Raw genomic sequence first — 115,343 nt, forward strand, 5'->3', positions numbered from 1 at the left:
CGCCGAGGACCAGGGGATCTCCCACAAGTTCCTGGAGGGGATCCTGGGCGACATGCGCAAGGGCGGCCTGGTGGAGAGCCAGCGCGGCGGGCGGGGCGGTTACTGGCTCGCCCGGCCGGCCGACACGATCTCGGTCGCGGACGTCATCCGCTGCGTCGACGGTCCACTGGTGTCGGTGCGCGGCGAGCGGCCGCCGGACCTGGCCTACACGGGTCCCGCGGAGTCGCTGCTGCCGCTGTGGATCGCGCTGCGGGCGAGCGTCCGCGAGGTGCTGGGCGTCTCGCTCGCCGAGGTCGCCTCGGCCCAGCTGCCGCCGCCGATCGCCGCGCGGGCGGACGACCCGGAGGCGTGGACCAACCCCTGACGGGCCGCCCGCGGTCCCCGTCCCCCGTCCCGCCCGGTCGCCCCATCCCGCCGCCGTCCGCGTCGACTTGACGCGATCTCACCCGACGGAACACCCCTATCCACATTCCGGACGCCCCTTGGGGCACCCGGCCCCCCTCTGCCACTATCCCTAGTGATCCAGTGGGATTACCGAGAGCAGGTGGGGTGGGATGAGCACGCAGCAGACGACGCCGAGGGACGACACGCTCTGGCGGCGGGTCGTCCGGGAACTCGCCGACGACCTGGCCGTCGACGCGCACGCCCGCGACCGGGCCGGCAAGACCCCCTTCGACGAGGTCGAACGGCTCCAGGAGGCGGGGCTCCCCGCCTTCCTCACGGCGTCCGACCCCTCGCCGGGCGGCGGCGGACACGGGGCCGACCTGCGCACCGCGTGTTCCGCCGTCCGGGAGCTCTCCGCCGCCGACGGCTCGGTCGGCGAACTCCTGGCCCACCACTACGCCCTGTCGTGGACGAGCCGGTTCCTCGCCGGCCCCTCGGGACGGGCCGCCGAGACCTTCCCCCGCCTCGACGCCCGCACGGCCGCCGAGGGCTGGCTGCTCGCCGGGGCGACCGAGCCCGGCCCGGCCGGCACCGGCCCCGGACTCACCCTCACCCGAGCCGACCGGGGCGGCTGGCTGCTCGACGGGCGGCGCGCCTTCGACTCCGCGGTGACGGTCGCCGACCGCCTCGTCGTCGCCGCCCGCCCGGCCGGCACCGGCGACCTCCTCGTCGTCCTGGTGGACCCCGCCCATCCCGGGGTGTTCGCCGAGGCCGCCGCCGACCGGGTCGGCCAGCGGCTGACCGGCGCCGGGACGGTCGCCTTCGACCACGTCCCCGTCCCCCGGGCCCGGGTCCTCGGCACCCTGCCGGCCGACGAGCACTCCGTCGCCCCCTTCACCGCGCTCGCGCCGCTGGTGCTCCGGCTGCTCCTCGTGCACGTGGCCCTCGGCATCGCGGAGGGCGCGCTCGCCGAGGCCAGGGACGTGAACCGGGCGGTCCCGCCGGAACCGGGCCGCGCCCCGCGCGACGCCGCCACGGCCGACCCCCTCCCGGAGCGGGGCGACGACCCCTACCTGCTGCTCTCGTACGGCGAGCTGGCGACCGCCGCGCACACCGCCGCCGCCGTCGCCGAGCGCGCCACCGACGCCCTCACCCGCGGCCTGCGGGCGGGCTGGACCCTGGGCTACGAGGACCGCGCCGACCTCGCGGTCCTGGTGGCCGCCGCCGAGACCGTCACCGGGCCGGCGGCGGTCCGGCTGACCACCCGGATCCTGGAGCTCGTCGAGGGCGCCCCGCCGGCCGCACCGGGCGCCGGGGGCGGCGGCCCCGGTTTCGACCGCTTCTGGCGCAACGCCCGCGCGCTCACCGCCCGCACCCGCCCGTCGCACCGCCTCCGCGACATCGGCGACCACTACCTCAACGGGACCCACGCCCGCCTGGCCCGCAGCGCCTGATCGGCGATCAGACGCCGGAAGCCGAAAGCCAGGAGCCAGAAGCCGGGAGTCGGGAGTCGGGAGTCGGGAGTCGAAGGCCGGAGGTCAGGGCGCACGGACCGGAGGCGAGGACCGGTGCCCCGTCCGGCGGACCGGTGCCAGGGGCAGGGGCCGGGGTCAGAGGCAGGGGCCGGGATCAGGGGGCGGGGACCGGGGTCAGGGGGCGGGGGCCGGGGTCACGGGGCGGGGGTCAGCCCGACCGCCTCCTCGCCGTCCACGTCCCACTGACGGAGCGCCACCCGGCCGTCCTCCCCGCCGATCTGCCAGGGGTCGAACAGGCAGTCCGGCAGGTCGGTCACGACGCTCTCGCCCCACCCCTCGGCCGCCGCGAACGTCCAGGTGCCCCGTGCCGTACAGGTCTCCACCGGCTCGCCGGGCGACGGGGCGAAGCCCGACGGGTCCATGAGGCCGTCGGCCGTCGCCGTGCCGTCGGCGGCCAGCTCCAGCGTGCCGCCGCGTCCGTCCTCCCAGGTGCCGACCAGCTCCCCGCGGGTCACCGCGGGCGGGCGGTACCCCTGCAGGACGCCGGTGGCGAAAGCGAGGCCGCCGAGGAGGGCCGTGGCGAAGACCGCGAGCGTGCCCCAGAGCGCGATCCCGCGCAGCAGCCACCGGCGGGGCAGCCGGGCCACCAGCGCGGCCGGGAGGATCCAGGCGGCGAGCGCCGGCCAGGCCGCGAGGGTCACGGGCACGGAGCGGAGGAAGGTCAGGCCCGTCAGCAGGGAGCCGCCCGCCGCGATCAGGACGGCGGCCGCCACGACCCACCACCACGCCTCGCTCCCGCGGCCGAAGCGCCGCCCGAGGGAGCCGGCGAGCACGAGCGTCGGCACCACCAGGACGGCCGCCCCCAGCCCGCCGAAGAGCACCACGAACGGCGTCGCCAGGGGCAGGTAGCCGAGCTCGAAGGCGTAGCCCCGGTGCTCGGACGACTCCTGGGTCGCCTCGAACGCCGCGAGCCCCACCGCGATCAGGGTCAGCTCCAGCATGAGCATGCCCGTCGCCACCATCAGGACCCGGCCGAACGAAGGAGGACCGGGCCGCGTCGCCGTCTTCATGACGATCACCCCCGGGAGCATCCTGCCACGGACTCTTGAACATGTTCAAGAAAGGGTCCCGGGGACGGACGGACCGGCATGTCGGGACCTCCGGCCCTCCTCCGGGACGGCCGATGGGCCCAAGCTGGGAACGAGGAGGCACCGGCCGCCGGGCCGGGCCCGTTCCACCACGACCAGGGAGGACGTCGGATGAGTCGCGAGGGCCGGCAGACCGGAGCGGACGCGGGCGAGGCACCGGAGGCCCCCACGGGCCGGGAGATCGTGGCCGGCGTGGACGGCTCGCCGGAGAGCCTGGCTGCCGCCGCGTGGGCCGCGCGGGAGGCGGAGCACCGGGGCGCCCCGCTGCGGCTCGCGCACGCCTGGCGGTGGGAACCGCTCGACCTGCCGCTCGTCCAGGACCGCGACGCGCAGCAGCGGGCCGCCGAGGAGGTCGTCCGCTCGGCGGCGGCGGAGATCGGCGAGCGGCACCCGGGGGTGGCCGTCACCGCCGAGGTGCTCACCGACACCCCGGTCGCCGCGCTGCTCGACACGCTCGACGAGGCCGAGATGCTGGTCATCGGCTCGCGCGGACACGGGGCGGTGGCCGGCTTCCTGCTCGGCTCCTACGGCCAGCAGGTCATCGCCGCCGCCACCCGCCCCGTCGTGGCCGTCCGCGCCCGCGACGACCGGGCCGCCGAACCGCCCACCGGCGAGATCCTGGTGGGCCAGCAGGGCACCCCCGAGGACAGCGAGGCGGTGCTGCGCTTCGCCTTCGAGACCGCCGCCGCCCGGGGCGCCGCGATCCGCGCGGTGCGCGCCTGGAGCCTGCCGCCGCTCTTCGCGTACAGCCCGGCGTCGATGCGGCTCGCCGACGACGCCGGCGGCCTGGTGCCCTTCGAGGAGAAGGCGCTGCGCGAGGCGCTGGCGCCGTGGCGGGAGCGGTACCCGTACGTGCCGGTGACCGAGCACGTCGAGCTCGGCAGCGCCGGACAGGTCCTGCTGACCACCTCCGGCGCCGCGCAGCTCCTGGTGGTCGGCCGCCGGGCGAAGCGCGGGGCGCTGGGGCAGCGCATCGGCTCGGTCGCGCACGCGGCGCTCCACCTGGCGCCGTGCCCGGTCGCGGTGGTCCCGCAGGGCTGAGCGGCGTGGACCCCCTTCGGGCGGTCCCGTCAAGTCGGCACGTCAGGTCGGCGCGCGGAGTTGACCCGCCGGGTTGACGTGGGGTGTCGGGGCGGCGGAGCGCGGAAAGCCTTGACCCCGTCGCCCCGGTGCCCGCGCGGGCACCGGACCGGACGGCGACGCAGGCGAGAGAGCGGAGCTCCATGCGGTACGACGGTCCCGACCCATCCGACCCCTTCGAACACACCCGCCCCGGCGTCCCCCCGTCCGGCCGCCACCGCCGCGGCGGCCCGGTCCGCCGCCGCGTGCTCCCCCGGCCGGGCTTCCCCGCGGCGGTCCTCGCCGCGGGCACCACCGCGGCCGCCGTCACCGTCCTCCTCGGCCTGTACGCGGCCACCGCCCCCTCCTCCCCCGCCCCCCGCGCGGCCCGGGCCCCCGCCCTCCAGGCTCCGCTCCCCTCCCGCGCCGGCGCCGTGCCGGTCCGGACGCCCGACGCCGTCCGGACGGAACCGGCCGCCCGCCGGAGCGGCGGCGCCGGCCGGACGGCGGAAGGGCCCGCCTCCCCGGCCCCGGACGAATCCGTCCGGGGCCCCGCCCCGCAGACCGGGGCCGGGCTCGCCCCGCAGACCGGGGCCGGGGCCGCCGCCCCGGTGACGGTGCCGGCCCGGGCCGGCCGCTACGTCCAGGACGTCATCGCGCTCGCCAACGACGAGCGGGAGAAGGCGGGGTGCGGCGCGCTGCGCGCCGAGCCCCGGCTGGCCCGGGCCGCCCAGGGGCACGCGGACGACATGGCGGCGCGCGACTACTACGCCCACGACAGCCCCGAGGGGCGGGACGGCGGCGACCGCATCGCCGCCAGCGGGTACGACTGGTCGGCCTGGGGCGAGAACATCCACAAGGGCCCCAGGACCCCGGCGCGGGCGATGGAAAGCTGGATGGGCAGCGCGGCCCACCGGGCGAACATCCTCAACTGCTCGTTCCGCGACATCGGGGTGGGGGTGACCCTCACCGCCGACGGACCGTGGTGGGTGCAGGACTTCGGGACGAAGGGGTGACGCCCGCCCGGTCCGCGGGCGCCACCGGGTGACGAAGGGGTGACGCCCGCTCAGTTCGCGGGCGCCGCCAGGTTCTGCACCCAGACCGTGCCGCGCGGTCCGGGCACGGCGGCCACCCCGGTGTCGCGGTAGGAGCAGTCCAGCAGGTTGCGCTCGTGGCCGGCGTCGTCGCGCCAGCTCGCGACGACGGTCGCCGGATCCCGCTGCCCCTGGGCCAGGTTCTCCGCCCAGGCCGACCAGCGGTATCCGGCCTCGGTGATCCGGGTGTCCGCGAACTCGCCCTCGGGGCTGGCGTGGTCGTAGTAGCCGCGGTCCGTCATGTCCCGGGCGTAGGCGCGGGCGGCGGCCGTCAGCCGCGGATCGGTGCGCAGCGGGCCGCAGCCGGCGTCCGCCCGGAGCCGGTTGACCAGCTCCGTCACCCGCTCCCCCGGGTCGGCCGGGGGCGGTGCGACGGTGCGGGTCGGGCTCGGGGGCGCCGTGGTGGCCGGGGTCCTGGCGGGCGTCGGCCGGGTGGTGGCCCTCGGGGTGGGGGTGGGCGCCGGGGACGTCACCGCCGGGGTGGTGGTGACGGGCGGGGCGGCGGCGGGCCGGGTGGGCTCGGGCCGGGAGGGAGCCGCTCGCTCGGGAAGGGTGAACACGAGCGCCCCGAGCACGGCGACGGCCGCGACCCCGGCGCCCCCGGCCAGACGGCCGGGCGTCCAGTGGGGCGCGGCGGGGCCGGGGGACGGCGGGGCCGCGACGGGGCCGGCGGGAGCCGCCGGGGCGCCCGGGGTGCCGGCGGGGGCCGTCGGTGCGGCAGCGGTTTCGACGGGGGCCGGGGGCGCGCCGGGGGTGTCGGCGGGGACCGCCGAAGCGCCGGTCGCGTCGGTGGGCGCCGCCGGGGCGCCGGGGGCCGGGGCGGCGTGACCGGCCGGTTCGGCGGCGAACGCGGGGGGCGCGGCGGCGTCGAGGGCGGCGGCGACGGGCGGGACCAGGCCGATGCCGACCAGCAGGCCCTCGACGGGGGCGAGGCCGCGGCGGGCGCGGCCGGCCGCGCAGGCGCGGCACTCGCGCAGGTGGCGGGCGAGGCGCTTGCGCCACAGCGGGGAGGGGCGGCCGTCCCAGCGGGTGAGGACGGCGTCGAGGTCGGGGCAGCGCGGGCGGGCGTCGAGGGCGCCCACCACGGCCCGGCCGGTCTCCAGGCGCTCCTTCATCCGCTGGACGCGGACGGCGGCGTGGGCCGGGTCGAGACCGAGGGCTTCGGCGAGTTCGGCGCGGGTGAGCTCGCCGGAGGCCTCCAGCCACCACAGCGAGAGCAGCTCGTGGTCGTCCTCGTCGAGCCAGCGGGTGGCCCGGGCGACGTCGCGGCGCTGCCCGGTCAGGCCGAGCCGGAGGATCGTGAGGTCGGTGAAGTCGCCGGCCGGGTCGGCGAGGTCGACGGCCCGGTCGAGGCCGGGCACGGGCGCCTGGCGGCGCTCCCGCCACCGGCGGCGCACCCCGTTCATGGCGATGGCGACGAGCCAGGACCGGAAGCGGGCCGGGTCCCGCAGTCCGGGCAGCCCGTCGAGGGCGCGGACCAGGGTCTCCTGGACGATGTCGTCGGTGTCGGCGTGCCCGTCGAGGGCGCGCCCGACCACGTTGTGCACGAGCGGCAGGCAGGCGCGTACCAGTTCGTCCCTGGCGTGCGGGTCGCCCGCGCGCGCCGCCTCCACCAGGTCGGTGGTGCGCTGCTCGTCGCTGTGCATGGATGGTGCTCCCTCGTGCCCGGTCCTCGTCCCCGTCGTGTGGGGAGACGCGTGGGGCCGGGTAGGGATAACACTTTTTCCGGCCACCGGTCCAGCCGGACGGTTTCGGCCGGCGATCCCGTCGGCGCTCGATGGGACCGGCGATCCCGTCGGCCCTCGATCGGACCGGCGATCCGGTCGGGCACGCGATCCGGTCGGGCCCTCGGACCGGCCGGCGGCCGTACCGGGGCTCGCCGGGGCCGGTCCGCGGTCCGGGCCTAGCCGGTCGGATGGGGCAGGCGCGGGACGGTGGCCCCGTGGCCCTCCCGTACGGCCTCCACGACGGCGGCGTGGAGTTCGCGGCTCTCCTCCTCCGAGGAACAGGGGACGGGACTGCCCGACATGGTGAACCAGTCGGAGGCGCCGCTGTACTGCACGGCCACGCGTGCCTCACCGTCGACGAAGGTCGTGTGCACGGTCATGTCGCCCGTGACGATTCCGCCCTCGACGGTCAGCACCCCACCACGCCCGGTGTAGACACCGGCGGTCGTCCAAGATGCCCAGCTCATGCCCTCCAGGGTCACACCCGGACGGCGTAAGCGCCACCGACGGGACCGCCCCGGCCGGAATCGTTCCGGCCGGGGCGGTTCGCGTCGTGCCGGATCAGGCGAGGGACGCGACGGCCTCGTTGAACGTGGCGGACGGGCGCATCACGGCCGCGGCCTTGGCCGGGTCGGGCTGGTAGTAGCCGCCGATCTCGGCCGGGGAGCCCTGGACGGCGTTCAGCTCGTCGACGATCTTCTGCTCGTTCGCCGCGAGGGTCTCGGCGAGCGGGGCGAAGGCCTTGGCGAGCTCGGCGTCCTCGGTCTGCGCGGCCAGCTCCTGGGCCCAGTACAGGGACAGGAAGAAGTGGCTGCCGCGGTTGTCGATGCCGCCGAGGCGACGGGTCGGCGACTTGTCCTCGTTGAGGAAGGTGCCGGTGGCGCGGTCCAGGGTGTCCGCGAGGATCTGGGCGCGGGTGTTGCCCGTGGTGGTGGCCAGGTGCTCGAAGGAGGCGGCCAGCGCGAAGAACTCGCCGAGCGAGTCCCAGCGGAGGTAGTTCTCCTTGACGAGCTGCTGCACGTGCTTCGGGGCGGAGCCGCCGGCGCCGGTCTCGAAGAGGCCGCCGCCCGCCATCAGCGGGACGACCGACAGCATCTTGGCGCTGGTGCCCAGCTCCAGGATGGGGAAGAGGTCGGTCAGATAGTCGCGCAGGACGTTGCCGGTGACCGAGATGGTGTTCTCGCCGCGGCGGATGCGCTCCAGGGAGAACTTCGTGGCCTCGACCGGGGAGAGGACCTTGATCTCCAGGCCCTCGGTGTCGTGCTCCGGCAGGTACTGCTCGACCTTGGCGATCAGCCGGGCGTCGTGGGCGCGCTCGGCGTCGAGCCAGAAGACGGCCGGGTCGCCGGTGGCGCGGGCGCGGGTGACGGCGAGCTTGACCCAGTCCTGGATCGGGAGGTCCTTGGTCTGGCAGGCGCGGAAGATGTCGCCCTCGGCGACCTCCTGCTCCAGGACCGTGGCGCCCGAGGCGTCGACGAGGCGGACGGTGCCGGCCGCGGCGATCTCGAAGGTCTTGTCGTGGGAGCCGTACTCCTCGGCCTTCTGCGCCATGAGGCCGACGTTCGGGACGGAGCCCATGGTCGACGGGTCGAAGGCGCCGTGGGCCTTGCAGTCCTCGATGACGGCCTGGTAGACGCCGGCGTACGAGCTGTCCGGGAGGACGGCGATGGTGTCGGCCTCCTGGCCGTCCGGGCCCCACATGTGGCCGGAGGTGCGGATCATGGCCGGCATCGAGGCGTCGACGATGACGTCGGACGGCACGTGCAGGTTGGTGATGCCCTTGTCGGAGTCGACCATCGCGAGGGCCGGGCCCTCGGCGATCTCGGCGTCGAAGGACGCCTTGATCTCGGCGCCGTTCGGGAGGGCGTCGAGGCCCTTGAGGACGGTGCCGAGGCCGTCGTTGGCGGAGAGGCCGGCGCCCGCGAGGACCTCGCCGTACCGGGCGAAGGTCTTCGGGAAGAAGGCGCGCACGACGTGGCCGAAGACGATCGGGTCGGAGACCTTCATCATCGTGGCCTTGAGGTGCACGGAGAAGAGGACGTCCTCGGCCTTGGCGCGGGCGACCTGCTCCGAGAGGAAGGTGCGCAGGGCGGCGACGCGCATCACGGAGGCGTCGACGACCTCGCCGGCGAGGACCGGCACGGACTCGCGGAGCACCGTGGTGGTGCCGTCGGCGGCGACGTGCTCGATGCGGAGGCTGCCGGCCTCGGCGATGACCGTGGACTTCTCGGTGGACCGGAAGTCGTTCTCGCCCATGGTGGCGACGGCGGTCTTGGACTCGGAGGTCCAGGCGCCCATGCGGTGCGGGTGGTTCTTGGCGTAGTTCTTGACCGAGCCGGGGGCGCGACGGTCGGAGTTGCCCTCGCGCAGGACCGGGTTGACGGCCGAGCCCTTGATCTTGTCGTAGCGGGCGCGGACGTCCTTGTCCTGGTCCGTCCGCGGGTCGTCCGGGTAGTCCGGGAGGGCGTAGCCCTGCGCCTGGAGCTCGGCGACCGCGGCCTTCAGCTGCGGGATCGAGGCCGAGACGTTCGGCAGCTTGATGATGTTGGCCTCGGGGGTCTTCGCCAGCTCGCCGAGCTCGGCGAGGGCGTCGCCGATGCGCTGGCCCTCCTCCAGGAACTCGGGGAAGCTCGCGATGATGCGGCCCGCGAGCGAGATGTCACGCGTCTCGACCGTGACGCCGGCCGTGGAGGCATACGCCTGGATCACGGGCAGGAACGAGTACGTCGCCAGGGCCGGCGCCTCGTCGGTGTGGGTGTAGATGATGGTCGAGTCAGTCACCAGGTGCTCCGCTCCACGTCTGCGTATGCGAGATTGCTCGACATCAAGATATCTCGTGATCGCGGTTCTCCGTAAAGGGGCCCACCAGCTCGCCCTGATCCGGGGCTCCGGAGTCCTCCACGAAGGGCCCGCCGAGCCGGTACGGCGCCGGGCCGCCGTCCAGGTCGACGTGGCGCACCAGGACGAGCAGGGCGAGGCCCGCGGCGGCCCCGGCACCGGCGGCGAGGGCCTGCCCGCAGCGGTGGGCGAGGCGGAGCTCGTCGGGGTCGTACGGGGCGGTGGCGGGCAGTCCGAGGGTCTCGCCGAGCAGCAGGAAGCCGGCCGCGAGCCCGCCGGCGGCGAGCAGCGCGAGCGGCAGGGTCGCCGGGAGCCCGCGCAGGGCGGTGCCGCGCCGGGTGCCGGGGCGGACCCTGCCCCGGCGCGCCAGGAGGGCGATCAGGCCGCACTGGACGGCCAGGGCGAGGAAGGCCCCGGCGATGACGTCGCCGGGGCGGTGGTCGCCGGTGGCGACCGAGTAGGCGCCGAGGACGACGGCCCACAGGGTCGCGGCGCCGGTGACGAGCTCGCGGGAGCGCCGGGGCACGACCAGGGGCAGGGCGAAGGCGACCCCGAAGGCGAGGGTGGCGGTGGCGCTGGGGAAGCCGCTGGGCGCCAGGGCGCCGGCGCCCTCGGCGAGCCGGGGCCGGGGCGCGAACCGCTGGAGGAGGCCGGCGAGGGCGACCGAGACGGCGACGGCCGCGGCGGCGGCCCCGGTGAGCGCGTACCTCCTGCGCAGCGCGCCGACGGCGACGAGGAGGAGGCAGGCGAGGACGAGGGAGAGGGTGGCGGCCCCCGCCAGGGAGGGATGGTCGCGCACGAAGTCGGCGACGCGGGTGTCGGCGCGCCGGCCGGTCACCGCCGCGTCGCCCCAGCGGCGGCCCGTCGCGGTGAGCACGAGGCCCGCGTAGACGAGGGTGAGGAGCAGGACGGCGCCGAGGCAGGCGCGCCGGGTCCGGGTGCGTATCCGGGTGCTGAAGGAGCCCGCGGCCTCGCCCGCCACGGCGGCGTACCACCACGTCTCACCGGCTCGGGGCGGTCTCCGGGAGCCGCCCGTGCGCCTGTCGTAGGAAGCCATGCCCCGATTCGAACCCACGCCCGGCCGGGCCGCCTGCTGGGATCACCCGAACGACACGCCGGGCGCGGATTCCGTCGGCGCGGGGACCGAGTGGGGCGACGACGAGCAGGATCGGCGCGGCGAGCAGGGCGAGGAGGGCGACCAGGCCGAGGGCGGACCCGACGGCCGGTTCGCCGGCGCGTCCGGCGGCGCTCCGGAGGGCGAAGGAGGCGGCCGTGACCAGCTGGGCCCGGCCGTGGAGGGCGACCCGGCGGACCCGGTGGCGGGGCCACGGCGGCACCCACCCGGAGCGCAGGGTGACGGCGCCGACGGCCGCGAGGAGGAGCGCGAGCGCCCCCGGGACGGCGTACATGTTCGTGGAGGCCCCCCGGTCGCCGCCGGACCGGTGCCGACGGTGTCGCGATCATGCCGGGCGCGGGCGAACGGGCGGAAGCCCCGGGAGGGGGCTCGGGTGAACGGGCGGGTCCCGCCGGGACCGGGCGGGACGCGGCGGAGACTGCGGGACCCTGCGGCATCGCGGATCACGCCGTGGCTCGCCGGATCCCGCCGGGGCTCAGGAGGAGGCGCGGACGACGAGTTCGGTGGGGAGCATCCGGCGGGGCTGGTCGTCGGGTTCGCTGGGCCCCGCGATCTCGGCGAGGAGCAGCCGGGCCATGGTGCGGCCCATCTCCTCGATGGGCTGGCGGACGCTGGTGAGCGGCGGGTCCATGAGGCGGGCGACGGCGGAGTCGTCGACGCCGACGAGGGCGACGTCCTCCGGGACCCGGCGGCCGGCCTCGCGCAGCACGGCGCGGGCGCCGGCCGCCATCACGTCGGAGGCGGCGAAGACGGCGTCCGGGCCGGGGGCGCGGCCGAGCAGCTCGCGCATGGCGCGGCGGCCGCCCTCCTCGGTGAAGTCCCCGGTGGCGACGAGGGCGTCGTCGGCGGGGAGACCGGCCTCGGCGAGGCCCTCGCGGTAGCCGTCGAGGCGGCAGCGGGCGCCGTACATGTCGAGGGGGCCGGTGATGGTGGCGATGCGGGTGCGCCCGCCGGCGGCGAGGTGGGCGACGGCGGCGCGGCCGGCGCCGGTGTTGTCGGAGTCGACGAAGGCGACGGGCTCGTCCTCGCGGCGCCGGCCGTTGAGCACGGCGGGCAGGCCGAGGGCGCGGACCTGGTCGGGCAGCGGGTCGTCGGCGTGCACGGAGACGAGCAGGACGCCGTCGACGCGCTGGGCCGCGAGGTACTGCTCGAAGCGCTGGCGCTCCTGGTCGCTGCGGATCAGGGTGAGCAGCAACTGCTTGTCGGCTGCGGCGAGTTCGCCGCTGACGCCGCGGATGATGTCGAGGAAGTAGGGCTCGGCGAAGAGCCGGGCCTCGGTCTCGGGGACGACGAGGGCGACGGCGTCCGTGCGGCTGCCGGCGAGGGCGCGGGCGGCGCGGTTGGGGACGTAGCCGAGCTCGGCGACGGCCTTCTCGACGGCCGCCTTGGCGTGCTCGCTCACCTTCGGCGAGCCGTTGATGACCCGGGAGACGGTGCCCCGGCCGACTCCGGCCCGGGCCGCGACCTCCTCCAGGGTGGGCCTGCCGGTCTGTCGCCCGCTCAGCGCCATCTGCCGCTTCTCCCCTCGGCCCCGGGCCGCCGCCCGCCCGTACTGTGCGGCGAACCTATCAGGCGGGCGGGCGGCTTCCGGCGGGATCAGGCGCCGGTGGGCGCGAGCTCCGCCATCGGGCCCCAGCCGCGCCGGTCCGTGCGCACGTTGATGATCTCGGGGGTGGCGGCGACGGCCCCGGCCATGGCGGCGAGACCGGCGGCGAAGTGGTCGGAGGCGACGTGGACCGCACCGGCCTCGTCGTCGGCGAAGCCCTCCAGGAGGGTGTAGACGTTCGGGTCGTCGACGCCGCGGGACCAGTCGAAGAAGAGGTTGCCCGGCTCCGCGCGGGTGGCGCGGGTGAAGTCGGCGACCAGGTCGGGCCACCGGTCGGCGAGGTCGGGACGGACGGTGAAACGGACGGCGATGAAGATCATGCCGTCAGGCTGTGCCGGGCGGGCGGGGCGGGGCCAGGCGGGCGGCTCGGGATTCCGGCAGGGCCGGAAAGTCCGGGACCGCGCGGGCCAGGGCGGCCCGGACGGCGCCCCGGCGGCGGGAGAGGTCCGCGGTGGGCAGGGAGACGGAGAGGGCGTGCACGATGCCGTCGCCCCGGTCGGGCACGGCGACGGCCAGGCAGGTGTAGGCGAGGTCGGCCTCGCCGACGGAGACGGCGTACCCCTGGCCCCGGACGGTGGCCATCTCGGCCTCGAAGCGCTCGGCGCCGGTGATGGTCCGCTCGGTGAGGCGGGCCATGCCGTGCTCGGCGAGATAGCGGCGGCGCCGGGCCCGCGGCAGCGCGGCGAGCAGCGCCTTCCCGTGCGCGGTGGCGTGCGCGCGGACCTCCGGGCCCGGGGTGAAGGGGTGGGCGGCGTCGGTGACGGGCGCGGTGGTGTCGACGACGGTGATCAGGCCGTCGCGGTAGGCCGTGTGGTACGCCTCCGCGCCGGTCGCCCGGCGCAGCCGCCCGAGGAGCTCGCCGGTGGGGGCGCCCAGTCCGTGGTGGCAGAGGTGGGCGCGGTGCAGGGCGGGGACGCGGGGTCCCGGGGCGTACCCCTCGGCGGTCCGCACGAGGTGGCCGCGGTCCAGCAGCGGACCGGCCAGGTGGTAGACGGTCGACAGGGCGCAGCCGAGCGCCCGGGCGAGCGCCTTGGCGCCCACGGGCCGTCCGGCGTCCGCGACCAGGTCGAGCAGGTCGAGCGCCCGTTCCACCGACCGGGGCCCGGCCGCGGGGGCGCGGAGCGGGTCGGCGGGCGGCTCGCGGCGGGGGAAGGGGTCGTCGGCGGCCATCGGGCCAGGGTAGCGACGGGCGCCGTCCGGAGCGGAGACGCGGTCCCCCTTCCGGGTAATCTCCCCATATAGACGGTTTCCGGCCTAAAACATGCCAGATGACTCACACTTTATATGCATTTAACACTCTTTCGGCGTACCGTCATGACGATTCTCTTGTCCCCGACGCCCCGGGAGAGCGTGTGCCCCGCCCCAGGACCGACCATGCCCCGACGCCCGCCGCCGGTGCCCGCCCACGCTGGCGGACGGCCGCGATCGCGACGGGTGTCGTCGCCGTCGCGGCGGGCGGACTGTACGTGGCCGGCCTGGCGACCACCGGCGACGACATATCGGCCGGCACCCGGGTCGGCGGGGTCGACATAGGCGGCCTGAGCAAGGCCGAGGCCGCCGAGCGGCTGCGGGCGCAGGCCCCGGCGGCCTGGACCGCGCCGATCCCGGTCACGGTCGGCGAGCGCACGGCGAGCGTCGCCCCGGCCGACGCCGGGCTGACGGTCGACGCGGAGGCGACGGCCGAGCGGGCCGCCGACCCCTCCCGCGACCCCTTCACCGTGATCGGCCGCCTCTTCTCCTCCGGCGACCGCGAGATCGAGCCGGTCCTGGCGCACGACGCGGCGAAGACCGACGCGGCCGTCGCCGCGCTGGCGAAGCGGAACGACCGGGCCGTCAAGGAGGGCTCCGTCTCCTTCCGGGACGGCAAGGCCGTCGCGACCCGGCCGGTCGCCGGGCAGAAGCTGGACACCGCCGCGGCCGCCACGGCCCTGCGGGCCGCCTACCCGGCCGCGTCCGGCGCCTCCGCCGTGACCCTGCCCGTGTCGGTCACCCAGCCGAAGCTGGCCGCCTCCGAGGTGACCCGCTTCCTCGACGCGTACGCGAAGCCGGCCGTCTCCGGCCCGGTCACCCTGACCGTGGGCGACCAGCGGCTGCGGATCACCCCCGAGACCCTGAGCGACCACCTGACCGTGAAGAACGAGGGCGGCCGGCTGACCGGCTCCCTCGACTCCGCCGCGCTGCTGCGCGACCCGGACGTGGCCCGGCCGCTCGCCTCCATGACGGGCGCGCCGGTGGAGGGCACCCTCGGCGTGCGCGACGGCAAGGTCGTCGTCGTGAAGGACGGGAGGCCGGGCCGCGAGGTGACCGAGCAGTCGCTCGTCGCCGCGGTGGACCCGCTGCTCACCCGTACCGGCGAGGCGGCCCGTACCGCCACGGTGGCGACCAAGGTCACCCAGCCGCGGGTGAGCACCGCCACCTTCGACTCGCTCGGCATCAAGGAGCAGATGTCGACCTTCACCGTGAACTTCCCCACCGCCCCCTACCGGACGGTGAACATCGGCCGGGCCGCCGAGCTGATCAACGGCTCGCTGGTCCAGCCGGGCGAGGTGTGGAGCTTCAACCGGACGGTGGGCGAGCGCACCGAGGAGAACGGTTTCGTCGACGGCACGATGATCCTCGACGGGCGCTACCAGGAGGCGCCCGGCGGCGGCGTCTCGGCGGTGGCGACCACCGTCTTCAACGCGGTCTTCTTCGCGGGCGTGCAGCCGGTCGAGTACGGCGCCCACTCCTTCTACATCGAGCGCTACCCGGCCGGCCGCGAGGCCACCGTCGCCTGGGGCAGCCTGGACCAGAAGTTCCGCAACGACTCCGGCAAGCCGATCTACATCGCGGCGAACGCCACCGACTCCTCGGTGACCATCACCTTCTACGGCACCAAGAAGTACGACTCGGTGGAGGCCGTCGCCGGTCCGCGGACCAACGTCACCGAGCCGGAGAAGCGCGAGGCCACCGGCGAGAAGTGCGTGCCGCAGGAGCCCCTGGAGGGCTTCGACATCGCCGTCGACCGGGTCTTCAAGAACGGCGGCGAGGAGGTCAAGCGGCAGACCTTCAAGACCCACTACACCCCGCGCGACGAGGTCGTCTGCAACTGACGGCCCCTCCGGCCGGCTCGCCGCGGAAGGGTGTCCCCGCCCGCGCGGCCGGGCATGCATGCCTGCGTGCGGTCCGTTCGGGCCGCGGCCCCGCCGGTGGATCCGGCGGGCCGCACCGACCTGCCGGAGGCAAGCCGTGGCAGAGCGCAGCGCGATCCCTCCCTACGCCCGGCTGCTGGCCGGGGCGGTCCGTGACGGCGTGTGCCCGGGTGCCGTCTGGGCGGTCGGGGACGCCTCCGGGACCCGCTCGGCCGGCGCGGTCGGCCTCCTCGACCCGGCCCGGCCCGAGGAACCGGTCCGCCCGGACACCCTCTTCGACGTGGCGAGCCTCACCAAGATCCTCGCGGTGTGGGGGGTGGCGGGCACGCTGGTGGACGCCGGGAAGCTGGACCTGTCGGCCCCGCTCGGCACCTTCTGGCCGGCGGCGGCCGGACGCCCGGTGGGCGCCGTCACCGCCCGCCACCTGCTCACCCACACCGCCGGGATGCCGCTCCGGGCCAACCTCCGCTTCCTGTACGGCTCCGATCCGCAGGACGTGCGGGACGGGGTCCTCGCCGAGCCGCTGCGGCATCCCCCGGGTGCCGCCGTCGCGTACACCGACCGGGCGGCGCTGATCCTGGGCTGGCTGGCCGAGCACCTGACGGGCCGGCCGCTGGCCCGGCTCGCCGGGGAGCGCGTCTGGGAACCGCTCGGCATGCGCGACACCCGCTACGGCCCGCTGCCCCCGGAGGCGGCGGCCCGCTGCGCGCCCACCGAGTACGACGAGGAGACCGACCGTCACCTGAAGGGCACCGTCCACGACTTCTCGGCCCGGCTGCTCGGCGGGGCGTGCGGGATCGCGGGCGTCTTCACCACCGCCGCGGACACCGGCCGCTTCCTGCGGGGCGTCCTCGACCCGCCCGCCGGCACCTTCTCCCCCGCCTGGACGGCGGCCTCCCTCCGCGTCGGCACCGGCGCCCTGGAACCGCCGCGCGGCCTGCTCTGGCACCCGGCGCCCGGCACCGGCCCCGGCGACGACGTGTGGGCCCACTTCGGCTTCACCGGCACCGCCATGTGGGTCTCCCCCGCCCGCGCCCGCTGGGCGGTCCTGCTGACCAACCGCCTGTACACGACCCGGGACCCGGCCCCGCTGGCCCGGATCCGCGAGACCTTCCGGGCGTACGCCCTGGGCTGAGCGGACCGCGCCGCCGGCAGCCGCCGCGGCGGACTCCCCCCGACGCCGTGCCGGGAGCCGCGGCGGCCCGTCGCGGACCGGTTCAGCGGGCCGGAGCCCCCAGGAGCACCGGCAGTCGCCGGTGGCCGTTGGTGATCAGGGACGGCATCCGTTCGAGCCCGGCCGCGGGGACGGCGAGCCGCAGGCCGGGGAAGCGGGCGAAGAGGGCGGCCAGGACGGCGGCGACCTCCATGCGGGCCAGGGGCGCGCCCAGACAGAAGTGGACGCCGTGGCCGAAGGCGAGGTGGTCCTTGGTGACACGGGTGAGGTCGAAGGCGTCGGCGGAGGGGCCGTGCCAGTCGGGGTGGCGGTTGGCGGCCGCGTACGAGGCGAGGATGGCCTCGCCCTCGGCGATGACGGTGCCGTCCGGGAGCGGGATGTCGGTGACCGCGAAGCGGAGCGGCAGGTGTTTGACGGCGGGTTCGTGGCGGAGGGTCTCCTCGACGACGTCCTCCCAGCCGGCGCGTCCGGCCCGGACGTGGGCGAGCTGGTCGGGGTGGGTGAGGAGGGCGGTGACGGCCTGGTCGATGACGTTGACGGTGGTCTCGTAGCCGGCGCTGATCATGAGGAGGAGGGTGTCGGCGAGTTCGTCCTCGCTCAGCCGGGAGCCGTCGCCCTCCTCGTCGCGGGCGGCGAGGAGGAGGGAGGTCATGTCGTCGCCCGGCGCGGCGCGCTTGGCGGAGATGAAGGCCTGGAAGAGGGCGTAGAGGCGCTCGGCGTTGGCCTGGGCGGCGACGGCGTCGAGGGTGGTGTCGAAGACGCCGTCGACGAGGGTGCGGAAGGACTCGCGGTCCTTCTCGGGAACGCCGAGGAGCCGCCCGATGACGGCGATGGGCAGCGGGTAGGCGAGGCGTTCGCGCAGGTCGACGACGGTTCCGGCGGGGACCGCGGCGAGCGCGTCGAGGAGCCCGGCGACGATCGTGTCGATGTCCGCGCGCAGGGCGGCGATCCGGCGGGCGGAGAAGGCAGGGGCGACGATCCGGCGGAGCCGGGCGTGGTCGGCGCCGTAGGCGGTGAACATGTTGCGGACCGCGACCCAGAGGGCGAGCGGCCAGGTGGGGACGGTCTCCTCGAAGGCGGGCCAGTGGCGCCGGGCGTCCTTGGAGACCTCGGGGCCGGTGAGGAGCCGCTTGAGGAGGGCGGGGTCGGAGACGGACCAGGCGCGGACGCCGAGCACGTCGACGGGGGTGGCGGGGCCGCGGGCGCGGAGCCGGGCGTGCTCGGCGTGGGGGTCGGTCCCGGCGGGGTCGAGCACGATCGGTTCGGCGGGGTGCGTCACGGCGGGTCCCTTCGTCGGCTTCGGCTCCCCAGCCTGGGGGGAGCGGCACGGCCACGACAGGGCGATGTCCGGCCGATTGGCCGAGAACGCACGGTCCCCGGGTGTGAGCTCGGGGACAGACGTTCGGGCCCCCTTGTGGGGGCGAAGGACCCGCGGGTTACCATATGAGCGCCGTCTAGCTCGAAAGATAACTCTTGTGACTGTCAATGATGACTCGTTCACCAGCTGGAAGAACCGTGAGGAGATCGCGGAGTCGATGATCCCGATCATCGGGAAGCTGCACCGTGAGCAGGACGTCACCGTCCTCGTTCACAGCCGCTCCCTGGTGAACAAGTCGGTCGTCAGCATCCTCAAGACGCACCGCTTCGCCCGCCAGATCGCCGGCGAGGAGCTCTCGGTCACCGAGACGCTGCCTTTCCTGCAGACGCTCACCACGCTCGACCTCGGTCCCTCGCAGATCGACATCGGCATGCTCGCCGCCGACTACAAGGCCGACTCCCGCGGCCTGACGGTCGAGGAGTTCACCGCGGAGGCCGTCGCCGGCGCCACGGGCGAGAACAAGATCGAGCGCCGTGACGGCCGGGACGTCGTCCTCTACGGCTTCGGCCGCATCGGCCGCCTGGTCGCCCGCCTCCTCATCGAGAAGGCCGGCTCGGGCAACGGCCTGCGCCTGCGCGCCATCGTCGTGCGCGGCGGCGGCGAGGCCGACCTCGTCAAGCGCGCCTCCCTGCTGCGCCGGGACTCGATCCACGGCCAGTTCCAGGGCACGATCACGGTCGACGAGGCGAACAGCACCATCGTCGCCAACGGCAACACGATCAAGGTCATCTACGCCAACGACCCCTCCGAGGTCGACTACACGGCGTACGGCATCGAGAACGCCATCCTGATCGACAACACCGGCAAGTGGCGGGACCGCGAGGGCCTCTCCAAGCACCTGCGCCCCGGCATCGACAAGGTCGTCCTGACCGCGCCCGGCAAGGGCGACGTGCCGAACATCGTGCACGGCGTCAACCACGACACGATCAAGCCGGACGAGCGGATCCTGTCCTGCGCCTCCTGCACCACCAACGCCATCGTCCCGCCGCTCAAGGCGATGGACGACGAGTACGGCGTGCTGCGCGGTCACGTGGAGACCGTCCACTCGTTCACGAACGACCAGAACCTGCTGGACAACTACCACAAAGCCGACCGCCGCGGCCGTTCCGCGCCGCTCAACATGGTGATCACCGAGACCGGTGCCGCCTCGGCCGTCGCCAAGGCGCTGCCGGAGCTCAAGGCCCCGATCACGGGCAGCTCGATCCGCGTCCCCGTCCCGGACGTCTCGATCGCCATCCTCAGCCTGCGCCTGGGCCGCGAGACCACCCGCGACGAGGTCCTGGAGTACCTCCGCGACGTCTCGCTCCACTCGCCGCTGAAGCGCCAGATCGACTTCACCACGGCTCCCGACGCCGTCTCGATGGACTTCGTGGGCTCGCGCCACGCCTCCATCGTGGACGCCGGCGCGACCAAGGTCGACGGCGACAACGCGATCCTGTACCTGTGGTACGACAACGAGTTCGGCTACTCCTGCCAGGTGATCCGGGTCGTCCAGCACGTCTCCGGCGTCGAGTACCCGACCTTCCCGGCCCCGGCGGCCTGACCCCGCCCGCGCCCACGCGAACGGCGCGCCGCCCTCCTCGGGAGGGCGGCGCGCCGTTCGCGTGCCTCGGTCAGCGCTTGCGCACGGGGCGCAGGGCGCCGGCCGCCGGCTCGACCGGCTCGTCCCGGGCCTCGGCCCAGAGCGAGCGGACGTGGCCGAGGTGGCGCATCATGCACGCCTCGGCGCCCGCCCGGTCCCGGGCGATCATGAGGTCGAGCAGCTCGACGTGCTCCTCGGCGGAGGAGACCAGCTTGCCCGCCTCGTCCAGTCCGGTCAGACCGTAGAGGCGGGACCGCTTGCGCAGGTCGCCGACGGTCTCCACCAGGCGGTCGTTGCCGGACAGGCCGAGGAGGGTGAGGTGGAACTGCCGGTCCGCCTCCAGGTAGCCGATGAGGTTGTGCTCGCGGGCGTTGGCGACGATCTCCTCGGCCAGCGGGCGCAGCGCCTCCAGCTGTTCGGGCGTCGCGGTCTCGGTGACCCGGCCCACCGTGGGCACCTCGATGAGCATCCGCAGCTCGGTGCACTGGTCGAGCTCGCGCTCGCTGACCTCGGTGATCCGGAAGCCCTTGTTGCGCACCGGCTCGACGAGGCCCTCGCGGGCCAGGTCGAGCATGGCCTCGCGCACCGGGGTGGCCGACACCCCGAGCTCGGCGGCGAGGCCAGGGGCCGAGTAGACGGTCCCCGGCTTCAGCTCACCGGCGGTGAGCGCCGCGCGCAGCGCATGGCCCACCTGGTCGCGAAGCCGCTCCTGGGCCTTGATGAGACTGTGCTGCTTCAGGTCACCCACGCCGATTCCTCCGAGATCTCGCAGGCGCCCAGCGTACAATGTCACGTTGCTCAGCCGGTGGCCGCCCGGTGGACCGCGACGGCCACGGCGAGATCCTGCCAGGCCATGCCCACGCTCTTGAAGAGGCGGGGGGCGTGCCCCGGGACGGGAAGCCCCGGCCCCCGCACGAGATCCGCGAGGGTGCCGGTGAGGTGACCGGGCCCGATCGCCCCCTCCGCCTCCGGGATCAGCAGGTCGCCGGCCTCCCGCAGGGCGGCCGTCCGCGCCTCCACCCACACCTCGGAGCGGCGCACCAGCGCCGTGTCGGTCTCGCGGGCGTCCGGCTCGTGCGAGCCGACGGCGACGACCACCGCCCCCGGCCCCACCAGCCGTCCGTCGAAGAGCGGGCGGCGCGCGGTGGTGCAGCACACCACCAGGTCCGCCCCGGCCACCGCCTCCGCGGTGCCGGTGCGGGCCTCGGGGACGCCGGTCCCCCGGGCGTACGCGGCGAGCCCCTCGGCCCGCCCCCGGTCGCGGCCGACCACGGTCACGGAGGCGAGCTTCCGGACCGCGAGGAGCGCGTCGACGTGACCGTACGCCTGGGGTCCCGAGCCGAAGAGCACGACGTCCAACGGCCTCTCCCGGGCCGTCAGGTGACGGATCGCCAGGGCGGAGACGGCCGGTGTGCGCAGCGCGGTGAGCGCGGCGCCGTCGAGCAGGGCGCGCGGCCGGAGGGTGGCCCCGTCGAGGAGGAGGTAGCTCCCGGTGATGCGGGGCAGCCCGAGGGCGGCGTTGCCGGGCGCCACCCCGGCGATCTTCACTCCCGCCCAGCTCCCGGAGGCGGCGGGCATGAGCAGCAGCTCGCCGGCCGGGACGGGGACGGCGGAGCGCGCCGGGCAGGTCTCGGGGTCGAGCCCCTCGCGCAGGACCTCGGCGAGGGCCTCGACGGCCGCCGCCGGGGCGAGCAGCCGGGTGACGGCGGCGTCGAGGTACGGGAGGGCGTCCGCGGTCACAGGAGGAACCCCGCGCCGAGGGCGTCGTCCGGGTCGAGCGTGAAGAGCGTCTCGCCGGTGCGGTGGGCGGTGCCGGTGACCTCGGTGACGAGGCCGTCGGCGGGATCGCCGCCGGGGACCGTCCGGCCGGTGAAGACCGTGCCGGCGATCGACTCGTGGGTGAGGACCTGCCCCTCCTCCAGGCGGCCCTCGCCGGCGAGGAGGGCGAGCCGGGCGGAGGTGCCCGAGCCGCACGGCGAGCGGTCGATCTGTCCGTCGGCGAAGACGGTGACGTTCCGCTGGCGCGGCCCTTCGGGGGTGTCGGGCAGCTCCTCGTGGAGGATCACGCCGTAGACGCCGGAGAGCAGCGGCCCGTCGGGGTGCCAGGTGGCGGGGTGGCCGGCGAGCGCGGCGCGGATCTCCCGCCCCACCCGGGTGAGTTCGGGCAGGGACGCCTTCCCGACCGTGAGGCCGAGGTCGCGGGCGGAGACGGAGGCGTAGCAGGCGCCTGCGTGGGCGAGGTCGACCTCGACGATGCCGAGGCCGGTGGCGACGGGCACCTTGCGGGCGGTGACCCGGGCGGGCACGTTGCGGAAGGTGACGCCGGTGGTGCGGCCGCCGGCCCGGTGGACGGTGGCGGTGACCCGCCCGGAGGGCACGTCGACGCGGACCGGCACGTCCCGGTCGTCCGGTCCCGCCGGGACGAGCCCGGTGTCGACGGCCCAGGCGGCCAGCGCGATGGTCCCGTGGCCGCAGGCGGTGGAGAAGCCGTCCTTGTGCCAGAAGAGGACGCCGAGGTGGGCGCCGTCGTCGTCGGGCGGGACGACGAAGCCGCCGTACATGCCCGCGTGGCCGCGCGGCTCCTGGACGAGGAGGCGGCGCAGCGCGTCCAGCGGGCCGGGGCGGGGGGCCGTGCCGGAGCCGCCGGAGCCGATGGCGGTGGCGCACCGCTCGGCGACGGTGTCGCCGGGGGCGGCGGGCAGGCCCTCGGCGACGATCCGGAAGGGTTCGCCCGCGGTGTGGTAGTCGGTGACCCGGATGCCGTCCGGTCCGGGGACGCTCACAGCAGGAATCCCGCGGGGAAGGGATCGGTGGGGTCGAGGAAGTACTGGGCGGTGCCGGTGATCCAGGCCCGGCCGGTGACGGTCGGGACGACGGCGGGCAGGCCGCCGACGGTGGTCTCGGCGACGAGCCGGCCGGTGAACTCGGTGCCGATGAAGGACTCGTTGACGAAGTCGGTGGCGAGCGGGAGCAGTCCGCGGGCGTGCAGCTGTGCCATCCGGGCGCTGGTGCCGGTGCCGCACGGAGAGCGGTCGAACCAGCCGGGGTGGATGGCCATGGCGTGCCGGGAGCGCGTGGCGTCGGAGCCGGGGGCGGCGAGGTAGACGTGCTTGACGCCGGAGACGGCCGGGTCCTCGGGGTGGACGGGCCGGTCGTCGCCCGCGTTGATCGCGTCCATGATCGCCAGTCCGGCGGTGAGCAGTTCCTGCTTGCGGGCGCGGTCGAAGGGCAGGCCGAGGGCGTCGAGTTCCACGAAGGCGTAGAAGTTGCCGCCGTAGGCGAGGTCGTAGGTGACGGTGCCGAGGCCGGGGACCTCGGTCTTGAGGTCGAGTCCGACGCTGAAGGCGGGGACGTTGGTGAGGGTGACGGAGCGGGCGGCGCCGTCCTCGACGCGGACGTCGGCGGAGACGAGGCCGGCCGGGGTGTCGAGGCGGACGGTGGTGACCGGTTCGGTGACCGGGACCATCCCGGTCTCGACGAGGACGGTGGCGACGCCGATGGTGCCGTGGCCGCACATCGGGAGCAGGCCGGAGACCTCGATGAAGAGGACTCCGTAGTCGGCGTCGGGGCGGGTCGCGGGCTGGAGGATCGCGCCGCTCATGGCGGCGTGGCCGCGCGGCTCGTACATGAGCAGGGTGCGCAGGGAGTCGCGGTGCTCGATGAAGTGCAGCCGCTTCTCGGCCATCGTGGCGCCGGGGATCACCCCCGCTCCGCCGGTGACGACCCGGGTGGGCATGCCCTCGGTGTGGGAATCCACCGCGTGGTAGACGTGTCGGGTGCGCATGGGCTGGTCTTCTCCCTCGGCCTAGCGGAGGCCCTCGGCCAGGACCTTCTCGGTGGCGGCGCGGACGGCGGCCTCGACGGTTCCGGTGAGCGGCAGCCGCGGCGGGCGGGTCGGGCCGCCGGGGCGGCCGGCGAGGTCCATGGAGAGCTTGATCGCCTGGACGAACTCGGTCTTGGAGTCCCAGCGGTAGAGGCTGTGCAGGGACTTGTAGAGCGGCAGCGCGGTGGCGAGGTCGCCGGCGACGGCGGCGCGGTAGAGCGTGGCGGCGGAGTCGGGCAGGGCGTTGGGGTAGCCGGCGATCCAGCCGACGGCCCCGGCGAGGGCGAGCTCCAGGAGGACGTCGTCGGCGCCGACGAGGAGGTCGAGGCCGGGGGCGAGCTCGGCGATCTCGTAGGCGCGGCGGACGTCTCCGCTGAACTCCTTGACGGCGACGACGTTCCCGTCGGCGTGGAGGCGGGCGAGGAGAGCCGGGGTGAGGTCGACCTTGGTGTCGATGGGGTTGTTGTAGGCCACGATCGGCAGGCCGGCCCGGGCGACCTCGGCGTAGTGGGCGCGGACCGCCTGCTCGTCGGCGCGGTAGGCGTTCGGCGGCAGGAGGAGGACGGAGCCGGCGCCGGCCTCGGCGGCCTGCTCGGCCCAGCGGCGGGATTCGGCGGAGCCGTAGGCGGCGACGCCGGGCATGACGCGGGCGCCGTCGCCGGCCGCCTCGACGGCGGTGCGGACGACCGCGGCGCGCTCGGCGTCGGTGAGGGTCTGGTACTCGCCGAGGGAGCCGTTGGGCACGACGCCGTCGCAGCCGTGGGCGATGAGCCAGCGGACGTGGTCGGCGTAGGCGTCGAGGTCGACGGAGAGGTCCTCGCGCAGCGGCAGGGTGGTGGCGACCATGATGCCGTGCCAGGGGCGGGTGCGGGTGTCGGTCATCGTGACGTACTCCTTTGTAGTGTGTGACATTTTACTAGGGGGTGTGCGGCGGCCACAAGGGTGCGGACGCCACGAAAGGCGCTAGTCGACGGGGAGCGCGGGCAGCTCGGCGAGCTGCCCGAGGCGCACGGGGCAGGCCAGCGGCCTGCGGTCGGCCGACGGCCCGTCACCCGCCAGCGCGGCCACGGCCGGACCGCACATCCGGCCCTGGCACCAGCCCATCCCGGCCCGGGTCAGCAGCTTGACCGTGCGCGCGTCGGTGGCGCCCAGGTCCTCCACCGCCTCGCGGACGCGCCCGGCGGGCACCTCCTCGCAGCGGCAGACCGCCGTCTCCTCGCGGAGCCAGCCGGTCCAGCCGGGGCCGGGCCGGTGGGCGGCGCCCATGACGTCGGCGAAGGCCCGCAGCCGCGCGCGGCGCCGGACGAGGGCGGGGGGCACGGCCCGTCCGGCGATCGTGTGGGCCGCGATCTCCCCCTCGGTCAGGGCGAGCGGGGCACCCCCGACCCCACCGGCCTCGCCCGCCGCCCAGACGCCCGGCACCGAGGTGCGCAGGCCGGGGGTGAGGACGAGGGCGACGGTGCCGTCCGCGGCGGCGCGGGTGGCGCAGCCGAGGGCGGTCGCGAGGGAGAGCTCGGGGACCAGGCCGTGGCCGACGGCGACCGCGTCGCAGGGGACGCGGCGCCCGGTGCCTGGCACGGGCCGCCAGTCCCGGTCGAGCCGGGCCACCGTCACCGCCTCGACCCGGTCGGTGCCGTGCGCCTCGACGACGGCGTGCCGGAGCAGCGGACGGACCCGGTGGCGCAGCAGCGCCCCGCCGTGGACGGCGCCTTCGGCGAGCTTGGCCGGGTTGCGCAGCAGGGTGCCGGGGTGCCGGGCGTACGGCACGTATCCGGAGGCCTCGACGACGGCGGGGACCCGGGCGCCGGCGGCGGCGAGCGAGGCGGCGACGGCGAGCAGCAGCGGCCCGCTGCCCGCGACGACGACGCGGCGGCCGGGCAGCACGAGCCCGCTCTTGAGCATGGCCTGCGCTCCCCCGGCGCCGACCACGCCGGGCAGGGTCCAGCCGGGGAAGGGCAGGTGGCGTTCGTACGCCCCGGTGGCGAGCAGCACCGCGCGGGCGGGGACGGACTCCGCCCCGGCGTCGTCGGTGCGGGCGTGCACGGTCCAGTCGGTGCCGGAGCCGGTGACGCTCCACACCTGGTGGCCCGCCAGGTGGCGCACCCGGCCCCCGCGCGCGTGGGCGCGCAGCTCGGCCTCGCGGCCGGCGAAGGCGGCCCAGTCGTGGTGGAGGGCCTTGGGGCGGGCGGCGCCGAGGGCCGGTTCGGGGTGGCGGTAGTACTGGCCGCCGGGGCGGCTGCCCGCGTCGAGCAGGGCGACGGTGAGGCCGAGCGAGGCGGCGGTGACGGCGGCGGCGAGGCCGGCGGGGCCGGCGCCGACGACGGCGAGGTCCACGGGCGCGGGCGCGGGCCGGGGCTCAGACGGCGAGGTCGTCATGGCCGGTTCCCTCCTGGCTGGTGACGAGGCCTCCGGGGCGGGCCGGGACGAGGCAGGCGCGGCGGTTGGGCGCGCCGTCGACGGTGACGAGGCAGTCGAAGCACTGGCCGATCCCGCAGAAGGCGCCGCGGGGTTCGCCGCCGTGCCGGGTGGTGCGCCAGGCGAGGACGCCCGCGCCCCAGAGGGCGGCGGCGACGGTCTGTCCGGCGGCGGCCGGGATCTCCCGTCCGTCGAAGCGGAAGGTGAAGGTCTCCTGCGGCGCGCCTCCGACGAGGGCGCGCGGGGTGCGGCGGGTCAACTCTGCTGCTCCTGCGGGGGGACGGTGTCTGCGGGGCCGAAGTCCCGCCCGGGGCGGAAGGGCGCCGGGTCGAGCGGGGGCGCGGTGCCGGTGAGGGCGGCGGCGACGAGGGCGCCGGTGGCGGGGGCGAGCCCGATGCCCGCCCCTTCGTGGCCGCAGGCGTGGTGGAGGCCGGGGACGCGCGGGTCGGCGCCGATCGCCGGCAGGTGGTCGGGGAGGTAGGGGCGGAAGCCGTGGTAGGCGCGGAGCACCTGCACGTCGGCGAGGACCGGGAAGAGCGCGGCGGCCTGGGCGGCGAGCCGGCGCAGGGCCTCGGTGGAGAGGGAGCGGTCGAAGCCGACGCGTTCGCGGGTGGCGCCGATGAGGACGGGCCCGCCGGGGGTGCCCTCGACGACGGCGGAGGACTGGAGCGCGGCGGAGCCGCTGGCCACGTCGGCGATGTAGTCGGCGGCGTAGACCTTGTGGCGGACGATCCGCGGCAGCGGTTCGGTGACGAGGACGAAGCCCCGGCGGGGCAGGACGGGGAGGGGGACGCCGGCGAGCCGGGCGACCTCGCCGCCCCAGGTGCCGGCGGCGTTGAGGACGGCGGGGGCGAGGAGTTCGCGGCGGGCGGTGCGCACGCCCCGCACGGCTCCGCTCGCCGGGTCGCGGAGGATCGCGGTGACCTCCTCGCCGAGGTGGAGCGCGGCGCCGGAGGCGGCGAGCAGCCGGGCGGCGGCCTGGGCGGGCTGGACCTGGGCGTCCTGCAGGTAGTGGAAGCCGCCGGCGAGGCCGGGGGCGAGGTGGGGTTCGAGGTCGGCGAGCCGGTCGGCGGGGATCTCGGTGGCGGTGACGCCGGCCGCCCGCTGGCCCTCCGCGAAGGCGCGGAGGGCCCGGAGGGCGGGCTCGTCGGGCGCCACGACGAGCCCGCCCTTGGGCTCGTACTCGGTCTCCGGCGGGAGTGTGGCGGAGAGTTCGCGCCAGAGTCTCGTGGACAGCAGCGCGAGGTCGAGCTCGGGGCCCGCCTCCTTGTCGGAGACGAGCAGGTTGCCTTCCCCGGCGCCGGTGGTTCCGCCCGCGACGGGACCGCGGTCGACCACGGCGACGGTGAGTCCGGAGCGGGCCGCGTAGTAGGCGCAGGCGGCGCCGACGACGCCGGCTCCGATGATCACGACGTCCGGGGAGTGTCTCTTGGGCACGGCAGTAATATGTCACATTCTTCTCGCGGTGCCCAGACCCTTCCGGGTCCGGGCGCCGGACGTCCTTCCCGACGGGGCGGACGGCGGATTTCCCGACGGGGCGGACGGCGTTTTCCCCGACGGGGCGGACGGCGTCAGCTGCGCAGCGGGCCCTCGCAGCGGAAGTCGGAGGTGCCGGCCGTCCGGCTGCTCCAGATGTCGACCCGCCCGAAGGAACAGTTCATGTCGGCCAGGTTGTTGGTGGCGGCGCCGGCCCGGTCGAGGAGGAAGTAGTCGACGGTCTCGGACATGTCCTTGAAGACCTTGTCGGGGCTGTTCGCGTCCGTCAGGTTGGCGGTGATCCGGCCGGTGCAGACGAAGCGGCGCTTGCCGTACTCGCCCGCCTCCACGCAGTCGGGGGTGTTCCGGGTGGCGGCGGCGAAGGCCGAGCGGACGGCCGCGACGTCCCAGTCCCGCAGGTACCCGTTGGCCGTGTAGGTGGTGTTCGGGACGTGGAGCCGGTCGACCTCGGCGATCCGCGCGTCCAGGAAGCGGTCGTAGCCCTGCTGGAGGCCGGCGTCGGCGCCGAGCCGCTCGCGCCAGGCGTCGTAGCCGGCGACGTCGTCCGCGCGGAGGCGGTCGTACATCTCCCGGATCAGCGAGGGGCGCTCGGTCCACAGGTACTCGAAGAAGGTGCCGGAGTAGTTGTAGAAGCGGAAGCCGTCGCCGGAGTAGGTGGCGTGCAGGATCTGCCGGACGGTCATCCGGGGGCCGCCGCCCGCCGTGTCGTCGATGACCCCCTGGACCAGCGACCTGCGGACGGCGATGCCGTCGTCGCGGGTGGCGCCGTCGAAGAACTCGGCCGTGCCCTCGTCCATGAAGGTGGTCCGGTCGGCCTGGTACCAGGGGCCCTGGCCGAAGGTGCCGGGGACGGCGAACCGCCCGTTGAGGTAGTGCGTGTACTCGTGGCGGAAGAGCTCCTCCAGGGTGAGCCGGGAGTCCTGCGGCACGCGCCGCTGGTAGGTGTAGAAGGTGGCGCCCCTCTCGATGTAGATGCCGCCGTTGTCCGTGTCGTAGCCGGTCAGCACCGGGTGGTAGACCTCGTAGTCGGCGCGCGAGCCGTACAGGACGATGTTCAGGGTGGTGTTGGTGTCGCCCGCCAGCGGCTGCTCGGTGCCGAGGACCCGGTGGAACTGCGCCTTGACCTGCTTGCTCGCGTAGTAGAGCTGGTCGACGGTGGCCCGGTCGAGGCCGGTGCGGACCTTGAGGGCGCCGTTGTCGTAGGTGTACGTGTACGGGAAGATCCGGGCCTCGATGTCGGCCTTGCAGACGCCGTACGGGGCACAGGCCTCGTAGAAGTTCAGCCAGGAGACGATCTTGGCCCAGGGCTGGCTGCCGTAGCCCCAGGCGGCCTCGACGGGGCGGTAGAGGGCGTCGAGGTCGGCGACGATGCCGGCCCGCACTCCGGCGACCTCGCCGAAGCGGCCGTACTCGAGGAGCGCGTCGCGGACGACCCAGGCGTTGGCGGTGCCCTTGAGGTGGGTGTGGCCGGCGAAGGCCTTGAAGGCGGCGCGGTAGGCCGGGTCGGCGGCGACGGCCGCGTGGAAGGCCGCGTCCTGGTTCCCGGAGTAGATGCCCAGGTAGTTGACGGAGAGTCCGGCGAGCGCGGCACCGGCCCAGGCCGGGTCGTGGTGGGTGGCGGGGTGCGCCGGGTCCATGGTGGCGAGCACCCGGGTGATGAGGCCGAGCTGGTGCTGGCGCAGGCCGGGGGCGCTGCCGGCGTAGAGGGCCTCGCGGAGGGTGCGGGCGTTGCTCGGGGTGGCGTCGAAGGTGCGGGCGGCGGAGCCGAGGGCGGCGACGGCCCGGCGGATCGCGTCGACGGTCGGGGCGTCCGTGATGTCGATCTCGGCGCGCGAGAAGTCGTGGTAGGCGACCGCGTGCAGATAGGTGAACATCTCCTCCAGGTGGGAGGAGTTGCGGCCGTCGTGGGCGGCCGCCAGGGCGGAGATCCGGTGCGCGACGGCCTGCACGTGGGCGTCGGACATCACCGGCGCGAGCCGGGCGTCCCAGGTCCAGATCAGGCCGCTCAGACAGCCGTCGGCGGTGACGGCGGGGTCGGCGAGGAAGTCGGCGAAGGCGGCCGGGGAGAGCCCGGTGACGCCGTCGAGGGTGCAGGGGACGCCGGCGGCGAGGGTGGTGGCGGGCGCGGCGGGGGCGCTCCGCTTCTTCGCGGCGGACGCCTCGTCCTTCTTCGCCTGTCCGGGGACGCGGGCCCGGGTGTCGCCGGTGCCGCCGGGGGCGGTGGCCGGGGCGGGCGTGGCGGCGCGGGGCTGGGCGAATCGCTCCACCTCGTCGAAGGGGTTCGACGCGGCGGGCGCGGGGGCGCCGGTGGCGGCGGCGCGCGGGGCGGGGGCCGCGGCGGCCTGCGGCGCGGCCTGGCCGGCGGAGGCCACGAGGGTCACGGCTATCGCGGTGCCGAGGAGGGAGGAGCGCACGACTCGGTGCTGGGACACGAGGTCTCCTGGGAAGGGGGTGGGGTCGGAAGGTGCGCGGCCGACCGGAGTGATCTGAACGGGAGTTGGCGGAAAGGCATCCGTTCACCACGCGATCGGTAACATAGTAATGTGAAATTGCACTGACAACCCCTGTGCACACGTCAGTTGCCCGCCCGGGCGTCCGCCTCCGTGAGGGATACGGGGGGAGGCGGACGCCCGGCCCTCCGGACGGGCGGTGAACTCGGAGGTCAGAAGGGTGCGTCCGGTACGGGGCCGAGCCCGGGCGCGGTCGGCCTCAGCCCCTTCACCGCCCCCTCCGCCCGCTCCCGCGCCACCGCCGCCAGGGCCGCGTCACCGATCGCATCGGCCAGCCGGGCCCGGCCCAGCCAGTTGTACGGGCTGTCCGGACGCAGCCCGTCCCGCTCGCTCAGCAGCAGCCGGGCCCGGTCGTGGTCCCCGGCGGCGAGCGCCGACTCCAGCAGCGTCCGCTGGACGGCGTCCCGCTGCGCGTGGCTGCCGCCGAAGACCTGGATCCTGCGGCGCACCGGCCACAGCAGCTCCACCACGGCGGCGTGATCGCCCCTCCCCTGCGCCACCAGCGCCTCGCAGACCGGGAGTCCGACCTCCGCCGTCATGACGTGGTTGGAGAGCGCCCGCCGGTCCCCGGCCGCACCGGCCAGCCACCGGCGGCGGTCGGCCACCAGCGCCTCCGCCTCCGCGATCCGCCCGGCCCCCACGTACGCCATCACCGCGTGGGCGTCGTTGAAGGCGTAGAACGGCGGGTCGGCCCGCCCCGCCCAGGCGTCGGCGAGCCGCGCCCAGCGCTCCGGCTCCTCCCGGCCGGCCAGCCGCAGCCGCCACAGCAGCGCGGCGGCGTCGAGGAGCTCCATCGCCAGCCCCGCCGACCCCGCGTGGTGGACGGCCGCGTCGTAGACGCGCAGCGCGGTCTCCTCGGCGCCCGCCTCCAGGGCGTACAGGGCGTAGTGCCACCAGTTGTGCACCGTCAGGTAGTTGCCGCGCGTCCAGTCCCCGGCGCGCGCGTCGAGGAAGGCGACGCCCTCGGCGACCCTGCCCTGCATCTCGTAGGTGTGGGTGACGGCGTGCACCGCCCACACGTCCGCCGGATGCCGCTGGAGCGCCGCGAGGCCGGTCTCCTCCGCGCGCCGGTAGTGCCCGGACTCCTCCAGGCCGAAGGCGTACATGCCGAGCAGCGGCCCCCGGTGCTCGTCCGCGCTCCCCCACGCCGACAGGGCCCCGCCGATCCGGTCCCGCAGCCGGACCGCGTCCCCGGTCAGGAAGTCCAGCTGGTGCCCGGCGAAGAGCGCGAGCGCGTCCCTCGGGTACGCCAGCGACAGCTCCTCCAGGAGGTCGCCCGCCCCGTGCAGGTCCCCCGCCAGACAGGCCCCGGCGGCCGCCAGGTGGAGCCGCTCGCGCGCGGGCAGCGCGCCCGTGTCGCGCCCGGCGAGATAGCCGTCGAAGCGGGCGCGGGCCGCGGCGGCGGCGCTGTGCTCGGTGCCGAGCACGCCCAGGTAGACGGCGAAGGCCTGGGCGTCGGGCGACTCCGGGCCGGCCGCGAGGGCGTCCTCGACGGCCGGGGCCACCTCGGGCCGGAAGAAGAGCAGCGCCTCGACGGCCCGGTCCAGATGGTCCGCGCCCTCGGGGGTGCAGGCGTGCAGGGTGTTGCCGTAGCGATCGGTCGCCAATGCGGTTCCTCACCTCGGTTCCTCGGATGCCGCCGCGCGCCGGGACGGGCGGCCGGTGGCACGGCGGGCGGAGCGGAGGCTCCCCGCCGGCACCGGGAGCGTGCCCCGCCCGCTCCCGCCGCACTCGCCCCGCGCCTCGGCGCGCGCCCCGCGCACCACCGTCCGCCCCGCCGGGCCCGGGGCGGCGGGGCGGTGGACCCGGCGTCCGGCGGGACCGCCCGCCGCAACCGGACCGGACCCCTCCTCGCCGAAGCGCCGGTCCGGCGGCATGATCCACTGGGCCGTGCACCGCAGGGCGCGGTGCACGAGGAGAGTGAGCGTTCATGTCCGTCGCCGACGCCGCCGTCCGGATCCGTCCGGTCCGGGAGGAGGACTTCGACCAGTGGCGTGCCCTGTACCGGGGGTACGCCGAGTTCTACCGGGTCGAGCAGACCGAGGAGGCCGCCCGGCTCGTCTGGTCCTGGATCCACGACCCGGCGCACGAGGTGGAGGCGCTGGTGGCGGAGGACGCCGACGGGCGGCTCGTCGGCCTCGCGCACTTCCGTCCCTTCGCCCGGCCGCTCTCCGCGACCGTCGGCGGCTGGCTGGACGACCTGTTCGTCGACCCGGCGAGCCGGGGCACCGGCGCCGCGGACCGGCTGCTGGCCGCGCTGCGCGGGATCGGCGCGGAGCGCGGCTGGAGCGTCGTCCGCTGGATCACGGCCGACGACAACCACCGCGCCCGCTCCAAGTACGACCAGGTGGCCACGCGCACGATGTGGATCACGTACGACATGGCCCCCGAGGCCTGACGGACCCGCGGACCGCGTGCGGGGAGGACCTCGTCCTCCGCTCCTCGCCGTGACGATCGCGGCGGAGGCGCCCGTCGGTCTTCCCCGGCCCCGGCCGTGCGGCCCGGCGTCACGTGAGGGTCGAGGGGCGCGGGGCGAAGGGCGCGGCCCCGCCCCGCGCGGGGCCCGGCACCTCGCTCCCGGATCCCGCCCGGCGCGCACCGCCCGGCGGGGCCGGGTGGCGGCCCGTGCGTGTCGCGACGCAGGGCCCGCGGTGATCGTGATCATGGGAACAGCGCGGATACCGGGTGTGCGCCCGGCTGCGCGCCGAGGGGAACGCGGTGCCGGTGCTGGTGCTGGTGCTGGTGCTGACTGCGAAGAACGGCGAGTACGACGAGGCCGAGGGGCTCGACACGGGTGCCGACGACCACCTCGCGAAGCCCTTCTCGTACGTCGTTCCGGAGGGCCGCCTCCGTGCCCTCCTCCGGCGCGGCGGCGCCCGCGTCCCCGTCCTCCTGGAGGCCGGTGACCTGTGGCTCGACCCGACCCGCCGCACCTGCGGCCGTGGGAACGAGCCGATCGCCCTCACCCCGAAGGAGTCCGCCGTCCCGCACTGCCTGCCGGGCCGCCTCGACGGGGTGGTCCCGGCGATCGACGTCCTTGACGAGGTGTGGTCGGCCGGCTCCGCAGGCGACCCGAACCTCGTGCATGTCCGCATCAGCGCCGTACGGAAGAAGAGCGACACGCCCTTCGGGCGCAGGACGGTCGAAACGGTGCGCGGTGCGGGATGTCGGGTGAGCGGACGTGGCCGGGTTCGGGTTGCCGCGCCAGGCACGGGCTTCATCGGCCTGCCGGCCGGGCTCGTCACGACAGCGGCGACTCCCGACCGGGCGGAAGCGGCAGCCACCCGTCCACGGGAGTTCACGGCGGACGCGGCCCACGGGCTCCGCAGTCCGCCGGCGTCCTTGCGCGCCCAGTCGGAGTCGTCCCTGCACCATCCGGAGTCGGCCGCTCTCCGCCTCCGCCGTGTGGCCCCGGCCCCGACGGTCCTCCCCGGCAACCCGACCCACCTGAACGACTGCTCCGCAACCTGCGCGCCAACGCCTGCCGACACGCGCGGACGGAGGTCACGGTGACGGTGAACCGTTCCGCCGCCGAACTGGTCCTGACCGTCCACGACGACGGCCCCGGGATCCCGCCCTCCGACCGAGCCCGGGTCTCCGACCGCTTCACCCGCCTCCACGAAGCCCGTACCCGACGTCACCGTCATCTACGATCCGTACGCAGCACAATCAGCGATCCGTACGCAGCGCATCGGCAGTCCTGGTGTCGGCGACTCCTTCCGCGCTTCCCGCCGTGAACACCGATGATCTGTCGTGGCAAGCCCACCACTACGGTGGCCCGCATCCCCGAAAAGCGGACCTCTTGCCGGAGCACGGTCGCCTGGACCTGATGATCCGGGCGGCCGAAGAGCGCGGGGAGTGCTTCTGTGCCGAGCGCGCGGCACAGGAGCTGTCCCGGAGGGGCGCGTTCGGTCGGGCTGTCGAGGTGGCCGAGCCGTTTGCCGCTCTCGGGTGGCGGCCGGCCCTCTAGTTGATCGCCCCGCACGCCGGAACGGCGCGGAAGGCCCTCGAGAAGGACCGTTGGGCCTCCGGCGACGAGGAAGTCCTGGTGCTCCGGGCTCGGGTGCTGGAACGCATGGACCGCGCCGACGAGGCGACACGCGTCCCCGGGGCGGACACGGCCGTGAAACGCTACGGCACCCCGAACACCCTGACCGCCTACGCCGAACTGCTGGCACGCCACGGCCGGCTCGACGCCCTGCGCGAGCCGGCCACCGGAGAGCACGCCCACACCGTCCTGGACGTCTTCGCCGGTGCCCTGCGCGACCGCGGCCGGGGCGGCGAGGCCGAGACGGTGATGCGGGAGCCCATCGCCACTGACGACTGGGCCGGGTACCGGGCCTGGCTCTCCGCGGCCCTCCTGCAGGACGGCCGGTCGGACGACGCGATCGCCGTGGCCGAACCCGGCTTCAGCTGGTACGACTGCTCCCCTCTCCTGGCGCCCCTCGTCCGCCCTCTCCTCGACCGTCCCGAAGAACTGCTCTCCCTTATGGCCCCCCTGACCGTTCCCCATCACGATCATGAGGAGTTCCCGCACCGGTGGCGGGCCTTCGCCCTCGCCGGCCTCGGTCGTGCCGAGGAAGCGATCGCCGTGGTCGACGCGCACCCGGACCCGTTCGCCGACCCCCGCCTCGCCAGAGCCGGTCTCCTCGGCACCGCCGGCCGCTTCGCGCAAGCCGCGGCGGAACTCCAGGACCTGGGTACCGTCAAAGCACGTGAGGATCTGTTCGAGGTCCTGGTCGGGCAAGGGCGGGCCGCCGAGGCGGCCGCCGCCCACCCCACCGTCGCCGAACAGCGTGCCGCCAGGACGAAGACCGCATCAGCCCCCTGCGGGAGGACGGGTACTCCGCGGAACCCCCCTTTTGACGACAAGTTCACATGATCTCGTCTGCTGGATCATGGCCGCGTGATGCATCGCCACGAGTTGCCGGACGCCGGGTGGGAGTTCGTCCGGCCGTCGCCGCCCGATTCGTCGCGGGGCGGACGCGACCGGACGATCGCAGAATCCTGAACGGAATCGTGTGGAATTTCCGCACCGGAACGTGCCCGGGGCCACACCCGCGCGAGCGGGGAGCAGCAGGGGGTCACGATCCGGTCGGGCCGGTGGTGTCAGCCGGCGTAGGTCCCGCGTACGAGGCTGTCGCCGGAGTGGTCGGGTTTGCCGTTGTAGGGCTGGAGGGAGACGTCGACGACGGAGTACTCGCGCAGGTCGATGTTGCCGGGGACCGGGAGAGTCGCATGACCGTCCGGGCCGAGGACTCCCATCGACACCAGTTTGGTGTGCGTCCTGTCCATCAGCCAGACCTCGAAGTAACCGGCCGTCTCGGGCAGTCCCTTCACCGTGATGTCGAGGGTTCGGCGGCCGCGCTGATCGTCCATCCGGGCATAGCCCGCAGAACTGGTGCGCAGCGTCTCCAGCCGGCGGCCTTCGGCCACGGTGCGCGTCGGCTGGGTCTGGGTGCTGGTGGTCCACCAGGTGATCGCGCTGCCTGACGCAGCGCCCAGGAGGGCGGCGCAGGCGGCCAGGGCGACCGCGGAGCGGCTCATTCGGCGGGGCGTCTTCGCGGGGGCGGCCGACGGGTCGGCGGTCTGTGTCGCGGGCTCGGGCGTGTCGTCGCGAAGGGGCGTGCCCCCGGCTTGCGCGGGCAGGCGCAGCTCGGCGGCGATGCCCTCCCAGACGCTGTCCGGCGGGACGAGGAGTTCCTCTTCGCGCACAGAGGTCGACGCCACGGCCACCACGTTGCGAATGGCGTCCAGTTCGCTGCGGCAGATCGCGCATTCGTGCAGGTGGAAGGAGGCCGACGGGTCGGGGTTCTCGCCGAGTGCCATCATCACCAGGGTCTGTTCATCGGTGTGCTGCACCGTCCACCTCCAACCGCTTCTTCAGCCGCATCAGTCCGCGGCGGGTATACGTTTTCACTGTTCCGAGAGGCAGTCCGGTGCGTTCGGCGATCTGGGACTGCGACAGGTCTTCGTAGAAGGCCATCTTGAGCACCTGTTGCTGCTGCTCGGGGAGGGTCTCCATCTCGCGCATGAGGGTGACGTACTCCAGCAGGGAATCGGCCGGCGGGGCCGCTGCGTCGGGGCCTCCGGAGACGGCCATGACGGCTTCGACGTCGCGCAGGTGGCGGGAGCGCCGGCGCAGTGCGTCGACGATCTTCTTGTGCGCGATGCCCAGGATCCAGGTCTTGAGGGACGCCCGCACCGGGTCGAACGTCTTGCGGCTGTCCCAGGCTCCGACGAACACCTGCTGGGTGACGTCCTTGGCCTCTTCGGTATCGCCTAGTTTTCGGGCGGCGAGGGTGTAGACGAGAGGGCCCCAGCGGCGGTAGGTCTCGTTCAGCGACGCCTCGTCGCCGGCGGCGAAGCGTTCGCCGAGGCTGTCGTCCGAAACCGTGGTCACGGCCGCAACACTAGCGGCCAGCACCTGCCCGCCGCCCCACGATCCCGTCACCTGGGCACCGCCACCGCGGTGACGACCAGATTGTTCTGGTATCCGCCGTTGTCGCGCAGGTACGGTGCGGCGCAGGTGATGAGCGTGAGCGTGGGCAGGCCTTCGCGGCGGAAGGCGCCGGACTCGCCCAGGGCGTTCTTCGCGACGGTACGCCGGGAGGTGATGCGGTAGGCCACCGTGCTCCCGTCCTGCCGGTCCACGGCGACCTGGTCGCCTTCTCTCACCTCGCTCAGGGCTGCGAGCACGCCCAGGCCGCGTCCTGTGGCGTCCACGTGGCCGACGATCACCGAGGATCCGGCTCCGGCGCCCGGGGAGGGGGAGAAGCGGTACCAGCCCACCCTGTCCGGATCCTCGGGGACGACGACCTGGCCGTCGGGTGCCACGCCGACCGGGTCGATCGGCGCCCTCAGCCGGAGTCGGGGGATCCTGACGGACGAGGGTGCGGGAACGGCCGGGGGCCGGGTCTGGTCGGCTGCGGCCGGGGCGGGTGAGGGTCCGTCGCCCGCGGGCGGTGCGGAGGCCGCCTGCTCGACGGCGCGGGCGGGGTCCGCACCGAAGTCGGCAGGCGCGCCGGAGTCGTCGCGCGCCAGGGTCAGGCCGAGAAGCACGATCAGACAGACACCGACGATCCCCATGACAAGTCCGAGGATCCGCATTCGCCCTGAAATGGGCCTTCCCATGATGTCGGAGCCTTTCTGAGGGCGTGTGAGCAGAGGCGCGCGGGCCGTGGTCGCCACCCGGAGGTCTGCGGCCACGGCCCGCGGGGTGCGTGCGGACGTCAGCCGGCGTCGGTGCGGCGGCGCAGGAGGAGGGCGGCCCCGCCGAGGGCGAGCAGAGCACCTGCCGAAAGCGCGCCGATCTGGGCAGTGCGGTTGACGCCGGCGGCCTGTCCCGTCTCGCCCGCCGGTACACCGGAGGGCGCGGAGTGCATGCCGGTGATGGTCTGGGTCTTCAGCGCGAGGTTCTTGTCGGCGGCGCTGCCCCAGGCGTAGACGATCGTGTTGCTGCCCTCGGCCAGGTCGAGGGTGGCCGGGCCGATGGCGACGGTGTCGGTTCCGGCGAGGACGACATCGGCGGAGATGCTGCCGGGGGCCACTTCCGCCTTGGCCTCCCGGGGGTTCTCCAGCCCCTTGAACACGGGGGTGCCGCCGGCCCGCACGTCGACCGCGGGCGCTGCGGCGACATGCCTGACGGTGAGCCGTGCCTTGCCGGCCGGAACCATGGAGGTGTCGTTGACGAAGGCGTCCAGTGCCGGCTTGCCGTCCGCCGTCAGGTGCGCGACCAGGGTGGCGTTGGCACCGGCCGGGACCTGGACGGTCTTCTCGATCGCCGGAGTGCCCTTGGGGCCCTCGCCGTCCTTGAAGACCTTGATGTCGTACGACCCCGCCGGGAGCTTCAGCGGGTCGGTGAGCGTGCCGGGGGCGAAGTCGGGCAGCAGCTCCTTGTCGCCCGCGTAGACGTCCACCGTGAGGCCCGGAACGGCGTGCAGGACGGACACGGTGGCCTCGTCGGCCTGCGGCGCGGCCAGCGCGGGGGCACCGGAGGCGAGGGTGAGGAGGGCGGCGGTGCCCAGGGCCATCGCGGCGCCGGCGGAACGAGAAGTCATGACGAGCATCCCTTCGAGCAGTCGAGAAGATCTCGAATCCTTGTGTCGAGGACGCTTTCGTCGACCGGCCGCCGAGTGGTTTCACCCGGCGGCCGACTTTCTTCGACTCGTCTCCCGGCACCGGTCGGGCCGGCCGGGCGGTACCCGCTCCGCATACGCATCCGGGCAGGAGCGGGAGCCGAAGCGAACAATCAAGCGGAGTTTCCTCACTCCTGTGCCGTGTGGTGGTCCTGCCGGAGAGCCGTGCGCGGGCCCCGCACCTCGAACGGAAGGCAGCACGAGATGGTCGTCAAGCGGCTTCACGACGCCGGGCTGCGCAGCGAGCACGCCCACCTCGCTGCCCTCGGGTCGATCGGCCCGTCCCTCGCCTCCTGGGTCACCTCGAGTCGGCGCGAGAACCTCGAACGCGCCGACCGCCGGGGAATCTTCGCCGGAGAGTGGGCGCCGGCCTTCTTCGCCGTGGGCCGGGCGCCGGGCGGGGCGCCGTCGACCAGGTGCAGGCGGGTGCGAGAGGCGTCGTCCCCGTGTCGGTCGCACCGGGCCGGTCGGGGGCCACGGGGATGCGCCTCGGTCCGTGAGACGACTGCCCCGCACCGGAAGGAAGGCGGGACGCGGCGTCTTCCCGATGCCCTCCATGAGGGACATCGTGCTTCCTGGACCGGAGCCCCTGATGTCCGATGCCCTTCACGGCGGATCCGGCCCGGCCGGTGGCCCACACGTTCCCCGGGACCTCACGGCTGTGGTTCGTGGCCCGCGGCCAGTTCGGCGTTGAGCGCTCGCAAGAAGGCCGCGATCGTGCTCAGTTGCTCCGGCGTGAAGCGGCTGCGCGCGCTCTCGGTGGCCCGTGCGAGCGGGCTGAAGTATTCACGGGCCAGGGCGCGGGCATCAGGGTTGTAGGCGAGGTGGACGACCCTGCGGTCCGCGGTGTCGCGGACGCGGCTGACATGTCCTGAGCGCTGCAGCCGGTCGAGGCAGGCGGTGATCGCTCCGGAGGTGAGACCGAGCTCTTCCCGCAGACGCGTAGGGGTCACGGGTCCGTCGGCGGACGCCGCGGGATCCATGATCACAGCGAGGGCGTGAACGTCCGTGCTGTGCAGCCCCTGCCGATGCGCGAAGTCCAGCGTCGCCTTGTTCAGCTCACGATTCAGCGCGCGCAACAGGACGGCGTAGGCGAACAGGTCGCTGGCTTGGTCAGGGGTTTCCGGTGAGCGCGACTGCATCCTCCCATCCTAGTATCACTCAATCATTGAGATAGTTTATCTTTGAGATACCTTTGCTCGCCCGTTTCGATAGGGAGTCGATGAACAGCGCCCGTCGACCAGTCCGCTGGCTGGTCCCCCTCGCCCTCGTCGTGGTCTGGCTCGGCCTGGGCGGAGCCTTCGGCTCCTACGCAGGCAAGCTCGGCGAGGTCTCCACCAACGACCAGGCCGCCTTCCTGCCCCAGAACGCCGAATCCACGAAGGTGATCGAGCAGCAGAAGGCCTTCAACCAGCAGGAGACCCTGCCCGCGATCCTCGTGTGGACATCCCCCGCGGGTAGCGACATCTCGCCGGCTCAGCAGCAGGCGGCGACCGCCGCGCTGCAGTCCCTGAAGGGTGCGCCTGGTGTCGAGGGCGCTCCCTCCCCGGCCTTCCCCTCGGAAGACGGCAAGGCCCTCCAGGGCGTCGTACCGCTGTCCCCCGCCCTCGGAGAGGAGCTCGGCGCAACCCTGGACAGCATCCGGGCGGCAGCAGATGCCGTACCCGACACACGAGCCCAGCTCGCCGGCCCCGCAGCGACGCAAGGCGACCTGGGGAAGGCGTTCGCCGGCATCGACGGGCTGCTGCTGGGCGTGGCCCTCGCCGCAGTACTGCTCATCCTGCTGCTCGTCTACCGCAGCGTCATCCTCCCCTTCCTGATCATCATCAGCTCCGTCTTCGCCCTCGGAGTCGCCGGCGCCATCGTCTACGTGCTCGCCGACAACGACATCGTCCGCGTCGACGGGCAAGTCCAGGGCATCCTCTCCATCCTGGTGATCGGCGCGGCCACCGACTACGCCCTGCTCCTCACGGCTCGTTTCCGCGAGGAACTGGCCGCCACCGGCGACCGGGCCGCAGCGGCCTGGGCGGCTACGCGAGGATCGTTCGGAGCCATTGCCGCGAGCGCCGCAACCGTCGCGCTCGGCCTGCTCGCCCTGCTGCTGAGCGACCTGACCAACAACAGGGCCCTCGGACCCGTCGGCGCGATCGGCGTCGTGTGCGCCGTCCTGACGACACTCACCTTCCTGCCCGCCGTCCTGGCCCTCATGGGCAAGACCGCCTTCTGGCCGGCCAAGCCGAGGTCGGCCGACGCCGAGACCGGAGGCCACGGAATCTGGCGTCGCGTCGCGCATTGGGTGGACACCCGTCCCAGGCAGCTGTGGACGGTCACCACAGGCCTTCTGCTGGTCGGTGCGGCGTTCTTCCCCGCCCTGCAGTCCAAGGGCGTGCCGCTCGACGAACTGTTCGTCAACGACGCCCCGTCCGTCGCCGCTCAGCAGACCCTGGGCAAGCACTTCCCCGGTGGCTCCGGCCAGCCGGCGGTCATCATCGCCGACGCCGACAACCAGGCCGCGGTGCAGAAGGCCGCAGCCCGGACCCCGGGGGTGGCCGACGCCCGAGTGGTCACCGGCACTCCCGGCGGAAAGCCGCTCGTCGTCGACGGCCTGGTGCGCATCGACGCGACCCTGTCCGACGCACCGGACAGCGACACGGCCAAGAAGACCGTCCAGAACCTCCGCGACCAGGTCCACGCCACGGACGCGAGCACCCTCGTGGGCGGCTACACGGCTCAGCAGTACGACACGCAGCGCACCGCCGAGCACGACAAGAACGTGATCATTCCCGTCGTCCTCGCGATCATCCTCGCGATCCTGATCGTCCTCCTCCGCTCGCTGCTCCTGCCCGTCCTGCTGGTCGCCACCGTGGGACTGAACTACCTCGCGACCCTCGGCATCGCCGGACTGGTCTTCGAGCACGGCTTCGGCTTCTCGGGCACGGACGCCTCCGTCCCCCTGTACGGGTTCGTCTTCCTCGTCGCCCTGGGAGTCGACTACAACATCTTCCTCATGTCCCGCGTACGCGAGGAGACGCTGCGGCTCGGGACCAGGCAGGGCATGCTGCGCGGGCTCATCGCCACGGGTGGCGTGATCACGTCGGCAGGGGTCGTCCTGGCCGCCACCTTCGCGGCCCTCATCGTCATCCCTCTCGCCTTCCTGGCCCAGATCGCCTTCATCGTCGCCTTCGGCGTGCTGCTCGACACGATCGTGGTGCGGTCGCTGCTGGTACCCGCTCTCGTCAGGGACATCGGTCCCGCCGTCTGGTGGCCCAGCAGCCTGGGCCGAGAGGCAGGGGACGACCACGCGGGTTCGACGGAAGGCAGCCCGAAGGAGAACAGCCCGGCAGTCGGCTGACGCACATGCCGTGGCGGCAGGAACTGCCGCCACGGCGCGTGCGGGACGTGTCCCCGCACGGAGACTTCACAACCACGTCGGCGAAACACGAGTCGAGAAATGATCGATGTTCTAGTGGTCAGCGATGAATCGCTGCTCCGTCTCGCTTCACGCGCCCTCACTGCCGACGACCCCGAGGTGACCGTCATCGGCGAAGCAGTCGACCCCGGCCAGGCCATGAGGATGAGCAGCACCCTGCGCCCCGATGTGATTCTCCTGGACAGCAGGCTCTCCAAGGGGAAAAACCTTCGGACCATCGCCGGGCTCACCCGTCAGGCGCCGACACCGTTCGAGCCCGGAACGTCGCGCGGGTGCGTACTCGTCATGAACCTCACGGAGAGGGGCCCCTACGCCCTGGAAGCCCTGCGGGCAGGTGCGCGAGGGCTCGTATTCGCCAGCGAACCCGCTCCTCACCTGCTCGCCGCGATCAAGACGGTGGCAGCCGGTGGTGCGGTCCTGCCACCGCAGTACACGCACCTGCTGATGGAAACGGTTCGCGAGCACCAGAACCGGCCTTTGCCGCCGGCGAAGGACGGATGGGGCGAACTCACAGCGCGCGAGAGGCAAGTGCTCGCCGGTGTGGCCTCAGGATGGTCGAATGCAGACATCGCGGCGCGTTTGAATGTGTCTCTCCCTACGGTTAAATCCCATGTGACCAGGATCTTCCGAAAGATCGGCATTCGCACGCGAGTCGAGGCGGTTTCCTTGGCGTACGAATCAGGTCTCCTGGCACGCTCCCGATAGCGCCCCTTTCGCATCCGGAGCAGATGTCCGGAGAACCCTGGGGCCAGTGCCAGCCGGGTCTCCCCCGGACCCGCCGTCTCGCAGCCCATGCCGGCGTCCGCGAGCAGCCGCAGGACGGGGACGGATGACGGGTGCGGGGGGCTCGGATGGAGGGCGCCGGGAGGCGGGTCACGGGACGTCCAGCCGGAGGACGTCGTCGAGCGTCTCCCTGCGGACGACGAGGCGCGCCGCGCCGTCGCGTACGGCGACGACGGGTGGCCGGGGCTGGGCGTTGTAGTTGTTCGCCATGGAGCGGTGGTAGGCGCCGGAAGCCGGTACGGCGATGAGGTCGCCGATGGTGAGGTCGGCCGGGAGGCGGGCAGCGTCCACGACGATGTCGCCGGACTCGCAGTGCCGGCCGCAGACCGTCACCGTCTCCTCGGTTTCCCTCGCCGCGGTGCGGGCGGCGAGGGAAGCCGTGTAGCTCGCGTCGTAGAGGGCGGGGCGCAGGTTGTCGCTCAGGCCGCCGTCGACGGACACCCAGGTGCGCAGGCCGCGCTGGCGTTTGATGGTGCCCACGGTGTAGAGCGTGACCGTGGTGGGCCCCGCTATCGCACGCCCGGGTTCGACGGCGAGCCGCGGCATGGGGATGCCCGCGTCGGCGCACGCCTTGTGGACCCGCTCGATGATGAGGGGAGCGAGGCCGCGCACGTCCGGGGCCTCGTCCTCGGGGAGGTAGGCGATGCCCAGGCCGCCGCCGAGGTCGAGGCGGCGCAGCAGCACTCCGTGCGTTCGGACGGTGTCGGCCATCAGGGAGACGAGCCGGTCGGCGGCCGTCACGAAGACGTCCGGGCGCAGGATCTGGGAGCCGAGGTGGCTGTGCAGGCCGACGAGTTCCAGGCCGGGTGCGTCGACGATGCGGGAGATGGCGCGGTGGGCGCTGCCGGTGGAGAGCGAGAAGCCGAACTTCTGGTCGTCCGTGCCGGTGGTGATGTGGGCGTGGGTGTGGGCCTCGACGCCCGGTGTGACGCGGACGAGGACCTGCTGGCGCCCGCCCCGCCGGGTGGCGATGTCGGAGAGGCGGGTGATCTCGTCGTGGGAGTCGACGACGACGAGCGCGACGCCGTGGTCGACGGCTTCGGCCAGTTCGGCCGGGGACTTGTTGTTGCCGTGGAGGACGAGGGAGGCCCCGGGCACTCCGGCGCGCCGGGCCGTGCGCAGCTCACCGGCGGAGCACACGTCGATGCCCAGTCCCTCTTCGTGAAGCCATTGGGCGACCTGGTGGCAGAGGAATGCCTTGGCCGCGTAGAAGACGTCGTGGCCCGCGAAGGCTTCGCGCCAGGCCCGGCAGCGGGCGCGGAAGTCGTCCTCGTCGAGGACGAAGGCCGGTGTGCCGAACTCCTCGGCGAGGTCGCTCAGGCGTACCCCGCCGATCGTCAGGCCGTCGGGGCCGTGGGTGGTCGTGGCCGGCCACAGGTGCGGAGGAAGGTGCACGGTCGTTCGCCCTTCGGAAGGTGGCTCAGTAGGTGGTGAGGAAGCGGTGGAGGACGCGGACGCCGAAGCCGAGGCCGGACACGGGCACGCGCTCGTCCACGCCGTGGAACATGCCGAAGTAGTGCAGGTCGGGGTCGAGGAGGAGGGGTGCGAAACCGTAGGTGCCGATGCCTATCGCGGCGAAGGCCTTGGCGTCGGTGCCGCCGGACTGGATGAACGGCACCGGGTGGGCGCGGGGGTCCTGGCTGCGGATCGCGGCGGCCATCGCGTCGAAGGCCGGCCCTTCGTGATCGGCGGCGACTGCCTCTTCGCAGTGGATGAACTCGCGGGTCACCTTCGGGCCGAGGAGCCGGTCGACGGTTTCCAGGAAGGCGTCCCGCGCGCCGGGCAGGAAGCGGCCGTCCACTTCGGCGTGGGCGTGCGAGGGGATGACGTTGACCTTGCCGCCGGCGGTCAGCACGGTGGGGTGGGCGGTGTCTCGGACGGTGCAGTCGAACAGTTCTCCCAGGGGGCCGAGGCGGCTCGCTTCCTCCTCGAGCCTGGTGCGGTCGATACGGATGCCGAGCGTCCGGTCGAGGGCGTCGAGGAGGGCGCCCACCGGGGGTGTCAGGCGGGTGGGCCAGCGGTGGGCGGCCAGCCGGGAGAGGGCGTGGACCAGTTCGGCCACCGCGTTGTCCTCCGCGGGGCCCGATCCGTGCCCGGCCGTGCCGTGGGCGGTCAGCCGCATCCAGGCAGTACCGCGCTCTCCGACGGCGATCGGGTAGACCCGTGCGTCCGGCCCGGCCTCCGTGTTCCTCGTCGTGATCGAGAAGCCGCCGGACTCGCTGATCGCCTCCTCGACCCCGGCGAAGTGGTCCCGGTGTGCGGTCGTGACGTGGCGCGAGCCGTACGCGCCGGTCGACTCCTCGTCGGCGAGGAAGGCGAGGACCAGGTCGCGGCGCGGTCGCTGACCGGTGCGGGCCCAGGCGCGGACCAGGGCGAGGGTCATCGCGAGGGTTCCCTTCATGTCGACCGCTCCGCGGCCCCACAGGCAGCCGTGGTGCAGGTCTCCGGAGAGGGGGTGCAGGGTCCAGTCGCGGGGTTCGGCGGGGACGGTGTCGAGGTGCCCGTGGACGAGCAACGGGGGCAGGTCGGGGTCCTCGCCGTCGATCCGGGCCAGGACGCTGGTGCGCCGGGGGCGCGGTTCGGTGAGGGTGGCGTGGACGCCTGCGGCGTCCAGCGCCTCGGCGACGTACTCGGCGGCCCGGCGCTCACCGGGCCCCGAGCCGTCTCCCGGGTTGGACGTGTCGATGCGCAGGAGGTCCGAGCAGAGTGCGGCGACGTCGGTGGCGTATCCGTCGTGCGGGCCGGGCGGGTGGGTGGCGGTCACGAGCTGCTCCACGAGGGGGGGTCCGGGCGGGGGTGTCGGCGGGACGTGCCGAGGGCGGTCGAGGTCAGTCGAAGTGGTCTTCCATCGCCGCACCTGCGACGGTCGTGCACACCTTGAAGGTGCGGGCGGCGGTGGTCGCGTCCGGTGCGGTGAAGGCGACGCCCCGCGGACCGTGGGGTTCGACGGTGGGGACGGCGAGGACCGCTTCGGCGAGGTGGGGCGCGTGGAAGCCGAGCTCGAAGCGGTGGGGTCTGCCGGGAGCGTCTCGCTCCCGCGCCGGGTCGGTGTCCTCCTGCGGGGTTCGGACGGGGAGCCGGAGGAGGCGGGCGGCGGCCTCGGTGGCCCCGGCGCGCAGCAGTTCGGCGCTGCGGGCGGGCGGGAGGCAGATGGCGGCGTACCGGCTGACGCATTGCTTGACCTCCACCGTGAGGGCGTCGGGGGCCCAGGTCCCCGCGGCCCGGCAGGTGAGGTCGTCGCCGGTCACGAGGATGACGGGGACGCCGTGTTCTTCGGCGATCAGCGCGTTCATGCGGCCCTCGTCGGCCGGTTCGCCGTCGATGCGGAAGCCGGTCAGCCCGGTGCCGAGGTAGGTGTGGGAGAGGACTCCCTGCTGGCCGGCACCGGTGTGGTAGCCGAGGAGGACGACTGCGTCGGCGAGGTCGATCCCGGCCATCATGCCCAGCGGCTTGTGGCGTCCCGTGAGCAGGCGGGCCCGGGGGTCGAGGGCTTCGAGGAGGAGATTGCGCTGGGTGTAGTGGGCGTCGTTGACCAGGACGTCGCTCGCGCCGCCGGCGAGGAGTCCGTCGACGACGGCGTTGACGTCGCCGGTGAAGAGCGGGCGCATGCGCGCCCAGGAGGCGGTGCCCGGTTCGACGTCGTCGGGGCAGGTGACGCCGGTGACGCCTTCCATGTCCGCCGAGACGAGGACGCGCGTCATGGCGTGTTCCGTTCGTGAGGAGGGAGGGTGAGGCGGCGCCGGGCCGTGTCGAGCACGGCGCGCGCGCCCAGGGGGACGGTCAGCTGGCGTGGTCCGTGGCCGGCGGGTAGCCCGGCCGCCACGGGGACGCCGAGGTCGGACAGGCACGCGCGCAGGAGGGCGTCCACCTGGTCGGGAGGGCCGCAGTCGGTGAAGTCCCCGAGGACGACACCGGCCGCCCGCTGCAGGACGCCGGCCCGTCGGAGCTGCGTCAGGGACCGGTCCAGGCGGTACGGTTCCTCGCCGACGTCCTCCAGCAGGAGGATCCGGTCGTCGGTGAGGGGTGCGGTGGCGGTCCCGAGCGACGAGGCGAGCACGGTGAGGTTGCCGCCGGTGAGCGTGCCCTCGGCGCGTCCGGCGACGAGGACGGGTCCGTCCAGGGAGAACGAGCGCGGGGAGGGTCCGAAGAGGGCTGCGCGCAGGGCTTCGGCCGTGTGGTCGTCGTCGTGGACCGGGCGGCACGCGGGCATGGGGGCATGCAGCGTCACCAGTCGGAGCCCCTCCCCCAGCGCCTGGTGGAGGCAGGTGATGTCGCTGGAGCCGACGAGGAACTTGGGACCCGCGGCCGCGAGCCGGCGGTGGTCCAGCCGGTCGGCGACGCGCTGGGTCCCGTACCCGCCGCGGACGCAGAGGACCGCGCGCACCGCGGGATCGAGCCAGGCCTCGGTGAAGTCGGCCAGGCGTGTCCCGTCGGAGCCGGCCAGGTAGCCGCGGTGGGTCGCGGAGAGCCGGGAGGTGGTGCGGGGCCTGAGGCCCCAGCTCTCCAGCAGGGCCACGGCCAGGGCCGTCTCGTGGTCGTTCACCGGCCCGGCGGGTGCGACGAGGGCCACCGTGTCGCCCCGCCGGAGGAAGGGGGGATGGACGCGGTCCGGCTCCGGCAGGCTTCTCGTGGCCGCGTGCGGCCTGGTGCCGGCCGTCATGACCGGGGGGGCACGGACCGTGGGAGGGGTGGTGCCGGCCGTCCCGGGCTCGGGTTCGTCCGGCGGGCCGAAGATCCTTTCGTAGAAGCGGATCTCGGCGTCGAGGGCGGCGCGGATCGTCTCGGCGCGCCGCCAGCCGTGGCGTTCTCCGGGGAACTCGACGTGCTCGTGGGGCAGTCCCGCCTCCCGGAGGGCGCGGGCCATCGCCGACGACTGCGCGGGGGCGACGATGGCGTCGTCGAGACCGTGGAGCAGCAGGGCGGGGCCGCTGGCGTGGGATGCGGCCAGGACCGGGGAGCGCTGTTCGTACAGAGCGGCACTGGCCGGAAGCGGGCCGATGAGCCCGTCGAGGTAGCGGGATTCGAAGTCGTGGGTGGTGGTGGCCCAGGTGACGGGGTCGGTGATGCCGTAGAAGGACACCGCGCCGGCGAAGACGTCCGTGTGCGTCAGGGCGGCGAGCGCGGTCCAGCCGCCCGCGCTTCCGCCGCGGATCGCGATGCGGCGGGGGTCGGCGAGTCCTTCGCGCACCAGGGCGTGCGCGACGGTCACGCAGTCGTCGACGTCGACGACGCCCCAGGCGCCGTTCAGGCGCTCCCGGTAGGCGCGGCCGTAGCCGACGGAGCCTCCGTAGTCGACCGTCGCGACACCGATGCCGCGGCTGGTGAAGTAGGCGATCTCGAGGTCGTACACCATGGGGTGGTCGCCGGTGGGGCCACCGTGGATGAAGAGCACCCAGGGCGGGCGTTCCCCGTCGGGCGTGACGCGACGGGGGTGGGTGGGCGGGTAGGTGTGGGCGTGCACCGGCGCGTCGGGGCTGCGGGGCGCCTCGCCGGACGGCGTCGGGGCGGGGCGCGGGAAGGCCCTGGCGGTGGGGCGGGGCAGCCAGGCGGGGTCGACCGGCAGGGTCCGGGGGGTGGAGAGGATCCGGGCGTCGCGTGCGTCTGGTGCGTCGGGACGGGGGAGGGCCGCGGTGACGACGCTGTACGGGAGGAGGGTGCTCGCCCCCGCGGTGACCAGGCGGTGGGCGTCGGCGTCGATGCTGGGGACGAAGTCGGTGCAGGGCAGGCCGAGATCGGTCATGAGGGGTGTGCCGGGACTCGCGTCGGGGGCCACGAGGGAGACGCGGCGCCCGGCGCCCGTGCCGTGGACGGCGACGGCGCGGCCGTCGGGGAGCGGGGCGAACCAGGTGGCCCCGGGCTTCCACAGCGCTCCGCCGAACTCCTCCCCGGTCCGTGTGACGGCGCGGGCCGGTCCGGTGTGGGCGGGCACGACGTGGAGCGTCCACCACCCGTCGGGGTCGGTGACCGCCCACAGGTTGTGGGGGTCCCTCCATTCCGCCTGGACCACCGATTCCCTGGGGCCGCCCGCCCGCACGCGGTGGGTGCCGGCGGTGCCGTCCTGGCGCAGCGGTGCCACGCACAGCTCGGTGCCGTCCCACGGCATGTCGGGGTGGTTCCAGCCGATCCAGGACAGGTGGCGGCCGTCCGGGGACAGCCGGGGGCAGGTCATGAAGTGGTGGGTGGCGGCGACGGTCCGTTCGGCGCCCGTGTCGAGGGAGACCGCCACGAGGGCCCGCTCGACGTGGCGCACCCCGTCGCGGCGCGTCTCCCGGACCGCCCAGACCTCGTCACGCGACGGCGGCACGTAGAGGTCCCCGTAGGTGACGTTCCCGCGCGGGGGCGTGAGGGGCCTGGGCAGGTCCTGGGCGTCCGGATGGTGGAGGTAGAGGCGCTGGTCGTCCCAGTGGGTGAACACCAGGCCGGCGCCGGCGGGACGCCACGACCTGCCGCCGTACTCGTGCAGGCTGTTGCGGGCGTCGAACCCCGGGGGCAGCACGTCCTCGACCCGGCCGTCCGGCTTGGCGCGCACGACGCAGCGGCGGCCGGCCTCGTGGGGCCGTGGTTCGTCCCACCACACGTCGTCGCCGACGAGGGAGACCCACCCCGGCGTCCCGTCCTGGCGGGCGACGGCGGAGGCGGTGATGTCGGAGTTCCAGGCGTGGAACGCGGGGGGCGTGCCGGGGGTGGGAGGGACAGGGTTCATGGGGTTACCGCCTTGTGGCCGTGCGAAGGGGCGTCAAGTCGTGGGCGAGGGAGGACCGCGGAGGGACCGGGGCGGTCCGGCCGTGCGTGGGGTACGGGGCGCGCGGGCTGTGTGTGTGTGTGTGGGGGGGGAGCGTGCCGCCGCGCGGACCGTGCGGTGTCCGTGCAGGGGTCCGATGTCGGACGGCTGCGGGGGGGGGTGCTGTCGTGCGGGCTGCCGTGTGCGTGCCGACCGGCCGTCGAAGACCGGCTGCGCGCCGCGGCGTCGCGCGTCCGGGAGCGGGGGTGTCGGCGAGCGCCCGGCGAGGGAGCCGGCGGGCTCAGGCGGGCGGCGCCGGGACGTACGACCGGGGCGGGAGGGAGCGGACGTCGTCCCGGTGACCGCGCGGAGGGGGCGGAGCCGTTGTCATGCGCTCCACGCTAATGAGCCGCCGCGGGGCGGCACGACCAACAAAAGGTCCCGCCCCTCGCCGGGGCCATCGACGTTTCGTCGTACGGCCGGGACGGCGGGACTGCGGGGCGGTGTCGCCCCCGGGCCTACCAGTTGGGGTCGAGGCCGGGTACGGGGGGAGGCAGGGGCAGATCGGCGGGATGGAGGAAGTAGACCACTCCCCCGCCGCCCGAGGCCGCGAGCCACACGCGCTCGAACTCGCCGCGCGGGTAGGTCCGCCGCACCTCCTCGTCCGTGGCCGACAGCGGGTCGTTGACCACGACGTCGCCGTCCGGCGTGAAGCCGCAGACGATCTTGATGCTTCCGGCGGGTGAGTAACCGGCCCCCGCGAGTTCGCCGATGCGGAAGCTCTGGGCCGTGGCGACGGGGATGCCCGCGCGGATGAAGCGTTCGAGCTCGTTCAGCGAGCGCAGCCGCGTGACCATCCCGTCGAGTCCGTAGCGGGCCGGGTAAGCGGCGTTGAAGGCCCAGTTGCCGCAGCCCTTGTAGGCGTAGTCGTAGACCGCGCGGGCGGTGAAGTCGACCTGCGGGGCGGTGTCGGCGGGGTCGATCCACGCCATCTCGCCGGCTTGCGGACCGCGGCCGAAGTACTCCACGAGCATCGCGGTGCACGCGGGGGCCGACCAGGCCTCTCCGCCACCGTCCCACTGCGGGCTGTGCCCGGTGTGCACCTCCTGGGAGCGGCGCGGGACGTCGAGGACCGTGCCCCAGGCTCCGCCGGGGCCGCTCACCGCCGGGTGGCGGCCCGCCGGCGTGGACGACGCGGCGAGGTACAGGGCCCGCACGGCCGGTCCGTGCGGGACGCCCGGGGTGCGCGCGAGCCGGACCTCCAGTTCGTACGCCGTGACGGGCCTGCCGGGGGCCGCGACGAACACGTCGACGTCCGCGGTGCCGAACGGGCCGGTCTGTCCGGGCACGGTGGTGCGGTGCACCACGTCGTCGTCCGAGGCCCAGTGGGCCATGACGTACCAGGGCGAGACGTCTCCCGCTGCGTCTCGGACGCGCAGCCGTACCACCAGCCGGGTGCCGGACGGCGTGAGGGCCGTCCACGAGGGGACGAGTTCCTCGGCGGGGAAGGGCAGGTCGCGCCAGCCGGTGGAACAGCTCGCGTACTCCCAGTCCAGGCTCGCGTGGCCGTGGTGGTCGATGTAGGTCTCGCACGCCTCGACGCCGTGCAGGCGCAGTGCCCCGTCCGACCAGGCGGTGCCCCGGAGGACGGCATCGGTGAAGTGAGAGGCTTCCGACCACCGGTGCAGCACTGCCTGGGGCGTGCGGGGCTCGTCGCTTCGCCCTCGGTTCTCGCCTGTCACGGTCTTCCTGCCGCTCTCTTGTGGCTCCGGTACGGCCTGGTGGGCCGGCGGTGCCTGGACGGGGCCCACATGGTAACGGCCCGGGGTTCGCGCTCAGGAGCCCCGGGCCGGTTCCGCCCGGTACCGCGCTCAGTCCGAGACGCGGGGCAGGGTGGCGGCGGGCCGGAGGATCACGTCGTCCGCCCTGACGAACATGACGCGGTGGCCGTACTGCACCTGGTGGTACCTGAGCGCGCCGCGGACGACCGTGTGGCCGGCGAGGTCGAAGGTCTTGGAGTGGTAGTACTCGCCGTCGACGGTCTGTCCGACGCTGTAGGACTGCCCGGGCCGCAGCGTGTAGGGCAGCGGCACGAGGGGCTGGACGGGGATGTCCGCTGGATAGGCTTCCGGTTCGGGGTAGGCCCGCCCGTAGAGCGGGGCGCCGTCGAGCCCGGGTCGCAGCTGGGCCACCGGTCCCTTGGCCGGCAGGGTCTTCGGGTGGCGGGGATCGTCCTTGAACCAGCCCTTCTGCCCGAGGTACCACAGGGCGGTCCAGTCTCCGCGGCGCTCGGCCACCACGTACTTCTGGCCGGTGCTGACCCGGGCGGCGTGGTTGTAGACGGACCAGGTGCCGGGCGTGGGACGGATGCCGACGTCGGTGACCAGCGGGGCGTCGTCGTGGGGTTCGGTGCGCAGGGTGAGGGAGGCCGACCCGTGGACGGGGCAGAGGTCGGCCGGGGTCGCGCCGCAGTAGTAGGGCTCCGTGTGGGACGCGTACTCCGGGCGGACGGTCACCAGCGGCGAGCCGGTCCTCCCGTCCGCCTTGAACGGCTTGCCCAGGAGGTCGAAGTAGTGGGCCCAGTCCCAGTAGGGCCCGGGGTCCTGGTGCATGCCGGCGATGGTGCCGGGCACGGTGCCGGGGACGTTGTCGTGCCCGATGACGTGGGCGCGGTCCAGGGGGACGTCGTACTTCCTGGCCAGGTGACGCACGAGACGGGCCGACGTCCGGTACATCGCCTCGGTGTACCACTGCCCGCCCTGGGCGAGGAAGCCTTCGTGCTCCAGCCCGACGGCCTTGGCGTTGACGTACCAGTTACCGGCGTGCCAGCCGACGTCCTTGGCGCGCAGGTGCTGGGCGATGTGGCCGTCCGCGGAGCGGAGGCTGTAGTGCCACGAGACGTAGGTGGGGTCCTGGACCAGTGCGAGGGTGGTGTCCCAGGTGGCCTCGGTGTCGTGGATGACGATGTAGTCGATGCTCTGGTTGCGGGGACGGTCGGAGAGGTCGTGGTTGCCGAAGTCGCCCGGTTCCTCCGACAGCATCCGGTACGGCGCGGGGATCCAGTCGCAGCCCAGGCCGCGGGGGCATTCGGCGCCCGGGTTGGTGGGCTTCAGGCCCAGCCGGTCCACCTGGCGGGTGTCGGGGGTGACGGGCGCCGGAGGCAGGGTGACGAGGGTCCCGTCGTCGGCGCGCCGCGTTTCCCCCGTGTTGATGAGGTGGAAGACGTCATCGGCGAAGCGTCGCGCGGCTCCGGTCTCGGTGGCGCCGGAGTAGGCGGCGACGGCGCCGTACCACTGTGCCGGGTCCGTGCTCAGGGGCAGTCCGGCGGAGCGCTGGTGTGCCGCGAGAAGGGCGGCGCCGCCCTCGATGTTGGCCCCGGGGTCCGTGCGGAGCCGGTCGGCGGAGAGCCCGGTGAGAGCGGCGGCTCGCCCCAGGGTCTCCAGCGCGGCGGGCAGGCGGTCGGGGTCGACGGGGGTCTCACGGTGTGCGAGGGACGGCCGGGAGGCGTCGCCCCGGGGGTCCTCGTCGCCGTCCGTGTGGTGGGTTGCCCGGGCGAGCGTCGCCCGGGCGTCGGTCAGGTGCATGGGTCCGTATCCCGCGTCGACGCTGGGGGCGCCGCCGTGGTCGTCCCAGCGGCTCTGCAGGTACGCCACGGCGAGCAGCACGGTCTCGGGGACGCGGTGGCGTTCGCCGGCCGTGCGGAAGAGCTCGGCCCGGCTCGGCGCTCCGTCGACGCCGCGGCCGCCGTCGGATGACTGGGCCCGGACGGGGGCCGTGGCGTGGGGTGACCGGGCCTGCGCGGGGGCCATGGCGAGGCCCGCGGTCAGCACGGCTGCAAGGACCGCTCCGGGACCCGCCGCTCGGCGGCGCTTCGTTCGTCTCGTCGTCACGCGTGCGTCTTTCATCCGGTGCTCTCCAGGGGGAAGTGGCAGGCGGTCGGGTGGTCGGTCCCGTCGCGTAGGCGCAGTGTCGGTTCCGTCAGGCACTGCGGGCGGGCGTAGGGGCAGCGCGTCCGGAAGCGGCACCCGGACGGCGGCGCGGCCGGGGACGGCAGGTCGCCTTCGAGCAGGAGCGCGTCGTCGGGTGCGCGCCGCCTCGGGTCCGGTACGGGCGCCGCGGCGAAGAGGGCGCGGGTGTAGGGGTGGCGGGGGGTCGCGCAGATCTGCTCGCGCGTGCCGGTCTCCACGATTTTCCCGAGGTACATGACCGCGATCCGGTCGCAGAGGTGCTGGACGACGGCGAGGTCGTGCGAGATGAGGACGCACGCGAGACGCAGCTCGCGGCGGAGGTCGTCGAGCAGGTTGAGGACCTGCGCCTGGACGGAGACGTCGAGGGCGGACACCGGCTCGTCGCACAGGAGGAGCCGCGGTTCCAACGCCAGGGCCCGTGCGATGCCCAGGCGTTGGCGCTGTCCGCCGGAGAACTGGTGCGGGTAGCGGTCGCGGTGGGTGGGGTCGAGGCCGACGGTTTCGAGGAGTTCGGCGACGCGGCGGCCGCGGTCGGCCCGGGGCACGGCACCGGGGTGGATGGCGAAGGGTTCCCCGACGATCTGACCGGCCGTCATCCTCGGGTCGAGCGAGGTGTAGGGGTCCTGGAGGACCATCTGCACGCGGCGTCGCAGCGCGCGCAGTTCGGGGCCGGAGAGGGCGAAGGGGTTTTGTCCGTCGATCGTCACCGTCCCCGAGGTGGGGCGGTCCAGGGCCATCAGGAGGGAGGCCAGGGTGGATTTTCCGCAGCCCGATTCGCCCACGATGCCGAGGGTCTCGGCGCGCCGGACGGTCAGGTCGATGCCGTCGACGGCTCGGACCGCGCCGGTGCGGCGTTTGAGCAGTACTCCTTCGGTGACCGGGAAGTGGCGGGTGAGCGCGGTGGCGCGGAGCAGCGGCGGTGCGGTCTCAGCCGACGGGGACATGGTGGACCTCCTCGGCGAAGTGGCAGGCGCTGCGGTGTCCCGTGGGCGTCAGCGTCCGGAAGGAGGGTTCGTCGGTGCCGCAGCGCGGCTCGGCCCGGGGGCATCGGGGGTGGAAGGCGCATCCCGTGGGGACCGAGGAGGGCGGGGGCGGGGATCCGGTGATGGGGACGAGCGGCTTGCCGAGGCGGTCCAGGCGGGGTACGGAGTCGAGGAGCCCCCGGGTGTAGGGGTGGCCGGGTCGGGCGTACAGGTCCTCCGCGTTCGCGGACTCGACCGTGCGGCCGGCGTACATGACGGTGACGCGGTCGGCGGTCTCCGCGACGACGCCGAGGTCGTGGGTGATCAGCAGCAGGCCCATGCGGGTCTCGGCCTGGAGCTGTCGCAGCAGGCGCATGATCTGGGCCTGGACGGTGACGTCGAGGGCGGTGGTGGGCTCGTCGGCGATGACGACCTCCGGGTCGAGGGCGAGCGCCATGGCGATCATGACGCGCTGGCGCATGCCGCCGGAGAACTGGTGGGGGTAGTCGTGGGCCCTGCGTGCGGCGGCCGGGATGCGGACGCGGTCCATGAGCGCGACGGCGCGCGCGAGGGCGGCCTTGCGCCCCAGGCCTCGGTGCACGGTGTACATCTCGGCCAGCTGGTCGCCGACCGACAGCACGGGATTGAGCGCGGTGAGTGCGTCCTGGAAGATCATGGAGAGGCGCGTTCCGCGCACCGCCCGGTGGCGCTCGGGGGACAGGGCGAGCAGGTCGTCGCCGCGCAGCCGTGCCGTACCGCGGGTGATGTGCGCCGGCGGGGTGTCGAGCAGCCCCATGACGGCCTGCGCGGCCACGGACTTGCCCGATCCGGACTCGCCGAGCAGGGCCAGGGTCTCGCCTTCGCGAAGGCTGTACGAGAGCCCGTTCACCGCGCGGATCGTGCCGCGTGTCGTGCGGAACTCGACGCAGAGGTCCTCGACCTCCAGGAGGGGGGGTGCGGCCTGGGACATGGGCGCTCATTTCAGCCGGGGGTCGAAGGCGTCCCGTGCGGCATCCCCGAGGAGGATGAAGCTGAGGACGGTCGCGGACAGGAAGAGGGCGGGGAAGAGGAGGAGGTGGGGGTGGTCGAGGACGAAGGCCTGGGCCGCGTTCAGCTGGAGTCCCCAGGAGACCTCCGGGTACTGGAGTCCGACTCCCAGGAAGTCGAGCGTCGCCTCTCCCGATATCACCGCTCCGACGTTCAGCATGGCGACCACGATGACCGGGGTGATCGCGTTGGGGAGGATGTGGCGCAGCATGAGGCGTGCGGGGCGGGCGCCCAGCATGCGGGCGGCCCGCACGTAGTCGGCGTCGGCCAGGGCGAGGACCTGGGAGCGCATGATGCGCGTCATGGTCGTCCAGCCCAGCACCGTCAGGACGAGGATCATGGCGCCGAGGCCGTGGTCGGGGAAGGCGACGAGGATGACGGTGGCGCCGAGGACGAAGGGGAGGCCGAAGAAGATGTCGGTGACCCGGGAGACGAGGGCGTCGAACCAGCCTCCGTAGAAGCCGCACAGCAGTCCGAGCACGATGGCGATCAGGAGGGAGGCCGCTGTCACGGCGAGCCCGGCGATCAGCGAGGGACGGGTGCCGCGGATGACCTGGGCCAGGTAGTCGCAGCCTTGGAGGTCGAATCCGAAGGGATGGGCGGCGGAGGGCCCCAGCTTGGAGTGGGCGAGGTCGCAGCGGTCTCCTCCCTCGGTGAGCAGTGAGGTCAGGAGGCCGGGCGCCAGAGCCATCGCCGTCATCAGCAGGAGGGTGATCAGGGCGGCCCACACCGTGGGCCGTGCCCGTAGTTCGAGCCATGCGTCGGTGCTGAGCGAGGCACGCTTCCCGGCCGGAGTGCGCGCCGCGTCGGGCGCCTCGGGGTGCTCGGCGGTTCCGCTCGGGGTGTCCAGGGTGCCGGCGGTGTCAGTCATGGCGGATCCTCGGATCGAGCAGCCCGTAGAGGAGGTCCACGAGCAGGTTCGCGAGCAGGAAGATGAGGACGAGGGCCGTGGTCGTGCCCACCACGACGGGGCCTTCACGGAGCTGAATGGACTGGAAGAGCTGCTGGCCGACTCCGGGCAGGTTGAAGATGTACTCGGTGACGACGGCGCCGGCCATGAGGCCGCCCAGCTCCAGCCCGAGGAAGGTGACCACGGGGATCAGCGAGTTGCGCAGGGTGTGCCGGATGACGACGCGACGGCGGCTCAGCCCCTTGGAGTGGGCGGTGCGCACGTAGTCGGCCCGCAGGTTCTCGATGAGGGAGCTGCGCGTGAGCCGGGCGACGTAGGCGAGGCCGAAGGAGGCGAGGACGAGGCCGGGCAGGAGGTAGGCGAGCGGCCATCCGCCTTCGGTTCCGGCCACCGGCAGCCAGCCGAGCTGGACGCCGAAGACGAGCTGGGCCAGGTAGCCGACGACGAAGACCGGCACGGAGATGACCAGGGTGGTGCCGAACAGCACGGCGCTGTCGTCCCACCTGCCCTTCCGAAGACCGGCCCAGACGCCGAGGGCCATGCCCAGGACGACCTCCAGGACCCAGGCGGTCAGGCCGAGCTGCAGGGTGACGGTCCATCGGTCAGCGAGCAGTTCGGACACGTCGCGGCCGGTGAAGGTGGTGCCGAGGTCTCCGGTCAGCAGACCGGTGAGGTAGTGCGTGTACTGCACCCACAGGGGGTCGTCGAGGTGGTAGCGGGCGCGCAGCTCGGCGAGGACCGCCGGCGGCACGGGCTTGTCGCCGGCCAGCCCCTGGATGGGGTCGCCGGGCAGGACGAAGACGAGCGTGTAGATGAGGAAGGTGGTGCCGAGGAGTACGGGCAGGGCGTGCAGCAGGCGACGGGCGACGAATCTCCACACGACGGACGGCCCCCAGGGGTAGGTCTGTGCGGGGCACCGGGTGCTCCGCGGAGGGTCGGTTGCGGCGTCAGTCGCTGACGGTGACGCGGTCCAGGTGCAGGCCGGCGGCGTACGGATCGATGACGACGTCGTCGATGCGGTCGCTCCACGCCGACTGGTCCTGCCAGTTCCAGAGCGGGATGTACGGCAGTTCCCGCAGGGCTATGTCCTCCGCCTTCTGGTACGCCGCGATGGCCTCCGCGCCCTGTGCGGCGTTGCCCTTCGCCACGAGGGCGTCGAACTGCTCGTCGCTCCAGCCCGAGCGGTTGCCCGGGTAGTAGAGCCCGTCGAGGTAGTTCTGGATGCTGGGGTAGTCGATCACCCAGTTCTGCCGGAAGGGGCCCTTGTTCTTCCCTTCGTTGAGCAGGGCGGAGAGGTCGGCGGGGGCCATCTTGCGGAACGTGACGTCCTGGATGCCGAGGTTGTCCTTGAGCTGGTTGGCGATCGAGGTCATCCACTGCTCGTAGGTGGGGTCCGCGTTGGAGAAGTGGAGTTCGAGGGGTCCGTCGAAGCCGCCGGCCGCCTCGAAGAGCCGCTTGGCGGCCGCGGGGTCGTACGTGCAGGCCGGGCCGCACGCGTCCGTTCGGTGGCCGGGGATCATGTCGCCGACGAGCGAGGTGGCGGGCTTGTAGACGCCGTTGTAGATGGCCTGGGTGATGCCCTTGCGGTCGATGGCCATGGAGAGGGCCTTGCGGAGGCGGGGGTCGGCGAACCGGGGGTCCTTCACGGGCAGGCCGAGGTAGTCCATGGTTCCGCTGGGCCGGATCGAGAAGCGCTCGCCGAAGAGGCGCTTGGCCTGGGCGGAGTTGGCGGCGGGGACCGTGGTCAGGACGTCGACGTTGCCGGCCTGGAGTTCGGTGAAGGCGGTCTCGCGACTTGTGTAGATCTTGAAGTCGACGCGGTCGGCCATGGGCTTGCGGGGGCCGCGGTAGTCGGCGAACTTCGCCAGCCGGATCTTCTGGTTGCGCTCCCAGGCTCCGTCGATCCGGTAGGGGCCGTTTCCGATCGGGGCGACGTCGGCGGCGTCCGGGTTCGCCGTGGCCGCCTTGGGCAGGGGGGCGAATGCGGGGAAGGACAGCAGCATGGGGAACTGTCCGAAGGGTGCCTTGAGGGTGACCTGGAGGGTCGTCTCGTCGAGCACCTTCAGGCCGGACAGGGTTCGCGCGGAGGGCTTGGCGCCCTCTTCCGAGGGGTTGAGGGCGTCGTACCCCTCGATCTGGGCGAAGTAGTAGTTGGCGTCCCAGGCGTTGGGTCCGTAGGCAGCGGCGTTCCACGCGTCGGCGAAGCTGGCCGCCGTGACCTTCTCGCCGTTGTGGAAGGTGGTGCCGGACCGGAACTTGATGGTCCAGACGGTGTTGTCGGTGGTGGACCAGGAGACGGCGGCCAGCGGCTTCACGCTGCCGTTCCCGGGATCGAGCGCCGCGGGCGGGTCGAAGAGCCCCTGCAGGACCTGGAGGGAGTAGCTGCTGGTGGTGCGGCCCGGCAGGAGGTGGTCGGGCTCCGTGAGCGCCACCGAGTAGGCGCCGCCGGGCTTGCCGGGCGCGTTCTTCGGTTTCGTCGGCTCGCCGGAGCCGCAGGCGGTCGCGGAGGCGACGACGGTGAGAACGGCTGCCGCCGCGAGGGCGGTGGAACGGCTGGGGTTCATGGTGCGCTTACTCATTTCAGGAGTGCGGTCCGGTGGAAAGCCGTCAAGGACGTCTGAGGGGACGGGGCTTGGACTGCGATGGGGCGACACGGTAGGGATCGGGACGAGGGACGGACGATCGACGGAATGTCCACGCGAGGCGCGGGAGGATGGACATCGAGTCGTTGCCGCCGCGCATGCGGCGGGCGAGCATGGGACGCGGCACCCCGGTCACCGTTCGCTCCTTCTCGATCGCCGCGGGCGCCGGCACCCAAGGACCTCTCGCGCACAGCCGCACGCGGGAGGGCGGTCCCGCCCGTGCGCACCGGCGCGGCCTCCCTCGCGGATGCGAAACAGAAGATACATAAAGCGACTTCAGTCATCCAGGGTTACGCACGTTACGAAAGCGGTCGGCTCCCGGTTTCCGGCCGCCGGCACTCCCGGCACGCGGGAGCACACCCGGCCCACCGCCCGCTCCGCGCCTCCGTCCCCTCGTCACCTCGCCCGCGAAGGCAGCCATGACCCCGATGCGCACCACCGGTTCCCCGGCCCCGTCCCCCTCCCCGTTTCCCCGCCGCACCCTCCTCGCCGCCGCAGCGGCCGGGTGCGCCGCCGCGCTCGCGCCGTCGCCGGCCCGGGCCGCGGCGCCCCCCGTCGACCCCGTCAAGCGGCAGATGCGCGGGGTGTGGATCGCGTCCGTCGTCAACATCGACTGGCCCAGCCGCACCGGTCTCGACGCGGTCGCCCAGCGCGCGGAATTCACCCGACTCGCGGACGAGGCGCTCGAACAGGGCTTCAACGCCCTGTTCGTACAGGTCCGCCCGACCGCCGACGCGTTCTGGCCCTCACCCCTCGAACCCTGGTCCCAGTGGCTCACCGGCACCCAGGGCCGGGACCCCGGCTACGACCCCTTGGGCTTCATGGTCGAAACGGCGCACGAGCGCGGCCTCGCGTTCCACGCCTGGTTCAACCCCTACCGCGTCTCCATGCAGGCGGACCCGTCCGCACTCGTGCCCGGGCATCCGGCACGGGTCCACCCGGAGTGGACCGTCTCCTACGGCGGCAAGCTCTACTACGACCCCGGGGTGCCCGCCGCGCGCCGCTTCTGCCAGGAGGCCATGCTCGACGCCGTCCGGCGCTACGACATCGACGGCGTGCACTTCGACGACTACTTCTACCCGTACCCGGTGGCCGGCTCCGACTTCCCCGACGACGAGACGTTCCGCGCGTACGGGGCGGGCCATGCGGACAAGGCGGCCTGGCGCCGCCACAACGTGGACCTCATGGTGCGGGAGATGCGGGACGCCGTGCGGGCCGTACGCCCGGACGCGCTCTTCGGGATCAGCCCGTTCGGCGTGTGGCGCAACGCCACGACGGACCCGCGCGGCTCGCGCACCTCGGCCTTCCAGTCGTACGACGGTCTGCACGCGGACACACGGGGATGGGTCGAGCGCGGGTGGCTCGACTACATCGCGCCGCAGGTGTACTGGCACATCGGGTTGCCCGTGGCCGACTACGGCGTCCTGGCCCCGTGGTGGGCCGATGCGGTCCGGGGCACGGGCACGGAGCTGTGGATCGGGCAGGCGGTCTACAAGTCGGGGGCGGCGGGGCAGCCCGCTCCGTGGCAGGACGGCCGGGAGCTGACCCGCCACCTGACGCTCAACGCCACGCTTCCGGAGGTGGGAGGGGACCTCTTCTTCAGCGCCAAGGACGTCCGCGCGGACCGGGTGGGGGACTTCGCCGCCATGCGGCTGGCCCACTGGCGGCAGCCCGTCCTCGGCCCCCTGCCGTCCCGGCTCGATCAGGGCCCGCTTCCGCGACGGCCCACGGTCGAGGCCCGGCGGGACGCCGGGACCGGCGAGGTGACCCTGCGCATCACCGCCGGGACCCGCGGAGGGAAGGACGTGCCGTTTCGCTACGCGGTGCACCGGTTCCCGTGTGACCCCGGCGGGCGCCCGCGGGGAGACGGCTCCTCGCTCGCGGCGGTGATCCCCGGCGGGAAGCGGGCCGTGCACGTCGAGCGGGACCCGTCGGGAGACGGCTGGTATGCGGTGGCCGCCGTGGACCGCGCCCAGCGCGAGGGCAGGCCGTCGCGCCCCGTTTCCTGACCCGCGGGGCAGCGGCGGCCGTTCCGCACGGTCAGCGGCCGCCGCGCTCCTCCCCCGTCCTCCCGGTCCTCACGGGTGAGGTGAGGTCCTGACGAGTGGTCGACAGGCGGTGCCCCGTGATGGACCATGCGTCCCATGCCTCTCACCGTTCGTGATCTGCTGGCCATTCCTTCGCTCCGTCTCAGCCTGGTGGCGGGCCGTGCGGGACTCGGCCGAGTGGTCGAGGCGGCGCACGCGACCGAGAACCACCGGCCCGCCGCCTGGCTCGAAGGCGCCGAAGTCGTCATGACCAACGGCCTGTCGCTCACGGCGGACGAGCCCGGTTACGCCGCGTACGTGCACGAGCTCAGCACCGGCAAGGCCGCCGCCCTCGTGGTGGGAACGGGACCCGGACTGCCCTTGCAGAGCGTTCCGGAAGCCCTGAGCAAGCATGCCGAGGAGGCCGGCTTGCCCCTGCTCACCGCTCCGCCGACGGTCTCCTTCGCCTCCATCACCAGGGCCGTCTTCGTGGCCAGGGCGTCCGAGGAACGGCGCCTGCTGGAAAAAACTCTGCGCACCCAGCGCCGGCTGTCCTCCGCGGCCGCCTCCGGCGACGGTCTGACGGGCCTGCTGTCCTCCTGGCACCAGGCGGTCAACTCCGGTGTCGCGGTGTGCGACGCGGCGGGCCGTCTCCTCGGGGCGGCCGGCACCGACGGACCGGAGCTGCTCGCGAACGCCGCCTCCGTGCTGGAGACCGTCGCCCTGCACGGCCTGCGCGGAAGCGGCGGCGCGGACCTGCCGTGCGGACGACTTGTCGTCCAGCCGCTCGGCACGACCCGGCTGCGCGGCTTCCTGGTCCTGCTCGACGCGGAGTCGCCGGAGGCCCGGCTGCTGATCAGCGTCCTCGTGTCCCTGCTCTCCGTCGAACTGGAGCGCCGCCACCTCGCCGACGAGCCGCAGCGCCGCCGTCGGGCAGCCCTGCTCGCCAGGCTCTTCCACCCCGACGTCACCGCCGACCAGGCCAGAACCCTGCTGCGAGCGGCCGACGTCTCCTCGGCGTCCGTGCGGGCCGTGGCCGTGCGCGCGACCGGTGAACCGGTGGAACTCGCGGCGGATCTCGCGCTGGCGGTCCCCGGAGGACTTGCGCGCGTGACCTGCGAGAACGTCGAGCTGGTCGTGCCGGAGGAGGTGGACGTCCCCGGAGTGCTCCGCCGCTTCGCGACCGGCCTTCCCGCGGGCATAGGACCGGCCGTCGCTCCGCAGCACGCGGCACTCTCGCTCCGGCAGGCGATCGCCCTGCTGTCCTCCAGCAGCGAGCTGGGACGGCCGGTGAGCGCATCCGAAGCGGGTTCGGTACGGCTCCTGATCAGCCTGGGCAGCCCCGCGACGCTCGCGGCGTTCGCCGACACCGTCCTCGCCCCGCTCGACGCCGCCGACCCCGGCGGGGAACTCACCGAGACCCTGCGCGTCTGGCTGGAGACCAACGGCTCCTGGGCCGAGACCTCTTCCCTGCTGGGCCTGCACCGGCACACCGTCCAGAACCGCATCGAGAAGGTGGCGCGGCTGACGGGACGGCAGCAGGACCGGGCGGAGGACCGCGTCGACCTCTGGCTCGCGCTGACGGCACGGGCGGTAGGCGGCCCCCCTGCCCACCCTCGGTAGGACGGGGCGGACCCCGTTTCGTTTCAAACGGCTAAACGGTCCAGGACGACGACGGACGGATCGACATCGCGTCGATGTCCGGACGGACCCCGCAGTTCTTACGTTACGCCTGCCGGTCGGGCCTCCACGCGGAGGTCCGGGGAGGTCACCCGCCTCCCCCGTACGCCGACCTCCCCGGAGGACACCGCGGCCGGCCACCGGAACGGAGAGGACCGCCCATGATCCCAGCGTCCCCCACGACCCTCGCGACGCGCCCGTCCGCCAGGAGCATCCGCACCCTGGTCACCTTCGTCCTCGCGACCCTGCTGTTCGGGATGCTCGGCGCCGCACCGGCGCACGCGGCCCTGCCCGCCTGGCCGTTGCTGCAGAAGGGGGCGACCGGGAACGACGTCGCCAGCCTGCAGTTCCTCCTGCGCCAGCACGGCGGTGCCGTCACCGCCAACGCAGAGTTCGACGTCCGGACGCGCAGCGCCGTGATCGCGTTCCAGGAGGGCCAGGGCCTTTCGACCGACGGAATCGTCGGACCCGCGACCTGGACAGAGCTCGTGATCAGCGTCGCCCCCGGCTCCCCGCAGACCGACGCCGTGCGGGCCCTGCAGTTCCAGCTCCGCGAGCACGGCTACCGGACCGTCGCGACCGACGGCGTCTTCGGCCAGGCGACGACGACCGCGGTGGAGGACTACAAGGCACGGCACCGACTGACCGGAGGAACCACGGTAGGGGCCACCACGTGGCAGCACCTGCTCGGCTCGCCGCCCGGATCCGGGCCCCTGGGCACGTACGCCTTCGTCATCCCGCGCGAGGACGTGTTCGACGGCCGCGAAAGCCTGCTGTGGCCACACCACGACTACCCCGCCAGTGACATCGCCGTCGACATCGGGACGCCCGCCTACGCCATCACCGCCGGCACCGCCCGGCTCAACGGCGGGCTGAACGACTCCTGCGGCCTGGGCGTCGCGATCGACGGGGACGACGGGGTCCGCTACCAGTACTGCCACCTCGACAGCCGCGCGGTGGGCGACGGGACACGGGTGACGCCGGGCCAGCTGATCGCCCGCACGGGCAACACCGGCAACTCCACCGGCCCGCACCTGCACTTCGGCATATTCCGCCAGGGCAACTCCGTCTGCCCGCAGCAGATGCTGATCGCCCTGTACGACGGTCTCGCCCCGCCGTCTCCGTGGACGCTCCCGGAATCGGGCTGCACCTCCTGACCGCACGGCCGACCCGCACCGCGATCCGGGTCCGGCGCCCCCCGAAACTCCCGTGCGGCTTCCGTCCCGCGCGGGATCGCGCGACCCCTCCCTCCACGACAAGGAGCACCCCCATGCGCATCCGTTCCGTCCTCACCGCCGTCGCCCTCGTCCTGGGGGCCCTCTTCGCCCCCGGCTTCGGCGCCCTCACCACCGCGGGCGACGCCCACGCGGTCACCAAGATCAGCCACGCCACCGCGACCTCGATGTTCCGCTCCTCCGGCATCACCTGGTCCTCGTCCGGCGGCTGCTCCGACCGCTCCAACCCCACCTGCACCTCCTTCGAGCAGCTCAACCTCGCCACCGCCCAGGGGGCCCAGACCCTCAGGAGCGCCAGCGGCTGCGCCCTCAACATCACCGGCGGCACCGAGACCGGCCACGCGGGCGGCACCTACTCGCATTGGAACGGATACAAGCTCGACTTCAGCAAGTACACCTGCCTCGGCAACTACATCAAGAACAACTTCACCTACATCGGCGTGCGGGGCGACGGCGCCCCGCAGTGGAAGTCCGGGGCCGGCAACATCTACGCCGACGAGGGCAACCACTGGGACGTGACCTTCTACAACTGCGGCGGCTGCTGACCGCCCGCCCCGCACCTTCGGTGACCCTGCGACGGGTCGCCGGCCTCCAGAGCCGGTGCGGCGCCCCTTCCGCCCGGCGAACCACGTCGCCCGGCAGACAGCGGCACCGGCTCCGGAGGCGTCGGGAGCCACACGTGCCTCGGGGCCGGCACCGGGTCCTCGTTGCCGAGGACCCGGTGCCTGGCCGCACGTGACCGCCTGCACGAGGAATCCGACCGCGCGCCACTCCCGCACCCGAACAAGCCATCCTCACCTCACCTCACCTGGAGGACCGTTGCACCGAGAGACGCCTCGCCGCGCCGTGCTGTTCGCGGCAGTCGGCAGTGCACTCGCCCTGCCCGCCGTTCACTCTGGAACCGCGCATGCTTCCGCCCTTCTCCCGGCAGAGGGGCGCGGACGATCCGCCGTGACGAACCCCCGTGATCCCGCCGCGGTCTACCGCGGCGACGCCGCACGGAGCGCGCACGCCGAACCGTTGAACGCCGCCGTCGGCTGTGCCGTGGATCGTGGAGGACGGAACTGATGGCCACGTTCGTCACCCGCGCCCAATGGGGCGCCCGAGTGCCCCGGAGCGTCAGCGGCGACATCACCCCGGCCCAGGGCGGTGTGGTCGTCCATCACGTCGACGCCGTGAAGTCGGCCGCGGCCGACCACGCCGACTGTGCCGCCCAGGTAAGGGGCATCCAGAACTTCCACATGGACTCCAACGGCTGGTCGGACATCGCCTACAGCCATCTCGCCTGCGTCCACGGCTACCTCTTCCAGGGGCGCGGCGAGAACGTCCGCACCGCCGCCCAGGGCACCACCCAGGGCAACGACGACTGGTACGCGGTGTGTGCGCTGACAGGTGGCACCAGCGGCAGCTACGACGTCATCACGGCCGGACTGATCGACGCCATCCGGTACGGCATCAACCGGCTGCGGACGTCGGGCGGCGCCGCGCAAGCCGTCACGGGCCACCGCGACCACCATGCCACCAGCTGCCCGGGCAACCTGTACGACCGGGTCCTCAGCGGTGAGGTCAACCCCGGTGGCGGCCCCCTGCCCTACCCCGGGGTCAGTTTCCGCCAGTCCCCGGCCACTGTGCACGCGAGCGTGGCGACCTGGCAGTACCGGATGAACAGCGCGCACGGTTATTCCCTCGCCGTGGACGGCCAGTACGGGCCAGGCTCCGACGCGGCCTGTCGCAGTCTCCAGTCGCGGAAGGGTCTGAGTGTCGACGGCGTGGTCGGGCCGGCCACCTGGAGCGCCACGTTCGCCTGAGCGGGGACGCCGATGGCCGGCGTCCCGGGGCGCGTGCGGGAAGGAGGCCGGAAGTCGGGGGCGGGCCCGCCCCCGCTCTTCCGGACCCACGTGAACCCCCACGGCCGGTTCGAGCCGGATGTGCACTCACGTCTCGTCCCGACCACCGCTGCGGCGGGCGCGGTGCCCAGGCTCCGTGGCCGAGCTGCCTGTTCGACGGCAGACGTCGCCGTCGAGCAGGTGCTCTGCGGCCGGAGTCCTCGCGCGGCCACGCCGGCAGGTGCCGTGGCCTTCGAGACGGCTCGGTCGGCGGTGCTCCGATGATGCGGCCGGACCGCATCAGGGGGTGAGGCCGGCGTCGCGGGCGAGGAGGGCGGCCTGGACGCGGTTGGTGACGTCCAGGGCGGTGAGGATGCGGCTGACGTGTGCTTTGACGGTGCTCTCGCGCATGTGGAGGCGGGCGGCGATGTCGGCGTTGGTGTCCCCCTGGGCGAGCAGGGTCAGCACGTCGCGTTCGCGGGGGGTGAGGCGGTCCAGGCGGGTGCGCGCGGCGATGGCCTGCGGCCGGCCGACCTGGTGGTAGCGGTCGATGAGGCGGCGTGCGGCGCTGGGGTGCAGGAGGGCCGATCCGGCGGCGACCAGGTGCACGGCGCGCAGGATCTCGGCGGGGTCGGTGTCCTTGAGCAGGAAGCCGTCGGCGCCGGCGGCGAGGGCGTCGTAGACGTATTCGTCGAGGTCGAAGGTGGTCAGTGTGATCACCTTCGGCGGGTGCGGCAAGGCGCGCAGGCGGGCGGTCGCGGTGATGCCGTCCATGCGGGGCATGCGGACGTCGACCAGGGCAACGTCGATGCGGTGGGCGGTGGCCAGTTCGATGGCGTGCAGGCCGTCGGTGGCCTGGGCGACGACCTCGATGCCGTCGTCGCCTTCCAGGAGGTCGGTCAGGCCGAGGCGGACCAGGGCGTCGTCGTCGGCGATCATGACGCGGATCATGTGCGGGGGCCGTTCTGTTCGGTGCCGGCGGGGTGGGGGATGCGGGCGGCCAGCCGCCAGGTGCCGGCGCCGTGGGGCCCGGCGTGCAGGTCGCCGCCCAGGGCGGTGACCCGTTCGCCCAGTCCCACCAGGCCGAAGCCGGAATCGATCATGCCGGCGGCCGGTGTTCCGGCGGTGTTGGTGACCTCGACCACGGTGGCGGGCGGGCCGTAGTCGAGACGGACGCGGACCGGCGCGCCCTGGGCGTGCTTGCGGGCGTTCGACAGGGCTTCCTGGACGATGCGGTAGGCGGCCAGCCGGTGGGCTGCCGGGGCCCGGCCGGAGTCCCCGCGCACCTGGATGTCGACCTGCTGTCCGGCGGTGCGGGCCTGTTCGACGAGTTCGTCCACCTCTCGCAGAGCGGGCGGTGGGGGGACCGCGGTCGGCTCGCCGGCGCGCAGTGCGCCCAGGACGTCACGCAGGTCCGCCAAGGCATCGGTGGAGGCCGTGCGCAGCAGGGCCAGCCGTTGGACGAGCGGTGGGGGCAGGTGGTCGGCCCGGGTGGTGAGCACTCCGGTGTGCAGGGCGATGAGGCTCAGGCGGTGGGCGAGCACGTCGTGCATCTCGGCGGCGATCTGCGACCGCTCGGCCGCACGGGCCGCCTGCTCGCGCAGTTCCCGCTCGATCCGCAGGTGCTCGACCTGAGCGTGCAGGGCCTGCTCCAGACGGCGACGGCTGCCCAGCCACATCCCGCCGACGACGGCCAGCAGCAGGAACAGGCTGGAGCCGTACTGCTGCGGTGTCCACAGGGAGACCGCCGGCTGGGTGACCGCGTTGGCGGCCAGAGCGATCACCGCGCAGCCCCCCGCGATCCGGGCACGGTGGTGCGCCGCGAGGTCGAAGAGGGCGAGCAGCAGCAGGGGCAGCATCGGCCACCCCCACACCGAGGCCGCCGCCGTCGCCAGGGCCGGTGCCACGGGCCACGGCACGCGGCGCACGAGCAGCGCCGCCCCGCACAGCAGAGCCGCCGCGGTCGGCAGCAGCAGATAGCGTCCGCCCGACGCGGGGGCGTTGTTCTGCGCGGCGGCCAGGGTCAGCAGGACCACCAGGCCCCCGCGCCCGTACGCCCTCCAGGAGGGCCGTTCTCTCCAGCTCACCCGTCAAAGACTAGGTGGGCCGCTGACGCGCCGGCTCCGCCCATCCGCCCGCCGCGCCCCCTACTTTCGTAGGGGGATACGGGCGCACATCGGCGGACTCCCCGGTCTGGGGCCCTCTCTAGCGTCGAATCCATGGACCACTGGACCACTTCACACGACCGTGTCCTCGCGCAGCGGCATGCCGAGGGCTGGATGTTCCTCATCGAGGCCGCCCGCGACCTGCGCACCACCGGTGCCGTGGCCCCCAGCGGCACGGGCCTGGCCCGTGCGCTCACCGATCCGCTGCGCGCCCGGGCGCCACGGCCCCTGTCCGTCCTGGAAGCCGGCGCCGGCACCGGAGCCGTCACCCGCGCCCTGATCCCGCAGCTCGCCCCGGGCAGCCGCCTCCACGTCGTCGACGCCAACCCACGGTTCGCCGACAGGCTGCGCCACCTCGTTCACACCCACCCGCACCTCGCAGGAAGGCCCGGACAGGTCCGCGTCCACCAGGGCTACGTCGAGGAACTGGACGCCGACAGCCGCTACGACGTGATCGTCTCCGGTCTGCCGCTGACCAACTTCACCCCCGACCGGGTTGAAGCGATCATGAACCGGTACCTGGACCTTCTCCATCCAGGCGGCACCCTCACCTACTTCGCGTACCTCGGTACCGGCACCGCGCGAAGCCTGCTGGCCAGCCGAGCGGAAACCCGCCGCCACCAGGAGGTCGAAGAGATCATGACCGGCTACCAGCGCCGTTACGCCACCGGCTGCTGGACCGTGTGGGCCAACCTTCCGCCGGCCCGCGTCTGGCAGCTTCAGCGCCCCCCAGCCGACGCCCCTGCTCCGCAGGCCGGTCCCCCACGAGTGCAGGCCGACCGGTGAACGTGCTGTCGACGGCCCTCGGCGAGGTCCCCGCCCCGGCCGCCTATCCGATCCTCGCCGCGGTCGTCCTTGCCGAGTCCCTCCTGCTGATCGGCGCGTTCGTCCCCACCCTCACCCTGCTGCTGACCGCCGGAGCACTCGCCCGCACCGGAGAGCTCCACCTGCTCCTCGTGATCGCCACCGCGACCGGCGCGGTGATCACCGGCGACTTCCTCGCCCACCGGACGGGACGCCTTCTCGGCCCCCGCCTGCGCACCGCAGGCATCGGCCGCCGCATCCCCGCAGCCACCTGGCAACGCGCCGTGACGCTCATGGCGCGACACGGCGGCCGGGCCCTGCTGATCACGCGGTTCATCCCTGTCGTCCGCACCCTCAGCCCCCACCTGGCCGGCGCCACCGGCCAGCCCTACCACCGCATAGCCCCCTTCAGCGCCCTTGCGGCACCCGTATGGGCGGCCGCCGAAGCAGGTGCCGGGTACGCGGCCGTCCCCTCCCTTCAGCACGCCCTCACCTTCGGGGTACCCGCCGTCGCAGCGCTGCTCGCTGCCGCAGCCGGAGCGGCACTGTGGAGGAAGAACCGCACCGGGCGACGCCCGGCGAGCCGGTCCGGCGTCGCTCAGCCGTCCACCGGTTCCCCCAGCGGCCCTTTGCCCGAGCATGATCGAAAATCGACCGCCGGGCCGCCGCCGGACCCGGTTTCGTTCTCGGAAACCGTTCTCACGCGAAATCGGCGTGGCCCCGTGTGAGACTTGCGCGGTGGGGAAATCCGGGCTCGTGGCGGGTCCTCAGCAGCTCTCCCCGACCGGCCGGTCGCACGCGGACGACGTCGAAGCGCACGCCCGCCCGAAGGGGGACGAACAGCCCTGATCGCCCTGCCGCTCGCGCGGCGGCGCTGCCGCCTCCGCCTCCCGCACCCGCCGCTTCACCAGGGCGCCCCGGCTGGACAAGGCACTGCGCGCACCCGCCCCGGCCGACCGGGCAACGGGGCGGGGACCGCGGCGAGACGCCGATGTCCCCGCCCCCGTCAGACGGAGGCCCGCGCGACGAACTCGGCCTTCACCCGCACTGTCTTGTGGACCTTCCGTCCATCCAGGCGCTCGGTGAGCAGCTGAGCGGCGGCGCGTGCGACCTCGGCCGCCGGATAGCGGATGGTGGTCAGCCGGGGGCGCACCAGCGAGGCGAAGGAAGCGTCGTCGTGGCCGATCAGGGCTACGTCTCCCGGTATGTCGAAGCCCAGCTCATGTGCCTTCTCCATGGCTCCGACGGCGATCACGTCGTTGCCGCAGAAGAGCGCGTCGGGGCGGTGCCTGCGGCTCATGAGCTCGGCGAAGCCGGCCGCCCCCGCCTCCCTGGTGTGCTCGCCCCGGACGACCATGTCGTGGGGCAGCGCCATGCCGAGCTGGAGCGCCAGGGCTCTGAGGTGTTCCAGGCGGGGATCGCCGCCCGTGGCGTCCCGGGGTCCGGCGATCATGGCTATGCGCCGTCGTTGTGCCGCGGCCACCTGCTCCAGGGCGCGCCGGGTGGCCGCACGGGCGTCGGGGGTCACCAGGTCCATCGGGCCGAAGGAGACGTCGGCGCTGACGACGACGGGTATGCCGGCGTCCACGATGGGGGCGAAATCCCGCGGCTTGAGGCGGAAGGGGGTGATGATCACTCCGGCGAACCGCTGCTGCACGGCCTCGGCCAGGAGGGTCTGTTCCTCGTCCCGGCGTGCGCGGGTGTTGCAGACGACGACGTGCAGCCCTCGCTCGCGCAGTTCCTCCTGGAGCGTGGCCGCGAGCTGCGCGTAGAAGGGGTTGACGATGTCGGGCACGATCAGCGCCACCAGGCTGGACCTGCCGGTGCGCAGGCTGCGTGCCGTGACGTTGACGGTGAAGGACAGTTCGGCGATGGCCTCTTCCACCGCGGCCCGGGTCTCGGGTGCCACGGGCCGTTTTCCGGAAAGTACGTAGGAGACCGTCGCGGACGACACTCCGGCCGCACGGGCGACATCCGCCATGGTGACCCGCTCGCGCACAGCACACGCTCCCTTCTGCGGCCACCCTATGCCACCTCGGCTTCCGCCCCGGAACGTTCCCGGACCAGGGCTCAGGGGCGCATCCGCGTGCCGGCGCCGGTCCGCCGTCGTGCCGGCGGTCCGGAGCAGCGCTACCCGTTCCGTCCGTGCCCCGTGACGCGGCGCAGGCGTACCAGTGCGCTGGCGCAGTCGCCCGTGGGCAGGTCGGGCAGCGGCAGGCCGAAACCGCTCAGGGTCGCCCCGGACCATTCCCCTCCGGTGTCCTCGTCTTGGTAGCGCGCCTCCTGCTTCAGCCCGCGGAGCCGCAGCGGCGGAGGGGACGGCCCGAAGGCCGTGGTGGGCCGCCAGACGAACACGACCGCCCGGTCGGCGTCCTCGCTGAGGTACTGCACGGCCGTCAACGGTCCCTCACCCGGTGCCAGCAGGCGGAACTGCCGCCCCCGTTGCACGACGGGGCGGATGTCCTTGTACAGCTCGACCCCTCCGCGTGCCTCGGCGAGTTCGGCGTCGCTCCAGCGCGTCAGGTCGCCCCCGATGCCGAGTACGCCGGCCATGGCGCTGTGAAAGCGGAAGCGCATCGGGACCACGCGGCCGGTCAGCGGGTTGGGGCTGTCGGTGACCCAGGCGGACATGACGCCGGCCGGGTAGAGCTGGCTGAAGCCGTGCTGGATGGTGAGGCGGTCCACCGCGTCGGTGTTGTCGGAGGTCCACACCTGGTCGGTGCGGGCGAGGATCCCCGGATCGACCCGTCCGCCGCCTCCCGCACAGGCTTCGATCCGCAGCCGCGGGAACCGCGTCCGCAGCCGGTCCAGCACCCGGTACAGTCCTCTGGCGTGCTCGACGTGGACGCGTCGGGCATCGGGTCCTGCCTGGTGCGCGCCCGCCTCGGTGAAGGCCCGGTTGAAGTCCCACTTGAGGAAGTCGACCGTGTTCTCGGCCACGAGTCCGCTCAGCCACCGCAGGGCCCAGCCGGTCACCTCGGGGCGGGAGAAGTCCAGGACGAGCTGGTTGCGCAGCTCGGTGGGGGTGCGGTCGGGCAGGTGCTGCACCCAGTCGGGGTGTTCACGGTAGAGGTCGCTGTCGACGTTGACCATTTCCGGTTCCACCCAGAGCCCGAAGGCCATTCCGAGCCGGTGCACCTCGTCGGCGAGGGGGCGGAGTCCGCGGGGGAAGCGCCGGGGGTGCGGTGTCCAGTCGCCGAGTCCGGCCTTGTCGTCGTCACGGCCGCGGAACCAGCCGTCGTCGAGGACGAACAGTTCGGCGCCCAGGTCGGCGGCCCGCCGGGCGAGGGCGAGCTGGTTCTCCTCGTCCACCTGGAACGACGTCGCCTCCCAGGAGTTGTAGAGGACGGGTCGCAGTTCCTCCGGGTGGGGCAGGACGTGGGTGCGCAGGTGGTGGTGGAAGGTCCTGCTCGCCCGTCCGAAGCCGTGCGGGGTGTGCAGGGCGAGGCTGACCGGCGTGCGGTGGCTCCCGCCCGGCGGGAGGCGCAGTTCGGTTCCCTCGTGCCCTTCTCCCGCCGTCACTCCGGTGCGGCCGGCGGCGGTGCGCTGGGCGGTGAGGCGCCAGCTGCCGCTCGCGGCGAGCGCGACGGCCCAGACCTCGCCGTGTTCCTCCGCCGCGTCCCCGGCGTCCAGGGTCATCCAGGGGTTGGCGTGGTGGCCGGTGTGGCCGCGCCGGCTGCCCAGGACCGTCTCGCCCACCGGCAGCCCCGACCGTTCGAGGCGTCCCTCGGCCGACCAGCCGCCGTGCACCGAGCCGAGCCGCCAGGCCGGGCGCTGCGGCAACGGCCAGTGCGCGGAGGCGTACCGCAGCAGGAGGACGTCGCCGTCGTCGTCGGTGCCGGTGTGGTGGAACTCCGTCCACCGCTCCAGCACGCCACCGCCGGCGGGAACGCGGTAGTGCAGGTGCCAGGCCAGGGGGCGGGCGCGGTCCCGCAGGCGGACCACCACGTGGTCGTCCGTCTGCGGGACCACGTCCTCCACCGTCGGTTCGAGAGGGCTGGAGCCGTCGGCGAAGCGGACCTCGAGGGCGGGTGTGCCGAAGCGGGCTCCGCCGTCGACCGGGTACTCCTCCACTCCGTCCCAGCGGCCGGCGAAGCTGTTGTCGTGATCGGCCCACACCGGCAGCGCCACCGCGTCGGCGAGGGGCAGCGGAGCGCCCCAGTGGACGTGCCGTACCGTGCCCGCCGCGCGGTCCACCCGGAGCACGTAGGCGCTGTGGGCGGTGCGCAGCAGTACGGTGCCGCTCGTCCCGTCGATCTGGACCGACGGGGCCGTGGTGGCTCGCTGGGTGGTCACGGGGTCGCTCCTCGCGGTTTCTCTCGGTCGGTACTGCGGTTCAGGCCGGAGCGGTCCTCCGCTCCTCGCGGACCACCACCACTCCCCCGGGCGGCACCACCGCCCGGCCGTCGGTGATCTCGCCGCCGGCGAGGCCGATCCCGGTGACGGGGACGCGGCACGTCTCCGGTGTGTGGTTGATCAGGAAGAGGTACGCGTGCTTCTCCCCCGTACGGCGCACCGCTTCCAGCCCGTGCGGAGCCTCGACGACCGGGACGACACCGGCCTCGGCGCAGAGGGTGCGGAGCACCTCGCGCAGGAACGGGACCGGCAGGCGGCAGGCCGTGTACCAGCCGGTGCCCCGGCCGAAGGCGTGCCGGGTGACGGCGGGGCCGCCCCGGGCCGGGCCGCCGTCGGCGGTGTCCGCGAAACGCCGCACGGTGGTGCAGCCGCGCGGTTCGACGCGTTCCGTCCACCGCTGTACGCGCGTCCCGTCGTCGAGCAGGGCGTGCTCGCCCTCGCGCAGCGGCAGGTACTCGTCCACGACGAGGCCGAGCAGCTCGCGCAGCGCGCCGGGGTGGCCGCCCGGGCGCACCCGGTCGTACGCGTCGACGACCCCGCTGAAGCAGCCGACGGCCAGGTGCCCGCCCTGCTCCGCGTACCGGGTGAGGCTGTCGGCGTCCTGGTCGGACAGCAGGTAGAGGCTGGGGGCGAGGACGACCCGGTAGCCCGCCAGGTCGGCACCGGGTGGGACGAGGTCGCAGGTGATGTTCAGCGTCCACAGTGCTTCGTACCAGTCGCGCACCGCGTCCAGGTAACCCATCCGGTCCGACGGACGGGCCTGCAGTTCCAGGGCCCACCAGGCGTGCCAGTCGAACAGCATCGCCACGTCGCCGCGCACGCGGCTGCCGGTCACCTCGCTCAGCGAGGCCAGCTCCGCCCCCAGCGCCTTGACCTCCTTCCATACGCGGCCCTCGGTGCCGGCGTGCGGAAGCATCGCGGAGTGCCACTTCTCTGCGCCGGCGCGGGATTGCCGCCACTGGAAGAACATCAGGCCGTCCGCGCCCCGCGCGAGGTGGGTCAGGCTGTTGCGGCGGGTTTCGCCGGGCTGCTTGGCGACGTTGACGGGCTGCCAGTTGACGGCTGAGGTGGAGTGCTCCATGAGCAGCCAGGGGCGGCCGCCGGCCATGCCGCGGGCGAGGTCGGCGTTGAGCGCGAGGTCGATGTGTCCGTCGGGGTCGGCGGCGGGGAGGTAGTGGTCGGCCGAGACCAGGTCGCACTCGGCCGCGAAGGCGAACCCGTCCACCTTCTTCTCCAGCGTCCCCATCACGTTGGTGGTGAGCGGGAGGCGCGGGGCGGTGCGGCGCAGGATCGCGGTCTCGGCGCGGTGGCGGGCGAGCAGCGCGTCGGAGGAGAAGCGGCGGTAGTCGAGCTCCTGTCCCGGGTTGCGGAACGCGGTGGTGTCCCGGGGCGGGTCGATCTCGTCCCAGTCTCCGTAGCGCTGGCTCCAGAAGTCGGTGCCCCAGAACTCGTTGAGCGCGTCGAGGGTCTCGTACCGCTCCCGCAGCCACGCCCGGAAGGCGTCCGCGCTGGTGTCGCAGTAGCACAGGGCGTTGTGGTTGCCCCACTCGTTGTGGACGTGCCACATGACCAGGGCGGGATGGTCGCCGTAGCGCGTCGCCAGCGCCGTGACGAGGGCGTCGGCGGCTTCGGCGTAGGCGGGGCTGCTCGGGCAGAAGACCTGCCGGCTGCCGTGGGCGAGACGGGTGCCCGAGGCGGTGACCGGCCGGGCGTCGGGATGCCGCCGGGTGAACCACGGGGGCGGGGCGGCGGTGGCGGTGGCGAGGTCCACCGCGATGCCGTGCTCGTGCAGCAGGTCGAGCACCTCGTCCAGGAGGCTCCAGTCGTAGGTACCGGCCCGCGGCTCGATGCGGGACCAGGAGAACACCCCGACGGTGACGAGGTTGACGCCGGCCTCCCGCATGAGGCGGACATCCTCGCGCCACACGTCCCGTGGCCACTGCTCCGGGTTGTAGTCGCCGCCGTAGGCGATCCCGCCCAGGGCGCGGGTCACGTCGGTGAGGGGGTGGTTCACGATTTCACGGCTCCAGCGGCGAGTCCGGCGCGCCAGTAGCGCTGCAGGAGGAGGAAGGCCAGCACGATGGGCACGACGGAGACCAGGGCGCCCACGATAGTGAGGGTCTGCAGTTCGGGCAGGCGGCTCGTCTGCGACTGCCAGGTGAACAGGCCGAGGGTCACGGGGTAGAGGCGCTCGTCCTGCAGCATGACCAGCGGCAGCAGAAAGTTGTTCCAGATGACGACGAACTGGAACAGGAAGACGGTCACCAGGGCGGGGGCCATAAACCGCAGCGCAAGGGTGCGGAAGATGCGGAACTCGCTCGCCCCGTCCACGCGGGCGGCCTCCATCACCTCGTCCGGGACGGAGGCGGCGGCGAAGATGCGGGAGAGGTACACGCCGAACGGGCTGACGACACTGGGCAGGAACACCGACCAGAACGTGTTGGTGGCGTCGAGTTCGGCGAACATCAGGAACAGGGGCAGGGCGAGCGCGGTGGCCGGCACGAGGACGCCGCCCAGGACGACGGAGAAGACCGCCTCCCGGCCTCGGAAAGCGTACTTGGCGAGCGCGTACCCGGCCGCCGCGGCCAGCAGGGTGGCCAGGCCCGCCCCGGCGCCCGCGTACAGCAGGCTGTTGAGCAGCCAGCGCGCGTAGACGCCGTCCTGCTGGGCGAAGAGCGAGGCCAGGTTGTCGCCGAAGTGCCATTCGGCGGTGAGGAATCCCGGTGTGGTGACGAGGTCGCTCTGGCTCTTGGTGGAGGCCACGAACAGCCAGTAGACCGGCAACAGCATGTAGCAGGCGACCGCGGCCATGGACGTGACGGCGACGGCCGGACCGAGGCCGGCGCTCCGTCGTCGGCGGGCCGCGGTGGTGGGGTGGTGGGCCCCCTCGGTGAGGGTGAGCAGGCTCATCCCTGCCTCCTGGTGGTGAAGCGCAGGAACGCGAACGACAGGACGAACGTGACGACCGCAAGGACGACGGACAGGGCCGCGGCCTCGTTGTAGCTGTCGCCGGAGGCGAGCGAGTAGGCGGCTACGTTCGGGGTGTAGGTGCTGGTCACGCTGGTGGAGATGCTTCGGAAGACCTGCGGCTCGGTGAAGAGCTGGAAGCTTCCGATGATGGAGAACACCCCGGTCAGAACGAGGGCCGGACGGATGACGGGGATCTTGATGCGCAGGGCGATGGTCCATCCGCCCGCCCCGTCCATCCGGGCGGCCTCCGTGATGTCGGCCGGCACGGCCTGGAGGGCGGCGTAGATGATCAGCATGTTGTAGCCGGTGTACGTCCAGGTCACCACATTGGCGATGGACCACAGGATCGCGTCCGGACCTGTCAGGTCGGCATGGACGCCCGCCGACCGCAGGAGGTCGACGACGGGCGACAGCCGCGGGTCGTACAGGAAGGCCCACATCAGGGCGGCGACGACACCGGGGATGCCGTACGGGACGAAGTACACCAGCCGGAAGAACTTCTTCGCCCGCGCGACCGCGGAGTCCAGGAGAAGGGCGAGGACCAGGGCCAGCAGCAGCATCACGGGGATCTGCACCAGGGCGAAGCCCAGGACACGCAGCAGGCTCTCGCCGAAGTAGTCCTCCCCCAGGACCCGCCCGTACTGCTCGAGGCCGGCGAAGACCGTCCGGGTCCTGCCGAAGGTCCCGCCGGTGCGCGCGGTCTTGTGCAGGCTCTGCCAGAGGGCGTACCCGACGGGGAGGAGGGTGAACAGGACGAACGGTATGAGGAAGGGCGCGAGGAAGGCGTAGGGGGCGAGGGTCCGGCGCGGTCGGCCGCGCGCCGGTGCGGTGGTGGATGTCACGGACAACCTTCGGGGTGCTGGCCCCCGCTGCCCGGAGGCGGCGGGGAGGGCATGCGGGGTCGGGTCACGGCGTGACGTCGAGCGACTGCTTGCGCAGGGACTCGGCGCTCCGGGTGCCCGTGTCCTCGAGGACGTCGCCGAGGGTGCTCTTGCCGGCGATGGTGTTCGCCGTGCCGTCGCTGAGGAAGCGGTAGGTGTCCGTCATCGTCGGCCCCCAGGTGAAACCGGTGTCGACCTGGGTCGATGCCTGGGCGAAGACGTCGAAGACCTTCTGCTTGCCGTAGAAGTCGACCGGCTGCTGGAGTGCGGGCAGTTCCAGTCCGGCCTTGGCCGCCGGGTAGAGGCCACCCTCACGGTTGAGGATCTCCAGCGCCTCGGGGTCGGTGTTGAGCCACAGGGCGAACTTGGCGGCCTCGGCGGGGTGCTCGGATCCGGCCATGACCGTCGTGGTGGAACCACCCCAGTTGCCCGCCTGGCGGTCGCCCGCCTTCCACTGCGGCATCGGTGCCACCGCCCAGGCTCCAGCGGTGGCCTTGGCGTTGTCGCGGATCGTGCTGTACCCCCAGGCCGCGCTCACCCAGGTGACGACCTCGCCGTCGTTCCACGCCTTGTACAACGCCGGGGAGAAGCCCTGGAGGTCGGTGGCGACGAGCTTGTCGTCGATCAACTTCTGCCAGTAGTCCGCGACCTGGCGGCTCTCGGGCCGGTCGACGGTGACCTTCCAGGAGTCGTCGGAGCGTTCGAACATGGTGGCCTTGTTCTGCCACAACAGGCCGGTGAACCAGTTCGGGTCGGTCTGGGAGAAGTGGGTGATGAACTTGCCCTCCTTCTTGAGCCTGCGGGCCTGGTCCGCGTACTCGTTCCAGGTGGCGGGCGCCCTCATGCCCAGCTCGTCGTATACGTCCTTCCGGTAGAACAGCGCCATGGGGCCCGTGTCCTGGGGCACCGCCCAGACTCCGTCCTCGCCGCCGGCGCCGAACTCCACCTGCGACCACGTCCAGTCGACGAACGCGGCACCCGCCTCCTCGACACCGGGACAGGAGGAGATGTCCGTCAGCCCCTCCTTGAGACGGAAGCTCGCCAGGGAGTCGTATTCGATCTGGCCGAGGTCAGGGGCCTTGCCCGCCTTGAGCGCATGGGACAGGTTCTGGTACGTGCCGGCGTTACCCGATGGAACGGTCTTCAACTCCACCTGTATGTCCGGGTTGTCGCCGTTCCACACGTCGACGGCCTTCTGCATGCCGGGGACCCAGGACCAGTAGTCCAGCGTGACCTTGCCCCCGGAGGGCTTGCACGCCGCCCCCGCCGCGTCGTCGCTCCCGCCTCCCCCGCCGCCGCAAGCGGTCAGGAAGGTGAGGGAGAGGGCCACTCCGCCGAGCATGCAGCGTCTGACCGAAGAAGTGCGATCACGCATCGCCATGAGGTCGCTCCTTGCGCCGAGTTCCGCTCCGACCAAGCGGTCGCCACACACCACAGCACGATTCCGTGAAAGTCAACCAGTTGAGCAAGAGGATTTCGAGAAAGGGCTCCCTCCCTCCTTGCGAATCCGGCTCCCCCGGTCACCTCATACCCCGTGTGAGCTGCTGTTTCCCGAAAGGATCCCAGCAGTCGCCCGTGCCGTGCCCGCTAGGCGCAATCGATTACGCAAGACGTCCCGCAGCCCCCTTCCGTCGCGGTTCCGCCCTCCCGGACGGTCGGCAACCCCTTCTTCCACGGTGACGGCGGGCCGGACGGCCGCCCGGCAGGGCTCCGGTCGAGTCGAACCGCCCCAGCAGGCGCCCGTCCGAACTCCGGGCCTTCCCTCAACAGCCCCCTCAAGGGTCCGAGTTGGCTTCGGAAAGAAAACAAGCGCGAGCCCTCTCCCCGGATGTAATCGATTACGTTACTGTGCGGTCGCTCGGCTCGGCCGCCCCGATCACGGGGCCGGCCTCGTTGACGATGCGCAAGTCCGGGAGCGCGCCCCGGACTTCGTCCACAGCCGGCGTCCCGGGACGGACGGGCCGTCCCGGACCACCACTCCGCCCATGGAGGCACGCAGTGCGCAGATTCCGCAGGTTGTCCGCTTCCCTGACCATGCTGGCCACCGCGGCCGCGCTCCTGGCCGGCGCCGGCACGGCCCAGGCAGCCGGGGAGCGCTACGTCGCGCTGGGCGACTCCTACTCCTCCGGCGTGGGGGCGGGTTCCTATCTCTCCGACAGCGGCAGCTGCAAGCGCAGTTCCCGCTCCTACCCGGCGCTGTGGAGCGCGGCGAACGCCCCCGCCTCCTTCAGCTTCGCGGCCTGCTCGGGAGCCACCAGCACGACCGTCAAGAACAGCCAGCTCGGAAGCCTGACCAGCACGACGACGCTGGTAAGCGTGAGTGCCGGCGGCAACGACATCGGGTTCGCCGACATCATGGGCGTCTGCGTGCTGCAGTCGGACCAGGCGTGCATCAACGCGGTCAACGAAGGTACGGCCAAGGCCCGTAACCAGCTGCCGGGCCAGCTGGACCAGCTGTACTCGAGCATCCGTTCACGCTCGCCGCAGGCTCGCGTCATGGTGCTCGGCTATCCGCGGCTCTACAAGCTCGGCAGCTGCATCGTCGGCATCGGTGACACCAAGCGCAAGGCCCTGGACGACGCCGCCGACACCCTGAACAGCGTCATCAGCCAGAGGGCGGCCGCCGCCGGGTACCGGTTCATCGACGTGCGCGGCGCGTTCAGCGGCCACGAGATCTGCTCGGGCGACGCGTGGATCCACAGCACGCGCATCCCCGTCGACGAGAGCTACCACCCCAACAGCAAGGGCCAGCAGTACGGCTACCTGCCCTCCTTCGACGCGATCGCCTGACCGCGTCGGTCCGACGGCGGGCGGCCTTCCCGTCCGCCGTCGGACCCCGCTCCCGCTGGGCCGCGGGCGCGGATCACGGCTCCTCCGCCCCGTTCCCGGATCCGGAGCGTGAGGGTGGCGAAGGGCGCCGGGTTCCGGGGGGACTCCTTCGCGTCCTGCCGGACCGTCTCCTGCCCGGTGGACCGCCCGTCGCGCCGGACGGGCACGAGAGGGTGCCGGGCGGGGCGTGGACCCGGGCCGCCTACGCCGCCCCGGGGAGGCCGAGACGGCGGCGGCCCGGCACGTGGGACCGGTCTCGGTGGCGGCAGCCTCCCCGGGGGCGAGCGCGAGGTCGAAGCCCTGCCGACCCTGACACGGGCTCCGGGGTCACGAGCATCGGGCCGGCTCCGGTGGTGCGGCTGCGCAGGTCGAGGCGGGAGGGCCGGTCGACGGACCGCAGCAGGGTGACCGCGATCCCCGCCCGGCTCCGGCCGCCGTCCCCTCGCCGGCGAGTGCCCGCACCCCGGGAGGGCCGGGGCGAAGAGGACCGCGCGGCCCGTGCCCCGTCCGACCGCTCCGAGGCCCTGTGCGGGGGCGGCGCCGCAGACGGCTTCGTGGCCGCGTTCGGCGGGGAGGGGTCCGAGATCGGGGCGGCCCGGGCGACCGAGGCGCACCCCGCCCCGTAACGGATGATCCTAAAAGCCTGTTGCGTGCGCCGTCTGTAATGCTCGATACTCGGTGGCGGGCGGCGTGCGAGTCGCCCGTACCGACAGTGAGGGGCGGACATGCGACGCGAAGAGCGCGATCTCATCGGTGTGCGAGAAGTGCCGGGCGACGTGTACTGGGGCATTCACACCCTGCGCGCGCTGGAGAACTTCCCCCTCACGGGCCTACCGCTCTCGTCGCACCCCGAACTCGTCGTCGCGCTCGCCGCGGTGAAGGAGGCGTCCGCTCTGGCCCACCTGGAGCTGGGGACCCTTCCCGAGGAACGGGCCCGGGCCGTCGTGGCCGCGTGCCGCGAAATCCGCGCGGGCCGCCTCCACGACCAGTTCGTCGTGGACGTCTTCCAGGGCGGTGCGGGCACCTCGGCCAACATGAACGCCAACGAGGTCGTCGCCAACCGGGCCCTCGAAATCCTGGGCCACCCTCGCGGCCGCTACGAGCACCTGCACCCCAACGACGACGTGAACCGCTCCCAGAGCACCAACGACGTGTACCCCACGGCGGCCAAGCTGGCGGTGTACGCCTCCACGGGTCGGCTGCTCGACGCGATGACCGTGCTGCGCGATGCCTTCGGCGACCGGGGCGGGCACTTCGCGAAGACGGTGAAGCTCGGACGCACCCAGCTCCAGGACGCCGTGCCGATGACGCTGGGCCGTGAATTCGACGCGTTCGCCCTCACCGTACGGGACGACGCCGACCTCATCGGCCTGGCCGCCACCTCCCTCCTGGAGGTGAACCTGGGGGGCACGGCGATCGGCACGGGGCTCAACGCGGACGAGGGCTTCGCCCGGCTGGCCGTCGCCCACCTCGAAACCGTCGCGTCCGTGCCAGTCCGGCCCGCCCGCGATCTGGTGGAGAGCACGCAGGGCATCGGCGGATTCGTCCGGCTCTCCGGCGCCCTCCGGCAGTTCGCCGTACGGCTGTCCAAGATCTGCAACGACCTCAGGCTGCTCGCCTCGGGCCCTGGGGCGGGCCTCGGCGAGATCCGGCTGCCGGAGCTCCAGGCCGGGTCGAGCATCATGCCGGGCAAGGTGAATCCGGTGATGCCCGAGGCCGTGAACCAGGTCTGCTTCGACGTCATCGGCGCGGACGCCGCGGTCTGTGCGGCGGCCCAGGCGGGGCAGCTCCAACTGAACGCCTTCGAGCCCTTGATGGTCCACCACCTGCTCAACTCGGCGAACCGGCTCGCCGCCGCCTGTCGGCTCCTGGCCGAACGCTGCGTCGCCGGCATCGAGGCCGACGAGGAGCGCCTGCGCGCCCTGGTGGAGCGGAGCGCCGGCCTCGCCACCGCGCTGAACCCGGTCATCGGTTACCAGCGGTCCACGGCCCTGGCCCGGGAGTGCCGCGCGTCCGGGGTTCCCGTCCGGGAGCTGGCGGCCCGCGACGGGCTGCTGACCGAGGGCGAACTCGACGAGCTGCTCGACCCGTGGCGCCTCGCCCGCCCGTGCTAGTACCGGCGAGGTGGCGTCCCGGCCGGGCCCGGCCGGGACGCCACCCGCGGTACGGGATGCCCGTGGGGCCGGTCGCGCGTGCGGGGCCCCGCGAGGGTGGAGAGCGTCAGCTCCTGGTGAGGGTACAGGTGTAGGCGGCCGTGCCGGACCCGCTGTAGGCCTCCACGTCGAGGTAGTAGGTGCCCGTTCCGGTCGCCGTCCTGGTGAAGGACAGGGACTCGTCGGTGCCCGCTCCGTCGTTGACGGAGCGGGTCAGGGTGCTGCCGTTCGCGTCGAGCCAGTACACGTCGGCGTCGTAGGCGGTGGGCACGGCGCAGTTCACCGAGACGGTCTGGCCGGCCGCCACGGAGACCTTGAAGTAGTCGCGGTCGCTCGTCGACTTCATGCCGCCCGTGACCGTGCCGGGCGAGGCGAGCGCGGTGGCGTCGTCAGCCGTGTCACGCGTGTCGTTGGGCTCGCTCTCCGCGACCGTGGACCCGCCGCCGCCCTGCGAGCCGCAGTCGGTCACCGGCGTGCCGTTGTAGAGGTTGGCGTCGGCGACGCCGTTCGTGACGCTCCGCAGGTAGTAGCCGCACGTCGGGCGGTTCCTGAAGTCGAAGGTGGAGCCGGGCGTCAGACGCCAGATCTTGAAGCCCGAGTAGGTGAGCGGCTTCCTGTCGACGGCCTGCTCGGGCTGGTGGTCGGCGAGGACGACGTACGCGTCCTTGCCGTACTGCGTCGCCATGCCGTTGCGGTCCAGGAACAGCGATCCGCCGCCCTCTTCCACGCCGACGCCCCAGGCCGCGCCACCCGGCGCGAGGCCGTCCTTCACGGCGCGCGCCAGGAAGGACATGGTGCGGCCCATGCGGTCGCGGGTCACGAAGTGGGAGTCGTTGATGACGGCTCCGTAGTTCGCCCACTCGAACATGCCGGTGGTGAAGCTGACGTACCGGTCGTACGGGTTGGCGAGCGCCTCCGCGCTGGTGACGCTGCCGTTGCACGCGTCGTAGACGATCGGGCTGTTGATGTGGTGGCCCGCGCTGCCGCCGCCGGACCCTCCGCCCTTGGCCACGACCGACTCGACGGAGGCCTCCAGGGCGGTTCCCTTCCAGGCGGCGTAGCGGCACTGGTCGCCGCCCGCGAAGTAGACGAACTCGGCGTTGCGGACGTCGGTGTTCACCTGGCTGTTGTTGCCGTCGGACGCCGTCGTCAGCGTCCACGTCGTACAGGAGTTGACCCCGGCCAGCCCCGTGATGGTGTCGCACTCCGGAGTCCTGCTGCCCGAGGTCGGCGCCGAACCGGCCACGACGACCACGTCGAGGCTGCCCGTGCCGCCGCGGATCTCGTCGATGGCCCGGGTCATCGAGGCCGTCACGATACCGCCGGCGCCGTTCATCGTGAACGCCGGACCGTTCCATGCGCTGCGGCTGACGTCGGACGCGCTGCCGAGCCGGATCCTGTCGGCCGCCGCATGCGCCGGCTGCTGTGCCATCAGTACGGAGGCCATCGCGGTAAGGACGACGGCGGCCGCCGCGGGTGCCCTGAAGGGACGGTGTGTCATGTGCACTCCTGGAAGGGGGCTGACTCGATGCCGCAGCCGTAGGACTGGGTCTGCGGGATTGGTAGCGGAACTTACAAGCCATGACCAAGTTGGGGAAGATGTAAGTCCGAAAGATTGCCCCGCCCCTCGCAATTGAGCCACGAAAGCCTACCGAAAGCCCCCAAATCACCCCAAGATCGTGGCCGAATCTCTCGTTACATGAACGTAATGAGACGTACATCTAGCCATTCCATGGGTTCCTCTGTAATTTCGCAGCAGTGCCGGGCGGTCAGACTCCGCCGGCAGATGACCACCGAGAGGTTCCAGGCGATGAACGCTCGTATCGCACGCCCCACGGCCGCCGCCGCCGCGGCGGCGACCATGCTCCTGTCCCTGTCCGCCTGCGGGGCTGACGAGCCCGCCGCCCCGTCGGGCAAGGCCGTCGTCGCCGGCGTGGAGATCGTCAAGGACCAGAAGCTGCACGACCTGCTCCCCGAAAAGATCAGGAAGGCCGGTGAGGTGCGCGTCGCGACCGACGTCCCCTACCCGCCGTTCGAGATGTACGTGAAGGAGGGCGAGACCGAGCTGACCGGCCTGGACTACGACCTCGGCCAGGCGCTCGGCGCCAAGCTGGGCGTGACCTTCGCGTTCTCCCCGCAGAAGTTCGACGGCATCGTCCCCGCCATCCAGGCCGGCAAGTTCGACGTGGCGATGTCGGCGATCACCGACAACAAGGAGCGGCAGAAGGTCGTCGACTTCGTCGACTACTCCCGGTCCGGTTCCGGCATCCTCGTCGCCGAGGGCAACCCGGCGGAGGTGACCACCCTGGACGACCTGTGCGGACGGAAGGTCGCCGTCCAGACCGCGACCAACCAGCTCGACCTCCTCAAGGAGCACCAGGCGGCCTGCTCCGCCGCGGGCAAGGGGAAGATCGACATCCAGACCTTCCCCAAGGACTCCGACGCCCAGCTCGCCCTGCGCTCCGGCAAGGTGATCGCCCAGGTCCTCACCAAGCCCGCCGCCGGCTGGGTGGCCAAGACCGCGGACGACGGCAAGGCCTTCGACCTCGCCGAGGACCCCGCCGCGCCGGGCGGCTACAACGCCTCGCCCAACGGCATCGCGGTCAGCAAGGACCTCCCGCAGCTGACGGACGCCATCCAGCAGGCCCTCCAGGCCCTCATCGACGACGGAACCGTCGTCGCGGTCTACGGCAAGTACGGCGTCGCCTCGATCGCCGTCAAGGAAGCGACCAAGAACGCGGCGGTGGACTAGAGATGGCCAGCACCACCAAGGTCCCGCAGAGCCCCACCGCCACGGACCGGCCCCCCGCCCCCCGGGAACTCGAGATCGTCCCCGTCCGCAACTACGCACGGTGGATCGCGGCCGTCGCCTCGGTCCTCGCCCTCGTCGGACTGGTCGGCTCGCTCGCCAAGAACGACAACCTGCACTGGGACGTGGTCGGCGACTACCTCTTCGCCGACCTCATCTTCGACGGTCTCGCGACGACCCTCTGGCTCACCGCCGCCGCCATGCTCCTCGGCCTGGGGCTGGGCACGCTGATCGCCGTCATGCGGCTCTCCTCCAGCCCCGTGCTGTACGGCCTGGCCAACGCCTTCGTCTGGGTCTTCCGCGGCACCCCGCTGCTCGTCCAGATCATCTTCTGGGGCTACGCCGCCGCGCTCTACACGTACGTGAAGATCGGCGTCCCCTTCACCGACATCACGTTCTTCCAGGCCGAGACCAACACCCTGCTGACACCGGCGATCGCCGCCCTGCTCGCCCTCGGCCTGAACGAAGCCGCCTACGCCTCCGAGATCGTCCGCGCCGGCATCCAGTCCGTCGACCCCGGCCAGGCCGAGGCCGCCCACTCGCTCGGCATGCGCCCCGCGCTCACCATGCGCCGCATCGTCCTTCCCCAGGCGATGCGCGTGATCATCCCGCCGATGGGCAACGAGACCATCAACATGCTCAAGATGACCGCGCTCGTCTCGGTCATCTCCGCCCACGACCTGATGTCCAACATCCAGGACGTGTACGCCCAGAACTACCAGGTCATTCCCATGCTGGTCGTGGCCAGCATCTGGTACCTGGCGCTCGTCACCCTCCTCGGCGTGCCCCAGGCCTGGCTGGAGCGGCGCTACGGCCGCGGAACCACCCGCGCCGGACACGTCTCGCCCTTCCGGCGTCTGCTCGGCGGAACCGCGGAGCGGCTCGGCAAGAACAGCAAGGAGCAGAACCGATGAGCACCCCCATGGTGCGCGCCGAAGGCGTACGCAAGCACTTCGGGAGGCTGGAGGTCCTCAAGGGCATCGACCTCACCGTCGGACGCGGCCAGGTCTGCTGCCTCCTCGGCCCCTCCGGCTCGGGCAAGTCCACCTTCCTGCGCTGCATCAACCACCTGGAGAAGGTCGACGGAGGCCGCCTCACCGTCGACGGCGAACCCGTCGGCTACCGGCAGCAGGGCAACAAGCTCCACGAGCTGCGCGAACGCGAGGTCGCCGACCGCCGCCGGGACATCGGCATGGTCTTCCAGCGGTTCAACCTCTTCCCCCACATGACGGCCGTCGAGAACGTCATGGAGGCCCCCGTCAAGGTCGCGGGCGTCTCCCGCGCCGACGCCCGGGAGCACGCCCACTCTCTCCTCGACCAGGTCGGTCTCGGCGACCGCGCCCGCCACTACCCCGCCCAGCTCTCCGGCGGCCAGCAACAACGCGTCGCGATCGCCCGCGCGCTGGCCATGAAGCCCAAGCTGATGCTCTTCGACGAGCCGACGTCCGCCCTCGACCCCGAGCTGGTCGGGGACGTCCTGGACGTCATGCGCCGGCTCGCCGACGACGGCATGACCATGGTCGTCGTCACCCACGAGATCGGCTTCGCCCGCGAGGTCGGCGACACCGCCGTCTTCATGGACGAAGGCGTCGTCGTCGAAGCGGGCGACCCCCGCCAGGTCCTCGTCGACCCGGAGCAGGAACGCACCCGTGCCTTCCTGTCCAAGGTCCTGTGAGCGCCCCCACCCGGCGCCAGGAGAGGCTCGACGACCTCCTGGACCTGGCCCGCGCCCACCGCGCCGACTACCTGCGCGACCTGGAAGAGCTCGTCTCCGTCGACTCCGGTTCCTACAGCCCGGAGGGCGTCGACAAGGTCGCCGACTGGGTCGAACGCCGGCTCGCACGACTCGGCTTCGACGTGGAACGCGTCCGCTTCCCGGCCGCGCCCGACGGGCAGCGGACCGGCGACGCGCTCATCGGCCGCAGGCGCGGCGGCCTGCCCGAGGCGCGGGGAGGCCGCAGGATCCTCCTCGCCGGCCACATGGACACCGTCTTCGAGAACGGCACCGCGGCCGCCCGCCCCTTCCGGATCGAGGGCTCCACGGCGTACGGCCCCGGCGTCAGCGACGACAAGGGCGGCCTGCTCGCCGGACTCACGGCCCTGGAGATCCTGGGCGAGTGCGGCGTCGACGCGTACGACGAGCTGGTGCTGCTCGCCACCCCCGACGAGGAGATCGGCTCGCCCGCCAGCCGGCCGCTGATCGAGGCGACGGCCGCCGGCGTGCACTTCGGGCTCGGCCTGGAATGCGCCCGGGAGAACGGTGACCTCGTCATCGCCCGCAAGGGCGTCGCCGACTTCCGCCTCACCGTGACCGGCCGGGCGGCGCACGCCGGCATCGAACCCGAGCGCGGAGCCAACGCGGCCCTCGCCGCCGCCCACCTCACCGTCGCCCTCCAGGCCCTCAACGGCCACTGGCACGACGTGACCGTCAACGTCGGCGTCGTACGGGCCGGCACCCGCGCCAACATCGTCTGCCCCCAGGCGGAACTCCGCATCGAGGTCCGCGCCGCCACGACGGCCGACATCCAGCGCGTCACCCGGGCCATCCGCGAAGCCGCCGACCAGCCCGGGGTCCCCGGCGTCACGGTCGAGGTGGAACAGCTCGACCTGTGCCCGCCGATGGAGGACACCTCCGCCTCCCGGCGGATGTTCGACCACGCGCGCCGCGCGGCCCGCGCCGCCGGCATCGAGCTCGGCGCCGCCGCCACCGGTGGCGTGGGGGACGCCAACCTCATCGCCGGCACGGGCATCCCCGTCCTCGACGGCCTGGGCCCGGTCGGCGGCGCCGACCACACGCCCCAGGAGTGGCTCGACGTCACCAGCGTCCCGCAGCGTATCGCCCTCCTCGCCGACCTGATCGCCTCCCTGGGCACGGCCGGCACCACCTGAACGACGCCGGTGCCACCTCGGCGCCGACCCCGACGCGCGGCGGAGGGAAGCCCCGCTCCCCTCCGCCGCGGACACGGCGCCGACGCCGCCGGAGGCGCCCGCCCCGGGCCCCGGCCACGCGCTCCCGCCCCTCGCACCGCCCCGCGACCCATCCGACCCTCAACGGAGGCACCATGCGCGCTCCTTCCGCACGCCGCACCGTCCTTGCCGGCGCCCTTGCCGTCTCCCTCCTCTCGGTCTCCTCCTCCGCTCTCGCCGACGCCCCGGGAGACCGGCCCCAGGCGGGGTCCCTCGTCCTGATCGGAGGAGCCCTCAAGGAGAGCAACACCCAGGTCTACGGCGAGATCATCAAGCGGGCCGGCGGCTCCGGCGCCCGTATCGGGATCATCACGGCCGCCTCCGTCCCCGAGAGCCAGGACCCCCACGCCGGCGACCCCGACCTCTGCAGCAACTCCGCCTGCAACGGCGCCTACTACGCCGGCCTCTTCGAGCGCCACGGGGCCGCGGACGCCCAGTGGATCCCCCTGGACATCGACCACGTGGCCAACGCCGACTCGGACGCCGTCGTCGCCCAGGTCGAGTCCATGACCGGCTTCTTCTTCGGCGGCGGCGACCAGTACCGCTACGTCACCACCCTGCTGCGCGGAGAGGCGCACCGGGACTCCAAGGTCCTGGCCGCGATCCGCGCCAAGCTCGCCCGGGGCGCCGTCGTCGCCGGGTCCTCCGCGGGCGCCCAGATCGTCTCCGGCCCCGACATGGTCAGCGGCGGAGAGTCCTACGAGGGGCTCCGGGACGGCAGCGCTCCCGGCTACTTCGACGACCCGACCCGCCTCGGGTACATCCCCGAGGGCGGCTTCGGCTTCCTCCGCTCGGGACTCGTCGACACCCACACGGGCGCCTACGGACGCGAGGGCCGGGCGCTGCGCCTCGCCTCCGACACCGGCCACGACCGCGTCTACGGCCTGGAGGAGAACACCGCCCTCGTCGTCGACCGGCCCGGCAGCGCCCGCGAGCACCTCAGCGTCCTCGGTCCGAACGGCGTCGCCGTCCTGGACCTGCGCGACGCCCGCGCCCACGACTCCGAGGACGGCTGGTCCCTGCGCCGGGCCCGATACAGCTACCTCACGGACGGGGACCAGTACGACGCGCGCACCTGGACGCCGCGCGTCCACCCGTCCAAGCAGCCCCTGAACCCCGTCGGAACGGTGCCCGTGCCCGCCGAAACCGACGTCTTCTCCTCCGCGGCCAACCCCGACGGCGTCCCGTACGGCTTCCGTACCACCGCGCGGGCGCTCGCCTCGACGCGCGCGCAGAACGGCGCGACCGCGACCACGTTCGAGAGCGGGCCGCGGTTCACGGTGACGTTCACCAAGGCGCGCGGCTTCGCCGCCTTCACCAGCGACGGCACGGACGCCCGCTCGCTCCTCTCCCTGCGCATCGACATCGCGCCGCGCTGACCGGCACGACACGGAGCCGGCCCCGGACGGGGGCCGGCTCCTTTCACGTCGTCGAGCGGACCGCGACGCGCGGTCCGGCTACAGCAGGCCGGTGCGCCGGGCGACCCGCTCCGCTTCCTTCATGCGCTCGTGACCGCTGCCGCCGATTCGGTCGAGAACGGCGGCGACGAGGGCCTCGACGACCGCCAGGGCCGGCACCAGGCTGTCATAGGGGGAGTCCGAGGAGACCTGGGTGATGAGCACGACGTCCGCGTGGGCGGCGGCGGGGGAGAGCCACGGGTCGGTGAACACGATGACCTTGCCGCCCCGCTCCCTGGCCAGTTCGGCGATCAGCGTCTTGTCGGTCTCGTAACGCCGGTAGTCGAACAGGACGGTGACGTCCCGTCGGGTGAGCTGCGTGAGGAAGGAGGTCCGCTCCACGTCCTTGTGCGGCAGGAAGCCCACCTGGTCGCGGAACTGCATCAGGTGAAGGCCCAGGTACTCGGCCATCAGGTGCGTGAAGCGTCCGCCGGCCACGTGCACGCGACGGCGCGGGTCGGAGAGGAGGCGGACGGCCTCCTCGAACTCGTGGGCGGACACCTCGTCGAAGGTCTGGGCGACGGCCTGCCGCACGAGTGAGGAGCGCTCGCCGAGCTGGGTGGCGGCGGCGCCCTGTGGAGCCTCCGTCCGCTCGTGCCTCGACGTCTCCGCGGCCGTGTAGAGCGTGATCGGCGAGGCGTTGCGGGCATCGAGTTCCGAGCGGAGAGCGGCCTGGAGGTCGGGAAAGCCCCGGTAGCCCAGCCGGGAGGCGCACCGCAGCACCGTGGGCGCCGACACGCCGGCCCGCTCCGCGATCGTGGCGACCGTCTCGAACACCGCGGCCGGATACCCCGCCAGCAGCACCCGCGCGACCTTGCGCTCCGCGGGACTCAGCTCTCCGAGCCGATTGCGGATCTCGTCGGCCAGCGTGGGGCTCATGGCGTTCCCTTCTGCGGCGTGGGACCACCGAGGGGGACGGCAGCCGTCGAGGCCGCGTCCTCCGGCTTGCCACGTTTCAAATCAGTGAGTTTCAGAGATCAAATGTACCGTCCATTACGGAATCTGCCCAGCCCCGGAGCCGACGCGACGGCGCCCCGCACGGAACCCCCGTGCGCGACGCCGTCGCCCCTGACGAGCTCGTCAGACCAGTTCCTCCGCGACGATCGCCGCGGCGGCGGCCACCAGTTCGTTCGAACCCGCGGCCTTCGGGTCCGGCCGGGTGGTCAGGACGGCGAGGAGGACCGGGCCGCCGCCCGGCGGCCAGGCGACGGCGACGTCGTTGTTGGTGCCGTAGTCGCCTCCGCCCGTCTTGTCGGCGACCGTCCAGTCCGCCGGGAGGCCCTTGCGGAACCTCTCGTCGCTGGTGGTGTTGCGGAGCAGCCAGTCGGTGAGGAGGGCGCGGTCGGCGGGCTCCAGGACCCGGCCGAGGACGAGCCGGCCGTAGGTGCGGGCGATGGCGCGCGGGGTGGTGGTGTCGGTGACCCGCCAGGGCTCGGCGGAGTTCAGCGCGGGCTCCCAGCGGTCGAGCCGGGTGACCGGGTCGCCGGTCGAGCGGGCGAAGCGGGTGACGGCGGTGGGGCCGCCCAGCTCGCGCAGGAGCAGGTTGGCCGCGGTGTTGTCGCTGAAGCGGATGGTGGCGTCGCAGAGCTCCGCGACCGTCATCCCCCGGGCGATGTTCTCCGCCTCCCCGGTCCGCGGGGACCAGCCGGAGCGCTCGACGCAGTCGGCGGTGTAGTGGATCCGGCGGGCGAGGAAGCTTCCGTCGTGGTCGAGGTCGCGCAGGACGGCCGCGGCGGCGAGGGTCTTGAAGACCGAGCACATCGGGAAGCGTTCCCGGTCCCGGTGGGCGATCGTGCGGCCGGTGCGCACGTCGTGGGCGTGGACGCCGAGGCGGGCGCCGTACCGCTCCTCCAGGGCGCCCAGGCGGGCGGCCACCCGCCGCCGGGCCGCGGCGGAGGCGGGGACGGGGGATAAGGCCTGGGCCGGGGCGGCGCCGGCGAGGCCGAGGGCGGCGGTGAGCGCCGTGCCGGCGCCGAGGGCGAGGGCGGTCCGGCGGGAGGCGCCGGGGGTCTGGGTGTGCACGAGCATCCCTTCGAAGGCGATCGTTCCTCGGAGGACCACGCGGGGGCGGCGGGAGCGGTTCCGACACCCCGGCCCCCTGACGGTACGTGATTCGGGGTTCACTGTCCGATCATGGAACCCGGAGCACAGTGCTCCGCGCGTTGTGAAAGGACACGCATGCCCTATCGCGAGGGGGGAAGCGGCACGGCCCCGACCCTGATCCAGTCGGTGCGCCGGGCCGTGCGGTTGCTGGACGAGCTGGAGCGGAGGGGCGGGGCGGGCAGCGCCAAGCAGCTGGCCCGCGAGGCCCTGCTGCCGCTGCCGACGGCGTACCACCTGCTGCGGACCCTGGTCCACGAGGGCCTGGTCCGCAACGACAGCGGCGTCTACGCGCTCGTCTCGCCGCTGCGCCGGGAGGCGGGCACCGCCGCCCACAGCCCGGCGCTCGGGATCCAGGCCTGGGTGGACTCCCTGAGCCGGGACCTGGACGCGGCCGTCTACTTCGTCCAGTACCGGGACGGCGAGGTGGAGATCGGTGCCGTGTCGGACAACCCGGCCAGGCCGCCCGTGCAGGAGTGGGCCGACTTCCGGGCGACCGCGCACGCCCATGCCGCGGGCCAGAGCCTGCTGCTCCAGCTGGAGCCGGAGCAGCGGAGCGAGCACCTGGGCCGCCACCCGGTGACGGAGCTCACCCCGCACACGGTCGGGGCGCGGTGCGCCTTCGAGCGGCGGCTCGCCGCGCTGCCGCGCCGGCTGCCGGTCCTGGAGCACCAGGAGTACGCGCTCGGGACGGCCTGCGCGGCGGTGCCGATCACGGTCGGCGCGGAGACCGCGGCGGTGGCGCTGTCGATCCCCGCCGCCCAGGGGGCGCGCCTGCGGGGGCTGGCGGACCGGCTCCAGGAGCGGGCGGAGCAGGTGCTGATCTCCCAGACCTTCGCGGTGGCCGCGCACGGTCACGAGCCTTGACCGAGGCGTCCGCGGGGCCCGGCGTCCGGCGTCCGGCGTGGGCGGACGGGAACGACGGCCGCCCGACGGGGGGCGGGGCGGAGGACGGGGGCGGAGGACGGGAGGCCGGGACCGGAAAGAGAAGGGGACAGGGGCATCGCCGAAGGGTCGGCGGTGCCCCTTCTTCATGCCCGCCGCAGCTCAGAATACCCCCACTCGTATGAGGGAGAGGCAGTGCGGGCCGGTGCACCCCTGTGACGATCGATACCCAGGGGGGTATTTGACGCATCGCGGCGGAGCCCCGTACGGTCGAGCTTGTTCATACCCGGGGGGGTATCCAGACGCTTGCGGGAGGTTCCGCCGTGTTCTTCGCCCAGTACTACCTCGACTGCCTTTCCCACGCCTCGTACCTGATCGCCGACGAGACGACCGGCCGCGCCGTGGTCGTCGACCCGCGCCGGGACGTCTCCGAGTACCTCGCGGACGCCGAGGCGCACGGGTTCACGGTCGTCGGCGTGATCAACACCCACTTCCACGCCGACTTCGTCGCCGGTCACCTGGAGCTGGCCGCCGGCACCGGCGCCTGGATCGGCTACGGCCGCCGCGCCGAGACGGAGTACCCGATCCGGGCGCTCGCCGAGGGCGAGCGGATCGCGCTCGGCGACGTCACCCTGGAGATCATGGAGACCCCGGGCCACACCCCGGAGTCGATCAGCGTCCTGGTGTACGAGCGCGCCGGGGACGAGGTGCCGTACGGAGTCCTCACCGGGGACGCCCTGTTCATCGGCGACGTCGGGCGCCCCGACCTGCTCGCCTCCGTCGGCGTCACCGTCGAGGAACTGGGCGCCCTGCTCCACGACAGCGTCCAGAACAAGCTGATGGGCCTCGACGACCGGGTCCGCGTCTTCCCCGCGCACGGCGCCGGCTCCTCCTGCGGCAAGAACCTCTCGACGGAGCGGTCCTCCACGATCGGGGAGCAGCGGGCGACCAACTACGCCTGCGCGCCGATGGACCGCGCGGACTTCGTCGCGCTGGTCACCGCCGGACAGCCGGCCGCCCCCGGCTACTTCGCCCACGACGCCGCGCTCAACCGCAAGGAACGCGGACTGTACGACTCCGCCACCGCCGCCCGGCCGCTCGCCCTCGCCGAGTTCACCGCGCTGCGGGACGCCGGGGCCGTCGTGGTCGACGCCCGCGATCCGCAGGAGTTCGCGGCCGGACACCTGCGCGGCGCGGTCAACGTGCCGGCCGACGGGCGCTTCGCCGAGCAGGCCGGCACCGTCCTCGACCCCGGCGACCGGCTCGTGGTCATCGCCCCGGAGGGACGCGAGGAGGAGGTCCTCACCCGCCTCGCCCGCGTCGGCCTCGACCGCGCCGAGGGGCACCTGGCGGAGCCCGGGGCGGCCCTGGAGGCGCTGGCCGGCGAGGTCGCCCCGGCGAGCCGCGTCACCGCCGCCCGGCTGCGGGACGCCCTCGCGGGCGACCGCCCGCCGCTCGTCGTCGACGTGCGCACCTGCGGGGAGCGCGCGGCCGACGGCCTCATCGACGCCGCCGTCCACATCCCGCTCGCCGAACTCCCCCACCGCGCCGCGGAACTCCCCGCGGACCGGCCCCTCGTGGTGCACTGCGCGGGCGGCCACCGCTCCTCCATCGCCGCCAGCCTGCTGCGCCGGCGCGGCTTCCAGGACGTCTCCGACATCCTCGGCGGCTACGCGGCCTGGGCCCTGACGGCACCGGAGCCGGCCACCGCCTGACCGCCCGCCGGCCCTCGCGCGCACTCCGCGCCGCGCGCACCTGCGGCACGCGGCGCGTGGCACACGGACGCCGCGCCCTCCGCGCCCCCACGCCGCGCGCGCTCGCCCCGCACCGCCGCGCGCCTTGCACCCCGCACCCCGCACCCACCCCCGACGCCCTTCACGAACGGATCCCTCCATGAGCACCGCCCCCGTCCTCGCCCCCGCCGCCCTGCACCTCCTCGTCCAGGAGGGCCGCGCCCCGCGCCTCCTCGACGTCCGCACGCCCGGCGAGTTCCGCACCGCGCACATCCCGGGGTCGTACAACGTCCCGCTGAACACCCTGCGCGAGCACCGCGCCGAGCTCCGCGCCCACCTGGACGAGGAGGTCGTGCTGGTGTGCCGCTCGGGGCAGCGGGCCAAGGAGGCCGAGCGGGCGCTGGCCGGCGCGGGGCTGCCGAACCTGCGGGTCCTGGACGGCGGCATCACCGGCTGGGAGTCGGCCGGCGCCCCCGTCGAGCGCGGCCCCGAGCGCTGGGACATGGAGCGCCAGGTCCGCCTGGTCGCCGGCTCGGTCGTCCTGGTCACCGGCCTCGTCGGCATCGCCGTGCCGGGCGCGCACCTCATCGGCACCGCGATCGGCGCCGGCCTGACCTACGCCGCGCTCAGCAACTCCTGCGCCCTGGGCGTCATGCTCTCGAAGCTCCCCTACAACCGGGGCCCCCGCACCGACGTCCGGACCGTGATCGCCGAGCTCCGGAGCACCCGGTGACCGTCCTGATCGTGGCGGCCTCGCTGCTCGTCGGGGTCACCCTCGGCGTCCTGGGCGGCGGCGGGTCGATCCTCACCGTGCCGATCCTGGTCTACCTCGCCGGGCTGGACGCCGAAGAGGCCATCGCCACCTCCCTGTTCGTCGTCGGGGTCACCGGTCTCGCCGCGCTCGTCCCGCACGCCCGGGCCCGCCGGGTGCGATGGCGGACGGGACTCCTCTTCGGTTCCTTCGGCACGGCGGGCGCGTACGCCGGGGGCCGGGCCGCCGCGCACCTCCCGGGCACGGCCCTCCTCATCGCCTTCGCCCTGATGATGCTCGCCACGGCCTACGCCATGCTCCGCAGGCCGCGGCGGCGCCAGGAGCCCCGGCACCGGGACGGCGACCTGCCGGTGGGGCACGCCGCCGTCGAGGGGGTCGCCGTGGGCGCCGTGACGGGGCTGGTGGGTGCGGGCGGCGGGTTCCTCGTCGTGCCCGCCCTGGCGCTCCTCGGCGGGCTCCCGATGGGGGCCGCCGTCGGCACCTCGCTCCTCGTCGTCACCATGAACTCCTTCGCCGGACTCGCCGGACACCTCTCGGGCCTCACCCTCGACCGGGGCCTCGCCCTCACCGTCGCCGGCGCCGCCGTCGCCGGCAGCCTGGCCGGGGGCCGCCTCGCCGGCCGCGTCCCGCAGGCCGCCCTGCGCAGGGCCTTCGGCTGGTTCGTCGTCGTCATGGGCGTCTTCGTCCTGACCCGGCAGCTCGACCCGGCCCTCTGGACCCATCCCGCCACCTGGGCGGTGCTGGGCGCGGCGGGACCGGCGGCGGTCGGCGTGCGCGCCGTGCGGCGGGCACGGAGCCGTACCGCCGTCCCGGCCCGGGAATGACATGGATGGTCCGATACGGGGCGTTTTAATACCCTAGGGGGTATGCTGATCCAAGGGCGGGGGACGAAGGAGGAATGCCGTGCAGGTCGACGAGGACGCCAGGACGCCGGTGCTGAACCGCCTGCGGCGCGCCCAGGGGCAGCTGGCCGGAGTGATCGCGATGGTCGAGGCGGGCCGCGACTGCAAGGACGTGGTGACCCAACTGGCCGCCGTCTCCCGGGCCCTGGACCGGGCCGGGTTCAAGATCGTGGCGAGCGGGATGCGGCAGTGCCTGGCGGAGGGCGCGGAGGACTCCGCGCCCATGACGGAGGCGGAGCTGGAGAAGCTCTTCCTGGCCCTGGCCTGATCCCCGCCGGTTCTCCGTGCCGGCTCCCCGCACGGGGGCTCGCGGAACCCCGCTCCGGTCTCCGGGCGGGGTCCCGCGGCGTCCGCGCCTCCTATGCTGACCTGGTACGGAAGAGACGGGCCAGGGATGGCACGCGACCGAAGGGGGCACCCCGCTCGATGAGCCGGAAGCAGCAGCGCGGGGAAGCCACCGTCGAACGCGTCCTCGACACCGCGCTCGACCTCTACGCGCGCGAGGGCGAGGCCGGACTCACCGTCTCCGCCCTGACCCGCGCGAGCGGTGTCAGCACCGGCAGCGTCTACCACCACTTCGGCAACCTCCACGGCGTGATCGCCGCGCTCGCGATGCGCTGGCTCGGCCGGCTCCTCGGCGAACTGGCCACCGCGCTCACGGCCCACCAGGACGCCCGCTCCGGCATCGAGGCCGTCGTCCGGGCGTACCTGGAGTTCGTCCGCACCCAGCCGGCCGCCGCCCGGCTGCTGCACTCCCCCTTCGCGGACCAGGAGGGCACGGCCCGCGCCTCCGAGATCCGCGACAACCAGGAGGCGCGGCTCACCCCGATCGAGCACTGGCTCGACGGCCACCGCCGCTCCGGCGAACTCGCCGACCTCCCCACCCCGGTCATCGAGACCCTCGTCCTGGGGCCGGTCATCGGCATGGCCCGCCGCTGGCTCACCCTCGGGGACGTCGACCTCGAAGAGGCCGCCCGGATCCTCCCCGACCGCATCTGGCGCTCGGTCGGCCCCTGACGGACCGGCGGCCGGGCGGCGCGGCGGGCCGCCACGCCGCCGGGCCGGGAAGCCCCGCGGACCCGCCGGGCCCGGAAGGTCCGCGGACGGACGGCACCGGAAGGCCCGGCAGGGCGGCGGGGCCCGAAGGGACGGCAGGGTCGCGGGCCCCGAAGGGACGGCAGGGTTGCGGGGCCCGAAGGATCAGCGGGCGCCCGGGGTCCCCATGGGGGCCGGCGGGCCGTCCGGGGCCGCCGGGTCGCCCGGCGCGGTGCCGTCGGCGGTGCCCGGGCCGATCCGGAGCTCGAAGTCGCCGTCGTACTTCTCGTGTCCGGCGATCACCGCGACCCCCACGACCTCCTCGCCGACCTGTCCGCGCACGATCAGCGGGTCCTCGCGCAGGTCCCGCATGAGCGCCACGCACATGCCGATCATCACGAGGACGAACGGGGCGGCGACCAGGATCGTCAGGTTCTGCAGGCCCGCCAGCGCGTCACCCTGGCCGTCGCCGATGAGCAGCATGATCGCGGCGACCGCGCCGGTGACCACGCCCCAGAAGACCACCACCGGGCGGGTCGGTTCCATCGCCCCGCGCTGCGACAGGGTGCCCATGACGATGGAGGCGGCGTCCGCGCCCGAGACGAAGAAGATGCCGACGAGGACCATCACCAGGAGGCTCATCACCCCCGTCATCGGGAACTCCTGGAGCAGCCCGAAGAGCTGGCCCTCGGGGGTGGTCTCGCCCGCCAGCTCCCCCCGCTCGCTCAGCCGCATCGCCGTGCCGCCGAAGATCGCGAACCACACCAGGCTGACCGCGCTCGGCACCAGGATGACGCCGCCGATGAACTGGCGGATCGTCCGACCCCGGCTGATCCGGGCGATGAACATGCCGACGAAGGGCGTCCAGGAGATCCACCACGCCCAGTAGAAGACCGTCCAGCTGCCCAGCCAGTCGTGGATGTCCTCGCCGCTGGTCGCCTCCGTCCGGCCCGCCAGCTGGGGCAGGTCCCCGATGTAGGCGGCGAGGGAGGTCGGCAGCAGGTCGAGCACGATGATGGTGGGGCCCGCGACGAAGACGAAGAGGGCGAGGAGCAGCGCCAGCACCATGTTGATGTTGGAGAGCCACTGGATGCCCTTCTCCACGCCGGAGACGGCGGAGAGCACGAAGGCCAGGGTCAGCATGGCGATGATGCCGACGAGCAGCCCCGTGCCGGCCGTCTCCATCCATCCCAGCTCCTCCACTCCGCTGCCGATCTGGAGCGCGCCGAGGCCGAGCGAGGCGGCCGAGCCGAAGAGGGTCGCGAAGATGGCGAGGATGTCGATGACCCGGCCGGGCCCGCCGAGCGCCCTGCGCTCGCCCATCAGGGGGACGAAGACGGCGCTGATGGTCTGCCGGCGCCGGCGGCGGAAGGTCGAGTACGCGATGGCCAGGCCGACCACGGCGTAGATCGCCCACGGGTGGAGCGTCCAGTGGAAGAGCGTGGTGGCCATCGCCGTCTGCATCCGCTCGGCCGAGTCGGCCGGGGAGGTGCCGGGCGGCGGGGTGCCGTAGTGGGCGAGCGGCTCGCTCACCCCGTAGAACATCAGGCCGATGCCCATGCCGGCGCTGAACATCATGGCGATCCACGAGACCGTGCGGAACTCCGGCCCCTCGCCCTCCTGGCCCAGGGTGATCCGGCCGTACCGGCTGATCGCCAGCCACAGCGCGAAGACGACGAAGCCGGAGGCCGCCAGCATGAACGCCCAGCCGCCGTCCCGGATCAGGCCGTCGAGCAGACTGCTGGAGACCGACTCCAGGCCGTCCGTCGCCGTCGCGCCCCACACGACGAAGGCGAGCGTGAGGACGGCGGTGACGCCGAAGACGACCGGGTCGGTACGGGCGGGGTGGCGGCCCGCGTGGTCGGGCAGGTCCGCCGTCACCGGCAGGGCGCCCCGCCCGGCGCCGTCCTTGCCGCCTCCCGCGCCGCCCGCACCCCCTCCGCCGCCGCCCCCTCCGCCGTCCGGTTCCTGTCCGACCTTCGCCATGCGCACCCCTCTCCCCACTTATCGGAACAAAGTCCCTTATGTCCTGGTAAGGCAGTACCACAGGTGGCGGCGGAGTCGGCGGACCAACAGGCCGCGGACCGGTCGGCGGGGCGGGGCGGGCGGGTTCAGTCGCCGCGCGCGTGCAGCTCCATGGCGGTGAGCAGACGCAACTGGGCGTCCAGCCACGGTCGTACCGCCGCCTCCGGGCCCTCCCCCGCGAGCGCCGCCGGCACCCGCCGGAGCTGCTCGGCCGTGGTGGTGAGGCCGCGCCGGGCGAGGGCGCCGGCCGCGTCGGCGAGCGCGGCGGCGGCCCCGGCCGGCAGCCGCCGCAGACCGTGCACCGCGACGGTGGCGAGGGCCGAGAGGGCGCACTCCAGGGCGAGGCCGACGGGGTCGCCGGGGGCCGCGGGCGCGGCGTGCGGCAGCGCGGCGGTCCGCCGGGGCGCCGGGGCGAGGTCGGGCACGACGGTCCCGTCGGCGGTACGGACCGCGAGCGGCTCCACCACCAGTCCCTCCCCCGTCACCCGGACGAAGCCGCTGACCGACCGGACCGGGCCGGGTCCCCGGCTGCCGGGGCCGCCGGGGGTGCCGCTGCCGGGGGCGCCACCGCCGGGGACGCCGGGAGTGCCGCCGCCGTCGCCGCCCTCGCCGCCGCGGAGTGCCGCGGCCAGGACGTCGAGGCCGCCGGGGCTGTACGGGTTGTACGGGGCGACCAGCCGTGCCGTCGCGCCCCGGGCGTCGCGCAGGGTGGCCCGCAGCTCCTGCCGCGCGGGGTCGTAGCCGATTTCCTCCACCCCGTCGACGGCCAGGACGTGCACCGCCTCGGCCTCCACCCGGGCGCGGGCGAAGCGCGGCGGCCGGCGGCGCAGGGCCCGCGCGTGCGCGGCGAAGTCCCGGACGAGCAGCGGCTCGGGCAGCTCGTCCCAGGCGTTCCCCACGGGGGTGACGCCGGTGGCGGCCACCCGGGAGGTGCCGAGCTTCACGGTCCGTCCGGGGGTGCGGGAGGCGACCTCGCTCACCACGTTCGCCGCGGCGAGCGCGCCCAGGGTGCTGCCGGCGATCCGGCGCCGGGCCAGTGCGGGACCGGTCGCCGCCGGCCCCTCCGCCACCGCCCAACTCCGGCGCAGGACCAGCGCGATGCCCGCGCCGCCGTGCGCGAGGTAGACCTCGGCGGTGCGGTCGGCGGCGGTGCCGGAGATCCGGCAGCCGAGCGCGGTGAGCCGCACCCGCCGCAGCGGGGTGTCGCCGCGCTCGCCGCCGCCGAGGGCCGCGCCGGGCAGGCCGCGCGTCCGGGCCCGGCCGTCGGCCTCCCCGAGCAGCGCGGCCAGCTCCTCGGCACGGAACCCGGCGCCCCTCTCCCGGTAGGCGACGAGCTGGTCGAGGACGCCGGCGAGGACACCGGCCTGCCAGTGCAGCGCTCCGGCGGCGAGCTCGTCCCGGGCGCGCCCCAGGGCACCCGGAAGGACGGGGCCCGCGTGCGCGGCGCCGTCGAGCAGCAGATCGGCGAGGAGCGGCCCGGAGCGGTCGAGCCCGGCGGCGGCCTCGCGGGCGGAGTCGGCCCCGCCGACGTCGACCCGGGACGGCGGCCGCTCCGGATCGGCCCCGACGGCCGCCCGGAAGGCCCACACGGCGAGCGCCACGGCCTCGCCCCGCACCGCGTCCGCCGCGTCCGTCACCGCGTGCGCCACCGCGCCCCGCACCGGGAACCGGACGGTGCAAGTGGGAAGTTCGGCCCGGGCGGCGGGCGCGCCGGCACGCGGATGCGTCAGCCGCGCGGTGTACCCGCGGGCCAGCGTCCGCCGCGCGGCGGCGACCGCCCGCGCGCCGACGGCCGCGACCAGCGCCTCGTCGTCGGTGTCCCCCGGCGACCACGGAAGCCATTCGGCCCCGCCCGCCGCGCCGGCCACCGGCTCCGGCACCGCGCCCGGTCGCGTACCGCACTCCCCGCCGGGGCCCGCCGCGCCGGGCCGGCCGACGTCGCTCGGCGCGGAAACGGCGGCCGGTGCGGCGGCACCCGCCGGCGCGCCCGGGGCCCCGGTCTCCGGACCGGTGGCCGGCACGGCCGCCTCCGGCCCCCCGGCGTTCCCGACGGGCTCCGCCGGGGGGCCCGGTGGGGCGGACGCCGACGGCGTGGGCGGCGCGGCGGGCCCCGGCGGCTCGGGCCCCTCGGCGGCGTCCGCCGGGGCGGGCGGCACGGCGGGGTCCGGGCCCGGGGGGCGTGCGGAGGCCTGCTGGTGGGCGAGGACCAGGCCGACGAGATGGCGGCAGAGGGTGGTGGCGGCGCAGGTGCAGGTGCCGCGGTCCAGGCCGGCGCCGGGGGCGAGGGCCGCGGTGGCGCCGTCGGGGTAGCGGGCGGTGAGCGTGGTGTCCGGGCCGGCGGTCACCGTCGCGCCGGCGCCCGCCGCCAGGTCGCGCGCGGCGCGTTTGACGAGGCCCCGGCTGGTGAGGGCGGCGAGGGTCTCGGTGTCCAGGGCGAGGAGGTCGGGGCGGGTCACCGGCCCAGCCTCTCGGCGACGAACTCGGCCAGCTGCCCCGGCGTCATCGCGCCGACGTGGGCCCCCGCGTCGGCGAGGAGCTGCCCGGTCTCGCGGTCGTACGCCGGACGGGCCTCCTCGTCGAGCGCGGCGAGGCCGAGGACGACCGTGCCCTGTTCGACCAGCGCCCGCACGCCCCGGACCAGCCGGTGGCGGTCGCCCCCCTCGTAGAAGTCGCTGATGACGGCGACGATCGCCCGGCGCGGGTTGTCGATCAGGCCGGTGGCGTGAGCGACGGCCCGGGCGATGTCGGTGCCGCCGCCGAGCTGGACCCGCATGAGCAGCTCCACCGGGTCGGAGACGTCGTGCGTCAGGTCCACCACGGAGGTGTCGAAGGCGACCAGGTGGGTCTTCAGCCCGGGCAGCCCCCACAGGCTGGCCGCCGTCACGGCGGAGTGGATCACCGAGTCGACCATGGAGCCGGACTGGTCGACGAGGAGGATCAGCTGCCAGCGCTCGACGTGCCGCCGGGTCCGCGAGTGGAAGCGGGGCCGTTCGATGAGGAGGCGGCGCTCCTCGGGCCGGTAGTGGGCGAGGTTGGCGCGGACGGTGCCGCGGAAGTCGAAGTCGCGGGAGAGCGGGACGCGGCTGGGACGGCGGGACCGGCTGCCGTGGAGGGCGCGGCGCAGTTCGGGCCGGAGCCGCTCCATGAGCCGGCGGACGACGGTCTCCACGATGCGGCGGGCGAGCCGCAGCACCTCGGGGTTCATGAGGTGCTTGGTGCGCAGGACGGCGCGGAGGAGGGTCTGGTCGGGCTCGATCCGCTCCAGCACGGCGGGGTCGGTGACGATCTCGTGGATCTCGAACCGCTCGACCGCGTCCCGTTCGAGCCGTTCGACGGTCTCGCGGGGGAAGAGGCGGTGCACGTCGTCGAGCCAGTCGACGGGCGTGACGGCGGAGGCGCCGTCACCGCCCTCGCGGCCGGTGGCCCGCACTCCCCGCCGGGCCCGCTCGGGGTCGCGGCCGTAGAGCCAGTCGAGGGCGGCGTCGCGGGCGGCGGCCTCGGGTCCGAGGGGACCGGTGTGGCGCTCGGCGGGGGCACCGAGGACGAGTCGCCACCGTTCGAGCCCCGCGTCGGGGCCGGCGTCGGGGTCGGCGTCCGGTCCGGCGGCCGGTGCGGTGAGGGGGCGGAGGTCGGGCCCTGCGACCGGTGCGGCGGGACGGGCGGACGGTCCGGGGTTCCGGGCGGCGTCCGGTCCGGGGGTGTGCGGTCCGGCGGCGTCGGGTCCGGGGGCGGACGGTCCGGGGGTGTGCGGTCCGGGGGTGTGCGGGGTGCTCATCCGGCGGCCCCCAGGCCGAGGCCGTCGAGGGTGCGTGACACGTGGTCCTCCAGTGTGCGGGCCCTGGCGAGGTCCAGGGGGTCCGCGGTGGTGCGGAGCAGGGCGCGGGCCGAGCCGCGCAGCCCGCGCCGTTCGATGAGACGGGCGGCGATCCGTTCCCGCTCGACGGGCGGGAACCAGGCGAAGGCCTCGCGCAGCGCGGGCAGGGCGATCAGGAAGTCGGTGCCGGACATCGCCACGACCAGCTCGTCGAGGACGCCGACGAGCGTCCCGCCACCGGCCCCCGTCCCGCCGTCCCCCGCGTGCCCCTCCCCCGCCCGGCCGTCCCCCGTGTGTCCGTCGCCGTCGGCCAGCTCCTCGCGGGCCACCGCGAAGAGTCCGGCCAGCCAGTCGCCGAGCACGGCGGGCGCGGCGACGGCCCGGACGGCGTCGGCGACGCCCGGCTCCGCCCCGGCGCCGGGGCGCGGGGGGTGGGAGAGGACGCGGACCAGGCCGAAGGCGGCGCCGCGCAGGTCGGGTGCGGCGGCCGGGTCGGCCGCGACGCGCCGGAAGACGTCCGCGGCGGCCTCCCGGGAGACCGAGAGGAGCGGTGCGGCGTGCAGCAGGGCGTCGCGGACGGCGACCAGGGCGCGCAGCCGCGTGCGGTCCGGGCCGCCCGAGGGGCCCCGGCCGCCGGGGGCCGTGCCCTCGACGAGCCACAGCAGGCGGGTGACGGCGGTGTCGACGGCGGCGGCGAGCAGCGGGTCGCGGGCGACGCCGTAGACGCGGTCGTGCCGCCACAGGCCGAGGGCGGTGGCGAGCGCGCTGCCCAGGGGGCCGGGCGCGGAGGCGGAGGCGAGGCCGGCGCGGAGGCGGGTGACGAGCGGTCCGGCGAGGTGGGTGGCGCCGCAGACGACGGTGTCGAAGAGGACCGCCGCGAGGGCTCCGCAGTCGTCCGCGGCGGCCCGGGCGCGGTCGCCGAGGGCGACCAGGGCCGCGTCGTCGAGCCGGGCGCCGTACGCGCCGGCCTCGACGAGCGCCGCCTCGCGGCCGGCCCCGGGGCGGGGCTCCCAGCGCTCCTCGACGACCGGGTCGGTGCCGTCGGCGGGGCCGGCGGTCCGCTCGTACCCGGGGACGCCGAGGACGCGCAGCCGGTGCAGGACGCGGCTGCGCTCCAGGCCGTCGGGGGCGGTGAGGCGGAGCGTCACGGGGGCGGTGCCGTCGAGGCCGAGGGCGGCGAGCCGGCCGGCGACGTCGTGGACGAGCGGCGGCACGGGGGTGTCGGGGTGGAGCCGGCCCACGCGGTCGCCGCAGCAGGCCGCGACCATCTCCACGACCGCGGGGTGGGACCCGGCGCGCAGCGGGCCGCGCCGGGTCCACGGCAGCGGCTCGTCGAGCGCCTCGGTGACGAGGGCTCCGGCGAGGGAGTCGAGGAGGTCGAGGCGGCCGGGCACGGGATGGCCGCGCAACGCGGCGAGCGCGGCGGCGGAGGCCCCGGCGGCGACGAGGGCGGCGGTGGAGACGGGGTGGCCCCGGTTACGGAGCCGGCCGGCGACCGTGCGGACCAGTCGCCGGCCGGCGGCCTCGGGGCCGTCCTCCCACAGCCACTGGTGGTAGGCGGGGGACGGCATCCCCGACTCGTAGCCGGCGAAGGAGTCGAGCTGCCGGAAGGAGTACGGGACGAGGAAGCTGCCGCTGAGCGCCCCCTCCGGCGGCGCGGGCACGGCGGGCCAGACCGCGGCGCCCCTCCCCGCTCCCCCCGCCCCGGCGCCGGGGCGGGCCTCCGCGGCGGCCCCGGCGCCGGGGCCGGGGCGGGCCTCCGCGGCGGCGACCACGGCGGCCCCCGCACCCGTCCCGGCCTCCCCCGCTTCCGCGTCCGTCCCCGCCCCGGCGTCCGTGTCCGGGCCGGCGGCCTCGACGCCCGCCCGTGCTCCACCGCGCGCCGCGGCGTCCCGGTCCCGCGCGCCCCCTCCGCCGGTCTCGACCAGGCGGCGCAGGGCCGGGCGGTGGAAGCCGCCGGTGACGACGAGGACCGGGCGGTCCCCGGCGGCGGCGAGGGCGGCCCGGATCCACTCGGCCATGTACGCCTCGCGCGCCCGGTCCGAGGGGTCGGCCTCGGTGTCGCCGCGGATCGCGTCGAAGTAGGCCTCCAGGCGCTCCGCCAGGTCCGGGGCGTCCGGGTCGGTCTCGATCATCCGGTCCCAGAGGGCGTCGGTGGAGTCGACGCCGAAGCGGTGCCGGAGCCGGGCGGTGGCCTCGGCGTAGCGGAGCTCCGCGTCCGCGTACCGGTTGGCGCGGCCGGCGAAGGCGGGGTGCCAGGCGGGCAGGTCGATGAAGCGCACCTCGGCGCCGGCCGCCCGGCCCCGCGTGAGCGCGATCCACTCGGGCGAGTAGGCGCACAGCGGGGTCCAGGAGGTCGCGGACCGCTCGTCGTCGCGGTAGTGGCTGAAGACGGCGACGGGCGGTTCGTGGCCGAGCAGCAGCTCGTCCAGGCGCCCGTCGAGGTCGGCGGGACCCTCGACGAGCACGTGGGCGGGGCGCAGCCGCTCGATGGTGCGGGCGACGAGCCGGGCGCAGGCGGGCGAGTGGTGGCGGACGCCGAGATAGGTGACGGACATCAGCCGGCCAGCAGGTGGCGGGCCGCGTGCAGGGCCTTCCACGGGGCGCCGCCGCGGGAGGCGGCGCGCTGTTCGAGGTAGCGGCGGAGGCGGGCGAGGTCCTCGGGGCTGTCCTTGGCGGCGGTGCCGGCGAGGCAGGTGACGAGGTCGGCGGCGTCTCCCGGGCCGCCGCGCAGGAACCAGCCGCGGACGCCGACGGCGTGGGCGACGGAGACGGCCTCGGCGGTGCTCATGACCGACGAGAGCCGGTCGGCGGAGGCTCCGTCGCCGGTGGTGCCGGAGCGGAGTTCGCGGAAGACGGTGACGAGGACGGTGAGGACGTCACGGTCGGGGGCGACGGGGACGCCGGAGCGGCGCAGCAGCGCGGTGGACTCGGCTTCCACGAGCGCGAGTTCGGTGTCGAGGTCGGGGATGGGGAAGACGGTCTCGAAGGTGAAGCGCCGTTTGAGGGCGGCGCTCATCTCGTTGACGCCCCGGTCCCGGGTGTTGGCGGTGGCGATGACGTTGAAGCCCTGGCGGGCGAAGACCATGCCGGCGGGGCCGTCGAGTTCGGGGACGGCCAGGACCCGTTCGGAGAGGAGGGAGAGGAGGGAGTCCTGGACCTCCAGGGGGCAGCGGGTGATCTCCTCGAAGCGGACGAGCCGGCCCTCGGCCATGCCCTTGAGCATGGGGGCGGGGACGAGGGCGCGCTCGGAGGGGCCCTCGGAGACGAGGAGGGCGTAGTTCCACGAGTACTTGATGTGGTCCTCGGTGGTGGCGGCGCCGCCCTGGACGACGAGGGTGGAGTCGCCGGCGACGGCGGCCGCGATGAGCTCGGAGAGGAGGGACTTGGCGGTGCCGGGTTCGCCGACGAGCATCAGGCCCCGGTTGGTGGCGAGCGCGACCAGGGCCCGCTCGACGAGGGCGGTGTCGCCGACGAACTTGCGGCTGACGCCCCGCTCCTCGTCGCCGACGACGAACCGCCGGGCGGCCCGCAGGCTGAGCTGCCAGCCGGGCGGACGCGGGTCGGTGTCGGAGGCGCGCAGGGCGGCGAGCTCCTCGGCGTACCGGATCTCGGCGGGGGGCCGCTGGAGCCGGTCCCGGGCGGAGCCGTCCGGGCCCGCGCCGGCGGGGTCGACGGCGGTCACGGGGTCGGCTCCGCGGGGGCGCCGGGGAGGAGGAGGACGGTCACGAGGTCAGCTCCGTGAGATCGGCGAGGAGTTCGGAGACGGTCACGGGGTCGAGGTCCGCGAGGCGCAGCGGGTAGGTGCGGGACTCCCAGTGGTCGCCGGGGTGGGAGTCGAGCCAGACGGTGTCCAGGGTCTGGTCGGGGTACTCGTCGAGCATGCCGACGGCGATGCCGGGTTCGAGCTGGATGACGAGGTGGCGCTCGGGGCCGAGGCTGCGGGAGAACCAGCGCTCGATGCCGGCGTCCTGCGGGACGCCGCGCTGCCAGCCGCGCTTCTGGAGGCCGAGGAGACGCCCGACGGGGACGGTGACGCCCTCGAAGCGGGTGAGGCGGGCGCTCGCGCCGTCCTCGTCGGTGGCGGTGTGGAGGGGCCGGCCGAGCTGCGGGAAGGGCTGGACGATCTCGTAGTCGGCGAGGAGTTCGGACCAGGTGCCGAGCTCGCCGGTGAGGCGGAGCGGGTGCGGGAGGGTGATCAGGGCGTCGTCGGCGACGGTGAGCAGGGAGTCGTCCGCGTCGGCGTAGGTGCGGTCCTCGGCGATCCGGAAGGCGGTGGCGGTGCCGTCCTGCTCGGCGCTCCAGACGAGGCGGCGGGCGAGGTGCCAGACGAGGGGGTGCTCGACGAAGAGCTGCCGGAACTCGGCGCCGGTCCAGGAGCGGCCGTCGACCATGGCGGCCTCCAGACGGCGGACCTGGTCGGCGGCGATGGTGCGGACCTCCTTCTTGAGGGCGAGGAACCGCTTGCGCTCGGCGGTGGCGAGCTCGGTCTCGTCGCGGGCGCCGGGCTTGGGGAGGTCCTTGAGCCGGCGGCCCTCGGCGTCGCGGACGTAGGGCTTGAGGGCCTCGTCGAAGCCGACGGTGAAGCGGCGGGTGCCGTAGTCGACGACGGTGCTGCCGTCGGCGTCGAGGCCGAGGTCGGGCACGAGCCGGTCGGCGAGCTGCCCGGCGGTGAGGCCGAGGTCGTCGGCGACCTCGGCGATCTTCTCCTGGGCGCGCTGCTTGAGCGCCTTGAACTTGACGCGCTGGGAGATGCCGTGGAGGTGGAGGAGGGCGCTGTCGGTGCCGATGGCGGCGAGCACGTCGAGTCCCTCGACCGCGCGGTGGTGGGCGCCCTCGCCCGGCCAGGAGCGGATGACGGGGGTGAGGTCGCGGACGACGTCGTCGTCGCCGAACCAGCCGAGGGCGTGCAGGGCCCAGGCGTCCTTGGGCGGCATGCCGGCCACCCGCCATTCCTCGAAGAGGCCCCAGGCGAACGCGGCGAGCGACGCGGGCGTGCACAGCGCGCGGAGCTCGGCGAGGCCGGGGTAGGGGGCGTCCGGCCTGGAGACGGCGATCATGGTGAGGACGTGCGTGACGGCGGGGACGGGCAGGGTGGCGCCGGTCCGCAGCCGGATCCGGGGCAGCACGCCGGGCTCGGTCCAGACCGGGGTCTGCGGCATCCGGGCGGGCAGCGAGGCCACCAGCGGGTCGGTGGCGAGCAGCGCCTCGACGGCCTCGGCGGCCTCCTCGCCGTACTCCCGGGCGGCGGCGCGGACGCCGTCGGGGCCCTGGGCGGCGACGAGCGCGCGCAGGGCGTCCTCGGCGGCGGTCCGCTCGGGGCCGGGGGTGCCGACGGCGTCGGGGACGAGGAGCCGGGCCGCGTCGGTGCCGTGGCGGAGCAGCCAGGTGCGGGCGGTGCGGCCGGCCGTCTTGAGGCGGAACAGCCACTTCGCCATCAGGCGGGCGACCCGGACGTCGAGGTAGGGCAGCAGCACCTCGGCCATGGGGGCGGGGTGGTGGGGGGCCATGCGCAGGAGCGGCGGCAGGGCCGCTTCCCCGTGGGCGGCGACGAGCGGCTTGAAGACCTCGGCGCCGTCGTAGCAGTACTCGGTGCCGTCCCAGTCGGCGAGGTAGGGGCGGACGCGCTCGACGGGGCCGTGCACGAGGACGCCGACGGTGTGCCAGTTGTGGAGGCGGCCGTCGAAGAGCTTGTCGACGAGGACGTCGAGGGGCTCGTACGGCTGCCAGCCGGTGACCCAGGACTCGGTGGTGGCCCAGGTGTCCCGCTCCCCGTCCCGCCAGACGAGCCGGGTGCCGTCCGGCGCGGCGGCGCCGGTGACGACCAGGGGCTTGGCGGCCGTGCGCCGCACGGTCCACGGCGGGGCGGTGAGGAGGGCGGGCAGCTCGGCGGGGGCGGCGTCGCCGGCGGTGTCCTGCTCGCGGGTGAGCGGCTCCACGACCTCCGCGGCCTCGGCGGGGAGTTCGGGCAGGACGGCGAGGGCGAGCGCGCGGTGGGCGGCGACGTGCCGGGTGAGCATCCGGCGCACGAGCGCGGCGTCGGTGGTGGCGTCCCGGGCGGCCGGGGCGAGGAGCCGGAGGGCGCGGACCGGGAAGCGGCGGGCGGCGGCGGCCAGTTCGGGGCGGACGTGCTTGTCGCCGACGCGGTCGAGGAGGCCCTGGAAGGCCTCGTCGGAGGGGAGCACGGCGAGGGCGGCGGCGAGCGCCTTGAGGTCGTCGGTGCCCAGGTACGGGCGGTTCGTCTCGGCGACGAGGAAGGGGGCCACGGCGGCGCCCGCGCCGTCCGCGACGGTGGCGACGGTGACGGGTCCCCAGCCGCGCCAGCCGAGGTCGACCCGGCCTCCGTAGACGGCGGTCTGGTCGGCGGTGACGGAGCAGACGAGCATGTCCCGCACCACGAGCTGGACGTGGTCGCGGGTGGCGGGGTCGGCGAGGCACTCGTCGGTCCAGGCCCGCTCGGTGGGCACCAGGAAGGAGACGGTGACGCGGCGGCGCGGCGTGGTGCGGCGCCGGGCGAGGACGGAGACGACCGCCTCGTAGGTGGCGTCGTCGGTGACGGCGAGCAGGGCGCGGACCCTCTCCACGACGTCGAGGGAGGTGCCCTGGTGCCACTGGTTGTCGTCCTCGCGGGCGGCGACGACGCCGCCCACCATGTTGACGCGGACGCCCTGGATCCAGAGGCGGCGGCATTCGAGGTTCTCGACGGCGGCGACGGCGGCGAAGGGCAGTCCGTGGGCGAGGACCCAGGCGTCGGCGACGGTGGCCCCGTCGGCGTCGGGGGGCAGGAGGGCGGCGAGGACGGCGGCGCCGACGGGGTCGGGGCTGCCGGCGTCGTGGGCGCGGGCGGCGGCGACGAGGTCGGCGTCGCTGCGCCCGCCGCCGAGGGCGCGCTCGATCTCGGTCGCGTACCGGGAGCGCCAGGCGGCGAACCGGTCGGGTGCGGTCGCGTCGGCGGGCGCGACCGGGACGGGGGTGCCGCCGCGGCGCGGCCGGAGGTTCCGCTTCCACGCCTCGGGCAGGACGAGGACGGACTCGTCGGCCGGGGCGTCGGGGGTGGCGGGGGTCTCGGGGGCGTCCCCGGACGACGGCGCGGCGGGCGCGGCGGATCGGCCTCCGGCGGACGCGGGGCCGACGGACGCGGCGCCGGCGGACGCGACCTCGGAGGGCGCGGCGGCCCCGGGCGCGGCGGGCGGAGCGGCGGTGTCGGCCCCGGCGGCGACGTACCCCTTGCGCTCCTTCTCCCCCACGGTCTTGAGCAGGTACGCCCGGGCCTCCTCCGGTGTGCCGAACTCCTTGACGCGGGTCTGGCCCGCCGTACCGAGGCGGCCGAACCGGACGGTCACGGAGGTGCCTTCCGCACCGGCCTCCCAGAACTTCCCCGCGCCGTCCCCGGCGTGCTCCCAGCGGCGCACGGCCCCTCCCGCATGTACTCGTCCGATCAGTGCTCCGCACAGTAGCGGGGGCCACCGACAACCCCCGAAATCCCTCCGTTTCCGGGGGTCCTGGACACCGCCGACACGGGATGGTTAGGTTAGCCTTACCTAAAATTCGACCGAGGAGAGTCACCGTGAGCGCCGTCCCCTCCCCCGCCCTCCCCCAGCAGACCGCCGCCGAACAGGTCCGCTCGGTCCTGGCCCGGGCCCTCTCCCTCTCGCTCACCCTCGACGGACGGACCTACGACCTCCTCGGCGCGCACACGATCGGCGCCCGCGGCCGGATCACCCTCCACCCGCCCGCCGACACCCCGCTCACCGACCACCTCGCCGCCTCCCCGGCCGGCGGCGTCGAGGCCCGCGTCGACCTCACCGACATCGCCCCGACGGCGCTGCGCGACCGGGTCCGCGCCCGGGTCGCCCTCACCGGCCGGCTCGCCCCCGCCACCCCCGGCGACCCCGGCTCGCTCCGCCTCGACCTCACCCGCGTCACCCTGCGCACCGGCACCGGGACGACGGAGGTCGCCCCCGGCGCGTACACCCTCGCCTCCCCCGACCCGCTCGCCCTGGAGGAGGCCGCGCTCCTCACCCACCTCGCCGACGCCCACCCCGACCTCGTCTCCGACCTCGTCTTCCTCGCCGGCTCCCGCCTCCCCCACGGCGTCGTCCGCGCCCTCCCGCTCGCCATGGACCGGCACGCCGTCACGCTGCGCTGCGAGTACGGCGAGGGCCACTGCGACCTCCGCCTCCTCTTCCCCGCCGAGGCCCGGGACGCGGCCGCGGCCGGCGACATGGTCCGCCGCCTGCTCACCGCGCCGCGCTGCGCCCACCACCACGACCACCACTGACACCGGCGCCGCGCGGCGGAAACCGCACCCACGGACGGGCGCGTCCCCTCCCGCATGGACCAGATCACGCACGGTTTCCGCCAGCTCCTGCGCTTCGCGCTCCTGGAGGCGCGCTGCTGCGCCTTCGCCGTCGCGCTCGTCGGCGGCATCGCGGTGTCGGCGCTCCTGCCCGACCTCCCCGTCGCCCGCTACGACCTGCTCCTCGGCTACGGGATCCTGCTGACCGCGCTGGCCTGGCGACTGGGCTGGGACAGCGGGCGCGACGTCGCGGTCATCGCCGTCTGCCACCTCGTCGGCCTGCTCTTCGAGCTGGTCAAGGTCCGGATGGGTTCCTGGAGCTACCCGGAGGACGCCGTCACGAAGATCGGCGGGGTGCCCCTCTACGGCGGCTTCCTGTACGCGGCCGTCGGCAGCTACGTCTGCCGCGCCTGGCGCCTGCTCGATCTGCGCCTGACGGGCTACCGGCCCCGGATCATGGCGGTCCTCGCCGGGGCGGTCTACCTCAACTTCTTCAGCCACCACTGGCTGCCCGACGCGCGCTGGGTCCTCGCCGCCCTGCTGCTGCTCGCCACCGCCGGCACCTGGGTCCGCTTCCGGGTCGGCGAGCGGGACCACCGGATGCCGCTCGCCCTCTCCTTCGTCCTCATCGGCTTCTTCCTCTGGATCGCCGAGAACGCAGCCACCTACGTCGGCGCCTGGAGTTACCCCGACCAGCTCGACGGCTGGCAGCCCGTCTCGGTCGCCAAGTTCGGCGCCTGGGCGCTGCTCATCACCGTCACCTTCGTCGTGGCCGCCGCCACGGCCCACCCCACCCGCCGCTCCCCCGCCCCCGCTCCCGACCCGGCCTGATCCGGCCCGGTCCCCCCGGCCCGGGGGCGGTTGGCGTGAACACGCAGGAAGTCGTCATGATGGGGGCATGACGAACGGAGCGGACGGCGGAACGGCGAACGGGCCGGTGGCGTGCACCCGGTGCGGAGCGGCGGACACCACGGCGGTCGCCGAGGCGACCGAGGGCAGCGGGTGCGTGCACTTCGCCGAGGGGACCGTGCTCGCGCTCATGGCCGGGGCGGCGGGCACGTACTACGCCGACGAGCGGGACCTGCCCTGGCTCACGGCGGTCGGCGCCGTCGTCGCGCTGCTCCTCCTCGCCGGCACGGTCGCCGTCGTCCGGAGCGAGAACCGGGACGCGCGCAGGGCCCGGGCCGCCGTGGCCCGCGCCGCCGCGGCCGGCACCGCCGCCACCCGCTACTGCGCCGCGTGCGGGGAGGCGTCCTCCCCGCGGGACGCCGAGGACGCGTGACCCCTCCCCGCCGGGGGCCGGCCCCCGGCTCCCAGGACCTGTCCGGCCGATCATGGCCGTCGGCAGTCGGGGATGATGCCCGGGTGAGCATCATCGTGAAGTTCTTCGTGGCGCCGGACGACACGTCAGCGAGTCTGGCCCTCCAGTCCGGGCCGGAAGGGGCATTCGAGTCGCTCTCCTTCGGCAACTTCGATCCCGAAGAAGCCGTGCTGGAGTGGGAATGTCTTCTGACCGGCGGCAGCTTCGAGGAACTGGTCGAGGCCGGTGAGCCTCGCATCGTTGCCGGCCAGGACAACGACGGGTGCGTCGTCTTCGCGATCTCGCCTCGCCTGTCCACTGCACTCGCGAACGCTGGGCCCTCCAGGTTGCGTGACGTCGCCGCCTCGTGGACCCGGCTGCGTGCGGAGGACGGCGAGGTCATCGGCACGGAGATCGCCGACGCGATCGTGGGTGATCTGGCTGGCCTCGTCAGCAGCGCCCGGCGCCATGACCAGGGCGTCTACTGCTGGGTCGCGTAGGAGTTCATATCCGGAGCCAGATCGCGACGGCCGCCGCGGTGGCGGTGCCGAGGAAGACGTCACCGCGCTTGTCGTAACGCGCGGCGACCGCCCGGAACTGCTTCAGGCGGTTGATCGCCCGCTCGACGGTGTAGCGCTTCTTGTACCGCTCTTCGTCGAAGCCGGGCGGCCGTCCACCGCGTGAGCCCTTGCGCAGGCGGGCCGCCTAACTGTCACTCTTCTCCGGAATCGTGTGGCGGATGCCCCGCCGTCGCAGGTACTCGCGGACAGGGCCGCTGCTGTAGGCCCTGTCGGCCGCGAGGCTGGCGGGCTTCTTGCGCGGCCGTCCCAGGCCCGGTCTGGGCACTCGGATCTTCTCCAGGACCGGCGTGAACTGGGTGCAGTCCGCCCGCTGACCTGGAGTGACGATCAGGGACAGCGGGCGGCAGCGACCGTCCGCGCTCAGGTGGAGCTTGCTGGTGAACCCGCCCCGCGAGCGGCCCAGGCCCTCACCTCCAGCACCACCTCCACCAGGCGGACGATCAGGCTCTGCCACGGCGTCTCGGCCTGGTATTCCACCCCTGCGGCCCCCTTTGATCCCGGGGCCGGCGGCGGATCGGTGCGGGCGCCGGCCGCATGCTGATGCGCACGGACGATAGTGGAGTCGACCGAGACGTCCCAGTCGATCTCGCCTGCGGCGTCGGCCGCGGCCTGGACCTGCTGAAGCAGACGTTCCCACGTGCCGTCGGCCGACCACAGGCGATGGCGCTCGTAGACGGTCTTCCACGGACCGAACCGTTCGGGCAGATCCCGCCACTGCACTCCGGTCCGCACCCGGTGCAGAATCCCGTCGATCACCTGCCGGTGATCCCGCCACCTGCCACAACGCCCGTTGCCGACCGGCAGGAACGGCCGAAGCCGTTCCCACTCGGCATCACTCAGATCACCCCGCCCCATACATAGGACAACGATCCGACCAGGCGACAGTCACATGATCGGCCGGACAAGTCCTAGACGGCCCGCGGCTCGGGCTCCTCGCCCCGGCGGATGCCGAGGGTGGCGAGGAGGTCCTCGTGGAGCTCCATCCAGACGGTGTGGCAGGAGTCGGCGCGCGGGCGGTCGACCCAGGAGAACTCGCCGCGCCGGACCCGCGCGAGGGCCGTGGTGAAGCGCTCGCCGTAGCCGGAGAAGCGGGTGAGCCGGGTGCCGAGTTCGGCGGAGAGGGTGTCCAGGACGCCGCCCAGGACGGTCAGTTCGTCGAGGATCCGGGCGTCCCAGACCGGGTCGGCGTGGGTGTTGACGGCGAGCCGGCCGGTGCCGTCGGGCCGCAGCTGCCAGTCGGTGCAGGCCGTGAGGCAGCGGGAGTTGTACGCGAGGAAGGTCTCGTACCGCTCGCGGACGAAGGGGCCGTGGCCCGTCCCGGCCAGCTCCTCGGCGAGCAGCCGCTCCCCCTCCGCCCGGCCGGCCTCGGTGAGGCTCCAGCCGGAGGTGCCCGCGAAGGCGCTCCGGGTCACCCGGCCGTACGCCTGGAGGTCGAGCAGCAGCTCGCCGACGGCCTCCTCGTCGAGGCCGAAGCGGGCCGCGGCCTCCGCCTCGGTGGTCACGCCCCGCAGCCGTACGGCGTGCAGGACCAGCAGCTCGGGGGTCGAGGGGTTCATCATGGGGAGAGCCTAGGCAACCCGTGGGGCGGCTCGCGCGTCCTCTCCGGTACAGGCCCGCCTCCGCACCGGAACCGGCCCCGGACCGAGCAAGGACACGCGATGAGCGACAAGGCCCGCACCCTCTTCGACGCGCTCGACCTCGACCAGGACGGCACGCTGACCCGCACCGAGGTCATCCGGGCCCTCCGGGAGAAGGGTCCGACCCTGGCGGCGCGCGGCGTGATCCCCGTCTGGGGCGTCGGGGACGTCGACGACTCCGCGGCGCTCTTCGACGCGTGCGACCAGAACGGCGACCGCGTCCTCAGCTTCGAGGAGTTCGCCGCCGTGGTCGACCGCCGCTTCGGCTGGTGAGACCCGCCCGGACCAGGGAGCACCACGACTCGCAGTTTTTTTGAGCGGAACCCTCGATTTCTTGCGAAGAACGCCGGTCCGGGACGGCGGTGCGCACTCCGCTAGCGGGCCGAAGGCGGCGCGGTGGAGCCGCGGACGACGAGCTCGGGCTCGAAGAGGAGCTCGCCCGGCTGCGAGGACGCGCCCTGGATCTGGGCGCAGAGCAGCTCGACGGCGGCCCGGCCCATCGCCTCGATGGGCTGGCGGACGGTGGAGAGCGGCGGCTCGGTGCAGTTCATGAACGCCGAGTCGTCGAAGCCGACCACCGACACGTCGCCGGGGACGGCGAGGCCGCGCCGGCGGGTGGCCCGGATGGCGCCGAGGGCGAGCGGGTCGCTGGCGCAGACGATGCCGGTGACGCCCTCTTCGAGCAGCCGGTTGGCGGCGGCCTGGCCGCCTTCGAGCGAGAAGATCGAGCGGACCACGTGCGCGTCGGGCAGCGGGGTGCCGGCCGCGTCGGCGACGGCCCGCGCGGCGGCGAGCTTGCGGCGGGAGGGCACGTGGTCGGCGGGGCCGAGGAGCAGGCCGATCCGCTCGTGCCCGAGGGAGGCGAGGTGGCGCCAGGCCTGCTCGACGGCGACGGCGTCGTCGCAGGAGACGCAGGGGAAGTCCAGTCCCTCGATGGAGGCGTTGATGAGGACGACCGGGATGTTCCGCTCGTGGAGCTGGTGGTAGTGGTCGTGGGGGGCGTCGGCCTGCGCGAAGAGCCCGCCGGCGAAGACCACGCCGGAGACCTGCTGCTGGAGCAGGAGGTCCACGTAGTCCGCCTCGGAGACGCCCCCCTTGGTCTGGGTGCAGAGCACGGGGGTGAGCCCCTGCTGGGCGAGCGCGCCTCCGATGACCTCGGCGAAGGCCGGGAAGATGGGGTTCTGCAGCTCGGGCAGGACGAGGCCGACGAGCCGGGCCCGCTCGCCCCTGAGCTGGGTGGGCCGCTCGTAGCCGAGCACGTCCAGGGCGGTGAGGACGGACTGCCGGGTCGCCTCGGACACCCCGGGCTTGCCGTTGAGGACCCGGCTGACCGTCGCCTCGCTGACCCCCACCTTCTTCGCCACCTGAGCAAGTCGTCGCGTCATGCGCGCAAGACTAGCGCAGGCCCCGCAAGAGAATGACAGTCCGTTGCAGTCCGCGCGCAAACAGGGTGGCGGGGCGGGATTCCGGGTCCGGGATCAGACCCGTCCCGCGGTCCTCTCCACGAGCCGGGCGAGGACCCGG

At 74.0% G+C, this 115,343-nt stretch carries 93 protein-coding genes and 2 pseudogenes (2 of these 95 only partly in view); 38 read left to right on the plus strand and 57 right to left on the minus strand.

Features of this window, described 5'->3' with window-relative positions; translation table 11 throughout:
- A protein-coding gene (locus IE287_RS20055; RefSeq protein ID WP_189850478.1) for an RrF2 family transcriptional regulator crosses the window boundary here: on the plus strand, nt 1–364 show its 3' portion. 92 nt of this gene lie to the left of the window's left edge; the window shows 364 of its 456 coding nt (coding positions 93–456); the start codon falls outside the window, past its left edge; its stop codon occupies nt 362–364.
- 190 nt (nt 365–554) lie between these two features.
- Entirely contained in the window at nt 555–1,838 is a 1,284-nt protein-coding gene (locus IE287_RS20060) for an acyl-CoA dehydrogenase family protein (RefSeq protein ID WP_189850479.1), read from the plus strand.
- Between the two features lie 215 nt (nt 1,839–2,053).
- Here the strand turns inward: IE287_RS20060 and IE287_RS20065 are convergent, their stop codons facing one another.
- Nucleotides 2,054–2,929: a hypothetical protein gene (locus IE287_RS20065; RefSeq protein ID WP_189850480.1), complete on the minus strand. Its 876-nt coding sequence runs from the start codon at nt 2,927–2,929 to the stop codon at nt 2,054–2,056.
- 189 nt (nt 2,930–3,118) lie between these two features.
- Between IE287_RS20065 and IE287_RS20070 the strand changes: the two genes are divergently transcribed.
- Nucleotides 3,119–4,048 (plus strand): universal stress protein, encoded by a 930-nt coding sequence (locus IE287_RS20070; RefSeq protein WP_189850481.1) that lies wholly within the window; start codon nt 3,119–3,121, stop codon nt 4,046–4,048.
- Nucleotides 4,049–4,230: 182 nt separating this feature from the next.
- On the plus strand, nt 4,231–5,082 hold the full coding sequence (locus IE287_RS38615) for a CAP domain-containing protein (RefSeq protein ID WP_229883600.1): 852 nt from the start codon (nt 4,231–4,233) through the stop codon (nt 5,080–5,082).
- Between the two features lie 50 nt (nt 5,083–5,132).
- Here the strand turns inward: IE287_RS38615 and IE287_RS20080 are convergent, their stop codons facing one another.
- The 8 genes from IE287_RS20080 to IE287_RS20115 all read right to left on the minus strand — a co-directional run bounded on the left by IE287_RS20080 (nt 5,133) and on the right by IE287_RS20115 (nt 13,636).
- Nucleotides 5,133–6,806 carry a sigma-70 family RNA polymerase sigma factor gene (locus tag IE287_RS20080; protein WP_189850482.1) on the minus strand — a complete coding sequence of 558 codons (1,674 nt, stop codon included), beginning with the start codon at nt 6,804–6,806 and terminating at the stop codon, nt 5,133–5,135.
- Nucleotides 6,807–7,063: 257 nt separating this feature from the next.
- Nucleotides 7,064–7,354 (minus strand): hypothetical protein, encoded by a 291-nt coding sequence (locus IE287_RS20085; RefSeq protein WP_189850483.1) that lies wholly within the window; start codon nt 7,352–7,354, stop codon nt 7,064–7,066.
- Between the two features lie 94 nt (nt 7,355–7,448).
- Nucleotides 7,449–9,668 (minus strand): NADP-dependent isocitrate dehydrogenase, encoded by a 2,220-nt coding sequence (locus IE287_RS20090; protein ID WP_189850484.1) that lies wholly within the window; start codon nt 9,666–9,668, stop codon nt 7,449–7,451.
- A gap of 43 nt (nt 9,669–9,711) precedes the next feature.
- The gene (locus IE287_RS20095) at nt 9,712–10,782 is read right to left on the minus strand and encodes a phosphatase PAP2 family protein (protein ID WP_189850485.1); all 1,071 of its coding nucleotides are present in this window, start codon (nt 10,780–10,782) and stop codon (nt 9,712–9,714) included.
- Nucleotides 10,727–11,134 carry a hypothetical protein gene (locus IE287_RS20100; RefSeq protein WP_189850486.1) on the minus strand — a complete coding sequence of 136 codons (408 nt, stop codon included), beginning with the start codon at nt 11,132–11,134 and terminating at the stop codon, nt 10,727–10,729. Before IE287_RS20100 ends, IE287_RS20095 begins: the two co-directional genes overlap by 56 nt.
- Before the next feature lie 201 nt (nt 11,135–11,335).
- A complete protein-coding gene (locus IE287_RS20105; protein WP_189850487.1) occupies nt 11,336–12,370 on the minus strand; it encodes a LacI family DNA-binding transcriptional regulator in 1,035 nt (344 codons plus the stop codon).
- Nucleotides 12,371–12,456: 86 nt separating this feature from the next.
- The gene (locus tag IE287_RS20110) at nt 12,457–12,786 is read right to left on the minus strand and encodes a putative quinol monooxygenase (RefSeq protein ID WP_189850488.1); all 330 of its coding nucleotides are present in this window, start codon (nt 12,784–12,786) and stop codon (nt 12,457–12,459) included.
- 4 nt (nt 12,787–12,790) lie between these two features.
- Nucleotides 12,791–13,636: an IclR family transcriptional regulator gene (locus tag IE287_RS20115; RefSeq protein ID WP_189850489.1), complete on the minus strand. Its 846-nt coding sequence runs from the start codon at nt 13,634–13,636 to the stop codon at nt 12,791–12,793.
- Nucleotides 13,637–13,818: 182 nt separating this feature from the next.
- Between IE287_RS20115 and IE287_RS20120 the strand changes: the two genes are divergently transcribed.
- On the plus strand, nt 13,819–15,558 hold the full coding sequence (locus IE287_RS20120; RefSeq protein WP_229883601.1) for a VanW family protein: 1,740 nt from the start codon (nt 13,819–13,821) through the stop codon (nt 15,556–15,558).
- Nucleotides 15,559–15,694: 136 nt separating this feature from the next.
- The gene (locus tag IE287_RS20125; protein WP_229883602.1) at nt 15,695–16,732 is read left to right on the plus strand and encodes a serine hydrolase domain-containing protein; all 1,038 of its coding nucleotides are present in this window, start codon (nt 15,695–15,697) and stop codon (nt 16,730–16,732) included.
- Between the two features lie 82 nt (nt 16,733–16,814).
- Here IE287_RS20125 and IE287_RS20130 read toward each other — a convergent pair whose 3' ends face one another.
- Nucleotides 16,815–18,050 (minus strand): cytochrome P450 family protein, encoded by a 1,236-nt coding sequence (locus tag IE287_RS20130; RefSeq protein ID WP_229883603.1) that lies wholly within the window; start codon nt 18,048–18,050, stop codon nt 16,815–16,817.
- A 196-nt stretch (nt 18,051–18,246) separates the two neighbouring features.
- Between IE287_RS20130 and IE287_RS20135 the strand changes: the two genes are divergently transcribed.
- Entirely contained in the window at nt 18,247–19,692 is a 1,446-nt protein-coding gene (locus tag IE287_RS20135) for a glyceraldehyde-3-phosphate dehydrogenase (protein WP_189850493.1), read from the plus strand.
- Nucleotides 19,693–19,762: 70 nt separating this feature from the next.
- Here the strand turns inward: IE287_RS20135 and IE287_RS20140 are convergent, their stop codons facing one another.
- The 10 genes from IE287_RS20140 to IE287_RS20185 all read right to left on the minus strand — a co-directional run bounded on the left by IE287_RS20140 (nt 19,763) and on the right by IE287_RS20185 (nt 31,583).
- Nucleotides 19,763–20,479: a GntR family transcriptional regulator gene (locus IE287_RS20140; protein WP_189850494.1), complete on the minus strand. Its 717-nt coding sequence runs from the start codon at nt 20,477–20,479 to the stop codon at nt 19,763–19,765.
- Nucleotides 20,480–20,529: 50 nt separating this feature from the next.
- Nucleotides 20,530–21,471: an ornithine cyclodeaminase family protein gene (locus tag IE287_RS20145; protein WP_189850495.1), complete on the minus strand. Its 942-nt coding sequence runs from the start codon at nt 21,469–21,471 to the stop codon at nt 20,530–20,532.
- On the minus strand, nt 21,468–22,523 hold the full coding sequence (locus IE287_RS20150; protein WP_229883618.1) for a proline racemase family protein: 1,056 nt from the start codon (nt 22,521–22,523) through the stop codon (nt 21,468–21,470). The genes IE287_RS20145 and IE287_RS20150 overlap by 4 nt, the downstream gene beginning before the upstream one ends.
- Entirely contained in the window at nt 22,511–23,515 is a 1,005-nt protein-coding gene (locus tag IE287_RS20155) for a proline racemase family protein (protein WP_189850496.1), read from the minus strand. The genes IE287_RS20150 and IE287_RS20155 overlap by 13 nt, the downstream gene beginning before the upstream one ends.
- Before the next feature lie 21 nt (nt 23,516–23,536).
- On the minus strand, nt 23,537–24,436 hold the full coding sequence (locus IE287_RS20160) for a dihydrodipicolinate synthase family protein (RefSeq protein WP_189850497.1): 900 nt from the start codon (nt 24,434–24,436) through the stop codon (nt 23,537–23,539).
- An 81-nt stretch (nt 24,437–24,517) separates the two neighbouring features.
- Entirely contained in the window at nt 24,518–25,930 is a 1,413-nt protein-coding gene (locus IE287_RS20165; protein WP_189850498.1) for an FAD/NAD(P)-dependent oxidoreductase, read from the minus strand.
- Nucleotides 25,911–26,228: a (2Fe-2S)-binding protein gene (locus IE287_RS20170; RefSeq protein ID WP_189850499.1), complete on the minus strand. Its 318-nt coding sequence runs from the start codon at nt 26,226–26,228 to the stop codon at nt 25,911–25,913. Before IE287_RS20170 ends, IE287_RS20165 begins: the two co-directional genes overlap by 20 nt.
- Complete coding sequence (locus IE287_RS20175) at nt 26,225–27,406, minus strand: NAD(P)/FAD-dependent oxidoreductase (RefSeq protein WP_189850500.1); 1,182 nt, start codon at nt 27,404–27,406, stop codon at nt 26,225–26,227. The genes IE287_RS20170 and IE287_RS20175 overlap by 4 nt, the downstream gene beginning before the upstream one ends.
- Before the next feature lie 134 nt (nt 27,407–27,540).
- Nucleotides 27,541–29,898, minus strand: a complete 2,358-nt coding sequence (locus IE287_RS20180) for a collagenase (RefSeq protein WP_189850501.1) — start codon at nt 29,896–29,898, stop codon at nt 27,541–27,543.
- A gap of 230 nt (nt 29,899–30,128) precedes the next feature.
- Complete coding sequence (locus IE287_RS20185) at nt 30,129–31,583, minus strand: tetratricopeptide repeat protein (protein WP_229883604.1); 1,455 nt, start codon at nt 31,581–31,583, stop codon at nt 30,129–30,131.
- A 323-nt stretch (nt 31,584–31,906) separates the two neighbouring features.
- Here IE287_RS20185 and IE287_RS20190 point away from each other — a divergent pair, with 323 nt between their 5' ends.
- The 4 genes from IE287_RS20190 to IE287_RS20200 all read left to right on the plus strand — a co-directional run bounded on the left by IE287_RS20190 (nt 31,907) and on the right by IE287_RS20200 (nt 34,858).
- Nucleotides 31,907–32,374 carry a GNAT family N-acetyltransferase gene (locus IE287_RS20190; protein ID WP_189850502.1) on the plus strand — a complete coding sequence of 156 codons (468 nt, stop codon included), beginning with the start codon at nt 31,907–31,909 and terminating at the stop codon, nt 32,372–32,374.
- Between the two features lie 287 nt (nt 32,375–32,661).
- Nucleotides 32,662–33,489 (plus strand): response regulator transcription factor, encoded by an 828-nt coding sequence (locus IE287_RS20195; RefSeq protein WP_189850503.1) that lies wholly within the window; start codon nt 32,662–32,664, stop codon nt 33,487–33,489.
- On the plus strand, nt 33,444–33,713 hold the full coding sequence (locus tag IE287_RS39475) for an ATP-binding protein (protein WP_373307869.1): 270 nt from the start codon (nt 33,444–33,446) through the stop codon (nt 33,711–33,713). Before IE287_RS20195 ends, IE287_RS39475 begins: the two co-directional genes overlap by 46 nt.
- Before the next feature lie 311 nt (nt 33,714–34,024).
- Nucleotides 34,025–34,858: a hypothetical protein gene (locus IE287_RS20200; protein ID WP_189850504.1), complete on the plus strand. Its 834-nt coding sequence runs from the start codon at nt 34,025–34,027 to the stop codon at nt 34,856–34,858.
- A gap of 227 nt (nt 34,859–35,085) precedes the next feature.
- Here the strand turns inward: IE287_RS20200 and IE287_RS20205 are convergent, their stop codons facing one another.
- From IE287_RS20205 to IE287_RS20225, 5 genes are all read right to left on the minus strand, one after another.
- The gene (locus tag IE287_RS20205) at nt 35,086–35,838 is read right to left on the minus strand and encodes an anti-sigma factor (RefSeq protein WP_189850505.1); all 753 of its coding nucleotides are present in this window, start codon (nt 35,836–35,838) and stop codon (nt 35,086–35,088) included.
- Nucleotides 35,822–36,379 carry a sigma-70 family RNA polymerase sigma factor gene (locus tag IE287_RS20210; RefSeq protein ID WP_229883605.1) on the minus strand — a complete coding sequence of 186 codons (558 nt, stop codon included), beginning with the start codon at nt 36,377–36,379 and terminating at the stop codon, nt 35,822–35,824. Before IE287_RS20210 ends, IE287_RS20205 begins: the two co-directional genes overlap by 17 nt.
- Nucleotides 36,380–36,426: 47 nt before the next feature.
- Nucleotides 36,427–37,065 (minus strand): class F sortase, encoded by a 639-nt coding sequence (locus IE287_RS20215; RefSeq protein WP_189850507.1) that lies wholly within the window; start codon nt 37,063–37,065, stop codon nt 36,427–36,429.
- Between the two features lie 143 nt (nt 37,066–37,208).
- The gene (locus tag IE287_RS20220; RefSeq protein ID WP_189850508.1) at nt 37,209–38,036 is read right to left on the minus strand and encodes a DUF4397 domain-containing protein; all 828 of its coding nucleotides are present in this window, start codon (nt 38,034–38,036) and stop codon (nt 37,209–37,211) included.
- A gap of 731 nt (nt 38,037–38,767) precedes the next feature.
- Nucleotides 38,768–39,256: a MarR family winged helix-turn-helix transcriptional regulator gene (locus tag IE287_RS20225; RefSeq protein WP_189850509.1), complete on the minus strand. Its 489-nt coding sequence runs from the start codon at nt 39,254–39,256 to the stop codon at nt 38,768–38,770.
- 80 nt (nt 39,257–39,336) lie between these two features.
- Between IE287_RS20225 and IE287_RS20230 the strand changes: the two genes are divergently transcribed.
- Both IE287_RS20230 and IE287_RS20235 read left to right on the plus strand, forming a co-directional pair.
- Entirely contained in the window at nt 39,337–41,466 is a 2,130-nt protein-coding gene (locus IE287_RS20230) for an MMPL family transporter (RefSeq protein WP_189850510.1), read from the plus strand.
- A 99-nt stretch (nt 41,467–41,565) separates the two neighbouring features.
- Complete coding sequence (locus tag IE287_RS20235) at nt 41,566–42,249, plus strand: LuxR C-terminal-related transcriptional regulator (RefSeq protein ID WP_189850511.1); 684 nt, start codon at nt 41,566–41,568, stop codon at nt 42,247–42,249.
- Nucleotides 42,250–42,417: 168 nt separating this feature from the next.
- On the opposite strand, the gene lysA is transcribed toward IE287_RS20235, so the two are convergent.
- From lysA to IE287_RS20290, 11 genes are all read right to left on the minus strand, one after another.
- A complete protein-coding gene (lysA, locus tag IE287_RS20240) occupies nt 42,418–43,722 on the minus strand; it encodes a diaminopimelate decarboxylase (RefSeq protein ID WP_189850512.1) in 1,305 nt (434 codons plus the stop codon).
- Between the two features lie 25 nt (nt 43,723–43,747).
- Entirely contained in the window at nt 43,748–45,091 is a 1,344-nt protein-coding gene (locus IE287_RS20245) for a M20/M25/M40 family metallo-hydrolase (RefSeq protein ID WP_189850513.1), read from the minus strand.
- 64 nt (nt 45,092–45,155) lie between these two features.
- Entirely contained in the window at nt 45,156–46,028 is an 873-nt protein-coding gene (locus tag IE287_RS20250; protein WP_189850514.1) for a M55 family metallopeptidase, read from the minus strand.
- The gene (locus tag IE287_RS20255) at nt 46,025–49,030 is read right to left on the minus strand and encodes a prolyl oligopeptidase family serine peptidase (protein ID WP_189850515.1); all 3,006 of its coding nucleotides are present in this window, start codon (nt 49,028–49,030) and stop codon (nt 46,025–46,027) included. Before IE287_RS20255 ends, IE287_RS20250 begins: the two co-directional genes overlap by 4 nt.
- Before the next feature lie 536 nt (nt 49,031–49,566).
- The gene (locus IE287_RS20260) at nt 49,567–50,739 is read right to left on the minus strand and encodes a C39 family peptidase (protein ID WP_189850516.1); all 1,173 of its coding nucleotides are present in this window, start codon (nt 50,737–50,739) and stop codon (nt 49,567–49,569) included.
- A gap of 180 nt (nt 50,740–50,919) precedes the next feature.
- Nucleotides 50,920–52,953 carry an N-acetylmuramoyl-L-alanine amidase gene (locus tag IE287_RS20265; protein WP_444545979.1) on the minus strand — a complete coding sequence of 678 codons (2,034 nt, stop codon included), beginning with the start codon at nt 52,951–52,953 and terminating at the stop codon, nt 50,920–50,922.
- Complete coding sequence (locus tag IE287_RS20270) at nt 52,950–53,960, minus strand: ABC transporter ATP-binding protein (RefSeq protein WP_189850517.1); 1,011 nt, start codon at nt 53,958–53,960, stop codon at nt 52,950–52,952. The genes IE287_RS20265 and IE287_RS20270 overlap by 4 nt, the downstream gene beginning before the upstream one ends.
- Entirely contained in the window at nt 53,944–54,948 is a 1,005-nt protein-coding gene (locus tag IE287_RS20275; RefSeq protein WP_189850518.1) for an ABC transporter ATP-binding protein, read from the minus strand. The genes IE287_RS20270 and IE287_RS20275 overlap by 17 nt, the downstream gene beginning before the upstream one ends.
- 6 nt (nt 54,949–54,954) lie before the next feature.
- Complete coding sequence (locus tag IE287_RS20280; RefSeq protein WP_189850519.1) at nt 54,955–55,896, minus strand: ABC transporter permease; 942 nt, start codon at nt 55,894–55,896, stop codon at nt 54,955–54,957.
- Nucleotides 55,889–56,815, minus strand: a complete 927-nt coding sequence (locus tag IE287_RS20285; protein ID WP_189850520.1) for an ABC transporter permease — start codon at nt 56,813–56,815, stop codon at nt 55,889–55,891. Before IE287_RS20285 ends, IE287_RS20280 begins: the two co-directional genes overlap by 8 nt.
- 67 nt (nt 56,816–56,882) lie before the next feature.
- On the minus strand, nt 56,883–58,499 hold the full coding sequence (locus IE287_RS20290) for a peptide ABC transporter substrate-binding protein (protein WP_229883607.1): 1,617 nt from the start codon (nt 58,497–58,499) through the stop codon (nt 56,883–56,885).
- Nucleotides 58,500–59,005: 506 nt separating this feature from the next.
- On the opposite strand from IE287_RS20290, the pseudogene IE287_RS20295 reads away from it, so the two are divergent.
- The 5 genes and pseudogenes from IE287_RS20295 to IE287_RS20315 form a co-directional block, all read left to right on the plus strand.
- Nucleotides 59,006–60,262, plus strand: a pseudogene (locus IE287_RS20295) (glycoside hydrolase family 10-like protein); the annotation flags it as partial.
- Nucleotides 60,263–60,721: 459 nt separating this feature from the next.
- Nucleotides 60,722–62,227, plus strand: coding sequence for a PucR family transcriptional regulator (locus IE287_RS20300; protein ID WP_189850522.1), 1,506 nt, complete (start codon nt 60,722–60,724; stop codon nt 62,225–62,227).
- Nucleotides 62,228–62,445: 218 nt separating this feature from the next.
- Nucleotides 62,446–63,441 carry a peptidoglycan-binding protein gene (locus tag IE287_RS20305; RefSeq protein WP_189850523.1) on the plus strand — a complete coding sequence of 332 codons (996 nt, stop codon included), beginning with the start codon at nt 62,446–62,448 and terminating at the stop codon, nt 63,439–63,441.
- 113 nt (nt 63,442–63,554) lie between these two features.
- On the plus strand, nt 63,555–64,064 hold the full coding sequence (locus tag IE287_RS20310; RefSeq protein ID WP_189850524.1) for a hypothetical protein: 510 nt from the start codon (nt 63,555–63,557) through the stop codon (nt 64,062–64,064).
- A gap of 522 nt (nt 64,065–64,586) precedes the next feature.
- Nucleotides 64,587–65,327: a peptidoglycan recognition protein family protein gene (locus IE287_RS20315; protein ID WP_189850525.1), complete on the plus strand. Its 741-nt coding sequence runs from the start codon at nt 64,587–64,589 to the stop codon at nt 65,325–65,327.
- A gap of 318 nt (nt 65,328–65,645) precedes the next feature.
- Here the strand turns inward: IE287_RS20315 and IE287_RS20320 are convergent, their stop codons facing one another.
- Together IE287_RS20320 and IE287_RS20325 are read right to left on the minus strand one after the other, a co-directional pair.
- Nucleotides 65,646–66,296 carry a response regulator gene (locus IE287_RS20320; RefSeq protein ID WP_189850526.1) on the minus strand — a complete coding sequence of 217 codons (651 nt, stop codon included), beginning with the start codon at nt 66,294–66,296 and terminating at the stop codon, nt 65,646–65,648.
- A complete protein-coding gene (locus IE287_RS20325) occupies nt 66,293–67,432 on the minus strand; it encodes a sensor histidine kinase (RefSeq protein ID WP_229883608.1) in 1,140 nt (379 codons plus the stop codon). The genes IE287_RS20320 and IE287_RS20325 overlap by 4 nt, the downstream gene beginning before the upstream one ends.
- 132 nt (nt 67,433–67,564) lie before the next feature.
- Between IE287_RS20325 and IE287_RS20330 the strand changes: the two genes are divergently transcribed.
- Both IE287_RS20330 and IE287_RS20335 read left to right on the plus strand, forming a co-directional pair.
- Entirely contained in the window at nt 67,565–68,296 is a 732-nt protein-coding gene (locus tag IE287_RS20330; RefSeq protein WP_189850527.1) for a class I SAM-dependent methyltransferase, read from the plus strand.
- Entirely contained in the window at nt 68,293–69,042 is a 750-nt protein-coding gene (locus tag IE287_RS20335; RefSeq protein WP_189850528.1) for a DedA family protein, read from the plus strand. Before IE287_RS20330 ends, IE287_RS20335 begins: the two co-directional genes overlap by 4 nt.
- 278 nt (nt 69,043–69,320) lie before the next feature.
- Here the strand turns inward: IE287_RS20335 and IE287_RS20340 are convergent, their stop codons facing one another.
- The 6 genes from IE287_RS20340 to IE287_RS20365 all read right to left on the minus strand — a co-directional run bounded on the left by IE287_RS20340 (nt 69,321) and on the right by IE287_RS20365 (nt 77,902).
- Nucleotides 69,321–70,295, minus strand: a complete 975-nt coding sequence (locus tag IE287_RS20340) for a LacI family DNA-binding transcriptional regulator (protein WP_189850584.1) — start codon at nt 70,293–70,295, stop codon at nt 69,321–69,323.
- A 149-nt stretch (nt 70,296–70,444) separates the two neighbouring features.
- Nucleotides 70,445–72,610, minus strand: a complete 2,166-nt coding sequence (locus tag IE287_RS20345) for an alpha-galactosidase (protein WP_229883609.1) — start codon at nt 72,608–72,610, stop codon at nt 70,445–70,447.
- A 40-nt stretch (nt 72,611–72,650) separates the two neighbouring features.
- Nucleotides 72,651–74,684, minus strand: coding sequence for a beta-galactosidase (locus IE287_RS20350; protein ID WP_229883610.1), 2,034 nt, complete (start codon nt 74,682–74,684; stop codon nt 72,651–72,653).
- Entirely contained in the window at nt 74,681–75,580 is a 900-nt protein-coding gene (locus IE287_RS20355) for a carbohydrate ABC transporter permease (protein ID WP_189850529.1), read from the minus strand. The genes IE287_RS20350 and IE287_RS20355 overlap by 4 nt, the downstream gene beginning before the upstream one ends.
- The gene (locus IE287_RS20360) at nt 75,577–76,488 is read right to left on the minus strand and encodes a carbohydrate ABC transporter permease (protein WP_189850530.1); all 912 of its coding nucleotides are present in this window, start codon (nt 76,486–76,488) and stop codon (nt 75,577–75,579) included. The genes IE287_RS20355 and IE287_RS20360 overlap by 4 nt, the downstream gene beginning before the upstream one ends.
- 58 nt (nt 76,489–76,546) lie before the next feature.
- Nucleotides 76,547–77,902, minus strand: coding sequence for an ABC transporter substrate-binding protein (locus IE287_RS20365; RefSeq protein ID WP_189850531.1), 1,356 nt, complete (start codon nt 77,900–77,902; stop codon nt 76,547–76,549).
- 653 nt (nt 77,903–78,555) lie between these two features.
- Here IE287_RS20365 and IE287_RS20370 point away from each other — a divergent pair.
- Complete coding sequence (locus tag IE287_RS20370) at nt 78,556–79,311, plus strand: SGNH/GDSL hydrolase family protein (RefSeq protein WP_308436876.1); 756 nt, start codon at nt 78,556–78,558, stop codon at nt 79,309–79,311.
- Nucleotides 79,312–80,075: 764 nt separating this feature from the next.
- Nucleotides 80,076–81,464, plus strand: coding sequence for an aspartate ammonia-lyase (locus tag IE287_RS20375; RefSeq protein ID WP_189850533.1), 1,389 nt, complete (start codon nt 80,076–80,078; stop codon nt 81,462–81,464).
- A gap of 106 nt (nt 81,465–81,570) precedes the next feature.
- Here the strand turns inward: IE287_RS20375 and IE287_RS20380 are convergent, their stop codons facing one another.
- Nucleotides 81,571–83,004 carry a pre-peptidase C-terminal domain-containing protein gene (locus IE287_RS20380; protein WP_229883612.1) on the minus strand — a complete coding sequence of 478 codons (1,434 nt, stop codon included), beginning with the start codon at nt 83,002–83,004 and terminating at the stop codon, nt 81,571–81,573.
- 285 nt (nt 83,005–83,289) lie between these two features.
- Here IE287_RS20380 and IE287_RS20385 point away from each other — a divergent pair, with 285 nt between their 5' ends.
- The 5 genes from IE287_RS20385 (at nt 83,290) to IE287_RS20405 (ending at nt 88,658) form a co-directional block, all read left to right on the plus strand.
- A complete protein-coding gene (locus IE287_RS20385; protein WP_229883613.1) occupies nt 83,290–84,255 on the plus strand; it encodes an ABC transporter substrate-binding protein in 966 nt (321 codons plus the stop codon).
- 2 nt (nt 84,256–84,257) lie between these two features.
- Nucleotides 84,258–85,226, plus strand: a complete 969-nt coding sequence (locus IE287_RS20390; RefSeq protein ID WP_189850534.1) for an amino acid ABC transporter permease — start codon at nt 84,258–84,260, stop codon at nt 85,224–85,226.
- Entirely contained in the window at nt 85,223–85,987 is a 765-nt protein-coding gene (locus IE287_RS20395; protein ID WP_308436875.1) for an amino acid ABC transporter ATP-binding protein, read from the plus strand. Before IE287_RS20390 ends, IE287_RS20395 begins: the two co-directional genes overlap by 4 nt.
- Nucleotides 85,984–87,201, plus strand: a complete 1,218-nt coding sequence (locus IE287_RS20400) for a M20 family metallopeptidase (protein WP_189850535.1) — start codon at nt 85,984–85,986, stop codon at nt 87,199–87,201. Before IE287_RS20395 ends, IE287_RS20400 begins: the two co-directional genes overlap by 4 nt.
- A 173-nt stretch (nt 87,202–87,374) precedes the next feature.
- Nucleotides 87,375–88,658 carry a cyanophycinase gene (locus IE287_RS20405; protein WP_189850536.1) on the plus strand — a complete coding sequence of 428 codons (1,284 nt, stop codon included), beginning with the start codon at nt 87,375–87,377 and terminating at the stop codon, nt 88,656–88,658.
- Nucleotides 88,659–88,736: 78 nt separating this feature from the next.
- On the opposite strand, the gene IE287_RS20410 is transcribed toward IE287_RS20405, so the two are convergent.
- Together IE287_RS20410 and bla are read right to left on the minus strand one after the other, a co-directional pair.
- Complete coding sequence (locus IE287_RS20410) at nt 88,737–89,615, minus strand: MurR/RpiR family transcriptional regulator (RefSeq protein WP_189850537.1); 879 nt, start codon at nt 89,613–89,615, stop codon at nt 88,737–88,739.
- Between the two features lie 201 nt (nt 89,616–89,816).
- Nucleotides 89,817–90,758, minus strand: a complete 942-nt coding sequence (bla, locus tag IE287_RS20415; protein ID WP_373307868.1) for a class A beta-lactamase — start codon at nt 90,756–90,758, stop codon at nt 89,817–89,819.
- 156 nt (nt 90,759–90,914) lie between these two features.
- On the opposite strand from bla, the gene IE287_RS20420 reads away from it, so the two are divergent.
- From IE287_RS20420 to IE287_RS20445, 6 genes are all read left to right on the plus strand, one after another.
- A complete protein-coding gene (locus IE287_RS20420) occupies nt 90,915–91,703 on the plus strand; it encodes an IclR family transcriptional regulator (protein WP_189850539.1) in 789 nt (262 codons plus the stop codon).
- A 341-nt stretch (nt 91,704–92,044) separates the two neighbouring features.
- On the plus strand, nt 92,045–93,436 hold the full coding sequence (locus tag IE287_RS20425) for an MBL fold metallo-hydrolase (protein ID WP_189850540.1): 1,392 nt from the start codon (nt 92,045–92,047) through the stop codon (nt 93,434–93,436).
- 178 nt (nt 93,437–93,614) lie between these two features.
- Nucleotides 93,615–94,187 carry a rhodanese-like domain-containing protein gene (locus IE287_RS20430; protein WP_189850541.1) on the plus strand — a complete coding sequence of 191 codons (573 nt, stop codon included), beginning with the start codon at nt 93,615–93,617 and terminating at the stop codon, nt 94,185–94,187.
- Complete coding sequence (locus IE287_RS20435; RefSeq protein WP_189850542.1) at nt 94,184–95,050, plus strand: sulfite exporter TauE/SafE family protein; 867 nt, start codon at nt 94,184–94,186, stop codon at nt 95,048–95,050. The genes IE287_RS20430 and IE287_RS20435 overlap by 4 nt, the downstream gene beginning before the upstream one ends.
- A gap of 79 nt (nt 95,051–95,129) precedes the next feature.
- Nucleotides 95,130–95,396, plus strand: coding sequence for a metal-sensitive transcriptional regulator (locus IE287_RS20440; protein ID WP_189850543.1), 267 nt, complete (start codon nt 95,130–95,132; stop codon nt 95,394–95,396).
- A 158-nt stretch (nt 95,397–95,554) separates the two neighbouring features.
- Nucleotides 95,555–96,145: a TetR/AcrR family transcriptional regulator gene (locus IE287_RS20445; RefSeq protein WP_189850544.1), complete on the plus strand. Its 591-nt coding sequence runs from the start codon at nt 95,555–95,557 to the stop codon at nt 96,143–96,145.
- A gap of 183 nt (nt 96,146–96,328) precedes the next feature.
- On the opposite strand, the gene IE287_RS20450 is transcribed toward IE287_RS20445, so the two are convergent.
- The 6 genes from IE287_RS20450 to IE287_RS20475 form a co-directional block, all read right to left on the minus strand.
- Nucleotides 96,329–98,149, minus strand: a complete 1,821-nt coding sequence (locus IE287_RS20450; RefSeq protein ID WP_189850545.1) for a BCCT family transporter — start codon at nt 98,147–98,149, stop codon at nt 96,329–96,331.
- A 125-nt stretch (nt 98,150–98,274) separates the two neighbouring features.
- Nucleotides 98,275–100,644 (minus strand): YehQ family protein, encoded by a 2,370-nt coding sequence (locus IE287_RS20455; protein ID WP_189850546.1) that lies wholly within the window; start codon nt 100,642–100,644, stop codon nt 98,275–98,277.
- Nucleotides 100,641–101,963: a VWA domain-containing protein gene (locus IE287_RS20460; protein WP_229883614.1), complete on the minus strand. Its 1,323-nt coding sequence runs from the start codon at nt 101,961–101,963 to the stop codon at nt 100,641–100,643. The genes IE287_RS20455 and IE287_RS20460 overlap by 4 nt, the downstream gene beginning before the upstream one ends.
- The gene (locus IE287_RS20465; protein ID WP_189850547.1) at nt 101,960–104,560 is read right to left on the minus strand and encodes a DUF5682 family protein; all 2,601 of its coding nucleotides are present in this window, start codon (nt 104,558–104,560) and stop codon (nt 101,960–101,962) included. The genes IE287_RS20460 and IE287_RS20465 overlap by 4 nt, the downstream gene beginning before the upstream one ends.
- Nucleotides 104,560–105,687 (minus strand): AAA family ATPase, encoded by a 1,128-nt coding sequence (locus IE287_RS20470; RefSeq protein WP_189850548.1) that lies wholly within the window; start codon nt 105,685–105,687, stop codon nt 104,560–104,562. The genes IE287_RS20465 and IE287_RS20470 overlap by 1 nt, the downstream gene beginning before the upstream one ends.
- A gap of 40 nt (nt 105,688–105,727) precedes the next feature.
- A complete protein-coding gene (locus IE287_RS20475) occupies nt 105,728–109,414 on the minus strand; it encodes a DUF4132 domain-containing protein (protein ID WP_189850549.1) in 3,687 nt (1,228 codons plus the stop codon).
- Nucleotides 109,415–109,569: 155 nt separating this feature from the next.
- Here IE287_RS20475 and IE287_RS20480 point away from each other — a divergent pair, with 155 nt between their 5' ends.
- The 4 genes from IE287_RS20480 to IE287_RS20495 all read left to right on the plus strand — a co-directional run bounded on the left by IE287_RS20480 (nt 109,570) and on the right by IE287_RS20495 (nt 112,101).
- A complete protein-coding gene (locus tag IE287_RS20480) occupies nt 109,570–110,283 on the plus strand; it encodes a DUF2470 domain-containing protein (protein ID WP_189850550.1) in 714 nt (237 codons plus the stop codon).
- Between the two features lie 54 nt (nt 110,284–110,337).
- On the plus strand, nt 110,338–111,132 hold the full coding sequence (locus IE287_RS20485) for a DUF817 domain-containing protein (RefSeq protein WP_189850551.1): 795 nt from the start codon (nt 110,338–110,340) through the stop codon (nt 111,130–111,132).
- Between the two features lie 67 nt (nt 111,133–111,199).
- Nucleotides 111,200–111,583, plus strand: coding sequence for a hypothetical protein (locus tag IE287_RS20490; protein ID WP_189850552.1), 384 nt, complete (start codon nt 111,200–111,202; stop codon nt 111,581–111,583).
- 83 nt (nt 111,584–111,666) lie between these two features.
- Nucleotides 111,667–112,101, plus strand: coding sequence for a hypothetical protein (locus IE287_RS20495; RefSeq protein ID WP_189850553.1), 435 nt, complete (start codon nt 111,667–111,669; stop codon nt 112,099–112,101).
- Nucleotides 112,102–112,105: 4 nt separating this feature from the next.
- Here the strand turns inward: IE287_RS20495 and IE287_RS20500 are convergent.
- Nucleotides 112,106–113,037 (minus strand): annotated as a pseudogene (locus IE287_RS20500) (IS5 family transposase).
- Between the two features lie 53 nt (nt 113,038–113,090).
- Complete coding sequence (locus IE287_RS20505; protein ID WP_189850554.1) at nt 113,091–113,741, minus strand: transcriptional regulator; 651 nt, start codon at nt 113,739–113,741, stop codon at nt 113,091–113,093.
- Between the two features lie 99 nt (nt 113,742–113,840).
- Here IE287_RS20505 and IE287_RS20510 point away from each other — a divergent pair, with 99 nt between their 5' ends.
- The gene (locus tag IE287_RS20510; RefSeq protein WP_189850555.1) at nt 113,841–114,092 is read left to right on the plus strand and encodes an EF-hand domain-containing protein; all 252 of its coding nucleotides are present in this window, start codon (nt 113,841–113,843) and stop codon (nt 114,090–114,092) included.
- Nucleotides 114,093–114,193: 101 nt separating this feature from the next.
- Here the strand turns inward: IE287_RS20510 and IE287_RS20515 are convergent, their stop codons facing one another.
- Entirely contained in the window at nt 114,194–115,204 is a 1,011-nt protein-coding gene (locus IE287_RS20515; RefSeq protein WP_189850556.1) for a LacI family DNA-binding transcriptional regulator, read from the minus strand.
- 93 nt (nt 115,205–115,297) lie between these two features.
- On the minus strand, nt 115,298–115,343 hold the 3' end of the coding sequence (locus tag IE287_RS20520) for an alpha/beta fold hydrolase (protein WP_229883615.1). Its footprint extends 1,028 nt past the window's final position; only the last 46 of its 1,074 coding nucleotides appear in the window; its start codon lies beyond the right edge, outside the window; the stop codon is at nt 115,298–115,300.

Origin of the sequence: Streptomyces omiyaensis, from assembly GCF_014650895.1 — a bacterium.
GTDB lineage: Bacteria > Actinomycetota > Actinomycetes > Streptomycetales > Streptomycetaceae > Streptomyces > Streptomyces omiyaensis.

Excerpts from the sequence above, each read along its gene's own strand:
- IE287_RS20060 (WP_189850479.1), top strand. The coding sequence starts at position 555 with ATGAGCACGCAGCAGACGACGCCGAGGGACGACACGCTCTGGCGGCGG.
- IE287_RS20065 (WP_189850480.1), bottom strand. The coding sequence starts at position 2,929 with ATGAAGACGGCGACGCGGCCCGGTCCTCCTTCGTTCGGCCGGGTCCTG.
- IE287_RS20070 (WP_189850481.1), top strand. The coding sequence starts at position 3,119 with ATGAGTCGCGAGGGCCGGCAGACCGGAGCGGACGCGGGCGAGGCACCG.
- IE287_RS38615 (WP_229883600.1), top strand. The coding sequence starts at position 4,231 with ATGCGGTACGACGGTCCCGACCCATCCGACCCCTTCGAACACACCCGC.
- IE287_RS20080 (WP_189850482.1), bottom strand. The coding sequence starts at position 6,806 with ATGCACAGCGACGAGCAGCGCACCACCGACCTGGTGGAGGCGGCGCGC.
- IE287_RS20085 (WP_189850483.1), bottom strand. The coding sequence starts at position 7,354 with ATGAGCTGGGCATCTTGGACGACCGCCGGTGTCTACACCGGGCGTGGT.
- IE287_RS20095 (WP_189850485.1), bottom strand. The coding sequence starts at position 10,782 with ATGGCTTCCTACGACAGGCGCACGGGCGGCTCCCGGAGACCGCCCCGA.
- IE287_RS20100 (WP_189850486.1), bottom strand. The coding sequence starts at position 11,134 with ATGTACGCCGTCCCGGGGGCGCTCGCGCTCCTCCTCGCGGCCGTCGGC.
- IE287_RS20105 (WP_189850487.1), bottom strand. The coding sequence starts at position 12,370 with ATGGCGCTGAGCGGGCGACAGACCGGCAGGCCCACCCTGGAGGAGGTC.
- IE287_RS20110 (WP_189850488.1), bottom strand. The coding sequence starts at position 12,786 with ATGATCTTCATCGCCGTCCGTTTCACCGTCCGTCCCGACCTCGCCGAC.
- IE287_RS20115 (WP_189850489.1), bottom strand. The coding sequence starts at position 13,636 with ATGGCCGCCGACGACCCCTTCCCCCGCCGCGAGCCGCCCGCCGACCCG.
- IE287_RS20155 (WP_189850496.1), bottom strand. The coding sequence starts at position 23,515 with ATGCGCACCCGACACGTCTACCACGCGGTGGATTCCCACACCGAGGGC.
- IE287_RS20160 (WP_189850497.1), bottom strand. The coding sequence starts at position 24,436 with ATGACCGACACCCGCACCCGCCCCTGGCACGGCATCATGGTCGCCACC.
- IE287_RS20165 (WP_189850498.1), bottom strand. The coding sequence starts at position 25,930 with ATGACGACCTCGCCGTCTGAGCCCCGGCCCGCGCCCGCGCCCGTGGAC.
- IE287_RS20190 (WP_189850502.1), top strand. The coding sequence starts at position 31,907 with ATGTCCGTCGCCGACGCCGCCGTCCGGATCCGTCCGGTCCGGGAGGAG.
- IE287_RS20215 (WP_189850507.1), bottom strand. The coding sequence starts at position 37,065 with ATGGGGATCGTCGGTGTCTGTCTGATCGTGCTTCTCGGCCTGACCCTG.
- IE287_RS20220 (WP_189850508.1), bottom strand. The coding sequence starts at position 38,036 with ATGACTTCTCGTTCCGCCGGCGCCGCGATGGCCCTGGGCACCGCCGCC.
- IE287_RS20225 (WP_189850509.1), bottom strand. The coding sequence starts at position 39,256 with ATGCAGTCGCGCTCACCGGAAACCCCTGACCAAGCCAGCGACCTGTTC.
- IE287_RS20230 (WP_189850510.1), top strand. The coding sequence starts at position 39,337 with ATGAACAGCGCCCGTCGACCAGTCCGCTGGCTGGTCCCCCTCGCCCTC.
- IE287_RS20235 (WP_189850511.1), top strand. The coding sequence starts at position 41,566 with ATGATCGATGTTCTAGTGGTCAGCGATGAATCGCTGCTCCGTCTCGCT.
- IE287_RS20250 (WP_189850514.1), bottom strand. The coding sequence starts at position 46,028 with ATGACGCGCGTCCTCGTCTCGGCGGACATGGAAGGCGTCACCGGCGTC.
- IE287_RS20255 (WP_189850515.1), bottom strand. The coding sequence starts at position 49,030 with ATGAACCCTGTCCCTCCCACCCCCGGCACGCCCCCCGCGTTCCACGCC.
- IE287_RS20265 (WP_444545979.1), bottom strand. The coding sequence starts at position 52,953 with ATGAAAGACGCACGCGTGACGACGAGACGAACGAAGCGCCGCCGAGCG.
- IE287_RS20270 (WP_189850517.1), bottom strand. The coding sequence starts at position 53,960 with ATGTCCCCGTCGGCTGAGACCGCACCGCCGCTGCTCCGCGCCACCGCG.
- IE287_RS20275 (WP_189850518.1), bottom strand. The coding sequence starts at position 54,948 with ATGTCCCAGGCCGCACCCCCCCTCCTGGAGGTCGAGGACCTCTGCGTC.
- IE287_RS20280 (WP_189850519.1), bottom strand. The coding sequence starts at position 55,896 with ATGACTGACACCGCCGGCACCCTGGACACCCCGAGCGGAACCGCCGAG.
- IE287_RS20290 (WP_229883607.1), bottom strand. The coding sequence starts at position 58,499 with ATGAACCCCAGCCGTTCCACCGCCCTCGCGGCGGCAGCCGTTCTCACC.
- IE287_RS20300 (WP_189850522.1), top strand. The coding sequence starts at position 60,722 with ATGCCTCTCACCGTTCGTGATCTGCTGGCCATTCCTTCGCTCCGTCTC.
- IE287_RS20305 (WP_189850523.1), top strand. The coding sequence starts at position 62,446 with ATGATCCCAGCGTCCCCCACGACCCTCGCGACGCGCCCGTCCGCCAGG.
- IE287_RS20310 (WP_189850524.1), top strand. The coding sequence starts at position 63,555 with ATGCGCATCCGTTCCGTCCTCACCGCCGTCGCCCTCGTCCTGGGGGCC.
- IE287_RS20315 (WP_189850525.1), top strand. The coding sequence starts at position 64,587 with ATGGCCACGTTCGTCACCCGCGCCCAATGGGGCGCCCGAGTGCCCCGG.
- IE287_RS20320 (WP_189850526.1), bottom strand. The coding sequence starts at position 66,296 with ATGATCCGCGTCATGATCGCCGACGACGACGCCCTGGTCCGCCTCGGC.
- IE287_RS20330 (WP_189850527.1), top strand. The coding sequence starts at position 67,565 with ATGGACCACTGGACCACTTCACACGACCGTGTCCTCGCGCAGCGGCAT.
- IE287_RS20340 (WP_189850584.1), bottom strand. The coding sequence starts at position 70,295 with ATGGCGGATGTCGCCCGTGCGGCCGGAGTGTCGTCCGCGACGGTCTCC.
- IE287_RS20355 (WP_189850529.1), bottom strand. The coding sequence starts at position 75,580 with ATGAGCCTGCTCACCCTCACCGAGGGGGCCCACCACCCCACCACCGCG.
- IE287_RS20365 (WP_189850531.1), bottom strand. The coding sequence starts at position 77,902 with ATGGCGATGCGTGATCGCACTTCTTCGGTCAGACGCTGCATGCTCGGC.
- IE287_RS20370 (WP_308436876.1), top strand. The coding sequence starts at position 78,556 with ATGCTGGCCACCGCGGCCGCGCTCCTGGCCGGCGCCGGCACGGCCCAG.
- IE287_RS20375 (WP_189850533.1), top strand. The coding sequence starts at position 80,076 with ATGCGACGCGAAGAGCGCGATCTCATCGGTGTGCGAGAAGTGCCGGGC.
- IE287_RS20380 (WP_229883612.1), bottom strand. The coding sequence starts at position 83,004 with ATGACACACCGTCCCTTCAGGGCACCCGCGGCGGCCGCCGTCGTCCTT.
- IE287_RS20385 (WP_229883613.1), top strand. The coding sequence starts at position 83,290 with ATGACCACCGAGAGGTTCCAGGCGATGAACGCTCGTATCGCACGCCCC.
- IE287_RS20390 (WP_189850534.1), top strand. The coding sequence starts at position 84,258 with ATGGCCAGCACCACCAAGGTCCCGCAGAGCCCCACCGCCACGGACCGG.
- IE287_RS20395 (WP_308436875.1), top strand. The coding sequence starts at position 85,223 with ATGAGCACCCCCATGGTGCGCGCCGAAGGCGTACGCAAGCACTTCGGG.
- IE287_RS20405 (WP_189850536.1), top strand. The coding sequence starts at position 87,375 with ATGCGCGCTCCTTCCGCACGCCGCACCGTCCTTGCCGGCGCCCTTGCC.
- IE287_RS20410 (WP_189850537.1), bottom strand. The coding sequence starts at position 89,615 with ATGAGCCCCACGCTGGCCGACGAGATCCGCAATCGGCTCGGAGAGCTG.
- IE287_RS20420 (WP_189850539.1), top strand. The coding sequence starts at position 90,915 with ATGCCCTATCGCGAGGGGGGAAGCGGCACGGCCCCGACCCTGATCCAG.
- IE287_RS20430 (WP_189850541.1), top strand. The coding sequence starts at position 93,615 with ATGAGCACCGCCCCCGTCCTCGCCCCCGCCGCCCTGCACCTCCTCGTC.
- IE287_RS20445 (WP_189850544.1), top strand. The coding sequence starts at position 95,555 with ATGAGCCGGAAGCAGCAGCGCGGGGAAGCCACCGTCGAACGCGTCCTC.
- IE287_RS20450 (WP_189850545.1), bottom strand. The coding sequence starts at position 98,149 with ATGGCGAAGGTCGGACAGGAACCGGACGGCGGAGGGGGCGGCGGCGGA.
- IE287_RS20460 (WP_229883614.1), bottom strand. The coding sequence starts at position 101,963 with ATGAGCACCCCGCACACCCCCGGACCGCACACCCCCGGACCGTCCGCC.
- IE287_RS20465 (WP_189850547.1), bottom strand. The coding sequence starts at position 104,560 with ATGTCCGTCACCTATCTCGGCGTCCGCCACCACTCGCCCGCCTGCGCC.
- IE287_RS20485 (WP_189850551.1), top strand. The coding sequence starts at position 110,338 with ATGGACCAGATCACGCACGGTTTCCGCCAGCTCCTGCGCTTCGCGCTC.
- IE287_RS20490 (WP_189850552.1), top strand. The coding sequence starts at position 111,200 with ATGACGAACGGAGCGGACGGCGGAACGGCGAACGGGCCGGTGGCGTGC.
- IE287_RS20505 (WP_189850554.1), bottom strand. The coding sequence starts at position 113,741 with ATGATGAACCCCTCGACCCCCGAGCTGCTGGTCCTGCACGCCGTACGG.
- IE287_RS20510 (WP_189850555.1), top strand. The coding sequence starts at position 113,841 with ATGAGCGACAAGGCCCGCACCCTCTTCGACGCGCTCGACCTCGACCAG.
- IE287_RS20515 (WP_189850556.1), bottom strand. The coding sequence starts at position 115,204 with ATGACGCGACGACTTGCTCAGGTGGCGAAGAAGGTGGGGGTCAGCGAG.